Source organism: Bacillus sp. T2.9-1, assembly GCF_950097965.1.
GTDB classification, from domain to species: Bacteria; Bacillota; Bacilli; order Bacillales; family Cytobacillaceae; genus Niallia; species Niallia hominis.
Genome location: NZ_CATNHG010000001.1, coordinates 57,672 through 173,014, shown reverse-complemented (window position 1 = coordinate 173,014; position 115,343 = coordinate 57,672). Strand labels below are relative to the sequence as shown.

General features: G+C 34.9%; 107 protein-coding genes, 1 pseudogene and 1 other annotated feature (2 of these 109 cut by a window edge). Of the genes and pseudogenes, 89 read left to right on the top strand and 19 right to left on the bottom strand.

Translation table 11 applies throughout. The annotated features are described in order from the left end of the window. Positions 1 to 2,257: the 5' portion of an alpha-amylase family glycosyl hydrolase gene (locus tag QQZ16_RS00795; protein ID WP_235250692.1), read on the bottom strand. The gene continues 1,355 nt to the left of window position 1, outside the view; only the first 2,257 of its 3,612 coding nucleotides appear in the window; the start codon lies at positions 2,255 to 2,257; the stop codon falls past the left edge of the window. Positions 2,258 to 2,726: 469 nt separating this feature from the next. Here QQZ16_RS00795 and galE point away from each other — a divergent pair, with 469 nt between their 5' ends. Both galE and gloA2 read left to right on the top strand, forming a co-directional pair. Continuing rightward, the gene (galE, locus tag QQZ16_RS00790) at positions 2,727 to 3,689 is read left to right on the top strand and encodes a UDP-glucose 4-epimerase GalE (protein WP_235250526.1); all 963 of its coding nucleotides are present in this window, start codon (positions 2,727 to 2,729) and stop codon (positions 3,687 to 3,689) included. A gap of 97 nt (positions 3,690 to 3,786) precedes the next feature. Next, the gene (gene gloA2, locus QQZ16_RS00785) at positions 3,787 to 4,176 is read left to right on the top strand and encodes an SMU1112c/YaeR family gloxylase I-like metalloprotein (protein WP_235250535.1); all 390 of its coding nucleotides are present in this window, start codon (positions 3,787 to 3,789) and stop codon (positions 4,174 to 4,176) included. Between the two features lie 271 nt (positions 4,177 to 4,447). On the opposite strand, the gene QQZ16_RS00780 is transcribed toward gloA2, so the two are convergent. From QQZ16_RS00780 to tagU, 5 genes are all read right to left on the bottom strand, one after another. Further along, positions 4,448 to 6,337 (bottom strand): CDP-glycerol glycerophosphotransferase family protein, encoded by a 1,890-nt coding sequence (locus QQZ16_RS00780; protein WP_235250545.1) that lies wholly within the window; start codon positions 6,335 to 6,337, stop codon positions 4,448 to 4,450. Positions 6,338 to 6,430: 93 nt separating this feature from the next. Continuing rightward, positions 6,431 to 7,579 (bottom strand): CDP-glycerol glycerophosphotransferase family protein, encoded by a 1,149-nt coding sequence (locus tag QQZ16_RS00775; protein ID WP_235250694.1) that lies wholly within the window; start codon positions 7,577 to 7,579, stop codon positions 6,431 to 6,433. 85 nt (positions 7,580 to 7,664) lie between these two features. Beyond that, positions 7,665 to 8,690, bottom strand: coding sequence for a ribitol-5-phosphate dehydrogenase (locus QQZ16_RS00770; RefSeq protein WP_235250554.1), 1,026 nt, complete (start codon positions 8,688 to 8,690; stop codon positions 7,665 to 7,667). Then, on the bottom strand, positions 8,683 to 9,399 hold the full coding sequence (locus tag QQZ16_RS00765; RefSeq protein WP_235250564.1) for an IspD/TarI family cytidylyltransferase: 717 nt from the start codon (positions 9,397 to 9,399) through the stop codon (positions 8,683 to 8,685). Before QQZ16_RS00765 ends, QQZ16_RS00770 begins: the two co-directional genes overlap by 8 nt. 282 nt (positions 9,400 to 9,681) lie before the next feature. Next, complete coding sequence (gene tagU, locus QQZ16_RS00760; protein ID WP_235250586.1) at positions 9,682 to 10,608, bottom strand: polyisoprenyl-teichoic acid--peptidoglycan teichoic acid transferase TagU; 927 nt, start codon at positions 10,606 to 10,608, stop codon at positions 9,682 to 9,684. 400 nt (positions 10,609 to 11,008) lie between these two features. Here tagU and QQZ16_RS00755 point away from each other — a divergent pair, with 400 nt between their 5' ends. From QQZ16_RS00755 to QQZ16_RS00745, 3 genes are all read left to right on the top strand, one after another. Continuing rightward, positions 11,009 to 13,198, top strand: coding sequence for a CDP-glycerol glycerophosphotransferase family protein (locus QQZ16_RS00755; RefSeq protein WP_284560982.1), 2,190 nt, complete (start codon positions 11,009 to 11,011; stop codon positions 13,196 to 13,198). A gap of 110 nt (positions 13,199 to 13,308) precedes the next feature. Beyond that, positions 13,309 to 15,390, top strand: a complete 2,082-nt coding sequence (locus tag QQZ16_RS00750) for a CDP-glycerol glycerophosphotransferase family protein (RefSeq protein ID WP_284560981.1) — start codon at positions 13,309 to 13,311, stop codon at positions 15,388 to 15,390. 134 nt (positions 15,391 to 15,524) lie between these two features. Next, a complete protein-coding gene (locus QQZ16_RS00745) occupies positions 15,525 to 16,322 on the top strand; it encodes a DUF6270 domain-containing protein (RefSeq protein ID WP_235250611.1) in 798 nt (265 codons plus the stop codon). 59 nt (positions 16,323 to 16,381) lie between these two features. Here QQZ16_RS00745 and QQZ16_RS00740 read toward each other — a convergent pair whose 3' ends face one another. Next, positions 16,382 to 17,563: a CDP-glycerol glycerophosphotransferase family protein gene (locus QQZ16_RS00740; protein ID WP_235250620.1), complete on the bottom strand. Its 1,182-nt coding sequence runs from the start codon at positions 17,561 to 17,563 to the stop codon at positions 16,382 to 16,384. Continuing rightward, positions 17,556 to 17,954: a glycerol-3-phosphate cytidylyltransferase gene (gene tagD, locus QQZ16_RS00735; RefSeq protein WP_235250631.1), complete on the bottom strand. Its 399-nt coding sequence runs from the start codon at positions 17,952 to 17,954 to the stop codon at positions 17,556 to 17,558. The genes QQZ16_RS00740 and tagD overlap by 8 nt, the downstream gene beginning before the upstream one ends. Positions 17,955 to 18,647: 693 nt before the next feature. On the opposite strand from tagD, the gene QQZ16_RS00730 reads away from it, so the two are divergent. The 4 genes from QQZ16_RS00730 (at position 18,648) to QQZ16_RS00715 (ending at position 23,839) form a co-directional block, all read left to right on the top strand. Continuing rightward, a complete protein-coding gene (locus QQZ16_RS00730; protein ID WP_284560980.1) occupies positions 18,648 to 20,738 on the top strand; it encodes a CDP-glycerol glycerophosphotransferase family protein in 2,091 nt (696 codons plus the stop codon). Positions 20,739 to 20,814: 76 nt separating this feature from the next. Continuing rightward, positions 20,815 to 21,645: an ABC transporter permease gene (locus QQZ16_RS00725; protein ID WP_235250696.1), complete on the top strand. Its 831-nt coding sequence runs from the start codon at positions 20,815 to 20,817 to the stop codon at positions 21,643 to 21,645. 12 nt (positions 21,646 to 21,657) lie between these two features. Beyond that, positions 21,658 to 22,467: a teichoic acids export ABC transporter ATP-binding subunit TagH gene (gene tagH, locus QQZ16_RS00720; RefSeq protein ID WP_235250641.1), complete on the top strand. Its 810-nt coding sequence runs from the start codon at positions 21,658 to 21,660 to the stop codon at positions 22,465 to 22,467. A 310-nt stretch (positions 22,468 to 22,777) separates the two neighbouring features. Continuing rightward, on the top strand, positions 22,778 to 23,839 hold the full coding sequence (locus QQZ16_RS00715) for a glycosyltransferase family 4 protein (protein WP_235250643.1): 1,062 nt from the start codon (positions 22,778 to 22,780) through the stop codon (positions 23,837 to 23,839). Positions 23,840 to 23,905: 66 nt separating this feature from the next. Here QQZ16_RS00715 and QQZ16_RS00710 read toward each other — a convergent pair whose 3' ends face one another. From QQZ16_RS00710 to QQZ16_RS00695, 4 genes are all read right to left on the bottom strand, one after another. Next, positions 23,906 to 24,043: a hypothetical protein gene (locus QQZ16_RS00710; RefSeq protein ID WP_235250645.1), complete on the bottom strand. Its 138-nt coding sequence runs from the start codon at positions 24,041 to 24,043 to the stop codon at positions 23,906 to 23,908. A 223-nt stretch (positions 24,044 to 24,266) separates the two neighbouring features. Next, entirely contained in the window at positions 24,267 to 26,624 is a 2,358-nt protein-coding gene (locus tag QQZ16_RS00705; RefSeq protein WP_235250654.1) for a SpoIID/LytB domain-containing protein, read from the bottom strand. Positions 26,625 to 26,896: 272 nt separating this feature from the next. Further along, entirely contained in the window at positions 26,897 to 27,964 is a 1,068-nt protein-coding gene (locus QQZ16_RS00700) for an LCP family protein (RefSeq protein ID WP_235250662.1), read from the bottom strand. 123 nt (positions 27,965 to 28,087) lie between these two features. After that, a complete protein-coding gene (locus QQZ16_RS00695) occupies positions 28,088 to 28,720 on the bottom strand; it encodes a YigZ family protein (protein ID WP_235250672.1) in 633 nt (210 codons plus the stop codon). A 550-nt stretch (positions 28,721 to 29,270) separates the two neighbouring features. Here QQZ16_RS00695 and QQZ16_RS00690 point away from each other — a divergent pair. The 31 genes from QQZ16_RS00690 to QQZ16_RS00540 all read left to right on the top strand — a co-directional run bounded on the left by QQZ16_RS00690 (position 29,271) and on the right by QQZ16_RS00540 (position 53,468). Next, the gene (locus tag QQZ16_RS00690; protein ID WP_031540587.1) at positions 29,271 to 30,410 is read left to right on the top strand and encodes a sensor histidine kinase; all 1,140 of its coding nucleotides are present in this window, start codon (positions 29,271 to 29,273) and stop codon (positions 30,408 to 30,410) included. A gap of 26 nt (positions 30,411 to 30,436) precedes the next feature. Beyond that, positions 30,437 to 31,123 carry a response regulator gene (locus tag QQZ16_RS00685; RefSeq protein ID WP_031540586.1) on the top strand — a complete coding sequence of 229 codons (687 nt, stop codon included), beginning with the start codon at positions 30,437 to 30,439 and terminating at the stop codon, positions 31,121 to 31,123. Between the two features lie 213 nt (positions 31,124 to 31,336). Beyond that, entirely contained in the window at positions 31,337 to 31,486 is a 150-nt protein-coding gene (gene sda, locus QQZ16_RS00680) for a sporulation histidine kinase inhibitor Sda (RefSeq protein WP_081836754.1), read from the top strand. Positions 31,487 to 31,634: 148 nt separating this feature from the next. After that, the gene (locus QQZ16_RS00675; protein WP_284560979.1) at positions 31,635 to 32,474 is read left to right on the top strand and encodes a DegV family protein; all 840 of its coding nucleotides are present in this window, start codon (positions 31,635 to 31,637) and stop codon (positions 32,472 to 32,474) included. Positions 32,475 to 32,680: 206 nt separating this feature from the next. Next, positions 32,681 to 32,863 (top strand): hypothetical protein, encoded by a 183-nt coding sequence (locus tag QQZ16_RS00670; protein WP_284560978.1) that lies wholly within the window; start codon positions 32,681 to 32,683, stop codon positions 32,861 to 32,863. Further along, positions 32,826 to 33,029 carry a hypothetical protein gene (locus QQZ16_RS00665; protein WP_284560977.1) on the top strand — a complete coding sequence of 68 codons (204 nt, stop codon included), beginning with the start codon at positions 32,826 to 32,828 and terminating at the stop codon, positions 33,027 to 33,029. The genes QQZ16_RS00670 and QQZ16_RS00665 overlap by 38 nt, the downstream gene beginning before the upstream one ends. Next, a complete protein-coding gene (locus QQZ16_RS00660) occupies positions 33,013 to 33,318 on the top strand; it encodes a hypothetical protein (RefSeq protein WP_284560976.1) in 306 nt (101 codons plus the stop codon). The genes QQZ16_RS00665 and QQZ16_RS00660 overlap by 17 nt, the downstream gene beginning before the upstream one ends. After that, positions 33,281 to 33,442, top strand: coding sequence for a hypothetical protein (locus QQZ16_RS00655; RefSeq protein ID WP_284560975.1), 162 nt, complete (start codon positions 33,281 to 33,283; stop codon positions 33,440 to 33,442). Before QQZ16_RS00660 ends, QQZ16_RS00655 begins: the two co-directional genes overlap by 38 nt. 32 nt (positions 33,443 to 33,474) lie before the next feature. Continuing rightward, positions 33,475 to 33,606, top strand: coding sequence for a hypothetical protein (locus QQZ16_RS00650; RefSeq protein WP_284560974.1), 132 nt, complete (start codon positions 33,475 to 33,477; stop codon positions 33,604 to 33,606). Beyond that, positions 33,590 to 33,730, top strand: a complete 141-nt coding sequence (locus QQZ16_RS00645) for a hypothetical protein (protein ID WP_284560973.1) — start codon at positions 33,590 to 33,592, stop codon at positions 33,728 to 33,730. Before QQZ16_RS00650 ends, QQZ16_RS00645 begins: the two co-directional genes overlap by 17 nt. Positions 33,731 to 33,732: 2 nt before the next feature. Continuing rightward, the gene (locus tag QQZ16_RS00640; RefSeq protein ID WP_284560972.1) at positions 33,733 to 33,903 is read left to right on the top strand and encodes a hypothetical protein; all 171 of its coding nucleotides are present in this window, start codon (positions 33,733 to 33,735) and stop codon (positions 33,901 to 33,903) included. 138 nt (positions 33,904 to 34,041) lie between these two features. After that, entirely contained in the window at positions 34,042 to 35,076 is a 1,035-nt protein-coding gene (locus QQZ16_RS00635) for a nuclease-related domain-containing protein (RefSeq protein ID WP_235252101.1), read from the top strand. After that, positions 35,036 to 36,535: a DEAD/DEAH box helicase gene (locus tag QQZ16_RS00630; protein ID WP_235252100.1), complete on the top strand. Its 1,500-nt coding sequence runs from the start codon at positions 35,036 to 35,038 to the stop codon at positions 36,533 to 36,535. The genes QQZ16_RS00635 and QQZ16_RS00630 overlap by 41 nt, the downstream gene beginning before the upstream one ends. Further along, positions 36,532 to 37,224, top strand: a complete 693-nt coding sequence (locus tag QQZ16_RS00625) for a ComF family protein (RefSeq protein WP_235252099.1) — start codon at positions 36,532 to 36,534, stop codon at positions 37,222 to 37,224. Before QQZ16_RS00630 ends, QQZ16_RS00625 begins: the two co-directional genes overlap by 4 nt. Positions 37,225 to 37,237: 13 nt before the next feature. Continuing rightward, positions 37,238 to 37,636, top strand: coding sequence for a TIGR03826 family flagellar region protein (locus tag QQZ16_RS00620; RefSeq protein ID WP_235252098.1), 399 nt, complete (start codon positions 37,238 to 37,240; stop codon positions 37,634 to 37,636). A 196-nt stretch (positions 37,637 to 37,832) separates the two neighbouring features. After that, positions 37,833 to 38,099: a flagellar biosynthesis anti-sigma factor FlgM gene (gene flgM, locus QQZ16_RS00615; RefSeq protein ID WP_235252097.1), complete on the top strand. Its 267-nt coding sequence runs from the start codon at positions 37,833 to 37,835 to the stop codon at positions 38,097 to 38,099. Between the two features lie 180 nt (positions 38,100 to 38,279). Beyond that, positions 38,280 to 38,774: a flagellar protein FlgN gene (locus QQZ16_RS00610; protein WP_235252096.1), complete on the top strand. Its 495-nt coding sequence runs from the start codon at positions 38,280 to 38,282 to the stop codon at positions 38,772 to 38,774. A 13-nt stretch (positions 38,775 to 38,787) separates the two neighbouring features. Continuing rightward, entirely contained in the window at positions 38,788 to 40,329 is a 1,542-nt protein-coding gene (flgK, locus tag QQZ16_RS00605) for a flagellar hook-associated protein FlgK (protein WP_235252095.1), read from the top strand. A gap of 11 nt (positions 40,330 to 40,340) precedes the next feature. After that, positions 40,341 to 41,228 carry a flagellar hook-associated protein FlgL gene (gene flgL / locus QQZ16_RS00600; RefSeq protein ID WP_235252094.1) on the top strand — a complete coding sequence of 296 codons (888 nt, stop codon included), beginning with the start codon at positions 40,341 to 40,343 and terminating at the stop codon, positions 41,226 to 41,228. Between the two features lie 65 nt (positions 41,229 to 41,293). Next, the gene (locus QQZ16_RS00595; protein WP_235252093.1) at positions 41,294 to 41,884 is read left to right on the top strand and encodes a DUF6470 family protein; all 591 of its coding nucleotides are present in this window, start codon (positions 41,294 to 41,296) and stop codon (positions 41,882 to 41,884) included. A gap of 13 nt (positions 41,885 to 41,897) precedes the next feature. Further along, the gene (gene fliW, locus QQZ16_RS00590; protein WP_235252092.1) at positions 41,898 to 42,347 is read left to right on the top strand and encodes a flagellar assembly protein FliW; all 450 of its coding nucleotides are present in this window, start codon (positions 41,898 to 41,900) and stop codon (positions 42,345 to 42,347) included. 4 nt (positions 42,348 to 42,351) lie between these two features. Beyond that, entirely contained in the window at positions 42,352 to 42,573 is a 222-nt protein-coding gene (gene csrA, locus QQZ16_RS00585; protein WP_235252091.1) for a carbon storage regulator CsrA, read from the top strand. Positions 42,574 to 42,714: 141 nt separating this feature from the next. Next, a complete protein-coding gene (locus tag QQZ16_RS00580) occupies positions 42,715 to 43,527 on the top strand; it encodes a flagellin N-terminal helical domain-containing protein (protein WP_284560971.1) in 813 nt (270 codons plus the stop codon). A 415-nt stretch (positions 43,528 to 43,942) separates the two neighbouring features. After that, positions 43,943 to 44,755 (top strand): flagellin N-terminal helical domain-containing protein, encoded by an 813-nt coding sequence (locus tag QQZ16_RS00575; protein ID WP_235252089.1) that lies wholly within the window; start codon positions 43,943 to 43,945, stop codon positions 44,753 to 44,755. Between the two features lie 93 nt (positions 44,756 to 44,848). Further along, positions 44,849 to 46,768 carry a glycosyltransferase gene (locus QQZ16_RS00570; protein WP_235252088.1) on the top strand — a complete coding sequence of 640 codons (1,920 nt, stop codon included), beginning with the start codon at positions 44,849 to 44,851 and terminating at the stop codon, positions 46,766 to 46,768. 21 nt (positions 46,769 to 46,789) lie between these two features. Further along, a complete protein-coding gene (locus tag QQZ16_RS00565) occupies positions 46,790 to 49,396 on the top strand; it encodes a CDP-glycerol glycerophosphotransferase family protein (RefSeq protein WP_235252087.1) in 2,607 nt (868 codons plus the stop codon). A 19-nt stretch (positions 49,397 to 49,415) separates the two neighbouring features. Continuing rightward, on the top strand, positions 49,416 to 50,465 hold the full coding sequence (locus QQZ16_RS00560; protein WP_284560970.1) for a glycosyltransferase family 2 protein: 1,050 nt from the start codon (positions 49,416 to 49,418) through the stop codon (positions 50,463 to 50,465). Between the two features lie 117 nt (positions 50,466 to 50,582). Next, on the top strand, positions 50,583 to 50,951 hold the full coding sequence (gene flaG, locus QQZ16_RS00555; RefSeq protein ID WP_235252085.1) for a flagellar protein FlaG: 369 nt from the start codon (positions 50,583 to 50,585) through the stop codon (positions 50,949 to 50,951). Between the two features lie 257 nt (positions 50,952 to 51,208). After that, on the top strand, positions 51,209 to 52,714 hold the full coding sequence (locus tag QQZ16_RS00550) for a flagellar hook-associated protein 2 (protein ID WP_235252084.1): 1,506 nt from the start codon (positions 51,209 to 51,211) through the stop codon (positions 52,712 to 52,714). Positions 52,715 to 52,731: 17 nt separating this feature from the next. Then, entirely contained in the window at positions 52,732 to 53,133 is a 402-nt protein-coding gene (gene fliS, locus QQZ16_RS00545) for a flagellar export chaperone FliS (protein ID WP_235252083.1), read from the top strand. Beyond that, positions 53,133 to 53,468, top strand: coding sequence for a flagellar protein FliT (locus QQZ16_RS00540; RefSeq protein WP_235252082.1), 336 nt, complete (start codon positions 53,133 to 53,135; stop codon positions 53,466 to 53,468). Before fliS ends, QQZ16_RS00540 begins: the two co-directional genes overlap by 1 nt. A gap of 108 nt (positions 53,469 to 53,576) precedes the next feature. On the opposite strand, the gene QQZ16_RS00535 is transcribed toward QQZ16_RS00540, so the two are convergent. Then, complete coding sequence (locus tag QQZ16_RS00535) at positions 53,577 to 54,743, bottom strand: glucose-1-phosphate adenylyltransferase (RefSeq protein ID WP_268817898.1); 1,167 nt, start codon at positions 54,741 to 54,743, stop codon at positions 53,577 to 53,579. Between the two features lie 857 nt (positions 54,744 to 55,600). Here QQZ16_RS00535 and hpf point away from each other — a divergent pair. The 30 genes and pseudogenes from hpf (at position 55,601) to QQZ16_RS00385 (ending at position 87,907) form a co-directional block, all read left to right on the top strand. Continuing rightward, complete coding sequence (hpf, locus tag QQZ16_RS00530; protein WP_031540560.1) at positions 55,601 to 56,149, top strand: ribosome hibernation-promoting factor, HPF/YfiA family; 549 nt, start codon at positions 55,601 to 55,603, stop codon at positions 56,147 to 56,149. A 270-nt stretch (positions 56,150 to 56,419) separates the two neighbouring features. Continuing rightward, complete coding sequence (locus QQZ16_RS00525; RefSeq protein ID WP_031540559.1) at positions 56,420 to 56,869, top strand: Lrp/AsnC family transcriptional regulator; 450 nt, start codon at positions 56,420 to 56,422, stop codon at positions 56,867 to 56,869. Positions 56,870 to 57,464: 595 nt separating this feature from the next. Further along, a complete protein-coding gene (nikB, locus tag QQZ16_RS00520) occupies positions 57,465 to 58,409 on the top strand; it encodes a nickel ABC transporter permease (protein ID WP_031540558.1) in 945 nt (314 codons plus the stop codon). 15 nt (positions 58,410 to 58,424) lie between these two features. Next, positions 58,425 to 59,324, top strand: coding sequence for an ABC transporter permease (locus QQZ16_RS00515; RefSeq protein ID WP_284560969.1), 900 nt, complete (start codon positions 58,425 to 58,427; stop codon positions 59,322 to 59,324). Positions 59,325 to 59,359: 35 nt separating this feature from the next. Next, positions 59,360 to 60,889 carry a glutathione ABC transporter substrate-binding protein gene (locus tag QQZ16_RS00510; protein ID WP_284560968.1) on the top strand — a complete coding sequence of 510 codons (1,530 nt, stop codon included), beginning with the start codon at positions 59,360 to 59,362 and terminating at the stop codon, positions 60,887 to 60,889. Positions 60,890 to 60,897: 8 nt separating this feature from the next. Next, complete coding sequence (locus QQZ16_RS00505) at positions 60,898 to 61,908, top strand: ABC transporter ATP-binding protein (protein WP_284560967.1); 1,011 nt, start codon at positions 60,898 to 60,900, stop codon at positions 61,906 to 61,908. Continuing rightward, the gene (locus QQZ16_RS00500) at positions 61,877 to 62,869 is read left to right on the top strand and encodes an ABC transporter ATP-binding protein (protein WP_284560966.1); all 993 of its coding nucleotides are present in this window, start codon (positions 61,877 to 61,879) and stop codon (positions 62,867 to 62,869) included. The genes QQZ16_RS00505 and QQZ16_RS00500 overlap by 32 nt, the downstream gene beginning before the upstream one ends. Position 62,870: 1 nt before the next feature. Further along, positions 62,871 to 64,481, top strand: a complete 1,611-nt coding sequence (locus tag QQZ16_RS00495; RefSeq protein WP_031540553.1) for a gamma-glutamyltransferase family protein — start codon at positions 62,871 to 62,873, stop codon at positions 64,479 to 64,481. Between the two features lie 24 nt (positions 64,482 to 64,505). Continuing rightward, positions 64,506 to 65,069: a chromate transporter gene (locus QQZ16_RS00490; protein ID WP_235252080.1), complete on the top strand. Its 564-nt coding sequence runs from the start codon at positions 64,506 to 64,508 to the stop codon at positions 65,067 to 65,069. Further along, entirely contained in the window at positions 65,066 to 65,596 is a 531-nt protein-coding gene (locus QQZ16_RS00485) for a chromate transporter (protein WP_235252079.1), read from the top strand. The genes QQZ16_RS00490 and QQZ16_RS00485 overlap by 4 nt, the downstream gene beginning before the upstream one ends. A 15-nt stretch (positions 65,597 to 65,611) precedes the next feature. Next, complete coding sequence (locus tag QQZ16_RS00480) at positions 65,612 to 66,448, top strand: DUF1028 domain-containing protein (RefSeq protein ID WP_235252078.1); 837 nt, start codon at positions 65,612 to 65,614, stop codon at positions 66,446 to 66,448. Between the two features lie 810 nt (positions 66,449 to 67,258). Next, positions 67,259 to 67,927, top strand: a complete 669-nt coding sequence (locus tag QQZ16_RS00475) for a GntR family transcriptional regulator (protein WP_235252077.1) — start codon at positions 67,259 to 67,261, stop codon at positions 67,925 to 67,927. An 87-nt stretch (positions 67,928 to 68,014) separates the two neighbouring features. Continuing rightward, the gene (locus QQZ16_RS00470) at positions 68,015 to 70,084 is read left to right on the top strand and encodes an alpha-glucuronidase family glycosyl hydrolase (RefSeq protein WP_419181472.1); all 2,070 of its coding nucleotides are present in this window, start codon (positions 68,015 to 68,017) and stop codon (positions 70,082 to 70,084) included. A gap of 425 nt (positions 70,085 to 70,509) precedes the next feature. Further along, positions 70,510 to 71,664, top strand: coding sequence for a Gfo/Idh/MocA family protein (locus QQZ16_RS00465; RefSeq protein ID WP_235252075.1), 1,155 nt, complete (start codon positions 70,510 to 70,512; stop codon positions 71,662 to 71,664). 18 nt (positions 71,665 to 71,682) lie between these two features. Further along, positions 71,683 to 71,850, top strand: a pseudogene (locus QQZ16_RS00460) (Gfo/Idh/MocA family protein); the annotation flags it as partial. 806 nt (positions 71,851 to 72,656) lie between these two features. After that, positions 72,657 to 73,607, top strand: a complete 951-nt coding sequence (locus QQZ16_RS00455; protein ID WP_235252074.1) for a Gfo/Idh/MocA family protein — start codon at positions 72,657 to 72,659, stop codon at positions 73,605 to 73,607. A 446-nt stretch (positions 73,608 to 74,053) separates the two neighbouring features. After that, a complete protein-coding gene (gene secA, locus QQZ16_RS00450; protein ID WP_031540544.1) occupies positions 74,054 to 76,573 on the top strand; it encodes a preprotein translocase subunit SecA in 2,520 nt (839 codons plus the stop codon). Positions 76,574 to 76,686: 113 nt separating this feature from the next. After that, positions 76,687 to 76,887 (top strand): hypothetical protein, encoded by a 201-nt coding sequence (locus QQZ16_RS00445; RefSeq protein WP_284560965.1) that lies wholly within the window; start codon positions 76,687 to 76,689, stop codon positions 76,885 to 76,887. Continuing rightward, on the top strand, positions 76,878 to 77,051 hold the full coding sequence (locus QQZ16_RS00440) for a hypothetical protein (protein ID WP_284560964.1): 174 nt from the start codon (positions 76,878 to 76,880) through the stop codon (positions 77,049 to 77,051). Before QQZ16_RS00445 ends, QQZ16_RS00440 begins: the two co-directional genes overlap by 10 nt. Continuing rightward, positions 77,042 to 77,194, top strand: a complete 153-nt coding sequence (locus QQZ16_RS00435; protein WP_284560963.1) for a hypothetical protein — start codon at positions 77,042 to 77,044, stop codon at positions 77,192 to 77,194. The genes QQZ16_RS00440 and QQZ16_RS00435 overlap by 10 nt, the downstream gene beginning before the upstream one ends. Beyond that, a complete protein-coding gene (locus tag QQZ16_RS00430) occupies positions 77,185 to 77,337 on the top strand; it encodes a hypothetical protein (RefSeq protein WP_284560962.1) in 153 nt (50 codons plus the stop codon). Before QQZ16_RS00435 ends, QQZ16_RS00430 begins: the two co-directional genes overlap by 10 nt. A gap of 51 nt (positions 77,338 to 77,388) precedes the next feature. After that, positions 77,389 to 77,709, top strand: a complete 321-nt coding sequence (locus QQZ16_RS00425; protein ID WP_284560961.1) for a hypothetical protein — start codon at positions 77,389 to 77,391, stop codon at positions 77,707 to 77,709. Between the two features lie 103 nt (positions 77,710 to 77,812). After that, positions 77,813 to 78,920 (top strand): peptide chain release factor 2 gene (prfB, locus tag QQZ16_RS00420; RefSeq protein WP_109769268.1). Its coding sequence is split into 2 segments (ribosomal slippage): positions 77,813 to 77,884 and positions 77,886 to 78,920, totalling 1,107 coding nucleotides; the frame shifts between segments, so codons are not numbered across the junction. A gap of 189 nt (positions 78,921 to 79,109) precedes the next feature. Then, positions 79,110 to 79,913 (top strand): undecaprenyl-diphosphate phosphatase, encoded by an 804-nt coding sequence (gene bacA, locus QQZ16_RS00415; protein WP_031538574.1) that lies wholly within the window; start codon positions 79,110 to 79,112, stop codon positions 79,911 to 79,913. A gap of 348 nt (positions 79,914 to 80,261) precedes the next feature. Further along, positions 80,262 to 81,080 (top strand): YitT family protein, encoded by an 819-nt coding sequence (locus tag QQZ16_RS00410; protein WP_284560960.1) that lies wholly within the window; start codon positions 80,262 to 80,264, stop codon positions 81,078 to 81,080. Positions 81,081 to 81,759: 679 nt separating this feature from the next. Beyond that, a complete protein-coding gene (gene ftsE / locus QQZ16_RS00405) occupies positions 81,760 to 82,446 on the top strand; it encodes a cell division ATP-binding protein FtsE (RefSeq protein WP_031538572.1) in 687 nt (228 codons plus the stop codon). Then, positions 82,436 to 83,329, top strand: a complete 894-nt coding sequence (gene ftsX, locus QQZ16_RS00400; RefSeq protein WP_031538570.1) for a permease-like cell division protein FtsX — start codon at positions 82,436 to 82,438, stop codon at positions 83,327 to 83,329. The genes ftsE and ftsX overlap by 11 nt, the downstream gene beginning before the upstream one ends. A 152-nt stretch (positions 83,330 to 83,481) precedes the next feature. Continuing rightward, positions 83,482 to 84,846, top strand: coding sequence for a murein hydrolase activator EnvC family protein (locus tag QQZ16_RS00395; RefSeq protein ID WP_109769267.1), 1,365 nt, complete (start codon positions 83,482 to 83,484; stop codon positions 84,844 to 84,846). A 251-nt stretch (positions 84,847 to 85,097) separates the two neighbouring features. Further along, positions 85,098 to 85,442, top strand: coding sequence for an ArsR/SmtB family transcription factor (locus QQZ16_RS00390; RefSeq protein WP_031538566.1), 345 nt, complete (start codon positions 85,098 to 85,100; stop codon positions 85,440 to 85,442). Positions 85,443 to 85,717: 275 nt separating this feature from the next. Beyond that, positions 85,718 to 87,907: a heavy metal translocating P-type ATPase gene (locus QQZ16_RS00385; RefSeq protein ID WP_284560959.1), complete on the top strand. Its 2,190-nt coding sequence runs from the start codon at positions 85,718 to 85,720 to the stop codon at positions 87,905 to 87,907. A 56-nt stretch (positions 87,908 to 87,963) separates the two neighbouring features. On the opposite strand, the gene QQZ16_RS00380 is transcribed toward QQZ16_RS00385, so the two are convergent. Beyond that, positions 87,964 to 88,791, bottom strand: a complete 828-nt coding sequence (locus tag QQZ16_RS00380) for a manganese catalase family protein (protein WP_284560958.1) — start codon at positions 88,789 to 88,791, stop codon at positions 87,964 to 87,966. Between the two features lie 160 nt (positions 88,792 to 88,951). On the opposite strand from QQZ16_RS00380, the gene QQZ16_RS00375 reads away from it, so the two are divergent. Next, complete coding sequence (locus QQZ16_RS00375) at positions 88,952 to 90,373, top strand: S41 family peptidase (protein WP_284560957.1); 1,422 nt, start codon at positions 88,952 to 88,954, stop codon at positions 90,371 to 90,373. A gap of 185 nt (positions 90,374 to 90,558) precedes the next feature. Here QQZ16_RS00375 and QQZ16_RS00370 read toward each other — a convergent pair whose 3' ends face one another. After that, entirely contained in the window at positions 90,559 to 90,921 is a 363-nt protein-coding gene (locus QQZ16_RS00370) for a winged helix-turn-helix transcriptional regulator (RefSeq protein WP_031538558.1), read from the bottom strand. A 182-nt stretch (positions 90,922 to 91,103) separates the two neighbouring features. Here QQZ16_RS00370 and QQZ16_RS00365 point away from each other — a divergent pair, with 182 nt between their 5' ends. The 10 genes from QQZ16_RS00365 to zupT all read left to right on the top strand — a co-directional run bounded on the left by QQZ16_RS00365 (position 91,104) and on the right by zupT (position 102,246). After that, positions 91,104 to 92,306 (top strand): MFS transporter, encoded by a 1,203-nt coding sequence (locus tag QQZ16_RS00365; protein ID WP_031538556.1) that lies wholly within the window; start codon positions 91,104 to 91,106, stop codon positions 92,304 to 92,306. Next, on the top strand, positions 92,303 to 93,142 hold the full coding sequence (locus QQZ16_RS00360) for an aldo/keto reductase (protein WP_284560956.1): 840 nt from the start codon (positions 92,303 to 92,305) through the stop codon (positions 93,140 to 93,142). The genes QQZ16_RS00365 and QQZ16_RS00360 overlap by 4 nt, the downstream gene beginning before the upstream one ends. A 201-nt stretch (positions 93,143 to 93,343) precedes the next feature. Next, positions 93,344 to 93,790 carry a ribose 5-phosphate isomerase B gene (gene rpiB / locus QQZ16_RS00355; protein ID WP_031538553.1) on the top strand — a complete coding sequence of 149 codons (447 nt, stop codon included), beginning with the start codon at positions 93,344 to 93,346 and terminating at the stop codon, positions 93,788 to 93,790. A gap of 248 nt (positions 93,791 to 94,038) precedes the next feature. Next, entirely contained in the window at positions 94,039 to 94,902 is an 864-nt protein-coding gene (locus tag QQZ16_RS00350) for a 6-phosphofructokinase (RefSeq protein ID WP_251629652.1), read from the top strand. Positions 94,903 to 94,998: 96 nt separating this feature from the next. After that, on the top strand, positions 94,999 to 97,014 hold the full coding sequence (gene tkt / locus QQZ16_RS00345; protein WP_109769264.1) for a transketolase: 2,016 nt from the start codon (positions 94,999 to 95,001) through the stop codon (positions 97,012 to 97,014). Positions 97,015 to 97,246: 232 nt separating this feature from the next. After that, positions 97,247 to 98,440: a PDZ domain-containing protein gene (locus tag QQZ16_RS00340; protein ID WP_109769263.1), complete on the top strand. Its 1,194-nt coding sequence runs from the start codon at positions 97,247 to 97,249 to the stop codon at positions 98,438 to 98,440. Positions 98,441 to 98,609: 169 nt separating this feature from the next. Then, complete coding sequence (locus QQZ16_RS00335; RefSeq protein WP_109769259.1) at positions 98,610 to 99,035, top strand: MaoC family dehydratase; 426 nt, start codon at positions 98,610 to 98,612, stop codon at positions 99,033 to 99,035. 220 nt (positions 99,036 to 99,255) lie between these two features. Beyond that, the gene (locus QQZ16_RS00330) at positions 99,256 to 100,773 is read left to right on the top strand and encodes a flavocytochrome c (RefSeq protein ID WP_031538545.1); all 1,518 of its coding nucleotides are present in this window, start codon (positions 99,256 to 99,258) and stop codon (positions 100,771 to 100,773) included. A 168-nt stretch (positions 100,774 to 100,941) separates the two neighbouring features. Continuing rightward, on the top strand, positions 100,942 to 101,160 hold the full coding sequence (locus tag QQZ16_RS00325) for a hypothetical protein (protein ID WP_031538544.1): 219 nt from the start codon (positions 100,942 to 100,944) through the stop codon (positions 101,158 to 101,160). Positions 101,161 to 101,436: 276 nt separating this feature from the next. Continuing rightward, positions 101,437 to 102,246 (top strand): zinc transporter ZupT, encoded by an 810-nt coding sequence (gene zupT / locus QQZ16_RS00320; protein ID WP_031538542.1) that lies wholly within the window; start codon positions 101,437 to 101,439, stop codon positions 102,244 to 102,246. Positions 102,247 to 102,408: 162 nt separating this feature from the next. Here zupT and QQZ16_RS00315 read toward each other — a convergent pair whose 3' ends face one another. Beyond that, positions 102,409 to 102,654 (bottom strand): hypothetical protein, encoded by a 246-nt coding sequence (locus QQZ16_RS00315; RefSeq protein WP_284560955.1) that lies wholly within the window; start codon positions 102,652 to 102,654, stop codon positions 102,409 to 102,411. A gap of 176 nt (positions 102,655 to 102,830) precedes the next feature. Between QQZ16_RS00315 and QQZ16_RS00310 the strand changes: the two genes are divergently transcribed. The 5 genes from QQZ16_RS00310 (at position 102,831) to QQZ16_RS00290 (ending at position 106,468) form a co-directional block, all read left to right on the top strand. Then, a complete protein-coding gene (locus QQZ16_RS00310; RefSeq protein ID WP_031538538.1) occupies positions 102,831 to 103,037 on the top strand; it encodes a DUF1657 domain-containing protein in 207 nt (68 codons plus the stop codon). Between the two features lie 85 nt (positions 103,038 to 103,122). Further along, a complete protein-coding gene (locus QQZ16_RS00305) occupies positions 103,123 to 103,329 on the top strand; it encodes a DUF1657 domain-containing protein (protein ID WP_031538536.1) in 207 nt (68 codons plus the stop codon). A 15-nt stretch (positions 103,330 to 103,344) separates the two neighbouring features. After that, complete coding sequence (locus QQZ16_RS00300) at positions 103,345 to 104,202, top strand: DUF421 domain-containing protein (protein ID WP_031538534.1); 858 nt, start codon at positions 103,345 to 103,347, stop codon at positions 104,200 to 104,202. An 82-nt stretch (positions 104,203 to 104,284) separates the two neighbouring features. Then, a complete protein-coding gene (gene rpiA, locus QQZ16_RS00295) occupies positions 104,285 to 104,974 on the top strand; it encodes a ribose-5-phosphate isomerase RpiA (RefSeq protein WP_031538533.1) in 690 nt (229 codons plus the stop codon). 258 nt (positions 104,975 to 105,232) lie between these two features. Continuing rightward, complete coding sequence (locus tag QQZ16_RS00290) at positions 105,233 to 106,468, top strand: NAD(P)-dependent malic enzyme (protein WP_031538531.1); 1,236 nt, start codon at positions 105,233 to 105,235, stop codon at positions 106,466 to 106,468. A gap of 52 nt (positions 106,469 to 106,520) precedes the next feature. Here the strand turns inward: QQZ16_RS00290 and QQZ16_RS00285 are convergent, their stop codons facing one another. Beyond that, positions 106,521 to 107,855 carry a nucleobase:cation symporter-2 family protein gene (locus QQZ16_RS00285; protein ID WP_031538529.1) on the bottom strand — a complete coding sequence of 445 codons (1,335 nt, stop codon included), beginning with the start codon at positions 107,853 to 107,855 and terminating at the stop codon, positions 106,521 to 106,523. Positions 107,856 to 108,003: 148 nt separating this feature from the next. Then, positions 108,004 to 109,650 carry a PucR family transcriptional regulator gene (locus QQZ16_RS00280; protein ID WP_235251803.1) on the bottom strand — a complete coding sequence of 549 codons (1,647 nt, stop codon included), beginning with the start codon at positions 109,648 to 109,650 and terminating at the stop codon, positions 108,004 to 108,006. 272 nt (positions 109,651 to 109,922) lie between these two features. Here QQZ16_RS00280 and QQZ16_RS00275 point away from each other — a divergent pair, with 272 nt between their 5' ends. The 3 genes from QQZ16_RS00275 (at position 109,923) to proS (ending at position 115,216) form a co-directional block, all read left to right on the top strand. Beyond that, a complete protein-coding gene (locus QQZ16_RS00275; protein ID WP_284560954.1) occupies positions 109,923 to 111,158 on the top strand; it encodes a Zn-dependent hydrolase in 1,236 nt (411 codons plus the stop codon). Positions 111,159 to 111,237: 79 nt separating this feature from the next. Then, positions 111,238 to 112,467: a pyridoxal-phosphate-dependent aminotransferase family protein gene (locus QQZ16_RS00270; protein WP_284560953.1), complete on the top strand. Its 1,230-nt coding sequence runs from the start codon at positions 111,238 to 111,240 to the stop codon at positions 112,465 to 112,467. Positions 112,468 to 113,456: 989 nt separating this feature from the next. Further along, positions 113,457 to 113,674 (top strand) — a binding site (T-box leader). A gap of 108 nt (positions 113,675 to 113,782) precedes the next feature. Beyond that, a complete protein-coding gene (gene proS, locus QQZ16_RS00265; RefSeq protein ID WP_031540642.1) occupies positions 113,783 to 115,216 on the top strand; it encodes a proline--tRNA ligase in 1,434 nt (477 codons plus the stop codon). A 110-nt stretch (positions 115,217 to 115,326) separates the two neighbouring features. Here the strand turns inward: proS and QQZ16_RS00260 are convergent, their stop codons facing one another. Then, positions 115,327 to 115,343, bottom strand: the end of a protein-coding gene (locus QQZ16_RS00260; RefSeq protein WP_031540643.1) for a cation diffusion facilitator family transporter. It continues 859 nt past the right edge of the window; 17 of the gene's 876 nt are visible here — the last part of the coding sequence; its start codon lies beyond the right edge, outside the window; it ends in the stop codon at positions 115,327 to 115,329.

The window sequence follows — 115,343 nt, the reverse complement described above, 5'->3', positions numbered from 1 at the left end:
CAACATCGACCATGATCTTTATTCCTCGTTCATGTGCTGCATCAATTAATTCATGAAAATCCTCCATTGTACCAAAGTGAGGATTTAATTTCTCGAAATTACTTGCCCAATATCCATGGTAGGCATAATAAGGGGTATCTGGATTATCATAGCGAACATCATATTGGATATTTTCCACAATAGGATTAATCCAAATTGTATTGATTCCTAGGTTTTCAAGATAATCTAATCTTTGGGTAATCCCTTTAAAGTCACCACCATGATACGTTCCAGGCTTGCTTGAATCGTAGCCGATGTTATATGGATCATTGTTGGAGGAATCTCCATCAAAGAAACGATCTGTAAGCATAAAGTAAATTCTTGCTTCATCCCAGTCGAAATCATCTTTTCCTACAGATTGTCTTGCTTTCACTGTGAGTTCTGCTTTAACTGTATGGATGTTTCCATACTCATCTATAATCGTTACAGGGATATCTTTTACCCCAGTAGTAGTAGCTTGATCAATTGCAATAGTGAGTTCATTTAATTGCGGGTTGATCCCTACTTTTTCTTTTCCACCAATAGCTCGTAAATCAGCATAAACTTCTCTAATATCTGAATTTTTATTCTGATTATAGTCAACAGATAGTACAGCGTTTTCGTTATAAGTTACTTCTTTTGGTTGGATACTTGCATGAATAGTCATATCTGGCTTTTCATAAGCAAGAGTGGATAGTCCATCAATCGTATTGTATGGATCAGTAACCTCGGTTTCAACGCCATTCATTGTGACAATAAAAGAATATGGATGGTTGCCTTCGGGAATATTTTCAAGAGTATATGAATAACGTTCATTCTTTGTTTCATTTGTCATCTTATAACGTTTACCATTGAATTGTAATTCAACTTTCTCGATTTTTTCCATTTCGTTTTTAGTATATAATTCTTTATCTCTATAATAGAAAGTAGCATTACCATCCGTTAACACAGGACCTGTTACTTCTGGAACGATATAAAGATCATCTTGCCCACTAGTAGCATAAACCTTTGTTATCAAATCTGTTTTATTTAAAGGAATATAGCGATCCCCATTTCCTTCTTTAATCGCAGTGTCCCAGTTTTCACCCTTTCGTAATATAAATCCGACACTTTGCGTTACTTCACTTACATTGATAGTCGCGGTAGCCATTCCATGGAGATTTTGGTCAAAGTCTATTTGATCATCCTTTACTCCAGTCCCCCAAACCCAGACATTCCAATCTGTATAATTTTGATCCATTCGGTCATACATAAACTGGATATGTCGTCTTTCATAATGATTACCTTTTAAATCTTCTATCGCCTTAATAGCTTCCTCCTTAGAGTAAAAAACGGTATCTAGCCCTTCAATTATCCATGCTTCTGCCATCTGTTTCCCTTCGGCAATGGCAATGGTGTTTTCTGTATCTTGTGTTTCCCAGTTTCCTTTACGAGGGATTATCGTTATATCCTTTTCAGGAAAAGAAAATTCGCCACTTATAAACTTAAAAGGATCATTTTCTTCTTTTGTAAAAGAAAATCCTCCATCTTGTAGTCCACTATTATAAATCCATAAATCCCATTTTTCATAATTTTCATCTAAACGATAGTAGTTAATAGTGTACGTATACATGTCTCCCACTATTTCGATTTTCTTTTCCACTTTTTCTCCATCTTTTTCAGCAACAAGGATAAAGGAATCATTTGCTTTCACATTTTCATGAACAATCAGTTGCCCATTTATAAGCTCTATTCCTTCTACTATTTCTTTCAGTGACCATGTAAGCTGTGAAATCTTTTGAATGGAACCATCCTTTTTCACTAGATTCGCTTCTAAAGGATAGGATGTATTTTTCTCTACCTTTACTGGAAGTAAATCAAGATTTAAACCAGGCACGATAAGTTTGCTATTGCCATCTGCTAGCTCTTTATTAGCGGGGTCTGTAATCCATTCATTGTCTACAATAAATTTATACTGATACACACCTGCTTCAAGATTTGGAACAGTAAGTGACCATCGATTATTCTCGTCCTTTTCCATTGATAATGCTCCGTTTTGCCAATCGCTAAAGCTTCCTGCAACTTTAACTTCCTTTGCAGTTGCATTATCATAGGAAAACTGTACTGATTTGTCAGCACTGATGAGCGGAGATTCTAGTAAACTATCTGCTTGTGCTTTTGTACTTGGAAGGTACCCTCCAAAGCTGCTAAAAATAAGTAGAACTATTAAACATAGTGAAAGATAAGGATACTTTTTCATACTCAAAAAACATTCTCCTTTCGATTTTTTATGAGAAACAGAGTAGAATCTGTAACTACCTATTAAAGTTAAAGAAAACGATTGCCTAAAGAAAAATAAAGTTACTTTATTGAAAATATGTAGTGATGTGACTTTTGTAGTGAAAACGATTGCATAAAATAGCAAGAGGGAAGCTATAGTTAAATTAGTACGTGTGAATCGGTTTGAAAACGTTTTCTTTTTAAGGATACTATGTATTTATATATTTGACAATAGCATTTTTCGTATTTTTTAGAATTAATCTGAAAAAGTGATAGAGTATTAGTAAAGTATAATGAATTTCTATTCTTATTTTTTGGAGATTAGATAGGAGAGTAGTACAAAATATCCTTCTCGGAGATAAAGTAAATTAATCATTATGAGATAATATTGGTAAAAAATGTGATAATATAAGAAAGAGTATAAAACGAAAATTAAAGGAGAATTATATATGATTTTAGTAGTAGGGGGAGCTGGCTATATTGGAAGCCATCTAGTAAAAGATTTAGTGGAAAAAGAAGAAGTGGTAGTATTAGATAATCTTGCTACTGGTCATGAGGAAGCAGTGGATTCCCGTGCGGTTTTTGTGAAAGGCGATTTAGGGAATGTCGAAGATTTAGAATCGATTTTCACTAAGTATCCAATTAAAGCAGTCATGCATTTTGCAGCATATAGTTTAGTTGGCGAATCTGTTCAAGATCCATATAAATATTATGAAAACAATGTTGCAAATACATTAACATTATTAAATGTCATGTTAAAACATAATGTCAAAAACTTTATTTTCTCTTCAACGGCAGCTACCTATGGAATTCCTAAAGAGGAAATTATTTTAGAAAGCTCGGTAACATCTCCTATCAATCCTTATGGTAGATCAAAGCTAATGGTTGAACAAATTTTAGCTGATTTCCATTCGGCTTATGGGCTTCATTATGTTGTGTTACGCTATTTCAACGCAGCAGGTGCCCATGTATCTGGTGAGATTGGGGAAAATCATGATCCGGAAACGCATTTAATTCCAATTATCCTTCAACAATTATTAGGAGAGAGAGAGTCTATTTCTGTATTTGGCACAGATTATCCTACAGAAGATGGAACATGCATCCGAGATTATATTCATGTTACAGACTTAGCAAATGCCCATATAGCAGCGCTAGAAGCTCTATTAAAGGAAACAAAAGAAGCAGAAACATATAATCTTGGCAATGGAGTAGGCTATTCTGTTAAGCAAGTAATTGAAATGTGTGAAAAGGTTACTGGTAGAGAAGCCAATGTCATCCTTAGTGATAGAAGAGCAGGAGACCCAGCAAGATTAGTTGCTTCTTCAGAGAAGATATTCAGCGAACTTGGCTGGAAAGCAGAAAGAGGCTTAGAGACAATTATTGAAAGTGCCTGGAAATGGCATAATAAATAATAGGAGTGGCGAAGAAATGATGTATTTCTTCGCTTTTTTCTAGTAAATGTTTATATATTAGCTTGTCAATCTATTCTAAACAAAAGGGGTACTATACATGTTTAAGGTAAATCGTATTCATCATATAGCTATCATTTGTACCAATTACAAAGTTTCTAAAGAGTTTTATGTTAATCTATTAGGTTTTTCACCAATAAATGAAATATATAGGGAAGAAAGAGAGTCCTATAAGCTAGATCTCTTGGTAAATGATAGCTATCAAATTGAACTATTTTCCTTTCCAAATCCAAAGAAAAGACCGAGTTATCCTGAGGCAGCTGGCTTACGTCATATTGCGTTTGAAGTGAATAATATAGAAGATACTGTACAGTATTTACAATCGAATAATATAAGAGTTGAAGAAATTCGGATCGATCCAATTACGGCCAAAAAGTTTACATTTTTTGCAGATCCTGATGGGTTACCTATTGAATTGTATGAGGTCTAATTAGCATGAGCCTTTCCTTTATATTGAGAAAGGGTACAAACGGTTTGTAAAATAAACTGCTTATCTTGAGCACTTAGTAATTTCCAGCTTCCAGCTTTTATTTTCATATTTATCATCCTTTCTACTATTTATTCCTTGTAGTATATATATACCGCGTTTATTTTCATTGAAAACACCAAAATTATCAACAAAAGCTGACAAGTATTTCCCGAGAAATGTCGGCTAACAAATTAATAGCCCTCATAGCGAGAAATGCTAGGAGGGCTTATTCTTAAATTAACTCATTAAAATTATTGATAATAAGCTGATCAACCACACGTTCCGTGGCTTTGCCATCTAAATCATCAAAGAAGTACTTAACGAAAGGCTCTATTTTCTCCATTTTAAAATCTTCTTTTTGAATAATGTCGATCATTCTTTCTGTCGTTTTAGCAAGTGGTCCAGGAATAAAGGAATGATAGTCATAGTAGAAGTCACGAGTTTGTACATATTCTTCCACATCATACGCAAAGAATATCATTGGTTTATTTAATAGAGCATACTCAAAACATACAGATGAATAATCAGTAATTAAGATATCCGTAATGAATAATAAATCATTGATTTCTCGATAGGAAGAAAAATCGTAAAAGAAATCACTAAATTGATAAGGAATACTAAATTCATTTTTTACAAATGGATGAATTTTAAATAGAAATACATACTCATCCTTCAATTCGTTATATAGCTTTTCCAAATTTAATACTTCCATTGGATAGTGAGCTGACATTTGTCCATTTCCACGAAAAGTAGGGGCAAATGTGATTACTTTTTTTCCTTTTAAAAATGGAAATTCTTCGTATAGGTTATTTCTTACTTCTTCTTGATAGTCTTTATCGAAAAAGACATCTGTTCTTGGAATACCTGTTGGAATGACATTTTCTATATCAATTCCGAATCCTTCTGCATAATGCTTAGCAACATTATGAGAGCTAACAATGGCTTTTGTATAATTCCGATGGTTTTTTGATTTTGGCGAAGGTCCACCTGGACGTCCTAAGCGACTAAATCCAAACGTTTTAAAGGCACCAACCGCATGCCATAATTGGATTAATTCTGCATTTTTTCTAATAGTAAGTGGATAGATCATTGGATAAAAATCATCAAGAATAATAAATTTTGCTGTAGCTAAATGATATGCTAAGCTGAATATTTCTCGGTAATTCTTTTTTTCATCTACTCCTTTTTTTAAGAGAAGATGGTAGTCATAGTTTAAATTTCTTTTAAGTAATTCATCGTATACAAATTGGAAGTTTCCACTCATTTCACTTCTACTATCAGATGCAAAAATAATCTTTCTTGTTTGTAAAGGTAATAACTTACACAATTTGTATGTTAAAGAAAAGCACCATTTATATACAACACGATAAACAACCCCACGTTGCTTTAAATCCGCATCTAATCCCATTACTGAAGGATCTAAATCCTTTAGCTTTGATGAGGTAATTTTTAATGTTTTTAATGGTAAATCATATGTAGCTAAAAGATTGTACTTCATTTCCTTTTTGGCAGTAAAATACTCCATTTTTGCAGAATGGAAGCCATTATCAAGAAAATGCTCAATATTTCCTAAAGGAAATGACTTTTTATATACTTTATCGCCTAGTACATGTACTTCTAATTCTAAAAATAAGCGATAGTCTTCCTCAGGTAGTGGTCTATTATGGGATGTAATGGTTGCAAAGTTAACTTTAGAGCGAAAGCCTGCCCAACTATATTTATTATCAATAGAATCATTTGTTTTTATCTCTTTTACAAGAACATCCTGTAAAGGGATAGAAACCTTTAAACCACTAGTACTTAATAAGATCAAACGCTTTTTCACTAAATCCTCATTCGTCATCGGAATATTCTCTAAGAAAAAATAGCCTTCAATTTCCATGATTGGCCCATTCCAATTTAATTGAGTAATTTTACGACGTGGAATATGTTCTTCGATTTTTCCAGCGATTTCATTAAGGACAGGAAGCGATTCACTTATTTTTTCTTTTTGAATGATAATGCGATCTTCCGTTATTTGAACGGGCTTATCAATACTAAATTCTAACTCATCACGGACTACAGTCCCAGATGATTCAGAAGACGGTCTTCTTCTTAACTTTCGAACAATCTTTCTTAACATACTTATATCTCCTTAGCTTTCATAAAATAAAGCCTTGTCAGTGAAAGGAAGTTAAACTGACAAGGGTGTATAGATATTCCGATTTCTATGAATTTATAGCCGGGGAATATCCTCTTTAGTTAAAGGTGAGAGCAGATGAGAGACTATTCTTTTGGAAGCCTGTCCATCAGAATAATCAAAAAATCTGTTTTTAAATGCAATCATTTTTTCCTCGTCAAAGGATCCATCATTTAACCAATTTACAAGGGAATCAGTCGTTTGTAAAATTGGTCCTGGCACTAGTGAATCATAGTCATAATAGAAATCCCTTTCTAGCATATATTCCTCTAAATCGTGAGCAAAGAATGCCGCGGGTTTATTTAACAAACTATAGTCAAAAATAATAGAAGAATAATCAGTAATAAGGACATTCGTAATCAAAAGCAATTCCTCAATTGTAAAGCCATCAGCAATATGGAAAACAAAATCATGTAAATCTTCATCTACTTGAAAGCTAGAAGACATGTATGGATGTAAATGCACTAACACTACTGAATCTTTCTCTAATTGATCCTTAAGTAATCTAAAGTTAATTGGACTTACAAATTGTTCTTGTTGATAGCTTTTTCCTCGAAAGGTTGGGGCATATAAAATCAATCGTTTACCTGTAAGTGGTCCAAATTTACTTGTAAATCTATTAAGTACTTCTTCTTTTCTATTTCCTTCAAAAAAATAATCTGTTCTAGGAACACCAAGGGGGAAAACTCTTGTTTCACTCATATTAAAAGCTTCTGAATAGTAAGGAATCACTTCAGATGAGCTTACATACACTCTTGAATAGTTTGAGTGTATTTTAATCGTTTTTATATAATCCTTACTTGGACCATATTTTTTCCCTACTAGGCTCATACCAAATTTCTTAAATGCTCCACAAGCGTGCCAGAGTTGAATGATTTCTGTATTTTTCCGAGGTTTTATAAGGTAAACCAAGTAATGATAATCATCTATAATAAAATATTTAGAAGTTGCTAAGTGGTAACATTCCCTTATTATATGGAAAAAAAAGCGTAGTTTACCTAGGAGTGAATTATTTAGTTTAAAAAAAGATTTTACTAATTGATAATTTTTGTTTCTGTTTTCGATTTCCTGGTAAATATACATTAGATTTCCATTTATTACATTTGATCGTGTCGAAGCAAACGTTATTTTCTTCGAATTCACTTTAAATATAATAGAAAAAAAGAGATAGGTAATTTTGATCATTACTTTCATTAATACAGTAGGTAGTAATTTTATTTTTCTCAAATCAATCTACCTTTCTAGTCTACTTAAAATAAATTCACTCACTTTATATTTTCCACTCCATAATTGTTTTTCCCCATGAAGCAGTTAAGTCTTTTTCAAAAGCTTCAATAATGGATTGAATAGATGTGACTGTTTGGACTTCTCCAATGAGTGTGGAAAAGTAATCGACAATATCTGGGAATTCTTTATATAAGTTAACAGTATTTTGGAAATCAGCACGTCCACTTCTACTGCTACCAATCATAGTTATCCCTTTTTCTAAAACCATTCTAGTATTAATTTCTACTGGATATTCAGATACACCTAGAATAGAAATAGAACCTTCAGGAACGATTAAATCAATGCTCTGGTTAATAGCATATTGGCTACCTAAGCCACCAACACATTCGAAGGCATGATCTATTTTTACTGACTCTGGGATATCATCTATTAAATAGGTTTCATCCACAAAAGAGAAGCGATCTAATTTATACTGGGTTTTCCCGAAGGAAATCACTTTACTTTCTGGATATTTTTTCTTTAATATTAATGACATTATAAATCCTAAATTCCCATCACCCCATACGCCAAACGTATTGCGGCGGACATGTGATCTCGATTCAAACCTAGTGATAGAATGCATGGCAATCGTAATAAGCTCAGTAAAAGCCGCCACAAATGGATTCATATTTTCTGGGATTTCAACTAAACGATCTCTATTTAAAAAGACATAATCCTGCATAAATCCATCGTAACCACTAGATCGGAATCTACTTGAACGTAAATAGTTCTCTGCAATAAAAGGATCTTCTTCAGTAGGGTCATTAGGGACCATCACTACTTTTGTTCCATTAGCGAATTCACCTTTTGGATCATAGACAACCTTACCGATTCCCTCATGAATTAAAGCCATAGGAAGTTTTTTTGCCATCGCCTCTTTGCCGCGTGAACCTGTATAGTAACGTTGATCTGCATTACAAATAGAGAGGTGGGTTGGTCGAACAACAATCATATCAGATTTTAATGAAAAATCTTGGTAGGTAACTTCAAATTGTCTTGGAGAAACAAGACGATATACTTGATTAATCATGGTTTATACTCTCCTGGATAATAGCGTTTGCTACTTTTAAATCGTAAGGTGTAGTAATTTTAATATTAAATACTTCACCCGTAACAAGCTTCACTTTTTCTCCTTTCAAGACACAAATTTTACATGCATCAGAAAGAATCGCCTTTTGCTCGGAAGACAGGGAATAATAATGTTCTTTAAGCATCTTCATATTAAATGTTTGTGGTGTTTGTCCTTGGTACATAAAATCTCGAACAGGGATATTAGAAATAGACTCGCCATCCTCTGATTCAACAATTGTATCAATAGCAGAAATAACGGTATCAACAGCACCAAATTCAAGACCATATTGAATGTTTTCTTCTATAATACGGTGTGTGATAAAAGGTCGAACGGAATCATGGGTTACGATAATATCATCATGGAATAATCCGAATGTATCTTCTACATATTTGATACCATTCATAATGGTCCCATTTCTATCTTCTCCACCTTCAATAACAACTAAACGGTCACGCTTATCGATAAATTTGTTAATAATATCATTCGTGTAATTAATCCATTCTCTTGGTGAGGCAATGATTATTTTTTCGAATTGATCATTTAATAAAAATTTTTCGATTGTATGAATAATGATAGGTTTATCGTTTAATGGAAGGAATTGTTTTGGCATGCTTACATTCCCCATTCTTGTTCCTTTACCACCAGCAAGTATTTCAGCATATATCATAATTTAATACTCCTTTTACATACTTAATAATTCTAACTTTTTTATATTATTTTGTAATCAATAATTTACATAAATCAAACTTAATATACACTTCTTTTCGAGTCATTTCAACAAATAGCCTAGGATTTAAAGGAAACGTAATACTTAGAATTACTATAGGCTGTATTATTAATATCTAATATCTAGAAGGAGGAAGATTTTAGGTAATTGGAACTATCTTGTATTTTAATATAAGAATTTTATAAAAAATAGAGGTGAAGGGCAATTATGCCCAACACCTTTTTATAAGTCTAAATGTTCTTTAAGTTTATTTTGAATGTTTGTTCTCTCTTCATCGCTAACAATTAAATACCATATTTTATTAATTGTTTGACCAGAGCCCTCAATGCTGAACTGTTCAATATCTCCTGCAGCATTCTTATAATTCTTTTGAATATCGACCATTTCATCAAATGTAATATTTGTTTTTACATTTTTACCAAGAGCTTCAAAAATATCATTAAAATTGGTTAAAGTATTAAGGCTGGCTCCCTCTTTAATCACAGCTTGAATAATTAATCTTTGACGAAGCTGTCTACCGAAGTCCCCGCGAGGATCTTCTTTTCTCATTCGAGAAAACTTAAGAGCATCTTCCCCATCTAATGTAATTTTTCCTTCTGGAAAATGTACACCACTATAAGTAAAGTCTAAATCATTGTTGACAGTCACTCCACCAACTGCATCGACAATATCTTTAAAGCCTTCCATATTAATTTGCATATAATAATCAATTGGTATATCTAAGAAATTTTCAACCGTATCCATAGACATGGCAACCCCACCAAATGCATATGCGTGGTTAATCTTATCTGTTGTGCCATGTCCAACAATTTCTGTACGTGTATCCCTTGGAATACTAAGCATTTTAACTGATTTTTTTTCTGGGTTAACAGTCAGAACAATCATTGTATCCGAGCGACCGCTGTCTCCTTCTCGTTCATCTACTCCCAGCATTAAAACAGAAAACGGTTCTTTTTTATTTAAATCTAAGAGATCAGTTCTCTTCTCAGTTACTCGATCTACTGGGACATGCATCGTATCAACTGCATCAGTTAAGGATTTATATACAGTAAATCCATATGCTAGAATGGCAATAATCAAAATTAATAAGACAAGTCCTGATATACGTAACCATTTATTCTTTTTTCGTTTTGGTTTATCGGATCTCATGCTAAAGTAAAACCTCCATATCTTGACAAAAATTGATAAAGCTAAATAAAGAATAGCAGAAAAAGGGGGAATTTAATATCATTATTTTCTGAAATAGGAACTAATCTAGATTATTTTGAGGTAATGATTAATTAGTTTTCTAAAAAAAATAAATAATATTCTTCCAAGGTGAATATTGAAATTGATGAGCAAGTAAGTATTAGGTAGAAGGAACTAATTATATAGACGTTTTTTCTTATTAAAAGTTGCATTTTTTTTTGGAAAAATTGATAAGGATAAATGAAAAATATGTTGAAACTTGAAAAATAAATGTATGATATGTTCTGTTAACAAAGGTTATAATAAATTTAGAATAGAGGATGATCCTATTTTAGGCTGAATAATGAGCATTTTATACTAAATGAAAGAATTTAAATACGAAAGGGATGCAACAGAAATTAGTACCCAAAAATTAAAAGAAACTATAACAATCGAAAAGGTTCATTTTGATGTAATTAGCAAATTACTGTCTTTTACTGTTACAAGCGGACAAGCGGAAATGTTAAGTAATATCGTCTTTGTCGAAAGAAGAAGTCGGTTAGAATGGTATGCGAATGAGTATTTTGACAAAAAACAAGATGGTATATCAATTAATCTTAGCAATTTTATTCATACTTATTATAATCAAATCTCTAGATGGGATATCTACTTAGAGGTAACCTTAAATACGAAAACGACGAAAAGATACCGCATTCGTTATTTGGAAGATATTGATGAAAAATATCGAAACTATTTGCAATCAGCAAAAACCGCAGATGTAAATGTGGTAACACCTTATTTCACTATTAATAAAGGTTTATCCGTTGTTATTACACAACCAGATTATTTAGCGACGGAAAAATCTGATTTGAAATTTCGAATTACTTCCTTTTTGATGATTAATAATAGAATCCAATTCAAAATAAAAATTAGGTTACCAAATAAAAAAGAAAAGATTCATTTCCGCTCTTTTATCCTAAAATATAGAAGTAAAGTAGACGATATGCACTATCGCTTTCCTATCAAAAAGAGTACATTAAAAGACGATGTAGTGCTGTTAGAAATAGAAATAGATATCGCTAATTTACATTTGGAAAAGTATTATTGGGATTTTTTACTAGAAGTAGAAAATAGGCAAGAAACGTTTTTAGCAAGAATTCAGAATCCATCAGGAAAGATAAAGAAAAGGTTAAGGAAAATAAAAGCCCAACAATCTTACGAATTCGATAATGGAAATTGGGTTTATCCTTATTTAACAGCGGCGAATACCATTGCCCTGTTATATAAAGAAAAGGAACTTCATGATTCTAATAGAAATCAATGGAAAGAAAAATTTGCTTGGGTTGTTTCTATCCTATTTAGTTGGTATTTTCAAAGAAAAAAGATTTGGCTAGTTTTTGAAAAATTTTCTGATAGTGCTCAGGATAACGGCTATTATTTCTTCAAGTATTGTTATGAGCACAATAAGAAAAAAAATCTTTACTATATTATAAAGCAGGATTCTCCAGATTATAGCAATATAGAGTCTATGAAAGATAAAGTAATCCATTATATGAGTTTTAAATATATGGTCTACTTATTTGCATCACAATTATTAATCTCCTCTGAAGCAAAAGGTCATGTTTATGATATAAGAGCATTAAGAGGAAGATTAAAAGATACACTTGAAAGAAAAAGATATGTGTTTCTTCAACATGGGGTAATAGCGCTTAAAAGAGTGGATTCTATTTATAAAAAAAATAGTAGAAATGCTGCGGATTTGTTTGTGGTATCATCTGAGCATGAAAAGAAGATAATTGTTAATAATTTTGGATACAACCAAAAAGAGGTTATCGTTACTGGATTAAGCAGATGGGATGTCCTAAAAGATAAGAGTCAAGAACATAATGTAACGAATATTATGTTAATGCCAACTTGGAGATCATGGATGGACGATATTCCAGAAGAAAAATTTATTGAAACCGATTATTATAAGAATTATCTTGCCTTTTTGCATTCAGAATCATTATTAAAAATATTGGAAGTTAATAATTTATATCTGCAATTCTACATCCATCCAAAATTCAAGCTTTATATTGATCAATTTAATAGTTCCAACCATCGAGTCAAAATCATTTCATATGGAGAAATTAAAGTCAATGAGTTATTAATGAATGCAAAATTACTTATAACCGATTATTCTAGTGTGGCATGGGATATGTATTATCAAAAAAAACCGATTGTATTTTTTCAATTTGATTTAGAGGATTATTTGAAATACCAGGGAAGTTATTTGGATATGGATACAGAGTTATTTGGGGATAGAGCATTAACGCAGGCAGATTTAGAAAAACTTATTCAAAAGTATATTTTGAATAAGTTCCGAGAAGATAGAAAATATGCGGAAATGAGAAAAAATCTGTTAAGCTATACGGATAATAATAATTCGAATCGTATATTTGATGAAATAATGAAGCATAAACAGACTCTATACAAGAGAAAGAAAAAGAATCAATTCTTGATGAGAACAATCTGGGATTATTTATTGATAAGGAAGAAAAAATTAATCAAGAGAGAATACCTAAAAAGCTAGTAAAAGGTAAATTAAATATAAAAAATATAACGGCCCAAGAAAATAAACTCAACTTTACTATTAGTGAAGAATTTCTCCAAGAGAGAATACCGGGTAAGATAACATTTTATTTGGTAAATAGAAAAGATAAGCAAAAGTATTATTTTGAGAATCAGGATATTAAGGAAGATAAATATGTTGAATTAAACTTTAGTGCTTTTGCAAATGAATTTGCTGGGAAATATTCAAGATGGAATATGTTTGCTGAAGTAATTTTTGACGACTGTATGGAAGAATGTCGAGTAGGTGATTATGATAATCAGTTAAAAGACAAATACCAAAAATATTTTGAAAATTTGTCTGTGAACGAAAATTTCGTCGTTGCCTCCTATTTAACCATTAAGGACGAAGTGTCTATAGTAGTAAAAGATATAAAATTCTTTTACCCTGAAAAATACAATATTGAAACCTTTATACAGAAAATAAATTTGAAGAGGGGATATTTAACTGGTAAATTTACCGTATCTGTTCCTTTTAAATTGAACTTAGAAGTGAACGAGATAGTTCTAAAATTAAGATCTCAAATTGAAGTGGAAGAACACTTAATAGAATTTACTTCGAGAAAAATTGGAGTCTCAACCATAGAAGTAGAGTTCAAAGTAAATATTGAAAAGACAGTACTTAAGCAATTCTACTATGAAGTATTCTTAACGCTTTCTTTAAATGGGGAAAAAGTATATAAAAGGCTAGAAAATGCATCCAAAAAATTAAAAAGGAAAGTAAATCATTCTATTCTTTCTAACAGATATTTAACAGATAACCAAAGTATTGTATATCCATACATAACTCCCAAAAATGTTTTTTATCTTGCTTTTAGACAAATGGATAGTAGCGAATCTTTAAAAGATGTCATTAATGAGTTATTTGCTTATCCTTTATATAAGTTGGCTGAACCTTTCTTACTTAAAAAAAATATTTGGTTAGTATATGAAAAAAATTCAGAAACCGCGCAGGATAACTCTTTTTATTTCTTTAAATATTGCTATGAGAAACACCATGATAGGAATATTTATTATGTTATAAAGAGGAATGCAGCTGATAGGGCTAATTTGAAAGGGATGGAAGATAGAGTAATTTATTTTATGAGTATGAAGCATTTAATTTTTATGTGTGCTGCAAAATTACTTGTTGCTTCGGAAACAAGAGGACACTTATATTTATGGAGGCATCAAAGAGGTAAAATTAAAGACATCCTTAACAGAAAAAAATTCGTGTTTCTTCAACACGGAGTCACAGCGTTTAAACTAAATGACAATGTATTAAGGAGAGACTCTGATAGTGCCGTAAATTTATATGTAGTTACTTCTGATTATGAGCGAGATATCATTAGTAATGGATTAGGGTATGATCCGAAAGAAATTATTGTTACAGGTTTTACAAGATGGGATTATTTAGTTGATAAATCTCACCAAACTTCTCCAAAAGAAATCTTTTTAATGCCAACTTGGCGAGGGTGGTTAGATGAGGTTCCAGAGGAGGACTTTGTTAATACACCTTATTTTAAAAATTATATGTCCTTTTTAAATTCAGATATACTACACTCTTTACTAGAAGGTAATAATCTAAAGTTGAATTTTTTTATTCATCCGAAGTTCAAACAATACATTAGTAAATTTTCATCTGAAAGTCCATTTATTCGAATTATTTCATTTGGAGAAGAAAAGGTTAATGAATTATTGATGAGAACATCATTGTTAATCACTGATTATTCTAGTGTTGCATGGGAAGTGTACTATTTGAAAAAACCAGTAATCTTCTTCCAATTTGATATAGAGGAATATGAACGTTTAACAGGAAGCTATATAGATATGAATGAAGGATTATTTGGAGATCGCGTATTTGATTCTGATGACTTAATAAAAACAATTAAATATTATGTACAGCAAAATTTTAAGGAAAAAGATATTTATGCGAATCAAAGAGATAAATACTTCAAGTATATTGATAATCAGAATAGTGAAAGAGTCTTTAATGAAATAACGAATAGTAAGGTTTTATTTGAAGATGAAAATAGACGGAAGAAATTAAGATATGAAAAAATAAGAAAAAATAAAATGGCGTCTTATTTTTGGAATAAGGCTATGAAAAATACAAAAGCAAATAAATTAGCAGTAAAATTAAAAGATTTAATACGCAGAAAAGTTCTGAATTAAAATTTTATGAGTAAAAATTAGTCAATATTATCAAAGATACCGGAATAACCTGTAAATATAGGTTATTCTGGTTACCCTTGGATATAAATGGTTTTTAATGAAGTAATGAAAAATACCTATGAGGGAGAATAAATATGGCGTACAGAATTGCAGTTATTGGGAGTTGTGTTAGCAGGGATGTATTTAATAGTAATATTATTCCTGACTATAAGGAGCTGTATGAGGTTGTTTCAACTGTTTGGCAAACTTCCATACCAAGTCTTATATCAAAAAAAATTAAAATAACAGACGAAGACATGGAATTATCAAAAGAACTGTCTAAGCATAGATTAAACACCTTAAAAAGAGATATAAAGAAGACGCATTTAAAGGAATTAATAGAGTCTAAACCTGATTTTATTATTATCGATTTTTTTGCAGATATAAGATATGGGTATGTTAAGCTTAACAGTTCAGAAAATTATTATTTGACTAATAATCCTAATGGGTTTAGGCAGACAAGATTTTATAAAGAAAAAAAATACGGTAAAACATATAACGTTCATAAAAATAAAAGATTCTATGAATTTTTTTATAATTCGTTTGATAAATTCTATAACATGGTTAAAGAAGAACTTCCTAAAACAGTAATTTTGATTAACGGGTTCGTAGAATCTTATGGATATATTGGTCCTGAAAAATACCCGTTAAGATACGATGAGGAAACACTAAGTGATATTCATGAAAATAACAAAGAGTATCTAAGTATTTACAAACATCTAGAAGAAAATTATTCAGACATAACTGTTATAGAGATGTCTAAAAAAATATATTTTGGGGACCCTGACCATATGTTTGGTAATGCACCTTATCATATGACTAGAGAGTATTATAATGATTTATATAATCGTATCACCCAACAAGTTTTAAAATTTGAACAAAATAAACAGTAAATAGAAAAAGACAGTATGCATTATTTATGGTTATGCTACTGTCTTTTTCTATTAATACTCTATTTATTATCCACCCAATCGATAATAAGAGCTGATAAATTGGAACTAGAATTACCGATAGAAAATGTGTTCCATTCTTGATGAAATTCTTGGATTTCTTTTACTCTAAATGAGTTATTTATTATGGTATTAACTATTTCTTCTGTTGAATGCACTACTGGTCCAGGTACCATTCCTTCATAAGGTTCCCACATGCCACGATTTTTAGTATATTCTTCCAAATCATAAGGGAAAAATATCATAGGTTTCTGTAGAAAAGAGAATTCAAAAGGAATAGAAGAGTAGTCAGTGATTAAATAATCTGTAATAAATAATAGGTCATTAATTTTTTTGTAGTTTGATAAGTTTAAAACAAAATCTTTATATGTTTCTATATCTATATTAGTTTTAATCGCTGGATGTAATTTTAATATCAATAAGTAATTTTCACCTAGATTTTCTTTTAAAAGAGGAATATCGATAGGTAACTGATAGTTATCTAATTGATCATCTCGGAATGTAGGAGCATACAATAAAATTTTTTTATCTTTAATAGAAGGATAAGTTAAAGATAAATCTTGAATAATTTTCATTTTCATTGCTTCATCGAAAAAAATATCGGTTCTTGGAATTCCAGAATAGATAAATTGGGAAGGTTTAGCTCCAAATGCTTCCATAAAGACATATTCCATTTTTTTTGAACCTACTATAATATTTTCAAATTGGTTATAAACATGTTGAAAACGTTGATTTGCTTTCTTGCTTCGATGTTTTATAGATGGGTCCTTTAATCCGAATTTTTTAATTGCACCTGCTGCATGCCATATCTGAACTTTTTTCACTTCCTTTCTAAATGTAACAGCAGAAAGAAAACCAAAGTAATTATCCAGTATGATAACCTTAGCAGTTGCAAGATGATAAATAGAACGAAGAAACAAGAGTAATTTCTTTGGTTTTAGTAGTAACACTGTATCATTATTACTACTATTTTTCCTGAAATATGAAAAACAGCCAATATTATCGCTAATTAACACGATACGTGCATCCGGTATATTTTTAATTAACTGTTTATAAATAAACTCTGCATTTTCTACAAAAGAAATACAAAAAACAATTTTTCTTTGTACAGGAAAAATTTTAAAAATATTAAAGAAAAAGGAGAAAAAAGCTAGGTATATGTTAATGGCAATTTCTCTAACCATTATTAACTCTAAATAGGTCTTTTTTTATCTGTGTTGTTGAAATCCCAACTGTTCTAGGCAGATATATAACCTGGCAATATTCATTTAAAAAATCAAATTGACCTTTCCAATCGTCTCCCATAACAAAGACATCTATTTCATTGTCAATTACATCTTGTATTTTTTGTTCCCAACTGTTTTCTGGAATAACTTTATCTACATAGCGTATAGACTCTAGAATGGCTTTTCTATTTTCAAAACTGTGATAAGCTTTTTTGTGTTTTTGTTTATTAAATTCATCTGTTGACATGGCTACGGTCAGATGATCTCCCAATTCTTTAGCACGCTTTAATAAATTTACATGGCCCCAATGTAGTAAATCAAAGGTACCATATGTGATTACTTTCTTCATTTTTTTCCTCCTAAAAGGATATAATAATAAAATCTCTCATTATCAGATATATAGCAATACTATTGCCTTTATTATATTGTCTGAATCAATTAAAAAGTTATACATGGGAACATAATTTAATACAATACAGTTATTTTAAGGCTTTTAATTCTAAATAACAAGTTGATATTCATTATTTTGGGTATAATAGTTACTATAAGTTAATCATGTATTTCGGTGCTAAAATAGTGAGAGACGATACAACGAATGTATAATACTTTCGGAAAGTTTACAATTGGCTAAAGTAAGAAAAGGCGATAATCAAGCTATTAAAGAGATGCCGAAAGAAATGCTTCCTATTGTGGATAAACCAACCATTCCATATTTAGTCGAGTAAGCAAGTGAATCAGAAATTGAAAGATAAGAGAGCCAGAAAAAGTGAAAGAATCATGTGGGAATTCATTATATTAGACAAAAGAACTAAAAGAATTTGGACATGCTTTCTGGTTTACCACAAATTGCAGATAATTGAATTAATTCTTGTAAAGGGTTGCCAAAAAGTTGGTAACCCTGTTTTATCCGAATTATAGTCCTTTTTTTAGGTTTGAAATCCCACCCACTAACGGATATAATGTTTGATAGATTAAGAAGCCCATTTTATTGAAATAATAATTCATTAATCACTTGTCACAGAATATAAGGGGAGATAACACAATGAGTGAATTGGAAGTTAGCAATCATAAAGCAAAGGAGCTAGAAATAAAAGAGAACAAGGTTTATATCCAGTTCTATTTCGATGATACTATGCTTTCAACTGAGCGAGGTGCACTTCTTTTTTACTTAAAGGATAGTGAGCAGTATTTGCACTTTTCACTTGCACGAATCTCCTCTATAGATGGACTTGGATTGTTTGAAGCAGTGGTTGATTTAGAAGAATGCAGCAAGGAATTTTCCAAAAAGGGAACTTGGGAAATATATGTTCAATTAGAGAATACTCAAAAAAAAAGATTGTATAGTAGTGAAAAAGTAACAAGGTTATTATACTACTATTTTGAAAAAAACAACCGTGTGTTCTTCCCTCATACGACGAATAAAGGAGAACTTGTTTTTAAAACATCTGAGCCTTTATTATTTGCTGCGATTGATAAGGTGAATATAAAAAAAGATGGATTTGTTATTTTATCTGGCTATTATGATTATCCTGAATGGCATAAACAAGCACCCTCTAAAATAAGTGGAATGATTATAATGGAGGATGATGTAAATAATCATATTTCTCGTTTTTCACTAGAAGAGAGAGTGATGGAAAGTTTAAATAATCATATTTCTTCGTATAGAAGGTTTGAAACAATTATTGATTTGAAAAAAGGGTTGCACAGTTTAAAAAACATTCATTATAAATTTCATTTAGAGATTAGTTATCAAGATGAAAAAAAACATAAAAAGATAAAGGGTCTTCCATTATCTTATTTACCGTCTATCGGAGAAAAAAATAAATTGAGAAAAATATGTTCAATTTCACAATCCAAAAAAAGAGTAAAAGTAAGACGAAAATCAGAAAAAAATTATTTATCCATTTCTGTTTCACCTTATTATCAGAAACAACAATTATATGAAAATACAACAAAGCTCTTAAAAAAATGGAATAATGTAAATAAGCTACTATTCCTGTATAAATTACTATTTAAGATAGTAGGATATTTTCCTGCTAAAAAGAACACGATTGTATTTGAAAGTTACTTAGGAAAACAATATAGCTGTAATCCTAGAGCGATTTATGAGTACATTCAAAATAATCATTCGGAATTTAAAACCTATTGGAGTGTAGATCCAAGGTATTTGGAAAATTTTGATGGGGAAGGTTTAGATGTTGTACCTCGCTTTTCAATAAAGTGGCTTTTTATCATGGCGAGGGCTGATTATTGGGTAAGTAATAGTAGATTGCCACTTTGGATTCCTAAACCAAGGCATACGACGTATTTGCAAACATGGCATGGAACACCGCTTAAGAAATTAGCAGCAGATATGGATGAAGTATATATGCCAGAGACTAATACGAAAATGTATAAAAGGAACTTTTTGTATGAGGCAAGAAATTGGGATTATTTAATTTCTCCCAATGTGTATTCTTCGGAGATTTTTAAAAGTGCATTTCGCTTTAATAAAAAAATAATTGAATCAGGATATCCAAGAAATGATATCTTGCAAAAAGAACATTCACAGGAAGAATTGGATAAGATGAAGGAAATGTTCTCAATCCCTTTGAAAAAAAAAGTTCTATTATATGCACCAACTTGGAGAGATGATCAGTTTTATAAAAAGGGAAAATATAAATTTGATTTGGAATTAGATTTACATAAGTTAAGAAAAGGACTTGGAGACGAATATGTTGTCATTTTGAGGATGCATTATTTAGTGGCGGAAAATTTTGATCTTTCTCCTTATAAAGGATTCGCCTATGATTTTTCTAATTATGAAGATATTAGAGAGCTATATTTAATCTCTGATATGCTCATTACCGATTATTCGTCTGTTTTCTTTGATTATGGAAATTTGAAACGTCCAATGATTTTTTTCGTATATGATATTGAAACATATCGTGATAAATTGAGAGGCTTTTACTTTGATTTTGAAAAAACAGCACCTGGACCTTTAGTAAAAACTACAGAAGAGGTAATCGAATCTGTGCACAATTTAAAGGAAAGTATACCTAGTCAAAAATTCAATGATTTTTATAACAAGTTTTGTTATTTAGAAGACGGTAAAGCAGCTAAAAGAGTAGTTAATGAAGTATTTTTAAAGTGAACGATAGAAAAAATAATGAAGAATGAATACTCTGCCTTTCTAGAGGCAGATAAATAATAGAAGGGCAAACACAATGATGAAATCGATGTTTAAAGTAATAAAAGAACAAATAGATAACTTTCATTTAATACAAAGGCTGTCCATGTATGAGTTGAAAAGTTCAAATAGAAATAATTATTTAGGGATTCTGTGGGAGTTTATTAACCCCGCTATTCAAATCGCAATCTATTGGTTTGTTTTTGGCTTTGTACAAGAACGAGATACAGTTCTAGGCAAACATGGAGATATTCCCTTTTTTGTTTGGATGCTCTCTGGAATACTTATATGGTTTTTTGTTTATCCAGCCATTACACAAGGATCTAAATCCATTTATACTAGACTTCGAATGGTCTCAAGAATGAATTTTCCATTGAGTGCGATACCATCCTATGTAATATTATCTTTATTATATCCCCAACTATTATTGATGGGAATTATAATGATTATATTCCAGTTTATTGGATATCCTATTTCGATATATTACTTGCAAATACCATATTTTTTATTTGCAGCTATTATATTTTTATTTGCGTTAGCACTCATAACAACAACTATCTCAACTATTGTGCGTGACTTTCAAATGCTACTAGTATCGTTAATGCGGGTTCTTTTGTATATAACACCAATCTTATGGCCAGCTGGAAGATTTAGTGATTCTTCGTTAGGGAAGATTTTTGATTATGTCATGCTATTAAATCCGCTCTATTATTTAGTAGAAGGCTACCGTTATGCTTTGTTAGGAGAAGGATGGTTTATTACGGCGCATCCTACAATTACAATTTATTTTTGGGGATTGGTCCTCCTCCTATTAAGTGTAGGGTCATATATGCATGTGAAATTTAGAAGACATTTTATTGACTTTTTATAATGGAGGCGTCGTATGGAAAAGTCTGTTATAGTGAAAAACTTAACAAAAAGATATAAATTATATAAGAATAATTCGGAGAGACTAAAAGATATATTTCTTCCGAAAAATTATGGAGAACCTTTTTTTGCTTTAAAAGAAGTTAGTTTTGAAGCTGAAAAAGGAGATGTTATTGGATTTGTGGGGGTGAATGGTTCAGGCAAATCAACACTTTCTAATATAATAGCAGGTATTGTCCCACAAACTTCAGGAAAAGTGGAAATTGACGGACAAGCATCCCTAATTGCAGTATCGGCGGGAGTGAATGGAGAACTAACAGGCCGTGAGAATATTGAATTAAAGTGTTTAATGCTTGGATTTACTAAGCAGCAAATAAAAGAGCTAGAACCAGAGATTATCGAGTTTTCTGAGCTTGGAAAATTTATTGATCAGCCAGTAAAATCCTATTCAAGTGGAATGAAGTCTCGTCTTGGCTTTGCGATTTCGGTCCATACAGATCCAGATGTATTAATTATTGATGAGGCGTTATCAGTTGGAGATAAAGCTTTTGCTGAAAAATGCTTGGAAAAAATGAATGAATTTAAGCAACGTGGAAAAACGATGTTCTTTGTCAGTCACTCGATTGGTCAGATGAAACAATTCTGTGAAAAAGGAATCTGGCTTGAGCATGGTGAAGTGAAGATGATTGGTAGTATTCAAGAAGTAATGCCTGCATACGAGAAATTCTTAGCAGATTATAAAAAAATGACTCCTAAAGAAAAAAAGGAATTTCAAGCGTCTGGTCTAAAAAGAAGAAGCGATCCAGCATTTGTTGGTAAGGTCTAAAAAGAAAGAAGCTGGTCATTTTTTGCTTTTTAAAACCGTTCTATCATTTAGAACGGTTTTATTTTAAATTAGATTGAGTTGAAAGTTTTTAGGTTTTTGGTGAAACTTTCTTAAACAAGTGCCCGTCATATATAATAATAATTAAGTTATATTTATTTATGATAATAAATTTGTAATATAAATGTAAAATAAGGGTATGATTTATTAAGCCACGCTATATTGTATTGTGTTATAATAAATTTCGATTATAAGCAAGAATAGACAGATGCCTAAAAAATGTACGTTAGTATAGGCATTAGGGAGGATCTCCATGATATATGTAATGCTCGTGGTATGTTTTATTGCTTCTATCTTACTCACTCCATTAGTGAAGAAGCTTGCATTTAAAGTTGGGGCAATGGATAAACCAGAAAAACGAAAAGTACATCAAAAAATTATGCCTCGTATGGGCGGTTTAGCTATATATATTAGTTTTATTATCGGTGCATTAGTGATTAGTCCAGATAAAGACTATCATTATCCGATACTAATTGGTAGTGTGATTATTATTGCAACGGGAATATTAGATGATATCTATAATCTTAATGCAAAGGTTAAATTTGTTGCTCAAACTATTGCTGCAATAATTGTAGTCGTTTGGGGTGGCGTACAAGTTGAGTTTATCAATTTACCATTTGGTGGACAATTAGAATTTGGATTTTTGGTTATACCAATAACGATTCTTTGGATTGTAGGCATCACGAATGCCATTAATCTAATCGATGGTTTAGATGGTCTTGCCTCAGGTGTTTCCTGTATTGCGTTATTTACGATTACTGGTATGGCGATGATTATGGGAAATGGATACGTAATTGCGATTTCTTCGATTGTGTTAGCAAGTACGCTTGGATTTTTATTGTTTAACTTTTATCCGGCAAAGATTTTCCTTGGAGATACAGGAGCGTTATTCCTCGGTTACATCATTGCAGTTATGTCATTATTAGGATTTAAAAATGTAACGTTAATCTCATTTGTTATTCCCGTTATTATTTTAGGAGTTCCTATTTCTGATACATTCTTTGCTATTATTCGTCGCTTAGTGAATAAACAGCCATTAATGGCACCAGATAAGTCTCATTTGCATCACTGCTTGTTAAATATAGGGTTTACCCATAGACAAACGGTTATTATTATCTATGCTATGGCTTCATTTTTTGGACTTGTTGCTGTGATATTTTCCATGGCAAAAGTATGGGGAGCCATACTCCTAATTGTAACAGTCTTGCTCATCATTGAATTAATTGTTGAAAAGATTGGTTTAGTAGGAAAGAATTATAAGCCTATTTTAAAATTTCTTAATGATATAAAATATTCAACTGATAAAAATCGATAAAAAAGCCCTTCTTGAGAGGGCTTTTTTTTTTGTGAAATTATATGATAATAAATGGGGAAATCGAGGTTATAATAGTCTATGCTTCTCATCTAACTCTTCTTCATAATAATCATCATCAAACTCATTCCAAATGCTCGGTTCATGGTCATTAAATAATGGTTTTTCAATAGCATCATTTAAGAAAGTTAACATTTTTTTTAACAAATATAACACCTCATTATATCTAATTCATTTTTATGATTAGTATTGTCAAATTAAATGAAAAATATTATGGAATCTTTCATTTTCACTAATGCATCTTGTAATTTACCCGTGATTTTTTCTTGTTTTGTGGGATGGATTTTTTGGGGAAAGAAGTATGTATTTAAAAAAAAGAATTTAAAAAAGAACATTGACGAATCAATGCTCTTGTAATAGCTGTATTTTCTTATTTCACATTCTTCACATATTTTGCTGATACATAGCCTGTTACTTTTCCATACTTAATTTTATACCAGGAACCGCTTTTGGCGTATATTTTTACTGTTTTCTTGTTTGGGATTGATCCGACTATTTTTGATGAAGTGGTGGGCTTCTTTCTAATATTTAGCTTTGTAGCTTTTACGCTCCCTTTTTTCACTTTATATAAAGTGAAATTTTTTGTAGCTGTTTTCTTTAATTTACTTGAATTTACAGTTTCAACATATGCTTTATAGCTTCCATCACTTGTTTTTCCAACGCTCCAAGTATAGGAATGAGTTCCTGCTTTTAATGACTTATTGGAAGTAAGAGTCTTCACGACTTTATTCTTACTGTTCATAATCTTTACAGTTGCTTTTGTTGATTGAATGACATGAAAGCTCACCTTTACTTTATTGCTAGTGGTATCATAGCTAGTTTTCACATTTTTAATGGTTGGTGCAGAAGCTTTTTTTATAGTGAAAGCTTGTTTAACTACTTTTTCTTTGCCAATACTATTAACAGCACTAATATTTAACGTATATGTTCCGTCGTTAACATTTCCTACATCCCAACTAAAAGAGGATGATCCTGCAGATAATGCTTTGCTGCTTGCTAATGTTTTCACGACTTTATTTTTGCTATCTGTAATGGTCATTGACGCTTTCGACGGTTGATTAACAGAGAAGGATGCGTGCACAGTGTTTGTATTTGTATCAAAGGTTGTTTTGATAGAACTTATTGTTGGTGTATCTAGTTTGGCAATTTTCACTGTTGCTGTGCTTGTTGTTTGAATGTTATTATTATCTGTTGCGATGATTTCAGCCGTATAATTACCGTCAGCCCAAGTTGATGTATTGACAGTGTAAGTATAGCTACCAGCGTTCAATGAATCATTATCTAAAATTGTTGTTTTGATCTTACCTGTAGTGTCTTTTATTCTGACGATTGTGCTAGCTGCTTTTGTAAGGGTGAATGACAAGTTAACTGCATTGTTAGAATTCGTAAAAGAAGCTTTCATATCTTTTATTTCTGGAGCTGCTATTTCCGAATCTGTATATTCTGTAACTAATTGTGCTGCAGGATAATAAAACGCTAAGATTGTATTATACTTTTGTCCCGCATTAGCACGGTTATTAGCCCCATATTGACTTAGACCAACTCCATGGCCATAGCCTCTTCCTGCAATACTATGTGTTGTAGTGTTTGAAGAACTTTTTGTCACAAGATAGCTTTTTACATAATTGAGTCCAATCATAGCCCTAACTTTCGATGCAGCAACATTTGATTGGTTTATCTCTTGCAAGATTAGTTTTCCATTTGTGTCAGTCATATCTTTCACATAAAACTGAATAGAGATGGAACCGGTGCTAACTCTTTTTGTTGTGGAAGGATTTGTGAAAGATAAAGAAGGAACAGAGACAATTTTTATATCTTTGTCTTTATAGCCGTTATTTTTCAACCAAGTTTTTAGATTAGAGACAATAGCACTGTCCTTTTCCGAAACATTGTTCCACCATGTATCTGGATTTTCTAGATCTTTACCTTCCATATCAATTTGCGTTTTTTGGACATCGAAGCTCCAAGTGTAGCTTGTATCATAGGAATCCGCCGCGCTCTTTAGATAGGCAAAATCGTTGCCCCAAACATTTTTAGCCGATTCCATTAATCCACCATTACTAGCTGAGTAGACAGCATCGATTAATTTATTGTTATATTTTAGGACTTGTCCAGTTGTAGCTTCGACTGCCTTATCAGAATTAGGATGAGAACCACTTAGTCCACCGTAAACTTGATGGCTAATTGTATCTGTAATCGTCTTTCCGCCATAATTCCATGAGTAGGTACGTGCTGCAATTGCTTGGGCTTTTAAGGCTTCTATATTCCAGGAAGCAGGCATTTCACTAGGAACAACGCCTTTAAGGTATTCTTCCATTCCAATCGTATTTATCGGGCGGATATAGCTTGAACCATTTATCGTTTCTATAATAAATTCAAAGGAGCCTTTGTATTTTCTATCATTAATCATTAAATAATCATTAGGATTGGATGGTGTTAATGTTAAAGAACCTGATTCCAAAATAGCTGTACTTCCTTTATATAATTTAAGTTTAGATTGTTCTAACTTAAGGGTATAGGTAGTTGTATTATTTAAGGTGATTTTTCCATCTTCGGTTGTATATGTTCCAGATGGTGTGATAGAAATTTGCGTTTTATTCCCTAGATAATTCTTTAGCATAACATGTACTTGTGGTTCGCTGGCACTTGCGTATGCATGCTGTTCATAAACTGGTAGGATTGAAATAATTAAGAATAATGACAACAAAAATGATAGTGTTTTTTTCATTCTCGTTTCTCCTTTATTTAATTGTCATATTTATAAAATAATTATTTGGAACATTTTTTTTAGGGAAGGGGATGGAAAGACTATTATTCTTTCATTAAGAAGCTAGTATGATTCTATCATACTTTTATTCTATTGATTCGTGGTTAATACTGGTATTTTGAAAAGACTTTTGTCTTTCTAGGATGAAACAATTAGAGAAGAAACTAATATAAATTTTTGCAAAAAAAAAAGGACATGCACGAATGGAAAAGGTGCATGTCAGATATAAATGATTAGTTTAAAGCGGAAGAATCTGTTGTTGTATCTGTTTCTGTTGGTGTTTCAGTTGAACTGTCAGAGTCAGAAAAAAGACTGCTGCTCACACCTAAATGCTGCTGAAGAATGGATTTTGTTTCAGCTAAGGCTGCTTCATCTAATTCATAAATATATTTGCCGTCAACTCGGCCGTCATAACCTGTTAATGTAAGTGTCTCTACTTGTAAACCATTGTCTGCTGTTGCATAGGCAATTAATGATTGCATATCGCTGAATGAAAGATCGGTTGTCATATTGCTTCCTACTGCTTCCATTACTTTTGAATATTTTGTAATTCCTTCTACTGAAATAGCTTTTTTCATGATTGCTTGCATGATTAACTGTTGTCTTTTTCCACGCTCAATGTCGTTATCAATTTTTCTTGTTCTAGCAAGGGCAAGTGCTTCTTCTCCGTCCAATTCTTGATATCCTTCTTCTAGATGGATAGCTCCTGCTTTATCTTTTGAGTTTTGCTCTGTAAAAGTAACTGGAACATCGACATCAATACCACCTAAAGCATCAACAACATCCATGAAAGCGTCAAAGTTCATTTTTACATAATAGTCAATTGGAATCTCTAGTAAATTTTCTACAGTATCTAAAGTAGATGTAACTCCGCCAAAATAATGTGCATGGGTAATTTTATCTTTATAGCCGCGTTCAGGAATATATACATAAGAATCACGTGGAATGCTTAGTAATTTAACGGACTTTTCTTTCTCATTTAAAGTAGCAACCATTAAGGCATCGGAACGAGAACGTGTTGTTCCAGATTGACTTGATCTCTTTTCGCTGTCGTCTACTCCAATAAATAAAATGGAAACATCGTCGATATCTGGGTCCACTCTAGTTTCCCTTTTTGTATCACGATCAATTGGTTCATATGAATCATCTGCAACTGATTTTGCTTTTGAATAGAGAGTTGCTCCATAACCAATGCCTGCTAAAATAATAACAAGCAGAGGAACAAAAATAAAAAGTTTTGCTTTTTTTCGTTTCTTTTTCTTATTATCCTTTATATATGTTTCTCTTGATTTATTTGCCATAAGTTTCTCCTTTGTAAATAAAAAATACCACCAAAAGCTATATACTATATTAACGATAAATATCGGTTCCGTAAATTAGCATTTTTTGGCTATATTAGGTATTTCTTTGTATGGTGAAAAAAATTAAATAAAATTTTCTGCATAAATCTTTTCTTTGTCTGTCATAATACCTTGTCCATTCGTTAAGTCTGTTATCCACGCTTTGTAGTTTTCGATTTGATCTGAATCTACAAAGACTTCGATTTCAACCTTTTCTAAATAGTGAATGTCTTTGATTTGATAGTTTGAGGACCGTAATTCATTTTCCATTTTACCAAGTAAAGGATACTCGATGGAAACACTGATTATTTGCTTTAATTTTCTTTCGATGATGCCTACGTTTGTCAAGCCTTCTGAGGTTGTTTTTCCATAAGCGCGAATAAGTCCTCCAGCACCAAGCTTGATCCCACCAAAATACCTTGTTACAACAACGGTAGTATCTTTTAGACCTTTTTTCTTGAGCACCTCAAGAATGGGTACTCCTGCTGTGCCACTTGGTTCACCGTCATCATTTGCCTTTTGAATTTGGTCATGCTCTCCAATTAAGTAAGCAGAACAATTATGTGTTGCGTCTTTATGTTTTTTCTTTATTTCTCCTATGAAAGCCTGTGCAGCTTCTTCTGTTTCTGTTCGCGCAATATGTGCAATAAACCGCGATTTTTGTATAATTAGCTCGTATTCTCCGTAGCTAGGCACAGTTAGATAGGAAGGAAGCATACTGAAAGCTCCTTTCATTATGTCTTTATAACCGTCCATTGTTTAAAGTGCGATTAATTTTTTCTATCTATAAAGACGGGTGTATCGATTAAGCTTTTCGAAAAAAAACAGGAAAATCGATAATTAGTCTTATTTCATTATAATTCGACAAGGTCTATTCTTCAATTATTGTTCTCTTTGTAATCAAATCTTAATATAGTGATTTAGCAAGCGTGATATAATAAGTAAAACTCCATGCTCGAAAAGACCCGCTACATATGGAATGGGCTATTCTACATGGAGCGGCTTGTGTTCATGTTCTAACCTATATATATTTCTTTTTCTTTGTTTTTCGTTTAGAATAGGATAAAATTATATTAGCGAATTTTTACATACTTTTTCACAGCAATCTTTGGAATTGTTAGGTCTTAAGACATGGTTTTGAACAGGGGGATATGTGTCTAAATAACGATTTTCATTTATTTTATAATGAATTATACATATTATTAACTTTCAAGCTAAAATAAGAATGGATGTTGGAAGGGTTTTAGCCTTTTTGGAGGAATTATATATGTTAATAAGGAAATTTGACACAAAAACGTTAGATTATATTGTGGAACAAATGATTCAGACTGTTGGTTCCAGCAAGGACGAAATTTTTCGTATCGGAGAACAATGTCGACAAGATTATGAAACCCTTACCGAAGAATTAAAAGAAATGAAAGTACTTGTGTTAGAAACGATAGAAAAAGGAGACGAGCTAGAAATCCAGTCTCGATTTGCTCGTAAGCGCTTGTCAGAAGTAAGTAAGCATTTTAATGAATACTCAGAAGCGGAAGTAAGAGAAGCTTATGAAAGAGCACATACGCTGCAAATGGATTTAAGCATGAATCGGCATCTTGAAAAGCAATATCGTGAGCGCAGAGATGATTTGGAACGCCGATTGTTAGGACTAGATGAAACAATCGAGAGGGCTGAGCATCTGGTTACGCAAATTTCTGTCGTCATGAATTATTTGGTTAGTGATTTGAAACAGGTTGGCGAAGTAATAGAAGACGCCAAGCAAAAGCAGGATTTTGGCCTGAAAATTATCGGTGCTCAGGAAGAAGAGAAAAAGCGACTTTCTCGGGAGATACACGATGGACCAGCTCAAATGATGGCAAATGTTATGATGCGTTCTGATTTAGTGGAAAGAATATATAAAGAGCGTGGTGCAAAAGAGGCGTTTGAAGAAATCAGAAATTTAAAAGTTATGGTTCGAAGCGCGTTATATGAAGTAAGAAGAATTATTTACGATCTTCGCCCGATGGCTTTAGATGATTTGGGCCTCATTCCAACGTTGAAAAAATATCTGAAAACAATAGAAGAGTATCATGAATCGACAAAAATCGAGTTTGCCACAATAGGGAAGGAAGCAAGACTTCCAAGTAAATATGAAGTTGCACTTTTTCGGTTAGTTCAAGAATCCGTACAAAATGCTTTAAAGCACGCAGAAGCATCTAATATTACGGTAAAAGTAGAATTACGAAGAGATCAAATTATCGTTTTAGTTAAGGATAATGGGAAAGGATTCGATAAGAATCAGAAGAAGGAAGAATCCTTTGGCTTAATTGGGATGCGAGAAAGAGTACAACTCCTTGATGGAGAAATAACCATTGATTCCAAACTCGGGGTTGGAACCATTGTTATGATCAACGTTCCTATTAGATGATAAAGAAAAAAAGGGAGGCGGAGCAGTTGACTACAAAGATAGTTATTATTGATGATCACCAATTGTTTAGAGAAGGGGTAAAAAGAATTCTTGACTTCGAATCAAGTTTCGAGGTTGTAGCTGAAGGAGATGATGGCACACAAGCCATTCAGCTAATCGAAGAATACCAACCAGACGTAACCATCATGGATATAAACATGCCTTCTATCAATGGAGTAGAGGCAACAAGACAATTATTAGAGAAATTTCCTGAAACAAAGGTCATTATTTTATCCATACACGATGATGAAAACTACGTAACACATGCCCTAAAAACAGGAGCAAGCGGCTATCTGTTAAAAGAAATGGATGCAGATGCACTAATTGAAGCTGTTAAAGTAGTTGCAGATGGAGGTTCTTATCTTCATCCGAAAGTAACGCATAATTTAGTAAATGAATATCGTCGTTTAGCATTAGAAAATGCTTATTCAGATGAACATCATGTACAAGTAGTAGAAATTAGAAGACCATTACATTTATTAACGAGACGTGAATGCGAAGTTTTACAGCTTCTGGCAGATGGAAAAAGTAACCGAGGAATCGGCGAAGCACTATTTATTAGTGAAAAAACGGTTAAAAACCATGTAAGTAATATTTTGCAAAAAATGAATGTAAATGACCGTACACAAGCAGTGGTTGTTGCGATTAAAAACGGTTGGGTAGAAGTTCGTTAAAAAGAAAGGAGTTACCTGAATCACTAGATGGTTTGAGGAGCTCCTTTTTATTTTTAAAATAAAAGAAGACTTCCTTTTGTTATTCTGAAAATTACTACTTATTTGTTGAAAATCTGTCATAAAATTCTGCGAGTTGTAGGTGTTTTCACCTATATTTTTATTGCAATTCTTGATAAGATAAGTATAAATTTCTTTAGTGATGGGAGGATTGCAATGAATGGAATAAACAGAATTTCGGATCCAGCCCTATTAAAAGCATATACAGATGCTGTAAAGTTAGAGCTAGCGGAAGAGTTCATCATGATCCTCCTTGCTGAACTAAAAAGAAGGAATCTTTCAGTTCCTCACTCCTCTCCAAAATAAAATCTGTTGCTTTATTTACCCTGCCTTTTAAATTTCCATATTAATTCCTCTTTTTGTGCATTATAATAGAGTTAATAAATAATGCAAGTAAACTCTTTTTTAGTTAAAATGATAGACAAACGAATAGATAAGGAAGGTAATTAATTGGATGAAAACAGCTATTGTTACAGATAGTACAGCTTATATTCCTCAAGAAGTGAGGGAAAAGTATAATATACATATGATTCCGTTGACGGTGATTCTCGGTACGGAAGTGTATGAAGAAGAAAGAGATTTAAAAGCTTCCGAATTTTATGAAGAAATTAAAACGAAGGAGCTGCCAACTACCTCTCAACCACCAATTGGAAAGTTTGTGGAGCTATTTGAAAAGCTAGCTGAAAATTATGATGAAGTAATCAGCATTCACTTATCAAGTGGAATAAGCGGTACATACCAAGGTGCTATTTCTGCGGGATCCATGGTAGAAGGATTAGAAGTCTTTGCATATGATACAGAAGTGAGTTGTATGGTACAAGGCTTTTATACAATTGAAGCTGCAAAGTTGGTCCAAGAAGGGAAATCAGCAGCAGAAATAATCCCAATTCTAGATGAATTGAAAGAAACAAGCCATGCTTACTTTATGGTAGACGATTTGTCTAACCTTCAAAGAGGCGGACGCCTATCAAGTGCCCAAGCAATAATAGGAAGCCTCCTTCAAGTTAAACCATTACTTCATTTCAAAGATAAATTAATCGTCCCATTTGAAAAAATCCGCACAAAAAAAAGAGCAATGAAGCGCATTGTAGAGCTTTTGGGAGAAGCAACAAATGGCGACAACTACTACGCCGTCATTATCCATGCTAATCGGGAAGAAGAAGCAAAAGAATGGAAAGCGGAACTAGAGAAAGAATTCCCAAACATTGAATTTTCATTAAGCTACTTTGGTGCTGTAATTGGAACCCATTTAGGTGAAGGTTCTATGGGTCTTGGGTGGATGAAGAAAAGATAATAAAGTTATGCGTGATCCCGGTTCTTGGTGAGAATCGGGGTTTTTTGTGTTGGGGATTGATTGGGGTGCGGGTGAGTGAGAGTGGGGGAGTTGGAGTAAGGGTGGGGAAGTTGCAAGTAAAAGTGGGGAAGTTGCAAGTAAAAGTGGGGAAGTTGCAAGTAAAGGTGGGGAAGTTGCAAGTAAAAGTATAAAAGCTGCAAATAAAGGTGTTAAGCGCAAGCAAAAGTGAAGAAGTTGCAAGTAAAAGTGAGAAAGTCGCAAGTAAAGGTGAGAAAGTCGCAAGTAAAGGTGGGGAAGTCGCAAGTAAAGGTGGGGAAGTCGCAAGTAAAGGTGGGGAAGTCGCAAGTAAAGGTGGGGAAGTCGCAAGTAAAGGTGTTAAGCGCAAGTAAAAGTGAGAAAGTCGCAAGTAAAAGTGGGAAAGCCGCAAGTAAAGGTGGGGAAGCCGCAAGTAAAAGTGAAGAAGTTGCAAGTAAAAGTGTAAAAGCTGCAAGTAAAGGTGAAAAAGTTGCAAGTAAAAGTATAAAAGCTGCAAATAAAGGTGTTAAGCGCAAGTAAAAGTGAAGAAGCTGCAAGTAAAAGTGAGAAAGTCGCAAGTAAAAGTGGAAAGCCGCAAGTAAAAGTGAAGAAGTTGCAAGTAAAAGTGGGAAAGCCGCAAGTAAAGGTGGGGAAGCCGCAAGTAAAAGTGAAGAAGCTGCAAGTAAAAGTGAGAAAGTCGCAAGTAAAAGTGGAAAGCGCAAGTAAAGGTGGGGAAGCCGCAAGTAAAAGTGAAGAAGTTGCAAGTAAAAGTGTAAAAGCTGCAAGTAAAGGTGAAAAAGTTGCAAGTAAAGGTGGGAAGCGCAAGTAAAGATGTGAAAGCCGCAAGTAAAAGTGAAGAAGTTGCAAGTAAAAGTGTAAAAGCTGCAAGTAAAGGTGAAAAAGTTGCAAGTAAAAGTATAAAAGCTGCAAATAAAGGTGTTAAGCGCAAGTAAAGGTGGGCAAGTCGCAAGTAAAAGTGAATTAGTTGCAAGTAAAAGTGGGAAGCGCAAGTAAAAGTGAAAAAGTTGCAAGTAAAAGTGAGAAAGTCGCAAGTAAAGGTGAAAAAGTCGCAAGTAAAAGTATAAAAGCTGCAAATAAAGGTGTTAAGCGCAAGTAAAGGTGAGAAAGTTGCAAGTAAAGGTGAAGAAGTTGCAAGTAAAAGTGGGAAAGTTGCAAGTAAAGGTGGGCAAGTCGCAAGTAAAAGTGAATTAGTTGCAAGTAAAGGTGGGAAGCGCAAGTAAAAGTGAAGAAGTTGCAAGTAAAAGTGAGAAAGTCGCAAGTAAAAGTGAAAAAGCCGCAAGAAAAGGTGTTAAGCGCAAGTAAAAGTGAGAAAGCCGCAAGTAAAAGTGGGAAAGTCGCAAGTAAAGGTGAAAAAGTCGCAAGTAAAAGTAGAAAAACCACAAGCGAAAACTAAGTCTGGCCCCCATCATGCCCGTAAAAAAGCATCAAAATAAATTAACTCTTCAATAGCCCCAACATTTTTCTAAAATAAGCAGGAATTTTCGCCGAGCTCCAAGAATAATGCAATATAAAATGTAAAGGAAGTGATTAATTGATTGTTAAACCAATTGAATATCCATATCGAGCGCTCCAATTAGAAGCTTTACTCTCTAGGATCAAGGCAAATCATCCTAATATTTCTTTGATTAATCAAGATTATCAATGGAAACTGGCGGGTTACAGAGGAGAGAAAGCTGTTGACTTCCCACTTAGTTTTTTACCAGACGAGGAATATTTTATTCTTCATGATTTACGGCTTTGGGATGGAAAGCATTTTTTCCAAATTGATGTATTAGTCCTCCATGCAAAATATGCGTTAATCATCGAGGTGAAAAACATAGTCGGTGAACTATACTTTGATACAGACTTGCATCAAATGATACGAATAAAAGGCGAGGAAAAAGAGGCCTTCCCAGATCCTATTCTTCAAGTAAATCGGCTAACAAGGCAACTCAAGACTTGGCTAGCGGTCCATCATTTCCCCGACATACCGATCTATCCCCTCGTTGTGTTTAGTAATACCAAGTCGATTTTACGCTTAACCCCAACTCAAATTCAAACCTTTAAAAATACTTTAATTCATAAAGAATATTTACCAGAATTAATTCCTAAACTAACTGCTTCTTACCAACCGACCTTCCTTCCATCAAATGAGAGAAAGAAATTGATCAAAGGGTTAAAAAGACAGCATACTCCTTTAGATACTGAGATTTTGCATAAATATCAGGTTGATAAAAAAGATATTATTACTGGTATAAAATGCGAAGGCTGCAATCAATTTTTGATGAAAAAACATATGCAACACTGGTATTGTACTGGGTGCAAACAGAAGGAACGTCAATTATTGATACCTAATTTAAAAGACTACTACTTTCTTTTCGGGGAACAGATTACCAATTCTCAACTTAGGGAATTTTTACAAATAGAATCTATATACACATCATCAAGAATACTAGCAAAATTAAACCTGAAAGTGACTGGAACGGGTAAAAAGACTGTCCATCACTTATCTTTAAACCTTTTTAAATCAGAAATAGGAGGAACCAATGCGGTTTTATATAAAAGACAATCTGCTAATTCCTACTAAAACTAATCCCACACATGCTTACCGAATAGCAGATATTTCAAAAACTCAACTCAACAAACTTCCACAAAAAGAAAATTACCCATTTAACCCATCTCTACAATCCACACTTCAAGGCAAGGCCTTACTACTTGATGAAATTCCTTTTTCCCAAGAAGAAATCCAAGCCCATTATGAAAATGGATATTGTTCTTACTTGAAGGGCATTGATAAAAATGCTCGCAATAAATATATGTGCAGACGATGTGGCAATGAGAATCAGGAGCTGTTTGACAGTTTTCCATGTGCACGGTGTAAAGAGATATGCACATATTGTCGCAATTGCATCATGATGGGAAGAATTAGTGAATGCACACCACTAATTACTTGGTGTGGGCCGCAGTTGAATCAAGATACTTCAGACAATGCTTTGCAATGGAGCGGGACACTTTCACCTGGACAGCAAGAAGCATCAGATAAAATGGTTTCCATTATTGAAAATAAATCTGAGCTTTTAATTTGGGCAGTGTGTGGAGCTGGCAAGACTGAGATACTTTTCAAGGGAATTGAAAAAGCATTGCAAAAAAATCAACGTGTTTGCATTGCTACTCCTCGTACTGATGTTGTCCTCGAATTGGCCCCTCGATTACAGGAAGTTTTCCCAGAGATAAAGGTTTTGCCTGTCTTTGGTGGTAGTGAAAATCGCCATCATTTTAGTCCACTTACAATAAGCACGACTCACCAGCTCTTTCGTTATCAACAGGCATTTGATCTTGTTATTTTGGATGAGATGGATGCCTTTCCTTACTCTGTAGACAAATCGCTTCAGTATGCTGTGCAAAAAGCGAGAAAAGATTTTTCCACGCTTATTTACTTAACGGCAACCCCTGATAAAAATTGGCAGGAAAAATGCAGGCAAAACAAGATTGATTATGTTACGATTCCGGCGCGCTTCCATCAATTTCCCTTGCCTGTACCAAACTTCCAGTGGTGTGGTAATTGGGAAAAGGGACTGAACAAGGACAAGCTCCCTGCGTCAGTTGTTAATTGGATGCAAGAACGTGTTCTGCTGAATAAGCCAATGCTTTTATTTGTCCCGAAAATTCATTATATGGAAAAAGTAAAAATCCTTTTGCAATCAATAGTTGGCAGTTTAGAAACGGTTCATGCAGAAGACCCAGACAGAAAAGAAAAGGTGCAAAAAATGCGGAAGAAAGAGGTCGATTTGCTCATTACAACAACTATTTTAGAGAGAGGGGTTACTTTTCCAAATGTAGATGTTGCTGTGTTAGGGGCGGAAAATCAAATTTTCACAGAAAGTGCCCTTGTTCAGATTGCTGGGAGGGTAGGAAGGAAAAAAGAATTTCCTGATGGAACGATTACTTTTTTTCACTATGGAAAAACAAATAGCATGGTTTCTGCACGAAAACAAATTATGAAAAGCAATAAGGAAGCAAGGCAAAGGGGGATGCTTTTTCTATGATTTGTGTGATTTGCTTAACGCCTGTTACTCCTGATTTTAACTGGACATATCTTTTATCAAAAGAGCCAGAAGGTTATTTATGCATAGGATGTAAGGAAAAGCTTCAAGTAATTATGGGAGAAACCTGCCAGATTTGTGGTCGTCCCCTCGACTTGCTTGATGCTGCTCATGTGGAGGAAGGAGTATGCCATGATTGCCGAAGATGGAATGAATCAGCAGAGTGGAAAGGAATACTGGAAGCAAACCAATCGTTATTTTTATATAATGATTTTTTAAAAGAAACAATCGCTCGGTTTAAGTATCGAGGGGATTTTCGAATAGCAGCATCCTTTGTCTCTTTTTTACCGAAAGATTTTGCAAAAAACAAGGTAGTGGTTCCTATTCCATTAAGTGAGGAACGGTTGTTCGAGAGAGGATTTAATCAAGTAGAAGCAGTTCTTTTCTATGCTAAAGTCCCTTATTTGAACTGTATGGTCCGGTTACATAGTGAGAAACAGTCAAAAAAAACAAGAAAAGAGCGATTGCAAATCGAAAATATTTTTAAACTAGAACAGAAAGAGTCGATTATGGCTCAAGATATTCTCCTTGTTGACGATATATATACTACAGGATCGACGTTACGAAATGCGGCGAAAGTATTAAAGGAAGCGGGAGCAAAGTCCATCACTTCCTTTACGATTGCAAGATGAGGAGGAACCATGGATGGCAGAACTAGGGAATTGTCCACAATGTGGAGATATTTATGTGTTAAATAATATTCGTGATGTGTGTCTAAATTGTTATAAGCAAGAAGAAGCAGATTTCGAAAAGGTCTACCAATTTATTCGAAAAAAACAGAACCGCACAGCGCAAATGGAGGAAGTAGTAGAAGCGACGGGTGTAGAAAAAACGCTGATATATAAATTTATAAAAAAAGGCAGAATTAAGCTTGCTCAATTTCCTAATCTTGGATACCCTTGTGCAAAGTGTGGAACGATTATTCGCGAAGGAAAGCTTTGTCAGCCATGTATGACAGGAATACAGAGTGACTTGCATGTCATTGAAAAAGAAGAAGAACGAAAAAAAGAGTTAGAAAAAAGGAACACGTATTTTACTCGATAAACAAAGCGCCGATTCCCTTCGGCGCAACCTACAACCTACTATCCCCTCTAGGAAGATATTCATATAAGCTATTTGAAAAGTAGTTATTTTGGCGTATTTTTATAAAAGTAGAAGGAAATGTTTAAATAAAACGCTAATCATCCGATACTAGTAATAAGAATAAAACTTGTACGGGAAAGAAAGCGAGGAATACACAATGAAAATCAATAATTTTGGGACACAGGGCATTAACCCATATAAAAAAGTAAACAAAGTCGAACAATCCAATAAAGCGGAAGGAACAAAGGGAGCAGATAAAGTGGAAATTTCTGCAGCCGCAAAAGAACTACAGCAAGTTTCCCAAGTTTCTGCAGCCCGCACGGAGAAAATTGACGCACTAAAGAAACAAGTACAAAGTGGTGCATATGAAGTAAATCCACAGGATGTAGCAAAAAGCATCTTGAACTTTTATTCCAAAAACTAATTCATCCATAAAGGCTGTTTTCTAAAAGCTTGTTGCTTTTTCAATAGAGGTATATTCTCAGTAGAAATACTACTAAGTCATAATACACGTAGACTCCCATGGAAAGCGAAGTGTATTCAGGCTGCGGGTTATAACAACAAACTTTACTGAAACAACTTTCATATAAAAAGGAGGGCTAACATGTCAGCTACATTATTAATGCAGACGTTAGACAAGCTTGTAAAACTTCATGAAAGTTTACATGAAGTGGCAAAAAAGAAGACGGAAATAATTAAGGTTGGCGATATGGAAGCCCTTCAGCAAATAATGAAGGATGAACAAGCTCATATAATGAGTATCCAAAAGCTAGAAGAAGCAAGGATGACCATCTCGAAACGAATTGTTGTCAATGTTCCAGATCCTTCTGTGATGGATTGCGTCAAGCATCTTGATTCTGAAGCTGCGGCGAATATAGCTGGAATTGCCATTCAACTAAAAGAAATCATCATGGATTTAAAAGAAACAAATTCATTGAATCAACAGCTTCTTCAGCAATCCATGCAATTTGTCAATATTTCCTTAAATTTATTTAAGCCGACGCAGAAAAGCATTAATTACGGTAAGCCGAGCGGTAATAATATTCGTACAAACACGATTGGAAAACAAGGAAATAGCATTTTAAATATTAAGGCATAATGGGGGAAAGAAAATGGCTTCAACGTTTATGGGATTAGAAACCGCAAGACGTGGACTGACTGCACAACAAAGTGCTTTATATACGACAGGAAATAATATCGCCAATGCAAATACACTTGGCTACACTCGGCAAAGAGTGGACTTGCAGCAATCACAAAGCTTTCCATCTGTTGGGCAAAATGCTCCGATGATACCAGGTCAAATGGGAACAGGAGTGGAAGCTGGCTCCGTTGTACGTGTGAGAGAAACATTTCTTGATACACAGTATCGCTCAGAATCCAGCAAGCTTGGTTACTGGGAAAATCGTGCTGCAGCATTAAGTGATTTGGAAACGATTATGAACGAGCCTTCAGATTCTGGTTTAGCTGCAGCGATGGATTCTTTCTGGGAATCTCTACAAGACATGGCCGTTGACCCACAAAATGCAGGCGCTCGTGCTGTTGTTCGTCAGCGCGGTATTGCTGTTGCAGAAACATTTAACTACTTACATCAAACCGTTTCAGCAGAAAAGGCAGATGCAAAAAATGAATTAGGCGTATCGGAAAAAGCAATGAATACCTTGCTTTCACAGCTTGACCAAATAAATAAGCAGATTGGCAGTGTGGAACCCAATGGCTATTTGCCAAATGATTTATATGATAAAAGAGATAGCATCCTTGATGAATTATCCCAATATGCCAATATTAAAGTTAGCTACGAGGCTTCAGGCGGAAATGCTTTAGCACAAGCAGAAGGAAAAGCAGTAGTAACTTTAGTGGATGATAGTGGAAATACTCTTGGTACCTTAGTGGATACGGATGGTGTCCATCAAATAAAAGTAAACCACAATGCGGATGATACAGCTGTTGAGTCGATTTCTATTGGCGATACAGTAATTGACATTAATAACTTCAATTCTACTGGAAAATTAAAGAGTGTCGTAGAATCCTATGGTTACAAGGATGAAAATGGACAATTAGCAGGAATATATAATGATATGTTAACAGAATTAGATAATCTTGCTTATACGTTTGCAACAGAATTTAACAAGGTGCATGAAGAAGGTTTGAGCCCCAATGAAATAACTGATGGGGACCAGGCGATTTCTTTCTTTGCTGATTCGGAAAGTGGAAGCATTGGAGAGCGAGAAGGCTTTGCAAGCAGAATCACGATTTCAGAAGATATTAAGAATAGCTTAGATAACATTGTTAATGCAGATCCGTCTAATCCAACGCTTGGGGATGCAACCTATGTGAGCAAATTAGCAGACATCTTCAATAATAATTATGATTATGGCAATAACTTAGAGCAGTCTAATTTCCGCAACTATTTTGAAGGAGTTATCGGAAGTATGGCAGTTAGCGCACAAGAAGCGAATAAGATGACTTCTAATTCTGCTACACTCCAACAAACAGTTGATAACAGACGAATGAGTGTGAGCTCTGTTTCGTTAGATGAAGAAATGAGCAATATGATCCAATTCCAGCAAGCATATAATGCATCTGCAAGAATGGTTACCGTAATGGATGAAATGCTAGACAAAATTATTAACGGCATGGGTGTCGGTGGAAGATAGGTGAATAAATAATGCGTGTTACACAATCAATGGTTTCAGCAAATTCTCTTCGCAATATTAGCAATAGCTATAATAAATTAGCAGAACTAAATAATCAGGTTGCAACCGGTAAAAAAATCACAAAGCCATCTGACGATCCAGTAGTTGCAATGAAAGGAATGTACTACCGTTCCAACTTAAATCAAGTCGAACAGTACAAGCGAAATCTTTCCGAACTTCATTTATGGATGGATAACTCAGAGGCAGGACTGGAGCAAGCAACAAGCGGGCTTGATCGTGTTCGCGAGCTTTTGCTTCAAGGAAAAAGTGACACTAATGGAGAAGATGAAAGATCAGCTATTTCTAAAGAAATCACACAATTAAAGGAAGATTTAATAAATGTTGCTAATACAAAGGTAAATGGTAAATATATTTTCCATGGAACTGATGTAACGAATCCTTTAGTGACAAGTGGATCTCCACCAACTGTAGCCTCAAATATCAGTGATGCTTCAATTGATAATTATAATGTAGAGGTTTCCCAAGGGATTAAGATGAAAGCTAATATTAGTCCAAGTACTTTTAACCAAGAAACATTTGATGTACTTCAAGAAATTGAATATAAGATGGCTAATAATGATACTGAGGGATTGGATGATTTACTAGTGCGTTTAGATGGTGTCATTAACTCCATGAATGCTGAAAAAGCTGATCTTGGAGCAAGAACCAATCGTCTTGAGTTGGTTGAAACTAGAATTGATGCTCAAGAAATATTGGCAAATAAAGTAATATCAGATAATGAAGATGTTGATATGGAAGTAGCTATCACAAATTTAGCTGTTCAAGAAAGTGTTCATAATGCTGCTTTAAGTGTAGGAGCAAAATTGATTCAAACATCTTTGATTGACTTTTTAAAATAATATCCAAAAACGAAAAAGAGCTATTCATGGAATAGTTCTTTTTTCTAGAGAAAGGAGTAATTTCTATGAATTTTCCTCAAATAAGAATTCAGTCTACTCCAGCCAAGCTAGGCTTAATAACTAATCCATCCAATGTTTTAATGGAACAGCCAAAAGCTAACCAAAGAATAGAGCAGCCATCCGCAGAAGTTACAATTGATAGAATCCCGTCAAAATTAATAATTGATCAAACTGAGGCAAAAGCTGATGTGGGAATAAAAACTAGAACAAGAGTTTTACAAGAATATGTACAAAAAGGAAAACAAGAATGGCTGAAAGGAATTGTGAGAAGAGTTAGAGATGGTGCAGAACTAGCTGCTATTCAAAATAAAGGTAACCCAATTGCTGCTATAGCTAAAAAAAATGGAACAAAAGAAATGAAGCAGTTTGGGATAGGGTGGATACCTTCTGCTAATAGTGTCAAAATTAATTATGATCCAGGTGAAGTAATTATTTCTGTTAAAATAAACAAGCCTATTATAGAGAATAAGCAAAATAAGCCGATTGTTGAATATACACCCGGAAATGTAGAGGTCAAATTAATACAATATCCATCATTGGAAATTGACTTTGAAAATTTAAAGTACGTTGGGGTAAACTATGAACAATCTATATAAAGGAATGATTTAAGTGAAAATAAATACAAAATTTCATGGTGAAAAAGATATCAATGAGAAGGAAATTATCCATTTTCCAAAAGGTATTCCTGCCTTTGAAGAAGAGAAGCGATTTGTGATACTTACTATTGATGAGCAAGAGAACTTATTTATTCTGCAATCTATCATAAATAAAGGCCTTGGTTTTGTTATTGCAAATCCATTTGTGTTTTTTAAGGATTATGAGTTTGAATTAGAGGATTATACTTTAAGCCAATTGGAGCTAGATTCGGAAAAAGATGTTTTGATATTTACCATTTTGACTTTACAGCAGTCATTTCAAGAATCAACAGTCAACTTAATGGCACCTATAATCATAAATTTGAAAAATAAAAGGGCTCAACAAGTTATTCTCAATCTGCCGCATTATAAGACGAAACACTCTATTTTTTCGCAAAAACAATCAGAAGTGATAAAGGGGTGACATTATGCTTATTCTCTCAAGAAAAGTTGGAGAAGTTATAAAAATTGGTAGTGATATTGAATTGACTGTTGTTTCTGTTAGTGGAGAACAAGTAAAGGTAGGTATAAATGCACCCAAAACAGTTGAAATCCATCGGAAGGAAGTCTATGATCAAATTTTCGAGGAAAATAAACAGGCAACTGTAGACATTTCTCAAGTATGGAAAGTAATCAAAAGAAATAAATAAAAATATAAAAAATGGTTAAACAAAAAAAATTCTTACCGATATATAAAGTAGAGAGGGGAAGGGCGGCCGACTTTCCCCACTTCTAAAAAATAAAACATGTTCACAAGGATGTGAACACTAAATTCAAGGAGGAAATTTAAAATGAGAATCAATCATAATATCGCAGCATTAAACACATACCGTCAGTTAAGCACTGCTAACAATGCACAATCTAAATCAATGGAGAAATTATCTTCAGGTCAACGTATTAACCGTGCAGGAGATGACGCTGCTGGACTAGCAATCTCTGAAAAAATGCGTGGACAAATTCGTGGCTTAGATCAAGCATCTCGTAACTCACAAGATGGTATTTCTTTAATTCAAACAGCTGAAGGTGCATTAAACGAAACACATGCAATCCTACAACGTATGCGTGAATTAGCAGTTCAAGGTGGTAACGATACTAATACTACTGATGATAGAGCACAAATTCAAACAGAATTAGATCAATTAACTAAAGAAATCGATCGTATTGCAGACACAACTGAATTCAACACTCAAAACCTATTAGGGGGTTCTTTCTCTGCAACTCTACAAGTTGGAGCTAATGATGGACAAATAATTAACTTCTCCATTAGCGCAATGGGTGCTGAAGGTATTGGTATTTCTGGCGCAATTAGTGTAGGAACAAATGCGTTAGCAAGTTCATCAATCTCTGCACTTGATGCAGCGATTAAAACTGTATCAACTCAACGTTCTAATTTAGGAGCATTACAAAACCGTTTAGAGCATACAATCAACAATTTGGATACTTCTTCTGAAAACTTAACTGCAGCTGAATCTCGTGTTCGCGATGTAGATATGGCGAAAGAAATGATGACTCAAACGAAGAACTCTATCCTTGCACAAGCAGCTCAATCAATGCTTGCTCAAGCAAACCAACAACCACAAGGTGTTCTACAATTACTTCAATAATTGTATACTTATTATATGCAAAAAGACTTCCTATTTTTTAGGAAGTCTTTTTGCGTGATTTAAATTACTATATTATTTCAATTTTCATAGTTTAAGTTTTCCTACTAAAGAATAGAAGAGGGGAATTGAGGTATTTTACTGGTTTTAATCTGTATCAAAAGTAGTTATACAGTAAAGAATATATTCTGAAAATATAAAGTTATTTTAGAAATATATTAAAAATAAAATAAGTTTGTTGTAAGTCATTTATGGATAAACGTAGAAAAATTTGAAAAACAAGCATGAAAAAGTTAAAGAAAAAAGGGAATGTCCGATATATAAAGTAGAGAGGGGAAGGGCGGCCAGCTTTCCCCTCTTCTAAAAAATAAACATGTTCACAAGGATGTGAACACTAAATTCAAGGAGGAAATTTAAAATGAGAATCAATCATAATATCGCAGCATTAAACACATACCGTCAGTTAAGCACTGCTAACAATGCACAATCTAAATCAATGGAGAAATTATCTTCAGGTCAACGTATTAACCGTGCAGGAGATGACGCTGCTGGACTAGCAATCTCTGAAAAAATGCGTGGGCAAATTCGTGGCTTAGATCAAGCATCTCGTAACTCACAAGATGGTATTTCTTTAATTCAAACAGCTGAAGGTGCATTAAACGAAACACATACAATCCTACAACGTATGCGTGAATTAGCAGTTCAAGGTGGTAACGATACTAATACTACTGATGATAGAGCACAAATTCAAACAGAATTAGATCAATTAACTAAAGAAATCGATCGTATTGCAGACACAACAGAATTTAACACTCAAAACTTATTAGGTGGATCTTTCTCTGCGACTCTACAAGTCGGAGCTAACAATGGACAAATAATTAACTTCTCCATTAGCGCAATGGGTGCTGAAGGTATTGGTATTTCTGGCGCAATTAGTGTAGGAACAAATGCGTTAGCAAGTTCATCAATCTCTGCACTTGATGCAGCGATTAAAACTGTATCAACTCAACGTTCTAATTTAGGAGCATTACAAAACCGTTTAGAGCATACAATCAACAATTTGGATACTTCTTCTGAAAACTTAACTGCAGCTGAATCTCGTGTTCGCGATGTAGATATGGCGAAAGAAATGATGACTCAAACGAAGAACTCTATCCTTGCACAAGCAGCTCAATCAATGCTTGCTCAAGCAAACCAACAGCCACAAGGTGTTTTACAATTACTTCAATAATAAAATATTTTAGTAATTCTATTGAAATATCGTGCTTGTCTTTGTTAAAGCACGATGTTTTTATTAGCATTACTAAACTTAGGGAGGATTACCATGGATATTAAAGTGTCGTTATGTATGATTGTAAAAAATGAAGAGCGAGTTTTAGATCGCTGCTTAGCATCTGTTGCACACCTAGTTAATGAAATAATTATAGTTGATACAGGATCAACAGATAAAACGATGGATATTGCAAAAAAATATACATCCAAAGTATATGAATTTGAATGGATTCAAGATTTTTCAGCAGCAAGAAATTATGCAGCTGAAAAAGCAACCGGCGATTGGATATTAGTATTGGATGCTGATGAATATATTGATGAAGAAAATTATCAAGGTTTTATTCAAGGACTGAAAAGGGACAAGGGGCAGTATGATACCTACGGAGTGAAGATTTTAAACTTTACAGGAGAATATGGAGAAAATCTAATTCAAAACTATCATGATCGAGTATATAAAAATAATGGCGAGATTGTCTATTACCGTTCTATCCATGAACAGCTTAAGCATATACATGGCGGGGACCTTAAGGGAAATGTAGCGAAGCTTATAGTTTTTCACTCTGGTTATATGAATAAAATTGTACAGGAAAAAGAGAAAAATGAACGTAATAAAGAGTTGATTGATAAGGAAATGAAAGAAAGTAAAAATGCTTTTGACTATTTCAATTTAGGGAACGAGTATTATTCACTTGGTGAGTATCAAGAAGCATTAAAGGCATATATGACCGCCTATAATATGAAAACGAGTCATGAATTATCTTGGGTTGCTACAACGGTAGTACAAATTATTAGTGTATTGATTCAGTTGAAACGTTATAATGATGCCATTAATGTCATTGAAGATGCCACTTCACTATATCCTAGCGCTGCGGAATTCCTCTTTCTTAGAGGGGAAGTTAGTTATATGAGAGGACAATTGGATGATGCTAAGTATCATTTTCAGCAAATAATAAACCATGTAAATGAATACAGTCATACTATTTTAAGACCAGATTTAAAGGAGCAGATGCCTCATAAAAGACTTGGAGATATTTATCTATATGAAAAAAAATATGATAAAGCCATTTTTCATTTTATAAGTGTGCTGAATATCAATAAGCTAGATGCAGATAGTATAAAAAAAGTTATATTTATTTTGGATAAATTTCACAATAATCAAGAGATTATTGAATTTATTAAGAAGAATAATCTAATTAATAAAAATAATATACAGCATTATATTAATGCTTGCTATGATTTTGGAAAGCCAAATATAATTTTGCCTTTCCTTAAGGGAGATAATGAAGAAAAGTTGATGCTGGAAATTTGCGAACTAAAAAGATTTTGTATAGAAGGTACTGGAGAAGTAGAGAGTTTTGAAGAATTATTAAAAATCCCGGTTCTTGAAAAGTTAAACGAAAAAAATCTTATCAACCTTGTTGATCTTTACTTGCTAAGTGAGGGATTAAAAGAAAGAAATATATTTAATAGTCTTATTAAAGGCTTAGAAAATAATGAACAATTTTATCTATTAACTCTACTATTGGGCACAGAGCGGGATATAAAAATAATAGAAGATGAAGAACTATACTTGGGTGCATTACAAATTCTTATGAATTACAAGAAATTCAGCCTAGTTGCAGCAATTTTGACAAAAGTTGATTTACTCTCTGAAAAATTCATTACACTAGTTGCAGCAAATTTATATGCAAATGATTTCAAAGGAGAAGCATTACAACTTTATAATAAGAGCGATTGGGAGTATTATACAGAACAAGATTATTTAAATATCATCAATGGTCTTATTGAAACAGGTAATATAGTTAATGCCATTGAATTTACAAAGTATGCAATGTTACTTTTTGAAAATGATTTTAGGTTCTACAAGCTTATAGTGGAAAACTCAATTGACAATCAGCTTATTCAAACAACAGTAGAGACTGCGTTAGGAATTTTTAAAGGAAGTATATATATGGAGAAATTTCTATTATAAAGGGTATATAGGGGGGAAAGAATGATAATTGATATTGTACTAGTATACGCTGTTGGTCGTGGCGGACTTGAAGATGTTATTACAACTGTAAGTCAAGGATTAGTTAATCGGGGGCATAGGGTTAGAGTTATACAATCTTACCCTTCAAAAAATTTAGATTGGGAAAATACGCTTCCTGAACACTATTATTATGGGATGAAAAATAATATAAATAATGAAACAATCCAATCCCTTTCACTTGGGTATGAAAGGTTATTGCAGAAAATTGGAAAGCCAGATATTGTATTAGCAACACACGCACCAAGTTTAAGTTTTATTTGCAGAAGTGCAATTGCAAGTGTTCCTGGTAAAATGTGCCCGATTATTTCTTGGTTACATGCTCCACCAGAGTATTTTGGGAACACAGATTTGCTTAGATATAGTGATGCTCATTTGGCGATTTCTTCTCAAATTGGAAAAAGTATCAAAAAAAATATATACTTGGATAACCCTATTTTAAATATAGGAAATCCAGTGAAAGTAAGAGATACTGAGCCGATTAGAAGAAGTAAGGATAAGTTAGAACTCATCTTTATTGGAAGAATACATCAACATGATAAAAGGTTAGATATATTATTAAGAGGCTTAGCGAATTTAGAAGGTGACTGGCGACTTAGATTAATTGGAGATGGACCAGATAGGGATTTAATGAGAGATTTATCTATTGAACTAGGGATAGATTCGAAACTTAAATGGTTAGGCTGGATGGATAATCCATGGGAAAACGTAGAAGAGGCTTCTTTGTTAGTTTTATCTTCAGATTATGAAGGTTTTGGATTAGTTCTTGTTGAAGCACTTTCGAGAGGAATTCCAGTAGTATCTACTAGTTGTAGTGGTCCTTTAGATATTGTGGAGCATGGCATAAATGGTTGGTTATATCCTATAGGAGATTCTAAGGAATTAGAAGTTATTTTAAGTGATATAATTAAAGGAAAAAGGATTTTGCCTTCTACAGAGACCTGTATTAATTCCGTTCAAAGGTTTGATACGGAAGAGGTTATTAATAATGTGGAGATGGTTTTAAACTACTATACTAATGGAGAAGGAAGTAATAATTCTGAAAATAATTATTTAGCAAAGGATAACTATTTCCAATTCACCACAAGTGTAAAAAATATATTACGGAACACGATAAAAGGCGTAGAATATTTAGGTACAACACATAAACTATTGAATAAAAATTTATTGAGAGAGTACTTCACTTTAAACTTTTTAGATGCGATTGAAAAAGATTTAAGTCATCCTAATTCCGATGAAAATATTGAAGCAATGGTATGTTATCCTAAACTAGAATTTATAAATTATCAGTTTACTAGGGCAAAGGTTCGTTTTATATTAGCTAATAAGGGAATAAGTAACCATGTCTCGGTCAATGAAAGATTAAATTACTCTGCAAAAATAGTTAACGAGCTTGGTATATGGAAGATTGATGGTTTATCATTGCTAGATGAGGAATCACCAGCTAGAATTATTTATAATGAAAAAGTTAAGAAAAAAATATTATTAGTAAAAACTAATAATAGTGGTTCAAATACACTAGCGCTATTTAAGGATATCCCAGAAGTTATTAAAAATAATTTTGATATAGAACTTGTTACTCAAAATACAAGTGAAAATTATCAATACAAGGTTAAAAATGCTGATATATTAGTATTGACTGAGGCAAATGTTACTATACGGAAAAAATATGCAAATACTAATCAAATTATTATTGAGCTGTGGCACGGATTTCCTTTAAAGTCAATGGGATATGCTGATAAAAATGAAGATAATTTAAATTTAATCTCAGATAGATGGAATCAAATTGATTATATGATATCTTATTCACAATTATACAACAATTTAATGTTTAGATGTTTACACATGGATCCTGATTTATTCCACATAACGGGTATGCCAAGAAATGATCTATTATTAAATTCAGACAATAAAGTAGAAGGTTTCAACAAATTATATTCAATGGATTTATCAAACAAAAAAATTGCTTTTTATATGCCTACTTATAGGCAAGTTATGTATAGTGGTAGAGTGGATACTAGTTTATCTAGGAAAAATATTTTTGGCTTACCTGATTTTGATTATGAAGAGTTTAACCAGTTTCTTAAGATAAATGGGATTGAACTTTTCATTAAATTACATCCGATTGAAGAAAGGCTATATCAAGAGCAGCAAATTGATAGTTTTGAGCATATTCATATCATTACTGATGCATCTCTTAGTGAAAATAATCTTGATTTATATGAAATTCTTGGTATATCTGATATATTAATTACAGATTATTCTTCAGTTTACTTTGATTATTTATTGAAAAATAAACCTATAATATTTATTCCTATTGATAAGCAGGAATATAGTGAAAATAGAGGATTTATTTTATCAGACTTTGAGGTTTGGACACCAGGTCCTAAAATATTTAACCAACAAGCTTTACAAAATAACATGATAAAAAATCTTGATAATCCAGATTTATATAAGAATGAAAGAGAAAGAATTTGTAATCAAGTACATTATTATAAAGAGGCTGGTTCCTCTAAAAGAGTTTGGAAGCTTATTCAAGATATAAGTAATGGAACTAAAATCGTAAACTAAAAGGTAGGATTAAGTTATGATGATCTCTCTTGCGTTAATTGTAAAAGACGAAGAGAAAACTATAAAAAAGTGCATAATAAATGCAAAAAAATTAGTAGATGAAATTATAGTTGTGGATACAGGTTCAACAGATAATACATTAAAAATTTTAAATGAAGATTCTAAAGTAAGGGTTTTTAATTTTGCTTGGACAAATAATTTTTCAGAAGCTAGAAATTATGCGATTGAACAATGTACTGGTGATTATGTACTTTTTTTGGATGCAGATGAATATGTCACATTTGGCAAAAGAAATGAACTTGAGCAAGTGATGAAACGAAATCAAATCGGTAAGATTAAAATAACCAGCAAATTTAAAAAAGACAACGAGGTCTATGAGGCAAGCTCCTTTATATCTAGATTCTTCCCTAAAAACATACGCTATCAAGGAGCTATACATGAACAATTGAATTCCGACTTGCCTAGGATTGAAATGAAACTCACGGTTGCTCATAGTGGCTATCTAGAAAAAGATAAAAGTCTCAGGAATATCCCTATTTTACTAGGAGAAGTTAAGAAGAATCCAAACGATGCATATTATCAATATCAACTTGGAAAAGAATTACGATTAAACAAGGAGTTTAAACAGTCATATACACATTTAAGTACTTCTTATAAATTGGTTGATATGAAGGATTCCTATTATAATCAATTAATATTGGAACTTCTTCAAACTGGCAAAGAGATAGTTGCAGAAGAGACAATAAGGATCATTAATGAAAATGAACAAAGAATGAAAAATATTTCTGATTTTCATTTTTATAAGGGATTATTTTACTTAGATTATTGTTTAAAACACATGCAGTCTTCCATATATTTCCTTTCTAAAATAGAAGAGAGTTTTTTGAAGTGTATAGAAATAAGTAATAAAAAGCATATTGAATATTTAAAAGGAACAGCTAGTTTTTTAGCACTATACAATCTAGGTGTTTATTATGAAGTGATAGGCAGTATGACAAGGGCGGAAATTTATTATGTAAAATCAGCTAAATATGGATATCAACCAGCTAAAAAGAGGCTTTCATTGTAAGAATATAAGTAGTTAGACAGATCAACTTATTTTAGTTGGTCTGTATTTTTTTATTAAAAAAGGAATAAAATTGCCGATATAAAAGTAAATAGTAAGGAATTAAAGGGGGAATATCCAATGATTGAAAAGTATTCATCCAATAAAGTATATCAAGTCCAACAAAACAAAAATATTGATAACAGTATTATTAAGAAACAAGAAATTTCAATAGACTTGCAAATAGATTCAATAAAACCAATAGAATCACCTGGTAAGGATAAAGAGAGAAAAGATTTAGAAGCTTTAATGAATAGCCTTAATGAATTTATTCAGCCTACACATACCTCCATCAAATTTGAACTCCACGATAAGTTAGAAGAATACTATGTAAAAGTAATTAATGATGATACAAAAGAAGTAATCAGAGAAATACCTTCTAAAAAAATGCTTGATATTTATGCTACGATGAAGGAATTTTTAGGATTAATGGTAGATGAAAAAATTTGAAAATATATAATGAATGGTTATATTATTTAGAAATAATAGCTATTTTAGAAATAAAAGAATCCATTATTCCCAATTAAATATATTTCTTACATACTCAGCAGTTTTATTATATTAAAAAATAGGTCTAAAGTAAGATATACTTATATATTGGTTAAAAGATGAAAGAAGTATCCGATAATAAAAGTAACTAATTATAATTTTTTGAGTAGCTAATTTATAAATAAGTGACAGATAAAATTACTTTATGAGGTGAGATTGTGGTTTTAAGAATCGGCGGACTTGCAAGCGGCATGGATATAGATTCTCTTGTTGAGCAGCTAATGACAGCGGAAAAAGTACCATTGGATAAATTGAATCAAAATAAAACTTTTACAGAGTGGCAACGAGACGATTATCGTGAAATGAACACTTTGTTGCTTTCGTTAGATAATCTACTTTCGGAAGGAATTACCAAGCAATCAACATTTATCAAGAAATCAATTAATTCTTCCAATGAAGCTGCTCTATCAATAAAAAATGTCAATTCTACAGTTGATTTTTCAGGATCAATAAAGATAGATAAATTGGCTACTGCAGCTTCCATGAAAAGTGATGGAAAAACCTTAATTACTGATTATGACTCAAAAAAAACTTTAAGAGAATATGGAATTAATGATTCGAAATTAACTATTTCTGCAATTGATGCAAATGGTGTTCTGAACAGTAAGGAAATTGATATAACAGATACAGATACTATGGATAGTTTAATTTCTAAAATCAATCAACAGTCAGGTGTAACTGCTTTCTATGATTCTCAAACTAATCAATTTTCGCTAACTGCGAAAAATACTGGGGAGATTGAAGGAGCAGAAATTACACTAAGTACATCTACTGGTGGCACCTTATTAGATAAATTGAATATTGACTCTAGTAATACAGATACAGAAAAAGGAATTAATACTGCAGGGTCTAACGCAGAGATAGTATACAACGGTATCACTACAACAAGGACATCAAATGTGTTTAAAATCAATGGGGTAGAATTAACACTGAAACAAGTGACCAGCGATACAGTAAATTTTTCTTCAACTCCAGATGTCGATTCAATCTATGATTCTATTAAAAGCTTTGTAGATAAATACAATGAAATAATTGGAAAAATTAGTGATAAGATTGGTGAAACAAAATATAGAGACTATGCTCCATTAACAGATGCTCAAAAAGAGGCAATGACAGAAGATGAGATAAAAAAATGGGAAGAGAAGGCAAAAAGTGGAACTTTAAAAAATGACCAAATTCTATCTAATGTCCTTAATAGAATGCGTTCTAGCTTAGGCTCCATTGTCAGTGGTAATGGGACTTATTCAAGGCTGTCAGATATAGGCATAGCTACTACAAACAATTATTTAGAAGGCGGTAAACTAGAGATTGATGAAGATAAACTAAAGGCAGCAATAACCGCTGATCCAAACAGTGTTTATAAGCTTTTCCAAAATAGTGGCGCCCAATCTTCTAGTGAATATGGTCTTGCACAAAAAGTTAGAGAAAACCTTAAAACAGCGATGAATGAGATTAAAACAAAGGCAGGAAGTTCCTCAAGCGTTAATAACACATTTACGTTAGGAAAACTACTAAATCAATACAGCACAAGAATAGATGATTTTGAAGATAAACTTACAACTATTGAAAATAGATATTGGTCTAGATTTACGGCAATGGAAACAGCTATTAATAAAGCGAACAGTCAATCGGCATATTTGACGAACATGTTCAGCTCACAATAAAGGAGTAATATACTATAATGGCAACCACTAACCCATACCAATCGTATAAAGAAAATTCAGTGAACACAGCATCTCCAGGTGACTTAACGCTTATGTTATATAATGGGGGACTGAAATTTATCGGCTTAGCTAAACACGCCATTCAAAATAACGATATTGCAACAAGGAATATAAATATTCAGAAGGTACAGAATATAATAAAGGAATTAATGGTGACACTAAATATGGATATTCCAATTTCTAAAAATTTTATGTCTCTTTATGATTTTATGAACCGTCAGCTTATAAAGGCGAATATTGTAAATGATGTAAAAGTTTTGGAAGAAGTGGAATTTTTATTAACTGAATTTAGGGATGCCTGGAAAGAAGCAATACAAATTAATCGTCAGAAGCAATATAGATCGGACGGAAGAGTTTAATGGAAGTGTTCAAGCAATGCTATAAAATCACTTCAGAGCTAATAGACCATTTAAAGAGCGATTTGGAAAAGGATACTGAAAAGATTAATAGACTACTTGACTTAAGAAATCAAATATTCAATAACATGACAGTACCCATCACTGTTAGCGAGAAGAAGTGGGGACAAGCAATTTTACTACAGGATCAAGAACTTTTAGAGTTGCTTCAAGTTGAAAAAAAGAGTCTTCAAAAGAAGATTAAGGAATTACAGATAAAAAAAGTATCTACTCAAAAATATGTTAACCCGTATCAGTCGCTTCAGACAGATGGAGTTTATTATGATAAAAAAAATTAAATGTGAGAAGATCATAAGTGTATTGCACTATGATCTTCTCACATTTTAAGATTATTTTTTTCATGTATACATTTAGAAGGGATGGGAATGAATTATCCCCATCCGGCATTAAATCACTTTATACAAACCAACCCTAGTCTCCTTATTATCTACATTTTCTCCAACTAACACAATCTCCGAATCTGCGTCTTCTGGTGCAATAATGCTATGATCCTCCACTTTTACTTTACAAGCAGTAACACTTTTTTCGATGACTACATTTTCACCGATAACGGTTCCAGGAAGGAGTACGGAGTCTTTAACGATTGATCCTTTTCCGATAATGACATCATGGAAGATGACAGAGTTTTCTACTGTTCCATAAATTTCGCAGCCTTCACTAATAATGGAGCGTTTTACGGTAGCGGAAGATTCAATATAGGATGGGGCAAAGCAGTGTTCGTGGGTAAATACGGTCCAGTCTTTGTCATTTAGAAAGATATTGCTTTCTTTTGATAATAAGTCCATATTTGCTTCCCAGAAGCTGTCGATTGTCCCAACGTCTTTCCAGTAGCCTTTAAACGTATAGGCGTGTAATTTGCGGTTATCTGTAAGCATGGCAGGAATAATATCTTTCCCAAAATCCTTTGATGATAATTCATTTTTTTCTTCTTTTTGTAAATAGTTTTTAAGTGTTTTCCATTTAAAGATATAGACACCCATTGAAGCAAGATTTGACTGTGGGTTAGCTGGCTTTTCCTCGAAATCAACGATGCGGTTGCTTTTGCTGTCTGTATTCATGATTCCGAAGCGGCTAGCTTCTTCCCATGGAACTTCTGTCACAGAAATCGTTGCATCTGCGCCTGTTTTTATATGCTGTTGTAACATTAGGTTGTAATCCATTTTATAAATATGGTCGCCAGAAATAACGAGAACATATTCCGGGTTATACTGGTCAATATAGGATATATTTTGATAGATAGCATGTGCTGTACCATCATACCAGCGTTCTTCTGTACCACATTGGTATGGAGGAAGGATGCTTAGTCCGCCATCTCTGCTGTCCAAATCCCAATCTTTTCCGTCTTTAATGTAATTTTGCAGTACATGTGGCTGGTATTGTGTTAGTACACCAACGGTATCTATTCCTGAATTACGGCAATTGCTTAAAGTGAAATCAACTATACGATATTTTCCTCCAAATGGTACTGCTGGTTTCGCTAATTCTTCTGTTAGTTTTTTTAGTCTTGTCCCTCTTCCTCCAGCTAAAAGCATTGCGATACATTTTTTATTCAAAATAGATCCCTCCAGTATGCGTTGTCAAATCTTCCATTGTTAGAATTTCAAGAGAAAGTAAGATGCTCCTTATTTTTCCAGAATTTTTTCAAATTTTAAGAACATCTCTTAAAAAGCAAATGTTCCTCACGTTTCTATCAAGTAAGTAGATCTATTTCGTTATAAACGATCATCTTCCCAAAGTTTATAAAAGTACTCTTCCTCTTCCATTTCTTTTAATTCTGCTTCATGCTGATTTTGTAAAATTTTTTCACTCATTCATTGTACCTCCAAGTTAATTTCTTAATGTGTTCATTGTAGCAAATATAAAACAATGAATTGTAAAAATATTTTGATTAATTTCGATAAATCTCGACACAAACCTAGGTGATGATACTCACAATTACATCTTTTGTTAGGAATATAGGCTTCTCCTCATAGATTATGTCGAAATGTTTTTAAATAGTGCAATTGGTTGTCTAGATATTTAACAACAATAGAATTAACCTTTAATACGAAAAATACTAGTATTGACGGCCTTTTGCCTATCTAAATTCTTAAAATAACTAATTCTTTTAGCAGGAATAAGTTGCTTTATATTTAAGGAACGTGACGTTTTATTTATGCTGTATATATATCCTGTCCGCCGTTGATTGAAACATTTTCTGACATAAAAATTTGCTGGAATTATTATACTAATAAATTCCCTCATAAAAATGTTCACAAGTTTGTCGAAATTTCATATCGTTTTAGCAGGATTTTAGTAGGGTAGGCTAGAAATATATAGTATAGTCAAAATGATTCCTTCTAGGTATATTTCTATTTACCATTAGGAAAAAATAAGACTCGCACTGGAAACTATAAAGGAGGAGTAACTTATGAATTTCAACATTAGAGGAGAAAACATTGAGGTAACTCCAGCAATTAGAGAATATGTCGAGAAGAAAATATCCAAATTAGAAAGATATTTTTCTGAAACACCAGATGCAAAAGTAAACGTCAACCTTAAAACATATAATGACAAAACGTCTAAGGTCGAGGTTACGATTCCAATGTCCCAGCTGCTGTTGCGTGCAGAAGAAGACCATATGGACATGTATGCAGCAATCGATTTAATCTCAGATAAATTAGAAAGACAAATAAGAAAACATAAAACAAAAGTAAATCGTAAGCATAGAGAAAAAGGCAATTTAAATGAACTATTCGGTTCTTATGAAAGTGTGCCAAGTGGTGAGGATGAAGAACAAGAGCTAGAAATCGTTCGCCAAAAACGCTTCAACCTAAAACCAATGGACAGCGAAGAAGCCATCCTGCAAATGGATTTATTGGGCCATAACTTCTTCGTCTATACAGATGCTGAAACAAATAACACGAATATCGTCTACAAACGAAAAGATGGAAAATACGGATTAATAGAAGCACAATAAAAGACAAACCTGCAGCGAAAAGCTGCAGGTTTTATTCATAAAGTAAGACGGTGAAAAGATATAGTGAAATATAAAATATCAATATAAGCATTCAAAAAATAAGCCTCCCTTTTTGTACATCATATATGTCAATAGACAAACTCTCCAAATTCCTAAAGCTAATTTGTAATCCGCATTTGGAAGTTTGAAAATTCTAAAAAATACTTCCCTATTTTTAAAGGAAAGGCTATAATGAGACATGATTTAAAACAGAAGATGCGTGGTGGTTAAATGAAATTGGATGAAACAGATAAAAAGATATTAGAATTACTTACAGCAAATGGCAGGCTGTCCTATGTGGAGATCGGGAAAGAACTAAATTTGTCACGAGTGGCAATCAGAGAAAGAGTCAGTCAATTAATCGAAAATGGAGTCATTGAAAAATTTAGTGCTGTCATCAATTCCGAAAAAGTAGGTAAGACGGTTTCGGCCTTTTTTGAAGTGGACTGTGAGCCAGCTTCCCTTATTCAAGTAGCACAAACGCTTGCGGAAAATCCAGTTGTAGCAAGCTGCTATCAAATGACAGGGCCAAGTACTTTGCATATGCACGTCCTAGTGGAAGACTTTGAAGCATTAGAAAGCTTCACGAACAATGAACTTTATTCCTTAGAAGGCATAACACGAGTAGAGAGCCATATCCTTTTAAGAAGATTTAAAAGTAGAAATGGCTTAAAAATTTGATACATAGCAAAGAAAAATCAAATCCATTCGGTTTGATTTTTTTGTTTTTATACGAAACGTATTCAGAAATTCTATAATATATTTTTCAGTAAAAGGAAATAAAAACCGACAACTCGTGTTTTTATTGCAAAATCCTCCTAATTTCTTCTAAAAAATTTATAGGTAAATGATGGAACCTTTTATTTTTTTGGAATAGCAATGCTCTTTTTAATTCAATATCTAAAGAAGACTTTTGATGAGAGGTAATCCTTAATTTAATAGAGAAATGTATATTAATACCTATTTTTGAATGATTATTAGAGAAGTGTTTCTATAGTCTTTTCCTTTTCCGTATTAGTAGAAATCTTTGTGAAAAACATATTATTATTTCGGAAAACTAAATGATAGGGAAACGAAAAGGTTTACAATGATTCTGTTAGTATTGAATATATAAAATTATTAAATTTTTTTGAAAAATCACTAGAATTCTTATTATAACTATCTTATAATCATGAATATTAAATATTTGCTTTCGTTTGTTAATTAAATAAAGAAATTTAGTTTACTTTTGAAAGTGGAAATTGGTTATTTTTACAAAGAGGGGAAGGTGAGACGGTTGATCTCGATGATTATTAGAAGGTTATTTCAGCTAGTATTATTGCTTATTGGAATATCTTTCTTAGTTTTTGCTAGTATGCACTTGGCACCGGGGGATCCAGCTTCAATCATAGCAGGACCAACAGCATCATCTTCTGATATTGATGCGATTAAAGAAAGCTTAGGATTGAACAAACCCTTTCTTGTACAGTATTGGGATTATCTAAAAAATGTCTTACAGGGTGATCTAGGTTATTCTTATCAGACGAAACAATCTGTATCAGAAGCTATCGCCATAAGATTTCCAAATACTTTGAATTTAGCGATAGCAAGTATCATTGTTGCAATCGTCATTGGGTTGGTTGCTGGTATTATTTCAGCACTCAAGCAAAACTCATGGCTAGATGTATTTAGCACGGTATTTTCCTTAGGTGGGATATCAATTCCAAACTTTTGGCTAGGCTCCATCTTAATTTTAGTATTTGCCGTGAATCTGCAAATACTGCCGGTCGGTGGATTAGATGCTCCATTTTGGACGATAGAAGGAATGCAACAGTTAATTCTGCCTGCTATTACATTAGGAACAGGTTCAGCTGCAATGATTGCCAGGATGAGTCGTTCTTCGATGCTAGAAGTCATTCAAGCTGATTATGTACGAACAGCAAGAGCAAAAGGGGTAAAAGAAAGTTCCATTATTGGTGTTCATGCAATGAAAAATGCAATGATTCCAGTCATTACCGTAATTGGCGTTAACTTTGGAGGATTATTAGGAGGAACAATTATTACGGAACAAGTTTTTGCGATAAACGGTGTTGGAAGATTAATGATTGATGCGATTGCTTCAAGAGATTTTCCAATGGTGCAAGGTTCTGTATTATTGGTAGCTTCCCTCTTTGTTTTAGTCAATTTAATCGTAGATATTATATATGTATTTGTAGATCCAAGAATCAGCTATGACAATTAGGAAAGGGGGAAACCAATGGAAACTGTACCAAATCCACAACTATCTCCAGCTGTGAAGAAAGTGAGAAAAGATTCCTTTCTATTAGACACTTGGAAAAAATTAATTAAAAATCGGTTAGCGGTCGTTGGGTTGATTATTATTATTTTGCAAATAGTTATAGCAATAGCTGCACCGTTAATCACAAGCTATGATCCTGCTCGTCAAAACCTCGAAGCAACTGAATTACCAATGTTCACGGAAGGGCACTGGCTCGGTACAGATAATTATGGGCGTGATATGTGGAGCAGAATTGCTTATGGAGCAAGAATTTCTCTTGTAGTAGGTAGTATTGCCGTCGCTCTTGGATTAGTTGGCGGGATTACATTAGGGTTATTAGCAGGATATTATCGTAAATTAGATGGAATTATTATGAGGATAGTAGACTTATTATTTTCCTTTCCAGGCATTTTGCTTGCAATGCTTATCATTGCTGTGCTTGGTACGAGTTTAGTAAATGTTGCGATTGCGATAAGTATCTGGTCCATTCCTTCTTGTGCCAGAATTGTCAGAGGCTCTGTCTTATCAGTGAAAAAACAAGAATATGTCTTGGCAATGAAATCACTGGGAGCAAGTGATGTACGCATTATGTTCAAGCATATTTTGCCAAACTGTACAGCACCAATTATCGTGTTTGCAACGATGCGGATGGCAACAGCCATTCTATCCACTGCATCCCTCAGTTATTTAGGATTAGGGGCTCAGCCGCCGACACCTGAATGGGGAGCAATGATATCACAAGGCCAGGCGTATATGTGGACATCACCTCATATGACGATTATTCCTGGTATTGCCATTATGCTAACAGTGTTTGCGTTTAATGTTGTCGGTGATGGATTAAGAGATGCGCTCGATCCGAATATGAAAGTTAATCAATAACAAAAACAATACATAGATTAAGGGAGAGTTTTTAGATGAAAAAGATAGTTTTTGCCATGATGGCATTATTGCTGCTTGTTGCAGCAGGATGTTCGAATTCTAGTGGGGGATCCAGTTCAAATGGAGAAAGTGTAGCACAGGAAATAACATATGCGACAACTTCAGATGTTGTAGGATTATCCCCAATTTTAACAAATGATTCTGTTTCTTCTTCTGTCAATGAGCAAGTGTATGAAACATTGTTTACACGTAATTCAGAAACAATGGAAATTGAACCACTTTTAGCAGAGTCCTATGAAAATCCAGATGATTTAACATGGATAATCAAATTAAAAGAAGGAATTAAGTTCCAAGATGGTACAGACTTTAATGCAGAAGCAGTAAAATATACCTTTGATAAATTCCGTGATCCAGAAACAGCGGCACCACGCGCATCTTTGCTTGAACCGATTGAATCTGTCAATGTACAAGATGAATACACTGTAGAGATTAAAACAAAGTATGCATACGGTGCTTTACTTGCAGCACTTTCTCATTCTAATGCTGCCATCGTTAGTCCAGAGGCTGATAAAAATGGAGATTTAATGAAAAATCCTGTCGGTACTGGTCCATTTAAATTTGTAAGCTGGACACCAGGTGAATCTGTTGTATTGGAAAAATATACTGATTACTGGCAAGGGGAAGCAAAACTAGACAAAATTACATTTAAAGTGGTACCTGAAGTAACAACTGCAATTTCGATGCTACAAGCAGGAGATGTTCAATTTATTGATGGTATTCCAACAGAGCAATTGTCTCGTGTAGAAGGTCTTAAAAATGTAGAAGTACAGAAAAAAGAAGGTACACCTGTTTATTGGTACGGATTTAACATGGAAAAGGAACCAATGAACAATCTTGAATTCCGTCAAGCAGTAGCATATGCATTAAATCGAGATGCTTATGTAAACCAACTTAATGGCTTAGGGGTAGCTGGAAACAGTATTATTGGACCAAAAGTATTCGGCTATGATGAAGCAAGTAATGATGCTGGTTATGATTATAACTTAGAAAAAGCTAAAGAATTAGTGGAGAAAAACGGATTTGGCGACAAAGAGTATACATTGCTTGTAGCAAACAGAGCGAACTATATGAAAATGGCAGAAATTAGCCAATCTCAATTACAAGAGGCAGGTTTCAAAATCAAAATTGAAACAATGGAGTGGGGTGCATTCTTAGATGCAAGTCGTAATGGCGACTATGAAATGAACTTCTTAAGCTGGACTAACTCAACTGCAGATGGAAGTGAATTATTATACCCTAATTTCCATTCCGATAATGTTGGCTCGTCTAACATGGTGAGATACAGCAATGAAACGTTTGATAAATTAGTAGAAGAAAGTCGTGAAAGTGTAGACCAAGATGTGCGTAAAGCAAAACTGAAAGAAGCAAATGAGTTTCTTGTAAAAGATGCACCAGCTATTGTCATGAATCATGGTGTAGTAACACTTGCGTATGATAAATCTGTTAAAGGATTAGACATTGATCCAACAGGAACTTGGTCACTATATAAAGTTTACAGAGAGTAGGGATAAAAATGGAGAAGAAGCTATTATCTGTAAAAGACTTACGGACAAATTTTCGTACAGCTGATGGGGAACTGTCAGCTGTACGAGGAATTTCTTTTGACTTAGATAAGGGAGAAACATTATGCATTGTGGGGGAATCAGGTTGTGGGAAAAGTATTACCTCCCTTTCCCTTATGGGGCTTCTTCCGAGCAATGGCTATATAAGCAAAGATTCTTCGATTGATTTAAATGGAACAGATCTATCAAAGCTTACAAAGGACCAATTACGTTCTATTAGAGGGCGCGATATGGCGATGATCTTCCAAGAACCAATGACTGCTCTAAATCCAGTGTTAACGATAGGGTATCAGCTTAGAGAGCCTCTTATGCTTCATCAGCAGTTATCCAAGCAAAAGGCACATGCCAAAGGAATTGACCTGTTAAAGCAGGTAGGAATTCCTTACCCTGAAAAAAGAATGAAGCAATATCCACATGAATTAAGTGGTGGAATGAGGCAACGTGTCATGATTGCCATTGCGTTATCGTGCCGTCCCCAATTATTGATTGCAGATGAACCAACAACTGCTTTAGATGTAACAATTCAGGCGCAAATTTTAGATTTAATGGATGATTTAAAGAAACAGCTAGGCATGGGAGTGATTATGGTTACTCATGATATGGGAGTAGTCGCTGAAATCGCTGATCGCGTCATGGTTATGTATGCTGGAGAAAAGGTGGAAGAAGGGGATGTGGAGAGTATATTTACAAATCCACAGCATCCGTACACAAGAGGTTTGCTCCATTCTGTGCCAGATATTGATGACCCATCCTTTGAACTGGAAGCAATACCAGGTTCATTGCCTAACTTAAATGAAGAAATAAGTGGATGCCGTTTTCATCCGCGCTGTCCATTTGCTACAGATAGATGTAAAGCAGAATCACCGAAGGAATATGAGCTTCATTCCGCTCATCGCGTAAAATGCTGGTTGCAGGAGGAGGTGGATATACATGCAGACGATCGAGAAACAATCCCTTCTTAAATTAGAAGGGGTTAAAAAGTACTTTCCTATTAAAGGCGGTTTGTTACAAAGGGTTCAAGGTCATGTGAAAGCTGTCGAGAATGTTAGTTTAGAAGTTTTTGAGGGAGAAAGTGTTGGAGTAGTAGGTGAATCTGGGTGTGGAAAATCCACGCTCGGCCGAACCGTTCTTGGCTTAGAGGATATAACGGATGGAAAGGTCTATTTTCAAAGCCAAGATACACAAGCACTTTCTGGTAAAGAAAGAAAAGCAATCAAAAAGGATATGCAGATGATTTTCCAGGATCCTTATGCTTCCTTAAATCCTCGTCAAAAAATTGGCAATGCATTAGAAGAGGCATTTGTTATTCATACTAATCTGGCAAAAGAAGAAAGAAAACGAAGAGTAATAGAGCTTTTACAAGAAGTAGGGCTAAAGGAAGAACATTATGACCGCTATCCCCACGAATTTAGTGGTGGACAACGTCAGCGTATCGGGATTGCTCGTGCGATTGCCCTTAATCCTTCCCTTATTATTTGTGATGAAGCAGTATCTGCTTTAGACGTATCGGTTCAAGCACAGGTTTTAAAATTAATGAAGGGCTTAAAAGATAAGTATCAATTAACTTATTTATTTATCTCCCATGATTTAGGTGTAGTTCGCTATTTCTGCGATCGGGTATTGGTCATGTACTTGGGGAATACGATGGAGCTAGCTTCCTCGGAAAAATTATATGAAAATCCACTTCATCCTTATACAAAAGCGTTGTTATCCTCGATTCCACGCCCTAAAATAGGTGTAAAGGGTGAACGCATTCGCTTACAGGGAGAGATTCCGAATCCAGCGAACCCGCCATCAGGCTGTCCATTTCATACACGCTGTCCGATTGCAACTGACTTATGTAAACAATCGAAACCAGAGTGGAAAGAAGCAGAGCCGAATCATTTTGTAGCCTGTCATTATGTCGGAAAGGAATTGAATTAATATGAAATTAGATTACTTATATCATCCTTATCCATCCCAACGCAATACTGTTTTTGCCAAGAAAGGAATGGTTGCTACTTCCCAGCCTTTAGCTGCTCAAGCTGGGCTGGAGATTTTGCAGAAGGGGGGAAACGCAATTGATGCGGCGATTGCTACAGCAGCGGCATTAACGGTAGTAGAACCTACTTCTAATGGAATCGGTGGAGATGCGTTTGCACTTGTATGGGTAAAAGACAAACTTCATGGATTAAACGCAAGTGGTCCTGCTCCAAACGCTATTTCCATTGATGATTTAAAAGCGAAGGGCTTCGAGAAGATGCCAACCCATGGTGTTATCCCAGTTACTGTACCGGGAGTTCCATCTGCTTGGGCTGCTCTTGCTGAGAAATTTGGAAAGCTGCCTTTAAAAGAAACATTAGCACCTGCTATTCGTCTTGCAGAAGAGGGGTATCCAATTAGTCCAACTTTAGGAAAGTATTGGAACCTTGCCTATAATCGTTTTAAAGAAATTTTTCAAGGAGAAGAGTATAAGCCTTGGTTTGATACATTTGCACCAAACGGAAAAGTACCACAAATTGGTGAAATTTGGTCATCAAAAGGTCATGCAGCTACTTTGCGCTCGATTGCAGAAACGAATGCAGAAAGCTTTTACCGTGGAGAATTAGCAGACAAAATATCGCAATTTATGGAGGAGCATGATGGCTATCTTCGTAAAGAGGATCTAGCTCGCTTTTATCCAGAATGGGTAGACCCGATTTCTGTTTCTTACAAAGGCTATGATGTTTGGGAAATTCCGCCAAATGGCCAAGGTTTAGTGGCGTTAATGGCGCTTAATATTGCAAAAGGCTTTGATTTAACCGAGAAGGATTCTGTTGATACATACCATAAACATATTGAAGCAATGAAGCTTGCATTCACAGATGGGAAAGCCTTTATTACGGAAGAAAAAGAGATGCCTCATACGGTGAGTGAGCTATTAAGTGAAGAATACGCAGCGTTAAGAAGAGAATTAATTGGCGAGCATGCGATTACTCCTGAGCCTTTATCTCCTCCAAAGGGCGGAACGGTATACTTAGCAGCTGCAGATGAAGAAGGAAATATGATTTCCTATATTCAAAGTAATTATATGGGCTTTGGTTCAGGGATTGTCATTCCAGGAACAGGAATCGGTCTGCAAAATCGTGGACATGATTTCTCACTAGATCCAACCCATCCCAATGCATTAAAGCCAGGGAAACGAACATATCATACCATTATTCCTGGGTTCCTTACCAAAGATAATAAACCAGTTGGTCCTTTTGGGGTTATGGGTGGCTATATGCAGCCACAAGGACATTTCCAGGTAATAACAAATACAATCGACTTCCATTTAAACCCACAAGCTGCTTTAGATGCACCAAGATGGCAGTGGATGGAAGGCAAGAAAATTTTAGTAGAACCTCATTTTCCAAACTATCTCGCTCAAGCACTGGCAAGACGAGGGCATGAGATTCAAACGGCTACAGACTACGGTCATTTTGGCAGAGGACAAATTATCTGGCGAGATGAAGAAACAGGTGCATTAATTGGAGGAACAGAATCAAGAACAGATGGAGCGATTGCATCCTGGTAAGACGTCAGAAAGGTTGTTGATTTTATGACATATTGGCATCTATTTCTTGCTTTTTTCCGAGTGGGAATATTAGGATATGGCGGCGGTCCATCTTCTATCCCACTTGTGAAAAACGAAGTAGTGGATAAATATAAATGGATGACAGATGATGAGTTTTCCGATGTTTTAGCATTAGGGAATGCATTGCCTGGACCGATTGCGACCAAAATGGCAGGCTATATTGGTTGGCAAGTAAAGGGAGTCTTTGGAATGATAATTGCCATTATCGCATCTGTTGTTCCTACTATTTTATTAATGATTGTTCTTTTAACCTTCTTAAATTCCTTCAAGGATAAGCCTTGGGTATTAGGAATGACAAAGGCAGTAGTACCAGTAGTTGGTGTGATGCTTGGGGTATTGACAGTGGACTTTTTAAAGAAAGTAAATACTAGATTTGGCGTGAAGCTAACGATTGGGTTAGTTGTAGCAAGCATCATTCTTTTAGTTCTTCTGAATATCCATCCTGCGATTGTGATTGGCGTTGTCATTGTCATTTCACTTCTAAGTAAGAAGGAGAAGCAGGAAGTGAAAGAGGTGAAGGCTTCGTGATTTATTGGCACATCTTTTGGGCATTTTTTCTGCCTGGAATTCTTGGTTATGGAGGCGGACCTGCTTCGATTCCTTTAGTGGAAAAAGAAGTGGTTGATCGGTATGAATGGGTAACAGAAAATGAATTTAGTGAAATGCTGGCAATGGGAAATGCATTGCCTGGACCAATTGCGACCAAAATGGCAGGCTATATCGGGTTTCAAGAGGGTGGAGTGCTTGGCGCAATCATCGGTGTGTTTGCAACAGTTGCCCCATCCTTAATTTTAATGATTGTCCTCTTACGTTTGCTAATGAAATTTAAAGATTCTCCAAAAGTGAATCTACTGACAAACTTAGTTAGACCAGTAATTGCTGTTTTGCTAGCAATGATGACAATCAGTTTTTTCCAAAATTCTTATCATGGAATTGGAATTCTGCAGACCGCATTCATTGGCATCATTAGCTTCATTTTATTAGAAAAAGTAAAAGTTCATCCTGCTTATGTGATAGCAGGTTCCCTTGTGTATGGGGCAATTTTCTTAGCTTAAAAAGGAGGCAAGAATATGACATTTTCTATTGTCGGGTATGATCCACAGGAAAAAGAATGGGGCATTGCTGTCCAATCGAAATTTCTTGGTGTTGGAGCAGTTGTTCCGTGGGCGAAGGCAGGAGTGGGAGCTGTTGCAACCCAATCTTATGCAAATACCTCCTTTGGTCCAGATGGCTTACGCTTAATGGAAGAGGGAAAATCAGCAGAAGAAGCCTTGCATGCATTATTAGATAAGGACCCAGGACGAGAGCAGAGACAAGTTGGCTTTATTGATGCAAACGGCAATGCAGCAACGTTCACGGGAAAAGAATGCTATAACTGGGCTGGAGGGGTAACAGGGCAACATTTCGCAGCACAGGGAAATATTCTAGTGGACGAGAATACAGTAAAAGCAATGGCTGACACTTTTCAAAAGGCAGAAGGAAGTCTTGCTGAACGATTACTTGCAGCATTGCAAGCAGGACAAAATGCAGGTGGTGACAGTAGAGGACAGCAATCAGCAGCACTGCTTGTTGTAAAGGATAGAGGTGGATATGGAGGCTTTAATGATCGCTATATTGATTTGAGAGTAGAAGATCATGGGGAGCCAATCAAAGAACTAACCCGCATCTATCAATTACAGCAACTATATTTCGCTCCCTCAAAGCCAGAGAATATTATTCCAATCGAAGGAAGAACGTTAGAGGAACTAACGACACACCTCCAAAGATTGGGCTATCTAAACGAAACAATCACGGCAATATCTGAAGCACTTACTACCTATATTCATACCGAGAACTTTGAAGAACGAGAACAAAAAGAGGGCTTTATTGATTCAGAAGTGCTCGAGTATATGAAAAAACAAAAATAATCAAACAAGAAACTTCCTATTATATAGGGAGTTTTTTGTTTGATAAAAGAGAAGTTAAGTGTAGCCTCCATCTTGCGAACTAATTGATTTGGCAGAACAAGTTGATCTACAGTAATCATTTCTAATTGGTCTCTTTGAATAGAAGAATGTTTGGAAGGGAGTGTTTCAACTCTAAAAAATTTTCTAGCTGTAATTTAAAAACAGAGCAGTTAAAATTCTAGACTAAATTGATAAAGCCATGTTGATTGGAGCGGAAGGGGTGAGACTCCTATGGGAGATGCGAGAAAGTCCGAGACCCTGCAGGAGCATAGCGACGAAGCGGCTCGGCGCTCGCCCCGGTGAGTCGAGCGGTAAGCCTCGGAAAACAATAGCCTAAACTAAGTTAGAATGGTTTGGTAACTACCGATTCACCAGGTAATACACTTTTCAGTGGCCTCAGCGAAACGACGAAGCGGCTCGGCGCTCGCCCCATGGAAAGCGAACCCCTGTAGCGGAAATCAACATCCCTATTAGAAAGGGCTACAAAAAAGACCATAGGCAAAATCCTCAAACTAAAAGGAGTTTGTCTCCAGTTTGAAACTTCCTATTATATAGGGAGTTTTTTATCGTGTTGACTTCTGTATATTCTCAAACAGCAATGATCGGAATAGAATGTTCATATAGGTAAAAGCAACTGGAAAAACGATATTTCCAGACAATTTATTAAATAAAAAGGATTGAAATTCCAGATGAGAACTTCTATAATGAAGGTACGAACTACCATACTAGTGTTATTAGAATACCAAGAAAAAGGTGAGTATAATAGTTTCAATGAGAAAAAGGCAAAATATTTCCACACGAGATTTTGTTTATGAAACATTAAAAAATAGAATAACAGATTTAGAATTAAAACCAGGACAAAAGATTTCAGAACAAGAAATCGCAAGTGAGTTAAAGGTAAGTCGCACTCCAGTAAGAGAAGCTTTCTTAAAGCTATCACAAGAAGATTTGCTTGGAATCTATCCACAAATTGGTACAATTGTTTCCTTGATTGATTTAGATCTTGTGGAAGAAGCAAGGTTTATTCGAGAAAATATGGAAAAAGCAGTTGTGAGAGAAGCTTGTCAGGTTTTTGACCAAGAGCAGCTATTTAAAGTGGAATCCAATATTGCCATGCAGGAATTATGCTTGAAAAACGAGTCCTACCATCAATTATTGGAATTAGATGATCAGTTTCATCGTTTATTATTTGAGGGATGTAATAAACTGAGAACCTGGAAGATGATTAGACAAATGAACAGCCACTTTGATCGCTTGCGTGTTCTGCGATTAGAATCAAATCTGGAATGGGATATGCTTGTTTCTCAGCATAAAGATATCTTTCAATTTATCAAGGAAAAGAAAGCAATTGATGCAGAAAAATTAATAGGGATACATTTAAATTTAGTTAACTTTGAGAAAATGGAATTAAAGAAGACTTATCCTGATTATTTTAGTTAAGATTAGTAGAATTTTATCATAGCTTTTTCACAGAATTTTAATCAAGCTTTATAGGTTAATTATAGGAGGATTAAGCAAATGGAAAAAATGATGGATAAAGAAAATCAACGATTCGTAACCGATAGTTATCACTGTTGGTTGCAGTATCGTAAAATTGAAAACGCTGATAAATATACCAACATAGCTTCTACTATTTCAATTGCTTTACAATCAGTAGTCATTGGTTCTGCTGTAAACGAACTTAAAATTGCTCTTAAGTCTATGCTAGATGTTGTACCAACTATTCAACAATCTGTGGAAGATGAGTCTTCTATTATTTTGGGAACATATGAAAGCGTTAACTTAAATGATTATGGGATTTCACCAAAATTATTTGATGACTTAAATGAGGAAGGCTATTTAGTAAAAACAACCGATGATAATAGACAAGTGCTATTAATTGGAAAAACAGATAAAGGAGCTTTATATGCAGCTTTCCACTTTTTAAGAATTTTACAACAAGAAGAATCCCTTATTGGCTTAGAAATAAGGGAAACACCAAAACATCAGTTAAGAATGATGAATCAATGGGATAATATGAACGGTTCTATTGAACGAGGTTATTCTGGTAACTCCATCTTTTTTAATGATAACGATTTCACGAAGGATTTCGCAAGAATTAAAGATTATGCTCGCCTTCTCTCTTCTGTTGGAATCAATGCCATCTCGATTAATAATGTAAATGTATGGGAGGTGGAGACGAAATTACTTACAAAGGAATTTTTGCCTAAAGTGAAAGAAGTGGCAACTATTCTAAGGTCTTATGGGATTACTACTTATTTAAGTATAAATTATGCTAGTCCTATAGAATTGGGGAATCTTCCAACTGCCGATCCACTGGATAAAGAAGTAGAAAAATGGTGGGCGAGAAAGGCAGAAGAAATTTATAGCTATATCCCTGATTTTGGTGGTTTCGTGGTGAAAGCAGATTCAGAAGGTAGACCTGGACCATTTACATATGGCAGAGGCCATGTCGAGGGAGCTAATGTTTTAGCACGAGCATTACAGCCTTTTAATGGAAAAGTAGTATGGCGTTGCTTTGTTTACAATTGTTTACAGGATTGGCGGGATAGAAAAACAGATCGAGCTCGTGCAGCATACGACAATTTTAAGCCCCTTGATGGACAATTTCTTGATAATGTTATTTTGCAAGTTAAAAATGGGCCAGTGGATTTCCAAGTACGTGAACCAATCTCTCCGCTAATAGGCGCTATGAAAGAAACGAACCAGGTAGTGGAATTTCAAATTGCACAAGAATATACGGGTCAACAAAAAGACGTTTGCTATTTAGTTCCACAGTGGAAGGAAATATTAAACTTTGATACATATGCTGATGGAGAAGGATCGACCGTAAAATCAATAGTAGATGGTTCACACTATAACTATAGCCATAGCGGTATTGCTGCTGTATCTAATATAGGCAATGATATAAATTGGACTGGAAATACATTAGCACAGGCCAATCTTTATGGATTTGGCAGATTAACCTGGAATCCTGATTTATCAACAGAAGAAATTACAGATGAATGGATTCAATTAACTTTTGGTCATGATCCGAAAGTGGTAGAAGTATTGGAATTTATTTTGCTCCAATCATGGAGAACCTATGAAAATTATACTGCACCACTTGGCGTCGGCTGGATGGTAAATCCTAATCATCATTATGGTCCAAACGTGGATGGATATGAGTATTCAAAATGGGGTACATACCACTTTGCTGACTGTAAAGGAATTGGTGTAGACCGTACAATGAAAACTGGAACTGGCTATGTGGGACAATACTTTGGACCAAATGCAGAACGATACAATTCATTAGAAGATTGTCCAGATGAGTTGCTTCTATTTTTCCATCATGTACCATACACACATAAACTTCACTCTGGAGAAACCGTCATTCAGCATATTTATAATACACATTTTCAAGGTGTAGAAGAAGTGGAGACGTTTATTAAGAAATGGAATGAATTAGAAGGAAAAGTAGAGAATTGGGTTTTTGAAAATGTGAAAGAACGTTTTCAGCTTCAATTAGAAAATGCTATGGAATGGCGTGATCGCATTAATACGTATTTCTATAGAAAATCAGGAATAGCAGACGAAAAAAATAGAACAATATATTAAAATCAGTACCTCATTTATCCCGCATTATGGCCAGTAAAGTAGCCTTCCCGCTGCAAAAGAAGGACGGAACTGCGCGTATAAGACCAATTGATGCAACGGTCAATTAGTGGGGGTTGAAAAGCCTCCCCTGATTGACGTTGTTTTAAGGAAAAAAGAAATCGTGGGCTAGTGATTTAGCCTGATAAACTTAATCATCAAGAGAACCTATCCTTTTACAATCACTTTTTATTATTATCCACTAAAAAATGAACATAGTATCTTTTATAGATAATCTTTGGAATAAAGCGTATAAGTCGAAATAAAAATTTATTTGAATTTTCTTATCATAAGTAGGGATTTGATAAAAGTTGAAAGCGTTTTATTTTTGCGAAAGTAGTACTTATTTTCCATCCTAAATTCTAAATAAATAAAAAGGAGAGGGTTGTGTGTTAAAAGTAGCTATTATCGGTGCAGGAGCAATTTCATCAGCTCATATGGAAGCGTATTTGCAATTTCCAGAGCGCTGTCAGATTGTTGCACTATGTGATATTTATCCGGAGAAGGCAGAAAAGAAGGCGAAAGAATTTAACCTTGATGTAGCCATTTATGATGACCATACAAAAATGCTAGAACGTGAGGACATTGACCTAGTATCCGTTTGTACACCACCTTATACACATTCAGAAATAACCATTAATTTTCTGGATTCTGGTAAGAATGTGTTGGTTGAAAAACCAATGGCATCTTCATTAGAGGAATGTGATGCGATGAATGCAGCTGCGGAAAGAAATCATAAAATGTTGTCTGTCATTTCACAAAACCGTTTTCGTACCCCAATGATGAAGTTAAAAAGGGTACTAGATACTAAACTTATGGGACCCATTGTCCATACACAGGTTGATTCTTACTGGTGGCGCGGGCACAGCTATTATGATTTATGGTGGCGTGGTACATGGGAAAAAGAAGGTGGCGGTTGTACACTAAATCACGCTGTGCACCATATAGATATTTTCAAATGGATGAATGGGATGCCATCTGAAGTTACTGCCGTCATGAGTAATACTTCTCATGACAATGCAGAAGTAGAGGATATTTCTATCGCTATTTGCCGCTATAATGACGGAAGTCTTGCTCAAATAACGAGCTCTGTCATTCATCATGGGGAGGAACAACAATTAATTTTTCAAGGGGAAAATGCTAGAGTCTCCGTTCCATGGAAAGTGAAGGCATCTAAATCAAAGGGAAATGGATTTCCAGAAGAGGATCCAGAGTTGGAAGAAAAGATTCAGCATTATTATGAGGAATTGGAAGAAGTACAGTATGAGGGACACACAGGTCAAATTGATGATGTGTTAACTGCGTTGGAACATGGAATTCCTGTTTTAATTGATGGAAAACAAGGAAGACAGACATTGGAATTGATTTCTGCTATCTATGAATCTGCAAGCACAGGTAAAACAATTAAACTTCCATTAACGAAGGATAGCCTATTTTACACAATGGAAGGCACACAAAAAAATGCCATCCATTTCTATGAAAAGAAAACAGCGATAGAAAACTTTGAAGACAATGACATTACCGTAGGCGGAAAATACGAGTAAATAAAGGAGGAGAAAGTATTGAATAAAAATGATGGCATGAATTATGCTCCAAAAGGAAAAGTAAGCAAAGTAGTGGAAGAAGGCGAATTCCGATTTGCAGCGATTGGATTAGATCATGGGCATATTTATGGAATGTGTAATGGTCTGGTAGAAGCAGGAGGAACTTTAGTTGCCGTTTATGACCCAGGTGTGACACGTTTCTAACGGAAAAGGTTAGGCATTAGGGAGTATTTAGCACTCTCTAAGAGAACTAATTTCTCGATAGGCGGAATGAGGAGGTAACGCTCTGAAACGCCTACTCTGATACTCCGACATGCTGATTCTAGGGTTAAATAGATTGGTATGAAGCTCGGTGAAGTCGGCAGAGAGATACCGTAAGTTGATAAAGCGGACTTTTCATAATTAACACGAAAGCTGTCTAGTGGTAGATGGTGTATCCTATATGCCGGGAGTCCATAAAGTGTCTATGGTTAGAATGTGTATATACACTGACGAATCTCTGAATGTACGGTTCTAGACATAAATGCTGTAGAAATGCAGCAGGTGGCAAGTAAGCCACTCGTATGTGTGGGTAAGTAAAAATCTGGCGTTATGAAAACCCATAGCTTGTTACAGGCAAGTTCAAGCATACAGGACCATAGGAGAAACCTAAGGATATATAGAAGGATAGAGAAATTGGAACGTGGAAATCGAAGGATGTGGAGGCATTAACCAGCCGTAGAAACAGTTCAGTATATAAAGGGAATTAACCTATTAAAACTGATTAGCCATTCGAGAGAGTGGAGTCATAGTACCTATGAAACCAAGATAATAATTGGTGGAGGGATAGGCTCTAGTCGGAAATTTCCAAAGCCGATTATTGTAGATGGGGTTAATAATTTTTTTACTGAAAAAATCTTATGCATATACATACATGTTACCCCGTCTAATGATTTGTTTTGGAAAATTCGATAGAACGCCGTGTGAGGTGAAAGTCTCATGCACGGTGTGAAGTGGGGGAAAGGCTAGCGATCCTATCAAAGGCTTACCTATCACTATACCCAGAAAAAGTTCAGAAGTTTTTGGAAACATACCCTAATGTTAGTGCAGCAACATCAGAAGAAGAAATTCTTCATGATTCAACGATTAATCTAGTTGCAAGTGCCAATATCCCAGTGAATCGTGGTCCGTTGGGATTACGTGTCTTAGATGCAGGCAAACACTATTTTGCGGATAAACCTGCTTTTACAACGTTAGAACAAATTGAACAAGCAAAGCAAAAAGTGCAAGAGACCGGTCTAAAATGGGGAATTTATTATAGTGAGCGGTTACATGTAGAAAGTGCCGTTTTTGCAGGTCAGTTAATTGCAGAAGGAGCGATTGGCCGGGTAATATCTGTGATGGGAACAGGACCGCATCGCGCCAATGCCAACAGCAGACCTGACTGGTTCTTTGATCCAGAGCAATATGGCGGGATTCTCACAGATATCGGAAGTCACCAAATTGAGCAATTTTTACATTATGCGAATGCGAAAAGTGCAAAAGTTCTCCATAGCAAGGTTGCCAATTATCATTATAAGCAATACCCAGCATTTCAAGATTATGGCGATGCGACATTGGTTGCAGACAATGGTGCTACGTTCTATTTCCGTGTCGATTGGTTTACACCAGATGGACTTGGGACTTGGGGAGATGGACGTGTTACAATCATTGGAACAGAAGGGTATATTGAAGTCCGTAAATATATTGACATTGCTCGCAGCAACAAGGGCAACCATTTGTATTTAGTGAATGGAGAAGGGGAAAAGCATTTTCAATTATCAGGAAAAGTAGGTTACCCATTTTTCGGAGAATTCATTTTAGACTGCTTAAATGGTACAGAAAATGCCATGACCCAGGAACATGCATTTACTGCTGCTACCCTTTGTGTCGAAGCACAGGAAAAAGCGATAAAAATTGAATAATTCGTATCCTAGATTGTGGGTCTATATATAAACAACTATGTAGAAGTCTAATAAAATATATTTAAGAAAAGTGAGTTAGACAGGAGAAGGATGCAAATAGAAACTTCCTATTAAATATAGGGAGTTTTTTTGCGGAACTTAATAGAATAAAGACTTCTGGCCAGGTATAAGTTGTCACGCTATTGTGGAAATGGTAAGATGTATAGATGATACTAGTTTGAATTTAAGGGAAAATGGGTATTTCGCAATCATTTTTCTTCTATAATATATAGTATATAATTTTAGTTTAAAGATAAACTGGTCATAAAATTGTTTTATATAGATGGAATCCTTAAAAATGTTAACAAAGAAGACAATTATTTTTCATCATTTTTTAATGAAAAAGAGATAGTCTTCCCAATAACTACTGTGATTTCTCATTATAATAGAAAAAGGAGCGTTTTTTAATGCTTGGAATTTTAAATAAAGTATTTGATCAAAACAAACGCGATATTAAGAAATTAACGAAGATTGCCGACAAGGTGGAATTGCTTGCAGATGAAACAGCAGCATTATCGGACGAGCAATTAAAAGGAAAAACGGAAGAATTTAAAGCGCGTTTCCAAAAAGGGGAAACATTAGACGATTTATTGGTAGAAGCTTTTGCCGTAGTTCGTGAAGCTGCAAAACGTGTCCTTGGCCTTTATCCATATCCAGTGCAGTTAATGGGGGGAGCATCCCTGCATGAAGGTAATATTTCTGAAATGAAAACAGGGGAAGGTAAAACGTTAACTGCGACAATGCCTGTGTATTTAAATGCATTATCTGGTAAAGGTGTTCACGTTGTTACAGTCAACGAATATCTAGCTACTCGTGATGCTGCAGAAATGGGACAATTGTACAATTTCCTTGGGCTAACAGTAGGTCTTAACTTAAACGGCATATCTAGAGAAGAAAAGCAAGAAGCCTACCGTGCAGATATAACGTATGGGACAAATAACGAGTTTGGTTTTGACTATTTGCGTGATAACATGGTTCTTTATAATGAGCAAAAGGTACAAAAACCATTATTTTATGCAGTAATCGATGAAGTGGACTCCATTTTAATCGATGAAGCACGTACACCACTTATCATTTCTGGTTCTGCTCAAAAATCAACACAGCTTTATGTTCGTGCCAATATCTTTGTAAGCAGCTTAAAACCAGAAAAAGATTATACGTATGATGAAAAAACAAAAGGTGTTCAATTGACGGAAGAAGGGATGTCAAAAGCAGAGCGTGTTTTCCAAATTGAAAACCTATTTGACGTTTCCAATGTTGCCATTAACCATCATATTACCCAAGCGTTAAAAGCACATGCTAGCATGCATAAAGATATAGATTATGTTGTTCAAGATGGCGAAATTGTTATTGTTGACCAATTTACTGGCCGTCTCATGAAAGGCCGCCGTTATAGCGATGGCTTGCATCAAGCAATTGAAGCAAAGGAAAATTTAGAAATTCAAAATGAAAGCATGACCCTAGCAACCATCACATTCCAAAACTATTTCCGTATGTACGAAAAACTTGCGGGGATGACTGGTACTGCGAAAACGGAAGAAGAAGAATTCCGCAACATCTATAATATGAACGTTGTTGTTATTCCGACAAACCGTGAGATTGTTCGTGATGATCGCCCTGATTTAATTTACGCTTCTATGGACGGGAAATTCCGAGCAGTAGGAGAAGACATTGCAGAGCGCCACAAAAAAGGACAACCAGTACTTGTTGGTACTGTTGCAATTGAAACATCTGAAATCATTTCGAAGTACTTATCGAAAAAAGGAATACCACATAATATCTTGAACGCGAAAAACCATGAAAGAGAAGCAGAAATTATTGCAACTGCCGGAGAAAAAGGCTCTGTTACGATTGCCACAAATATGGCTGGTCGTGGTACAGATATTAAACTTGGCGAAGGGGTAAAAGAACTAGGTGGTTTAGCAGTTATCGGTACAGAGCGTCATGAAAGTAGACGTATTGATAATCAGCTCCGCGGACGTTCTGGTCGTCAAGGAGACCCGGGGGTAACACAATTTTACTTATCCATGGAAGATGAATTAATGCGCCGTTTCGGTTCTGATAATATGAAAAATATGATGTCAAGACTAGGAATGGACGACTCCCAGCCTATTCAAAGCAAGATGGTATCTCGTGCTGTAGAATCTGCCCAAAAACGTGTAGAAGGAAATAACTTTGATTCACGTAAACAATTACTACAATATGATGATGTGCTTCGTCAACAACGTGAAATTATCTATTCACAACGTAATGAAGTATTAACTTCTGAAAATCTGCGCTCCATTGTGGAAAATATGATTAAATCATCATTAGAGAGAAATGTCCAAGCGCATACTCCTGAAAATGGCGACAGAGAAAGCTGGGATCTTCAAGCAATTGTGGATTATGTGAATGGAAATCTTCTTAATGAAGGCGATGTACAAGTAAGTGATCTTCGTGGAAAAGAAAGCGATGAAATCGTTGAATTCATTTTTGCGAAAGTACTACAAAGCTATGATGAAAAAGAGGAGAAGCTTTCTGCTGAGCAAATGCGCGAATTTGAAAAAGTTATCGTGCTTCGTGCAGTAGATAGCAAGTGGATTGACCATATTGACCAAATGGACCAATTACGTCAAGGTATCCACCTTCGTGCATATGGGCAAATCGATCCTCTTCGTGAATACCAATCAGAAGGATTTGCCATGTTTGAAGCAATGGTTATTGCTATTGAAGAAGACGTCGCAAAATACATTATGAAAGCAGAAATCCGCAATAATCTTGAAAGGGAAGAAGTGGCAAAAGGCCAAGCTGTAAACCCTAAAGAAGAAGGCGGAGAGAAGAAACCAAAGAAAAAGCCAGCAGTAAAACAATTAGACATCGGCCGCAATGCACCATGTTTCTGTGGAAGCGGAAAGAAATATAAAAATTGCCACGGTGCAAATTTGTAATATAGTTTTGTGAGAGGTCTATCTCTTCCTTTTTGGAAGAGATGGGCTTTTTTTATGGCTTGGGGAGGATGGATGGGAGGGGGGGAAGTAGGAGTGGGGGAGTTGCAGGTAAGGTGGGGAGTCGCAAGAATGGTTGGGGGTTGCAAGTAAGAGTACGAAAGTTGCAAATAAGAGTGGGAGAGTTGCAAGTAAAAGTAAGAAAGTCGCAAGTAAGGTGGGGAGTTGCAAGTAAAAGTAGGAAAGTCGCAAGTAAGAGTGCAAGAGTTGCAAGTAAAAGTAAGAAAGTCGCAAGTAAGGTGGGGAGTTGCAAGTAAAAGTAAGAAAGTCGCAAGTAAAAGTACAAAAGTCGCAAGTAAGAGTGCAAGAGTTGCAAGAAAGGTGGGGAGTCGCAAGTAAAAGTGCAAAAGTCGCAAGTAAGAGTGCAAGAGTCGCAAGTAAAAGTAAGAAAGTCGCAAGTAAGGTGGGGAGTTGCAAGTAAAAGTAGGAAAGTCGCAAGTAAGAGTGCAAGAGTTGCAAATAAAAGTGTCAAAGTCGCAAGTAAAAGTACAAAAGTCGCAAGTAAGGTGGGGAGTCGCAAGTAAAAGTACGAAAGTTGCAAGTAAGGTGGGAAGTTGCAAGTAAGAGTAAGAAAGTCGCAAGTAAGAGTGCAAGAGTCGCAAGTAAGAGTAAGAAAGTCGCAAGTAAGGTGGGGAGTTGCAAGTAAAAGTACGAAAATCGCAAGTAAGAGTGCAAGAGTTGCAAGTAAGGTGGGAAGTTGCAAGTAAAAGTAAGAAAGTCGCAAGTAAGAGTGCAAGAGTTGCAAGTAAGGTGGGAAGTTGCAAGTAAAAGTAAGAAAGTCGCAAGTAAGAGTGCAAGAGTTGCAAATAAAAGTGTCAAAGTCGCAAGTAAAAGTACAAAAGTCGCAAGTAAGGTGGGGAGTTGCAAGTAAAAGTAAGAAAGTCGCAAGTAAGAGTGTAAGGGCCGCAAGTAAGAGTACGAAAGTCGCAAGTAAGAGTGCAAGAGTCGCAAGTAAAAGTACGAAAGTTGCAAGTAAAAGTACAAAAGCCGCAAGTAAAAGCAGGGAAGTCGCAAATAAAAGTACCAAACTCGCAACTAACCCCATCAAATCCACAATCAAATTCCTTCTTCACTATTAAATTAACCGGAAAGCATGCATTTTTTTTCAAAAAGCCATATAATACATAAAGGAAGTAGAAAACTACTTAGAACTATAATTTATATAAAGGGTGACATTAATTAATGGAATTAGCAGATATTCGTAATGAGTTAGAGAAGATAAATGTAACACTAGAAAACTTTAGGGGGTCTCTTTGACTTAGAAAACAAAGAGGCACGTATTGCTATGTTAGAAGATGATATGCTTCATCCCGATTTCTGGAATGATCAGCAGGCGGCACAAACTGTAATTTCAGAAAGCAATGCATTAAAGGATCAAGTTCATGAGTTCCATAAATTAGTGGAAGCATTTGAAAATCTTGAATTAACATATGAACTAGTCAAAGAAGAAGATGATGCTGAACTTCGTGCGGAATTAGAAGAAGAACTTTCAGAATTAGTTGATCGTTTAAGCCAGTTTGAATTAAATTTATTATTAAGTGGCCCATATGATAAAAATAATGCTATCTTGGAACTTCATCCAGGTGCAGGTGGAACAGAGTCTCAAGACTGGGGAAGTATGCTTTTACGTATGTATACTAGATATGCGGAGAAAAAAGGATTTAAAGTGGAAACCTTGGACTATTTACCAGGAGATGAAGCTGGAATAAAGAGTGTAACGCTAGCGATTAAAGGACATAACGCATACGGATACTTAAAAGCAGAAAAAGGTGTTCATCGTCTCGTACGTATTTCTCCGTTCGATTCTTCAGGTCGTAGACATACAAGTTTTGTTTCTTGTGATGTAATGCCTGAATTTAATGATGAAATTGAAATTGAAGTGCGTACAGAAGACTTGAAAATTGATACGTATCGTGCAAGTGGAGCCGGTGGTCAGCATATTAATACCACTGACTCAGCTGTTCGTATTACACATATCCCAACAGGCGTTGTTGTTTCATGTCAAACAGAACGTTCACAAATTAAAAACAGAGAAACAGCAATGAAGATGTTAAAAGCGAAATTATACCAACGCAAAATTGAAGAACAAGAAGAAAAGCTTGCAGAAATTCGTGGAGAGCAAAAGGAAATTGGCTGGGGAAGCCAAATCCGCTCATACGTTTTCCATCCATATTCCATGGTAAAGGATCATCGTACCAATACAGAGGTAGGAAATACACAATCCGTTATGGATGGTGACCTAGATATCTTTGTTAATGCTTATCTTCGTTCAAAAATTAATAAAGGGTAATAAATAAATGTAGTCATCACTTAGTGGTGGCTATTTTTTTGAAAAAATGTTCGGTCTATATTCTCTATTAAATAATATATTTAAAAAGGACAGGCTAAGGAAAACGAAATGATGATTTACGAGGTAAAACGAAGGATAGGTGTATCAATATTTTTTTCTACCAAGAATCTTACCAAAAGGAGGAATTTCATGGAAATAATCATTGCTATTATATTAGGGATAGTAGAAGGATTAACAGAGTTTGCCCCAGTTTCATCAACAGGACATCTTATATTAGTAGCACATTTGCTGGAATTTACAGGTGAAAAAGCAAAGACATTTGAAATTATTATTCAATTAGGAAGTATTCTTGCAGTCATTTTTGTGTTTTGGAGACGAATTCTAAGCATCATTGGAATCAATAAATGGCAAAAAGAAGAGAAGAATATAGGAACGTTAAGCATTGTCCATATTGCGATTGGAATAATCCCTTTTGGAATAGGTGGCGTTCTATTTTATGATTTCATAAAAGAAGTACTTTTTCGCTCAGGAACGGTTGTCATTACTCTTATCATTGGAGGACTGTTAATGCTTGCAGCAGAGAGATGGAAGCCACAAAAGCCAATAGCAGAAACGCTGGACCAAGTTACATATAAACAAGCTTTTGCAGTAGGAATGTTTCAATGCTTTGCATTAGTTCCGGGATTTTCCCGCTCTGGAGCTACCTTATCTGGGGGCTTGCTTGCTGGGATGAGCCATAAAACAGCATCAGAATTTACATTTATTATGGCCATTCCTATCATGGCAGCGGCAACAGGAAAGGACTTAATGGAAAGCTGGCACTATTTATCTCCTGATGATCTCCCTCTTTTCTTGACTGGCTTTTTCACAGCCTTTATCGTTGCATTAATTGCTATTAAATTTTTCTTGCAGTTGATTAATAAAATTCAACTAGCTCCCTTCGCTTATTATCGTTTCGGACTTGCCATCCTCTTTTGGATTTTTATTTTATAACATGCAAGACCTCGCCAATTTTTAGCGAGGTCAAAACCTCTTATTTCATCGCTTTACCACGCTAATTTGCCACCATTTACACTTCAAAAATAAGATGATATACTCTCTGCTTGGGAAGAATCAGTTCGTTTTTTATGGAATTATTTATTCATGTCAAAAATGGGAGGGAAAGCTAATCTATCCCTCTATTTCATTTTGGTTTTTTCTATAAAAAATTTGCTGAAACATGAAAATGATGTCATATTTTTGATTACGCTTTTTGCGATTATTGCATAATAAAAAGTGATTGTCGAATAAGAACGCCAATGGAATGTGACAGAAACTGACAAGAAAACAGGGGTGTAAAGAATGAAGCTGCGCGAATATATATACGTGCTACTAGGGTCGGCAATTGTCGCTTTATCCTTTAATTTGTTTTTACTGCCTAATAATATTGCTTCTGGTGGAGTAAGTGGGATAAGCACCATTACTAAGTCTGTGTTTCAGTGGGAACCTGCTTATGTGCAATGGGCATTTAATATTCCATTATTTATTCTAGGCGTCCTATTATTAGGGAAAAACTTTGGGGCGAAAACGTTGGTAGGGACAGTGTTTTTACCATTTGTTGTTTATCTTTCAAGAGGATTGGATCCATGGACAAATGAACCATTATTAGCGGCTCTCTATGGCGGGATAGGAATTGGTCTTGGAATAGGAATTGTCTTTAGAGGAAAAGCATCCACAGGAGGTACCGATTTAGCCGCACAGATAATAAACAAATATACAGGTATTTCATTAGGAAAATGTGTAGCACTAATTGATGGGGTTATCGTAATAACAGCTTCAATCGTGTTTAGTATAGAACAGGGTTTATATGCATTGATTGCATTATTTGTAACAAGCAAAACGATTGATCTTGTCCAAGTAGGTTTTGGCAGCTCAAAAATGGCGCTAATTATTACAGATAAGCAAGATGAAGTAAGGGAAGGAATTTTAAATAAAATTGATCGTGGTGTAACTAGACTAACGGCACATGGTGGTTATACAGATTCAGAAAGACCAATTTTAATGTGTGTGGTAGACCAATCGCAATTTATGAAGCTCAAGCAATTAGTGAAATCCATTGACGAAACGGCTTTCGTTGTTGTGACAGACGCTTCAGAGGTATTAGGAAGAGGATTTAAATAAGCTGTTTGTGCTGAGAGAGAATATTTGTTTAGTGTTGATTCATTTATTTTTATAATGAATCAAGACGAAAAACAGATATTCTCTTTTTTATTTGGATGGAAAGAGGAAGACTTTTATAAAATTCTTATTAATGAATTTGTCGAAATTTCTGTTTGAATAACCCTCTAAGTTTTGTGGATATTTTGTGTCTAATCAAAAAAACATTTGAATATGTAAATAATTCCAATAATATTTTCTAATATTAGGTATATAATACTATTTATCATAAAAAATGAAGAAAAAAAAGGGGAATTGGGTCGATTTGTAGTACTATAATAATAGAATATGCGGATGTGAAATGAAATCAATAGTACTTTATGTCATTATTGAAAAGAAAATGTAATAATTTTTTACGTTAATTTGACGGATTATGATGATATAATAGCTTAAGTAAGTTAAGGGACAGGCTGTGCAAAATGACAGTTGTCACTTTTAGTCGGTTGAAAGTTGTCGAATTTTGGTTTTTGAATCATATGGAAAATAGAAGGAATAGTTTTAGGGAAAACTAAGCTTATTACCAGAGGATAAATTCATGAACCACATCACTTCCAAATACACTTCTGTGATTCGTTTATGTTTTCAAACTGCCTCTTCGCTTTTTCCATAATCCATACAAAAAATTACTCAGGTGTGATAATAGATGATAGAAATGAAGAATGTAATGAAGAAGTATGCTAACGGTGTAATAGCCGCTAATGGGATAAATGTTAGGATAAATCAAGGTGAATTTGTCTATGTTGTAGGTCCAAGTGGTGCAGGTAAATCAACCTTTATTAAAATGATGTATCGTGAGGAAAAGCCTACAAAAGGAAGTATTCGAATTAACGGAATCAATTTAGAAAAATTAAGAGACAAAAAAGTTCCATTATTAAGAAGAAACATGGGAGTTGTCTTTCAGGATTTTAAGCTTCTTCCTACACTAACTGTTTTTGAAAATGTTGCCTTTGCATTAGAGGTTATTGAAGAAAATCCTAAATATATAAAGAAAAAAGTTATGGAGACTTTAGAATTAGTCGGACTAAAGCATAAAGCAAAGATGCTTCCAACAGAATTATCTGGTGGAGAGCAACAACGTGTGTCGCTTGCACGTTCCATTGTAAATTCCCCGAAATTAGTGATTGCTGATGAACCAACAGGGAATTTAGATCCTGAGACTTCATGGGAAATTATGAATATTTTTGAAACAATAAATAATAGAGGTACAACAATTGTAATGGCTACACATAATCGTGAAATCGTAAATACGATTAAGCATCGTGTTATTGCTATTGAAGGCGGCAGAATTGTACGTGATGAAACGAGAGGTGAATACGGATATGAAGGCTAGAACAGTAGCTAGACATACAAGAGAAAGTTTCAAAAGCCTTCTTCGTAACGGTTGGATGACATTTGCCTCTGTCAGTGCGGTAACAATCACATTGATTCTTGTTGGTGTATTTTTCATCATTATGATGAATTTAAATCATTTGGCGACTTCCATAGAGGAAAATGTTGAAATTAGGGTTCATATTGATGTAGCAGCAACAGAAGAAGAACGAAATACCTTAGAAGAGGAAATAAAGGCTATACCAGAAGTAGGTAGTGTTACATTTTCTCCTAAAGGGGAAGAATTAGATAATTTAATTAGTAGTCTTGGGGAAGATGGAGATGCATTTAAACTATTCGAACAGGATAACCCATTAAATGATGTCTTTGTTGTCAAGACGAAGGATCCACAAGATACACTAGCTGTAGTAGATAAGATTGAGAAGTTTGAACATGCTGCGAAGGTAAGGTATGGACAAGGAACCGTTGAAAAACTTTTTAGTGCGATTGACATGAGTAGGAATGTAGGAATCGTACTAATTATTGGATTGCTATTTACAGCAATGTTCCTTATCTCCAATACGATTAAAATTACGATTGTAGCAAGAAGAAAAGAAATTGAAATCATGCGTTTAGTAGGTGCAACTAACTGGTTTATCCGTTGGCCATTTTTCCTAGAAGGTATGTGGCTGGGGATAATCGGCGCCATCATTCCAATAGCAGCAGTTAGCGCAATTTATTATTATGCGTATCAGTATTTAGTTGAGAAACTAGCAGGAAGCTATTTGGAAATTTTAGATTTCTCTCCATTTGTATACCAAGTTGGTGGAATACTACTTCTAATGGGAGCAATTATTGGAATTTGGGGTTCTGTAATGAGTATTCGCAAGTTTTTAAAAGTGTAAGTTTGTCGTTGATAATAAAATTAGTCTTATGGTCAATAGCTTGGAGAACGGGAATTAGAGTGCTTCAAGCTATTCTATTTGGAAAAAACAGAGAGAAAGCAACAAATTTACCAAGTTTACATATTGGTATACGGGGAAGGGAGCTTAACTAGATGAAAAAGAAAGTAGCAAAATTAACACTTGTATCTGCATTAAGCATAAGCAGTATCGTCGCATATACTGCCACTACATCACCTGCATATGCTCAAACTTCACTTAATGAGCTGAATGAGGAAAAAAGTAATATTGAGAATAAGCAAAATGACGTAAAATCAAAATTAAATGATTCTAGTAATAAATTAAGTGATATCCATTCAGAACAAGAATCAGTAGAAACAGAGATTCAAAGATTAAATACCTCTATTTCAAGTACACAAGTGAAAATTACCGAGAAAAAGGAACAAATTTCTACTACAAAAGAAGAAGTGGAAAAATTAGAGAAGCAAATTAAAGAAGTGACAGCAAGAATTGAAAAACGAAATGAATTATTGAAGGAACGTGCAAGATCTTATCAGCAAACAGGTGGGATGGTTAATTATCTGGATGTGTTAATGGGGTCACAAAGTTTTAGTGATTTTATTGATAGAGTTGGGGCTGTAGCAACAATTGTAGAAGCCGATCAATCAATAATTAAAGAGCAAGAGGCGGATAAAAAGTTATTGGAACAATCACAAGCAGATCTAAAGTCGAAATTAAATTCCCTTGAAACAATGCTTGATGACCTAGAAACGTTAAATTCTAAGCTGAATTCTGAGAAAAAAGAAAAAGATACATTAATGGCTCAATTGAACGAAGAGGAAAATCATGTTCAGGCAGAAATGCTTTCCTTAGAAGAAGAAGAACAGCTGCTAAAAGATCAAGAAGTAGCAATGGAAAAAGCGATACAATTAGAAAAGGAAAGACAAGCTGAATTAGCAAGAAAAGCAGCAGAAGCCAAGGCTGCTGCTGAAAGAACAGCTGCACAAAAAGCTTCAAGCTCTAAATCATCTAGTTCGAAAACAGCAACTTCAACTAGCTCATCAAGCGGAAATACTTCCCAAAGTGTTTCTAAGCCATCTACTTCTGTATCATCTGGCAATTTCACTCGCCCAGCAGGAGCAGGCTATTTATCTTCAGGTCTTGGACAACGTTGGGGTACTTTCCATGCTGGTGTTGATATAGCGGCTACAGGTACGGTACCTATTTATGCTGCTGCAGATGGTGTTGTCATTAGTTCTTATCCTTCAGATAGTTATGGACAAGTTATTTTTATTAGTCATTACATTGACGGACAGGAATATACAACAGTCTATGCTCATATGAGAAAGGGTAGCCGTCTTGTAAACGCTGGAGATACTGTTTCAAAAGGACAGCGTATCGGTACAATGGGTAATACTGGTGATTCTACTGGTCAGCATTTGCATTTCGAATTGCATAAAGGTCCATGGAATCCAGCAAAATCAAATGCTATTAATCCAATTGGGATTGTTCCATTGTAAAAAATATGGTAGTAATAGTTTATCCGAAATATGGAGAATTAAACATGAAATAAGATATATCATCTTCGAGTGGAAGACTTTCCTATTTCTCCTAAACTCAAGTTTATGATGGCGCTCATTTTAAATGGAGCGCCATTATTTTTTTTTATTCAGAGTGGCGATAAGCGGAAAATCGAGTTGCTACAGAAAGTAATAATTTGTATGCTATAATGGGAGCAAAGTTCTGTAATAATAAAGGGGTAAGAATATAGATGAGCGAATTGAATGATAAAAAGGAATCAATAGATCCAATCGATCAAAATAAGCTAGAGTTGGATGAAGAAACACTGTTTATTGTTTCTCAAACGTTTAAAGCACTTTCTGACCCTACAAGGATAAAAATTCTTCATTTATTATCAAAAAAACAGCATTCCGTAAATGAAATTGCCGAAAGTTTGAATATGCTCCAATCCACTGTTTCCCATCAACTTCGGTTTTTAAAAAATTTACGATTAGTAAAATATAAGCGAGAAGGTACAACAATGATTTATTCTTGTGATGATGAACATGTAATGGGCGTATTAAAACAAATGATTGATCACGCAAGACATCATTAATTTGCATGTAATGTAGTTTAAAGTGATTTTTATGAATTCAATCGATAGTCTTTAAAAGGAATAAGGATATTTAAATAATAATAAAGCATACTAGAAGAAACGGGTATCTATGATATCTGTTTCTTCTTTTTAACATAAAAATCAGAATATGGATTGACACTTTTATTGCGTTATTCATATAATAATAATATGAGTATATGAATAATTGTTCATATATTGAAGATGAGTGAATAATCCATTGGTTAATAGATGAATGAAAGGAAAGAAGGGATAAGATGGAGGAAGAGAAGCAGTTACTAAAAAAAGAATTTACATTGGAAGGCTTGGATTGTGCTCATTGTGCGATGAAAATTGAAAATGGAATTGCCTCCATTAATGGTGTGAGTGAATGCAATGTTAATTTTGCAACACAAACATTAATTCTACAGTTAAAGGAAGAAGAACGAGACAGCATTTTAGCAAAAGCACAAAAAACAATTTCAAGACTAGAGCCACATGTAAAGTTGGTGGAGAAAGGCAATAAAATGACAGCTTCCACCTCGCATAATCATGGGAATGGACATCACCATGAACAGGCTCATGGAACACATAGCCATTCACATGATCATGGAGCGGAAAATACAAAGAGATTAGTTGGTAGATTAATAGCTGGAACAATTGTTGCAGTAGCTGGCTTCTTTTCTCCTTTGACTGGAATAGCAGAGTTTTCCTTTTTCTTTGTGGCATATTTAATTGTCGGAGGAGACATTTTATATCGAGCCATAAAAAATATTTTACGCGGGCAAGTATTTGATGAGCACTTTCTTATGGCGATTGCTACATTGGGAGCATTTGCGATTCAAGAATACCCTGAGGGCGTAGCGGTTATGCTCTTTTATCAAATAGGGGAACTATTTCAAGGGATAGCAGTGAATCGTTCTAGAAAATCCATTACAAGTTTAATGGATATTCGCCCTGACTATGCAAATGTGAAGGTTGGAGACCGATATAAAAAAATAAGTCCTGAGCAAGTGAAAATAGGAGATATAATTTTCGTAAAACCTGGAGAAAAAATCCCTCTTGATGGGCGAGTAATAGAAGGTAGCTCCACTGTTGATACATCAGCATTAACGGGAGAATCTATTCCTCGTGATATCGAAATTGGCAATGTAGTACTCTCGGGATTCATTAATAATCATGGTGTATTAACAATAGAAGTAACAAAAGATTTTGGAGAATCTACTGTAACGAAAATATTAGAGCTTGTCCAAAATGCCAGCAATAAAAAGGCTCCTACCGAAAATTTTATTACCAAATTTGCAAGATACTATACACCTGTAGTAGTAATAATTGCGGCCTTATTAGCTATCTTGCCACCACTAATAATAAGTGGTGCAACATTCTCCGATTGGCTATATAGAGCCCTTGTATTCCTTGTTATTTCCTGTCCGTGTGCACTTGTTGTTTCCATTCCTTTAGGTTTCTTTGGCGGGATAGGTGCCGCCTCGAAAAAAGGGATATTAGTTAAAGGAAGCAATTATTTAGAAGCTTTAAATGCTGTTAAATATGTTGTTTTTGATAAAACAGGGACTTTGACCAGAGGAGTATTTGAAGTGGATTCCATCCATACTGTTTCTGGATTTTCTGAAGAGGAAGTTCTTGAATATGCTGCATATGCAGAAATGCATTCTAATCATCCTATTGCAGATTCCATCAGAAATGCTTTTCCTGGGAATATATTAGAAGAACGTATCAGTGAATATCAGGAAATATCTGGACATGGAATTAGTGTGAAGCTTGACGATAGAGTAGTGTTGGCTGGGAATCAAAAATTGATGGTAAAGGAAAACATAGAATACGTACAAAACAAAGAAATTGGCACAGTCATTTATATAGCGGTGAATCAAGAATTTATCGGTTCTATCGTTATTTCAGATCAAATAAAAGATGATGCCAAGAAAGCGATTCAGCTATTAAAAGAACAAGGTATTAAGAAAACGGTAATGCTAACTGGTGATGCAAAAAAGGTTGGCGATAAAATTGGTGCTCTTCTGCAAATAGATGAAGTACATGCCGAGCTATTACCACAGAATAAAGTAGAGGAAATCGAAAAACTAGATGAACGAAAACAGGTAAAAGAGAAGATTCTATTTGTTGGAGATGGGATTAATGATACGCCTGTTTTAGCAAGAGCCGATGTTGGAATGGCGATGGGTGGATTAGGAGCAGATGCAGCGATTGAAGCAGCTGATATTGTAATTATGACAGATGAGCCTTCAAAAATAGCGACAGCTCTATCTATTGCGAAACGTACAAGACGAATTGTTTGGCAGAATATTATTTTTGCTTTAGGAATAAAAGCAATCTTTTTACTGCTAGGAGCTTTTGGAATTGCGACAATGTGGGAAGCTGTTTTTTCAGATGTAGGTGTTACTGTATTAGCAGTTCTAAATGCAATGCGGGTATTGCGGGTAAAAGGGTTATAGAAGAAAAACGGTGCAAGGGGTCTTTTCCCTTTGCACCGTTTTGTTTAAAATAAAACTTATTTAACATCTGGGGGAGTATCATGCTCAGCTGGAGGGGCTGGCTTTAATTTTGGAGCAGGACCAAATGGAGGTACATCTCTTACATATTGGAAAGTTCCCATGCCATCCATGCTCGGTCCAGATGCCCATCTACCTTTACTGCTTTCGTCTCCCATTGAATGATTTAGGAATAGATAGGATACTTCTGTTTTTTCTAAATGTCTAGGGAAAGTGCTTGGTACAACTACCCCTTCTTGTTGTTCTAGTTCATAAATAGCAGCAAGCCATTGGTTTTGATGCATCGTATCACGGGCGATTAAAAAGGATAGCATATCTTTAATGCCTCTATCGTCCGTTTGTTCAAATAAACGGACTGCTTGAAGTCGACCTTGGGATTCTGCATTTAAATTTGCCCGCATATCAGCTAACAAGTTGCCGCTTGCAGCAATATATCCTGCAGTCCAAGGAACTCCCACACTATCCTTTGGCATTGCTCCAAGTCCTGAGACAATGGCATGCTGTGGGTTCATTCCGCCAATAATGGCGGCCATTGCAGGGTTGCTTGCAGCAGCTGTTTCTAGTTCCGTTACTGGAGCATCATCTAGTAATCTTGCAACCATTGTTGCCAATAATTCAATATGGCCAATTTCCTCTGTTCCTGTATCTAATAATAAGTCACGATACTTATCATGTTTTCTTGTACCCCAAGCCTGGAATAAGTATTGATTCATTACCGACATTTCCCCGAATTGTCCACCGATTAGTTCTTGCAATTTTTTAGCAAACACAGGATCTGGCTTTTCGGGTTTTGCTTGGTAAGCTAGTTCTTTAATATGATAAAACATTCTTTCCCCTCCTCATAAAATACTTTATATACTATGCCTATGCCTGTATTAGGTTCGTGTCCAATGGATAAAAGGTAGATTTATTCATAAGTTGTCCCAGCTTATCATATACATGGAAACAGGATAAAACACATCGTGTGCGAAAGAAGGGACGGTTGGAATGAAACAAAAATGGCTGGCTGTTTACATGGCAGGATCCTTATTAGCGGGGTCAGGAATGACATATATGGGAATAACCATTTTCGAAAAAAAACAGGAAAAGCATGCAACTGATCATACAATGGAGACGAACTCTCTATATAAATTAGATAAAGCCTATCAGCTAATCCTTCAAAACTATGTGGAAAATGTAGACAAGCAGAAATTGGAAGACGGAGCAATCAGAGGGATGCTAGCTACATTAGAGGATCCATATTCTGTTTATATGGATCAAGAGGCTGCCAAACAATTTGAACAGGCGCTAGATTCGTCATTTGAAGGAATTGGTGCAGAAATTAGTATAGAAGATGATAAAATGATCATTGTTTCGCCAATTAAAGGTTCACCAGCAGAGAAGGCGGGTATCAAACCACAGGATCAAATTATTTCTGTGGATGGAGAAACCGTTGAGGGGAAGGATTTAAATGATGTCATTGGCAAGATTAAAGGAGAAAAAGGGACAAAGGTAGAGCTAGAGATTAAACGAACAACAGTAGATAAGCCGTTAAAGGTAAAGATTGTGCGGGATGAAGTTCCTCAAATTACTGTTTATTCGGATATCAAAAAAGATGGAGGAGAAAAGATAGGCTATATTGAAATTACTTCTTTTTCTAAAGATACTGCAATTGAGTTTGAAAAGGCGCTGAGTAGTTTAGAGAAAAAAGGAATAGCTGGTCTTATCTTGGATGTCCGCGGTAATCCAGGTGGTTTACTTACTAGTGTAAATGCAATAGTGGAGCAATTTTTAACAGACAGTAAACCATATGTACAAATAGAGAATCGAAATGGCGACCGTGAACAGTTTTATTCCGATTTATCAAAGGAAAAAGAATATCCAGTTGTCGTGTTGATTGATAATGGAAGCGCCTCTGCATCAGAAATTTTAGCTGCTGCATTAAAAGAAGGAGCAGATTATCCCCTAATTGGCGAAAATTCTTTTGGAAAAGGAACGGTCCAACAGCCAATCTTAATGGATGATGGTAGTGAAATCAAATTAACTGTCTCTAAATGGCTCACTCCTGATGGGAATTGGATTCATAAACAAGGAATAAAGCCTACTATTGAAGTAAAGCAATCTGATTTGTATCATACCCATCCTCTTCAGATTGTAGCCAATTTAAAGATGGAAGATAATGATGAACAAGTAAAATATGCACAAGAAATATTAACAAGCTTGGGATTTACAACAGATAGGCAGGATGGCTATTATAGTCCTCAAACAGAGATTGCTGTCCGAGCATTTCAAGAAAAAAATACATTAGAGGTAACAGGTATTATCGATAAAAAAACGGCAGCCAAGATGGAGGAATCAGTAAGACAAGAAAAACTGAAAGATGAAAATGATATCCAGCTGCAAACAGCGATAAGATATATCGTGCATTAAATAATTATTTAAATAAACTATTTTTCATATAGTTTATTGCTAAGATCAACTGCCTGAATAGACTCGCTTTATATGGGAGAACAAAGTCTCCTTTCATTAATCTTATTGAAAAAAACAACAATGTCATAGAAACAGCCGCATAAATAATCTCCTGCATAATTATTTGCAGGAGATTATTTATGCGGCTATTGATTTAACACACTATCTTCTAACACTAAACTTTTATCCCCGTAAATTTTGGTAATATGTGTATCTCCCCAAGCGCAAAGGGCATTTAAAATGGGCTCAAGACTTCTTCCGTAATCACTTAATTCATATTCTACTTTTGGTGGGATTTGTTGATAGATGATTCGGTTGATTACTCCATCTTCTTCTAATTCTCTTAATTGTTGTGTTAGCATTTTTTGTGTAATATTTGGCATTAATCGTTTTAACTCGCTCGTTCTTTTTTTACCATGTGTAAGATGACATAAAATTACACACTTCCATTTACCGCCGATTACTTCTAAAGTTGCTTCTACTGATATATTGTATTTTTTATTATCCATCCTAATACTCCTTCTTTTACAGGTACTTTTTTGTTCCTATCATACTTATTGGTTCCTATATTACAAAAAGGTGCGTACTTTTCTATTTGTCTTATATGATTCATAATAACACTTGCCGGTTAAAATGCAAGACTACTAAAAAGCTAACCACTAGTGGATAACGATATATTTATTAGGAGGAAATAGAATTGAAGCAAAGAAATAATACGCTTGCCTTAGTTGCATTGGCTATTAGTGCCTTTGCAATTGGGACAACTGAGTTTATAAGTGTCGGTTTACTCCCATTAATCGCGGAAGATTTTCACGTAGGCATTACGACAGCTGGATTAACGGTTTCCATATATGCCTTAGGTGTCACAATAGGTGCACCAGTTTTAACAGCTATTACATCTAATATTTCACGAAAATCACTTTTATTGTGGATTATGATTGTATTTATTATTGGAAATAGTTTGGCTGCTATTGCACCAAATATTACGATTTTACTTATTGCCCGCATCATATCGGCTTTTGCCCACGGAATTTTTATGTCGATTGGGTCAACAATAGCAGCAGATTTAGTTGCAAAAGAAAAAAGAGCTAGTGCTATCTCTATTATGTTTTCCGGATTAACCGTTGCAACAGTAACCGGGGTTCCATTTGGAACGTTCATTGGACAACATTTTGGATGGAGATTGGCATTTATTACAATTGTTATTATTGGTATTATCGCCTTTATCGGAAATAGTGTTCTCGTTCCAGGTAATTTATCAAAAGGAGGACGGGCGACACTAAAGGATCAATTGCGTTTAGTCACAAATGGGCGTCTCTTAATGCTATTTTTCATTACAGCTTTAGGTTATGGGGGAACTTTCGTAGTTTTCACTTATCTTTCGCCATTATTACATGAAGTAACTGGTTTTAAACAAAATACAGTGGCAGGCATTTTGCTATTATATGGTGTTGCCATTGCAATAGGCAATATGATCGGTGGTAAACTATCTAATAAAAATCCGCTTCAAGCTTTATTTTATATGTTTATCATTCAAGCAATTGTTCTATTTATTCTTTCCTTTACACTTCCATTTAAGGTCATTGGCTTAATAAGTATTCTATTTATGGGATTATTGGCATTTATGAATGTACCAGGATTACAGGTTTATGTCGTTATATTAGCAGAACGATATGTGCCAAGTGCAGTAGATGTTGCTTCTGCTGTCAATATTGCTGCCTTCAATGCTGGAATAGCAATTGGCTCTTATTTAGGAGGAATCGTAACGAATTCGCTCGGATTAATTCATACTTCATGGGTTGGGGGAATAATGGTTGTAGCGGCAATATTTTTGACAGGCTTTAGTTTGGTTTTAGAAAAAAATTCATTAGATAAAGGAGTTTTACCACGATGAAAAACTTACAAGATACTGTTAACTTATTAAACGGAATAAAGATGCCTTGGTTAGGGTTAGGTGTATTCAAGGTGGAAGAAGGTCAAGAGCTGGTAGATGCTGTAAGCTCTGCTATTAGAAATGGTTATCGTAGCATTGATACAGCAGCTATTTATGAGAATGAAGCAGGTGTTGGTGAAGGGATTAAAAAAGGAATGCAAGAAACAGGAATTACAAGAGAAGATTTGTTTATTACTTCAAAAGTATGGACAGAAGATTTAGGATATGAAGAAACAATAAAAGCGTATGAAACAAGTCTAAATAAATTAGGACTGGAGTATTTAGATTTATATCTTATTCATTGGCCAAAAGAAGGAAAGTATAAAGAAGCATGGAGAGCTTTAGAAACATTATATAAAGAAGGAAAAGTAAGAACAATTGGTGTAAGTAATTTTCAAATCCATCATTTGGAAGAGTTAATGAAAGATGCAGAGATACAACCAATGATTAATCAGATAGAATTGCATCCAAGACTAACACAAAAAGAACTAATAGCATATTGTCAGGAGAAAAGCATTCAAGTGGAAGCATGGTCTCCATTGATGCAAGGACAACTATTAGATCAACCTGAATTAGTGGAAATAGCATCAAAATATCAAAAATCAGTTGCTCAAATTATCATTCGATGGGATCTGCAAAATGGAATTGTCACTATTCCAAAATCTGTGAAAGAACATCGTATTATCGAAAATGGAAATGTTTTTGATTTTATATTAACAAAAGAAGAAATGGCTAAAATCGATGCATTAAACTTGGATCAACGTGTTGGTCCAGATCCTGATAATTTTGATTTTTAATCAAGGCTTTTATCTTATTGCAAAAGAAAGGGAATGGAGAAAGGACTTCATTCCTTTTTCCTTTTTTAACAATTAAGGAAGGTAATAAGTAATTCGAAATATAAAAAAATTATAAATTTCACGTGAAACCGAATACAAATCCTTGCTTTTATGTTAGAATACATCTGAAAAAGAAGCATCTTAACTAGGAAGGATGAGCTTATGAAAATAGCAATAGCTAGTGATCATGGCGGATATCAGCTAAAGGAAGCAATAAAAGCACATCTACTTAAATCTAATGAAGAAGTAATAGACTTTGGTTGTCATAGTAGGGAAAGTGTTGATTTTCCAGATTACGCAAAGCTTGTTGGGGAATCCATTATAAATGGAGATAATCAATTAGGCATTTTGTGTTGCGGAACAGGAATTGGCATGAGTATAGCTGCCAATAAAATCACTGGAATACGGGCAGCGGTAGTTGGTGACGTGTTCTCTGCTAAAGCCACAAGAGAACATAATGATAGTAATATCCTTTGTTTGGGTGAAAGAGTTACAGGTGAAGGATTGGCATGCTTAATTGTTGATACATGGTTAAATGCAGAATTTCTAGGTGGCAGACATGCTAATAGAATCAATGGAATCAAAGAAATAGAATCATATTATTGTTAATAGTAGGACTAATTAACATCAAAAATCTTAAATGAAACATATTATAACTTGTACGTACCATTAATAGGTTATACTAAATATGTATGGTTTATTCTTGGGAAGTTGTATGGTATAATGGGTTTGGAAAAATATATCATAAAGAAGATAAGGTAAAAAAATACTTTTTCTTCCAATAGCATGTGCACTTTTCTGTATATTTTTTATTATGACCATTTTTAGTTACAGCTCGATAATAGTTAGGGGGTAAGGTGTTGAAGGTTGGAGTGATTGTCTTAGGTTGTTTGCCTTCGGGGGTAAAACAAATTCTACATCGTTTATATGAAAATTTATCTCCTGCGCATCAACTTTTTGGACTTGAAATAGACAGAGAGTCCGGTGAAATCACTTATACAGAAGTAAAAGAAATTAGTGATGCACCATATTTAAGCCATTCTATCTTAAAGGTAAGCGCTACACCGTCAGAGTATCAGTGGGAAGAGGCATTTGCTCCGATGGATATGACAGTTGTAATGGGGGATGCAGTTGCAAAAGAATTATGGCAAGCTTCTATTGCAAAGAAAGAAACGATTCGGACATTATTTGTGCCAGTTTCCATTTACAATAATATTCGAGGAAATGATTGGACTTTAGGGTATGATACTGCGCTTAATAGTATTACTCAAAATGTGTTAAAGGTTCAGGATACCATTCAATCTCTAAAATATGACAAACCAAGATTATTTGGTTTTTCAATAGAGGGAAATCCTTCGACTAACATGCTGCAGGATATTTCTCTTGCTGTAGATGGAAACTATTTAGCAGTTGATTATGAGAAAGAGGAAATTGCCGCTTTATGTGAAACCATAACAAAGAGCTATACATATACAAAAACGTCAAGTGTCTTAATATATAGCGAGTCTTTGCAAGCAGTTGTCCAAGATTCTGTAATTAGCAAGCTTGATGTAGATTGGAAATATACAGAAATTAATGAAGCACTTTGTATGGGAACAAATCCGACAGCTATTGATCGAATCCTTGCAAACGAATTAGCGGATGAAGTATTGCGATGGACAAATAATAATTGTTTGACAGGTGAGCTTGTCGTTCATAAAGATGGAATTCAATTTAAATAAAGGCTAAGCTAAATAAAGCTATGACTTCATAAGAAAATTAGCACATCATTATGTTTGTGTTTAGCATTAAATAAAAATCAAAAAAGGATGAGGAAAATGAGTAATCAAGTAAAAACAAACATTGAGCAATTAGCAGTAAATACGATTCGTACATTATCAATTGATGCAATTGAAAAATCAAATTCAGGTCACCCAGGAATGCCAATGGGTGCAGCACCTATGGCATATACACTATGGGCAAAGGAAATGAATCATAATCCAGCTAATCCTAACTGGTTCAACCGTGATCGTTTTGTTTTATCAGCAGGACATGGTTCTATGCTTCTTTATAGCTTGTTACATTTATTTAATTATGGAGTAACAGTTGATGACTTAAAGAACTTCCGTCAATGGGGAAGCAAAACTCCAGGGCATCCAGAATTTGGACATACACCAGGTGTGGAAGCTACTACTGGTCCACTAGGACAAGGTATCGCAATGGCAGTTGGGATGGCAATGGCAGAGAGACATTTAGCAGAAACATATAACAAAGATAATTATCCAGTTGTTGACCATTATACGTATAGCATTTGTGGTGATGGTGATTTAATGGAAGGTGTATCTGCAGAAGCAGCATCTCTTGCAGGGCACTTAAAACTAGGAAGATTAGTAGTATTATATGATTCAAATGATATTTCTTTAGATGGTGATTTACATCTTTCATTCTCAGAAAGTGTTCAAAAACGTTTTGAAGCATATGGATGGGAAGTAATTCGTGTAGAAGATGGCAATGACTTAACAGAAATACAAGCAGCTATTGCACAAGCGAAAAAATCAGATGTACCAACATTAATCGAAGTAAAAACAGTAATTGGTTATGGTTCCCCAAATAAAGGTGGAAAATCTGCGTCACATGGTGCACCACTAGGAGCATCTGAAACACAATTAGCTAAACAAACATATGGTTGGTCTTACGAAGAAGCATTCCATGTTCCAGCAGAAGTTTCTGAGCATTATGCATCATTAGCGCAAGAGGGAGCAGAAAAAGAAAAAGCTTGGAATGAATTATATGAAGGCTATAAAGCAGCATATCCAGAGTTAGCAACACAACTAGATACAGCAATTAAAGGTGAGCTGCCTGCTGATTTACAAGAGAGATTACCTGAATTTAATGCAGGCGATTCTATGGCAACAAGAGATTCTTCTGGCAAAACAATTCAAGCAATCGCAAGTGCTGTACCTTCTTTCTTTGGAGGATCTGCAGACCTTGCTGGTTCAAACAAAACATTAATGACTGCTGAGAAAAACTTTGCAATCGACGGTTATGCTGGCAGAAATATTTGGTTTGGTGTACGTGAATTCGCAATGGGTGCAGCATTAAACGGTTTAGCGCTACATGGTGGAGTAAAAGTATTCGGAGCAACATTCTTCGTATTCTCTGATTATTTACGTCCAGCAATCCGCTTAGCTGCATTAATGAAATTGCCTGTTACTTATGTATTCACACATGACAGTATCGCAGTTGGAGAAGACGGTCCAACACATGAGCCAGTGGAACAACTTGCATCATTACGTGCAATGCCAGGACTTTCTATTATTCGTCCAGCAGATGCAAAAGAAACAGCTGCTGCATGGCAACTTGCTGTAGAAAGCACAGATACACCAACAGCGCTAGTATTAACACGTCAAAACTTGCCAACATTAGATTTAACAAAGGCTGAAGCATACGAAGGCGTGAAAAAAGGTGCTTATACTGTTTCAACTGGTAAAGAAGCAGCACAAGCTTTAATCTTAGCATCTGGCTCAGAAGTTTCCCTTGCAATGAAAGCACAAGCAGCATTAGCAGAAGAAGGAATTTCTGTAAATGTGGTAAGTATGCCAAGCTGGGATCGTTTTGAACAACAATCAGCTGAGTATAAAGAGAGCGTATTACCAGAAAGTGTTCAAGCCCGCGTTGGTATTGAAGCTGGTGCATCTCTAGGATGGAGAGAATACATTGGAGCTAAAGGTGAGCATATCACAATCGATCATTTCGGAGCATCAGCACCAGCGGATAAACTATTCCAAGAGTATGGATTTACAGTAGAAAATGTAGTAGCAAAAGTAAAATCTTCTATTGCTAAAACAAAATAAAGTTAAAATAAGCCAATGACCTTTATATATAGGTTGTTGGCTTTATTTATAGAACATGAAATATAAAGCGCAAATATCTTCAATAGTAGCAAAAAGAGATAATATTTCTTCCACATAGTCTTTCTATTACCATATTAGTAGAATATAATAGATTTATATAATAAAAGATTAAATTCCTTAAAATAAAGGAATGAATAGATGGAAAGCTTATTGTAAGGATGGGGGAAGTTTTATGTGGCAAGATTGGTTGCTCGAGCTTTTAAAAGGATTTGGTAAACTATTTTTGAATCCTGTTTTCTATTTATCGTTTTTATTTGCTGCTTATTTAGGGGTTGCTAGAGTAAAAAAAGAAAGAAGACATTTCACAGTAAGAGCACAGAACGCTTATTTTGAACTGAAACAATTACTGCCAATGGGGATTATCATTGGACTTTGTATATCAGTTTTTTCCATCGGACTTGTCTTAGTAGTTCCAATGGAATTTGTTGTTTTTACAGGGATTATTACAATCGTTTTAGCGTTAATTGGAAAAACGAGAATGTTATCTCCTGTCTACACAGCTGGATTAGGAATAATTGTTAGCAGTGTTTCGCTTTTCCTTGGATGGGATTATTTCTTGTTTTCGAAAAATAATCTGAGTTCATCTGAATATATTTTTCCAACTGCTGTAATTTTATTAGGATTATTGATTATTTCCGAGGGAATATTTGTTCGTAATAATGGAGTGAAAGCAACTTCGCCACGGCTGAAGAAAAGTAGACGAGGGCAAGCAATAGGTGTCCATCTATTAGAGAGGGCTTGGATTTTGCCAGTATTTTTATTTATTCCTTCAGGATTGCTGACGATTCCATTTGAATGGTGGCCAATGTTTACTGTAGGCAATCAAACATATTCCCTACTCTTGGTTCCTTTTTTGATTGGATCAAAAATGGAAGTTCAAGGAGAACATCCGATTATTGCCATAAGAAATGTAGGAAGAAACATTATTATTCTTGGTTCTATTATGGTAGTAGGCGGAGCTGCAGCTTATTTGTATCCACTAGCTTCCATTGCTTTAGTATTAGTAGCAATTATTGGTCGCGAATGGATTACGAGGAAGCAGAAAAGCAAAGAAAAGAATAAATCCTTCTACTTTTCTAGAAAAAATAATGGTGTTGTAATATTAGGAATTGTCCCAGATTCTCCAGCGGATAAAATGGGTCTGAAAATTGGCGAAATGATTTCGAAGGTTAATAGTATTCCTGTTCAAGATAAAAACCAGTTATATAAAGCATTACAAAAAAACTCAGCCCATTGTAAATTAGAAGTGTTCGATGCAAATGGCGAAATTCGTTTTGTGCAAAGGGCCTTATATGAAGGGGATCATCATGAATTAGGACTGCTATTAATTCCTGACGAGAAAGTACATGGAAATGAAGCGGTCTAAAGAATAAACACATAACCAATAAAAAAATCGAGTAATCTATTTCATGATTACTCGATTTTTTATAAAGAATAGAATGATAGTTTACAGTGTACATATGTCAACTACGAGCGATATTTAATCTGTGATGCTATAATCCGTTTATAGATAAGTAAAAGAAAAGAGGGCTAGAATGAAATTAGATGAATTTAAAATAGGACAAAGCTTTAGAACAAAATCCTTTAAAGTTACAAAAGAAGAGATAGTAAAGTTTGCAGGAGAATTTGATCCCCAATATATGCATGTAAATGAAGAGAAAGCAAAGGAAGGCAGATTTAAAGGAATAATTGCTTCTGGTATCCATACTTTAGCTATTTCATTCAAACTATGGGTAGAAGAGGAGAAATATGGGGAGGATGTTATAGCTGGAACAGAAATGAATCATATTAAATTTTTGAAAGCCGTTTTTCCAGGAGATGAACTTTATACGATTGTAAAAGTTCTCGAAAAAAAGCAAAATAGGAGTGCTACTGGAATTCTTACAGTTTTGCTTAGCACGTATAATGATAAAGAGGAAGAAGTGTTTGAAGGGGAATTATCTGTACTCATCAAACAATGAATAAACAGGATTAGTAATTGATTAATGTAGTCTTGCTGTCATTAAGCTGTCTTAAAGGAGCTTAATGGCAGTTTTTTTGGTTGAAAGCGCTAACTATAAAAACAAAAGAATTTTTAACAATTTGTGAACTTTTACACAATCTATAAAGTTGATGTTATACTTTGGTAGATAAACGCATCAACGCAATTATCAGATTATGAAATCATTTGGAGGATAAATGATGAAAAAGAAATTTATTGCAACCTTTATTTTTGCTTTTTCTTTCGTACTTATTATTGCAGGCTGTGGGAATGAAAAAACAAATAGCACACAAAAACAAGAAAATGAAGAAAAGGAAGCTGAGGCAGTATCGGGAGCTTCTCAAACAAGCTATACACCGTATGAAGAGCTTAAAGACAGCTATGATATTATCATTGTTGGAGCTGGCGGCGCTGGGATGACTGCTGCATTAGAAGCAAAGGCCAAAGGATTAAATCCCGTTATTTTAGAAAAAATGCCTGTTGCAGGTGGAAATACAACAAAAGCTTCTTCTGGAATGAATGCTTCTGAAACTAAGTTTCAAAAAGAGCAAGGAATTGAAGATAGTAATGATCTTTTTTATGAAGAAACATTAAAGGGTGGACATGAAACAAATGATAAGGAAATGCTACGTTTCTTTGTTGATAACTCAGCTAGTGCGATTGAATGGCTAGATACGATTGGTATTCGTTTGAATAATTTAACGATTACTGGTGGGATGAATGAAAAACGTACCCACCGACCTGAAGATGGATCAGCGGTAGGGCAATATATTGTAGATGGTTTATTGAAAAACGTTCAAGAAAATGGGATACCTCTTTTTGTCAACGCAGATGTGAAGGAAATAACTGAAAAAGATGGAATTGTAAATGGTGTAGACGTACTTTTCAATCAAACAGAGGAAAAAACAATTACAGCAAAAGCGGTGGTTGTCACTACAGGTGGTTTTGGCGCTAATATGGAAATGATAAAAGAAGTAAGAAGTGATCTAGGAGATTATGTAACTACAAACCAAGCTGGTAGCACTGGTGATGGTATTAAAATGATAGAAAAATTAGGAGGAGCGACGGTTGATTTAGAGCAAATTCAAGTCCATCCAACAGTACAACAAGAGGAGTCTTACTTAATTGGTGAAGCAGTTCGTGGTGAAGGAGCTATCTTGGTATCTGTAGAAGGAAAAAGATTCACAAATGAACTTGATACTCGTGATAAAGTAACAGCAGCAATTAATGAACTACCAGAAAAATCAGCATACTTAGTGTTTGATTCTGGCGTAAAATCACGTGCAAAAGCAATTGAACAATATGAGGAAATGGGCTTTGTGCTAGAAGGAGAAACAATAGAAGCGCTTGCTGAGAAAATGAATGTTTCTTCAGATGAACTGCAAGTAACATTAGATACTTGGAATAAAGCTGTTACAAATAAAGAGGATCAAGCTTTTGGAAGAACAACAGGAATTGAAAATGATTTGTCAAAGGCACCTTACTATGCTATTAAAATTGCTCCTGGTATTCATTATACAATGGGTGGAGTAAAAATAAATACAAATACAGAGGTACTTAATGAAGAGGGTCAGACTATTCCAGGATTATTTGCTGCAGGAGAAGTAACCGGTGCTCTACATGGTGAGAATAGAATTGGAGGAAATTCTGTTGCAGAGATTATCATCTTTGGTCGTCAAGCAGGTGTAAAGTCTGCAGATTATGTAAAAGCTCAATAGATTATTTTGAAAAACAATAGAAGTTAAAAAAATTACATTGGTAAGATAAAAGATTCAAATCGTGTATGATTTGAATCTTTTATTTTGGAAAAATCCATTGTTGAAGAATGGAGGACATCGGACAAACGTTTTCCATCATACTTTAATTGCAAAGGGGAGTTGGGGAAAATGAATAAAGAGGATCAGAAACAAATAATTATTGTCGTAATGGACATATCGAAAATGAAGCGATTTGTTATGATGGATATGGGAATAGGCACATTATCTTATTACTTAATTAAAATGATAAATGGAAATATTGTTATCGATCTAATTGGAAGCACGATTATTACAGAGGGTGTAAAGAGAATATATAAAGAGATGAATAGTAGAAGAAAAATAGACTAATACATAGAATTCCATTAACTTGCCTTAAGAAATTTGTAAAAGGGAGGAAAGAAATTATCCCTTTTACGTATAATTAAAAAAGTGCTCTTCATTATTCAGCAAAGATTGAATTTGTATAGAGCTAGATGACTATAGATATAATCTATCCATAAATAAATTGACGAATATTTCGAAATTGGTTAAAATCTTTCCTAAGAGAAACATTTTTAAACGAAGGTATAATTTTTATATATACGAAAAAGTTAAAAATAATACAGAGGAATAAGGGGGATTTAAATGCCCGAAAATTTATTGGTTGCATTTGGTTTGACATTATTAGCGGGGCTGGCTACTGGGATAGGAAGTATGCTTGCATTTTTTACATCGACCACCAATACAAAATTTCTCTCTTGGATGCTAGGTTTCTCTGCCGGTGTGATGATTTATGTATCGATGATTGAAATCTTTGTGAAAGCAAAAGATGCATTAGTTGGATCATTAGGACAGCAAACGGGTAATTGGCTTACTGTAGCAGGGTTCTTTGGTGGAATATTGTTAATTGCTTTAATAGATAAATTTGTTCCTGAACAAGGAAACCCACATGAGTTAAAGAAAGTGGAAGATATTAATAAATCTAATGTAAGGCAGACAGATCACTCTCTTTTGAAAATGGGAAGTTTTACTGCACTGGCAATTGCTATTCACAATTTTCCAGAAGGGATTGCAACCTTTACTGCAGCTCTTCAGGATCCGGGACTTGGTGTAGCAATTACCGTTGCGATAGCGATACATAATATTCCAGAGGGAATCGCAGTTGCAGTCCCTGTTTATTTTGCGACAGGTGATCGAAGAAAAGCATTTAAACTTTCCTTTTTGTCAGGATTAGCAGAACCAGTCGGCGCGATTGTTGCCTTTCTTATTTTAATGCCATTTCTAAATGATGTTATGTTTGGACTAATTTTTGCAGCAGTAGCAGGCATTATGGTTTTTATTTCACTAGATGAATTATTGCCAGCAGCAAAAAAATATGACGAAGGTCACCTATCGATATACGGCTTAATAGCAGGAATGGCTGTGATGGCAGTAAGTCTGTTATTGTTTATTTAAAGCTTGGTTGAATAATATTAAATGAATTACGCTATTCAGTTTTTTAAAAATTATTTCCTTTTTGAAGCAAAAAAACTTTTAACAACGAAGTGGGGGACAGTCCACTCCTACGGGGAATAAAGCAAGCTTTAGCCAAGGAGCTAAGGTTGTCCCCCCACTTTTTCAAGAAATGCCTAGTTCTAAATCACTTCTTCTCCAATAAATTATTTTCCTTCTCCATTTTCTCTTCTCCACTTCTAATTTCATTTTATTTGTTTCTAATAAAAAATTTTCATGCTTTAATCTTTCAAGCTCCAATTGATCTTTTAGCATAGCATGATTTAATTTTGTCTGCTTCTCTAAATGGGTAGTTATAATACCAGCTAGGGGAATAGAAAATACAGTTAAAACGATAATGACAGTAATCATTTTTTAACTCCTTCTGTTTTTACTAAATAATACGGCTGTATAAAGCAAAAGTTTCAATTATTTAAAGGCCAAAGAGGGCTTCTCTCTATAGATTTGGATTTTTTTTACTGCATAACAATAGACGTTAATGAAATGATATAAAGGTAGTAAAAAAATTTAAGGACGGTGGCTGCTCTATGACGGTAATTTCAGACGTTAAACAAACAATTGCTGGTTTAAAAAGTGCACAAGCAAGTTTAGAAACCTTTGCTTTAGCTACAGATAACCAATCGGCAAAGCAAATATATCAAACTGCTGCACAACAAACACAACAAATAGTTGATTCCTTAAATCCAAGGCTACAAGAGATTCAGAAAGAAGAACCACAATATGCACAACAATAATACATGCTAAAAATATCGAGAAGCCGTTTCTAGGAGAAAATTGACTTCCCTTCTATATACGGCTTCTCTTCTATTGGAGGAAAAGATGACAGTTGCATCTAATGTGAAGCAGACTTTAGCGAGTTTAAAAGGTATTGAATCCCAGCTATCTGCCTTTGCTCTTCATTCCATGGAAGAAGAGGCCCAAAAGGCTTTTCACGAAGCAATGGTATTAGTTGGAGAGATTAAAAATGATATTCAGCTAAGGGTATATCAATTAGAGCGAGAAGAAAAGGAATATAGCTCTTCTTAATGGGATGGTGAAAACATGTTTATCGTAGTTTTGCGTTCTTTGCTTTTTGTCATTGTATTATTTATTACCACAAAACTATTAGGAAAAAAGCATATTTCTCAGTTATCCCTTTTTGAATACATAGCAGGTATTACACTGGGAGATATCGCAGGAGAGGTTATCCTAAACTCCAGTCTTAGTGTTATGCATGGGATACTCGGGATATTCGTCTTTGCAATCATCTCCTATTTAGCAGATGTGATTTCCTTAAAAAGTAAAACATTGCGCAATGTAATAGAAGGCACTGGCACGGTATTGGTGGAAGATGGAAAACTCCTGGAAGGGAATTTGAAGAAAGAGCATTATACGATTGATGATTTTTCTACGCTTTTGCGGCAAAAAGATGTTTTTAGCTTGGCAGAAATTGAATATGCTGTACTTGAGCCAAAGGGAATGCTCAGTGTTTTATTGAAAAAGGAAAATAGACCCATCACTCCCAAAGATCTTAACATGAAAGTGCCAAGTGAAAAGGCGCCTCAAACGATCATAATGGATGGGAATATCGTTTATGATTCTTTAACAAAAGCGGGAAAAACCCCATCTTGGTTGCGTATGGAATTAGAGAAATTAGGTGTAACACAAGATAATGTATTCCTAGGGCAAGTTGATTCTTATGGGGAACTTACCATTGACATTTTTGACGATAAAATCAAGCTGGCAGAAGCACAAGAAAGACCACTATTGCTTGCGACGATAAAAAAAGTACAAGCAGACTTGGAAATGTATTCGCTACAAACAGACAATAAAGAGGCGAAATTAATGTATAGAAAAAATGCGAATAAAATGGAGCAAGTAAAAAATAAAGTGAAAATGTATTTAGGAGATAATATCTAATGAAAAATAGATGAAAGAGAAGGATATATCATCTATTATAGAAGGGAGGATAACGATGACAAAATAATTGTAGGTGAACAGGATGGATAGACAGGCTGAAAAAGCATTAGTAGGAGAAACAGCAGCAATTCAATATGTAAAAGATGGAATGACAGTTGGACTAGGAACAGGATCTACAGCATTTTATGTGATTAAAACGATGGGCGAAATGATTAAGGCAGGGATGAATTTAAAAGGGGTTGCCACGTCAAAAGCTACGGAAAAATTAGCAAGTGAATATGGAATTCAATTAGTTGATATCAATGAAGTGGAAGAATTAGATATTGCCATTGATGGTGCAGATGAAATTGATGCCAATTTCTTTGCTATAAAAGGAGGAGGCGGAGCATTATTACGAGAAAAAATAATTGCGAGTGCTGCCAAAACCTTTATTGTTGTAGCTGATGGGAGCAAGAAAGTCCAAACCTTAGGCCATTTTCCTTTGCCTGTAGAGGTAGTTCCATTTGGGTATAAACAAACAGAGAAAGCTATTCAGAAATTAGGGTGCAAAACAGAGTTGCGGATGAAAGACGAAGAGATTTATCTTACGGATAATGGAAACTATATTATCGATTGTTCTTTTTCTAGTATCCAAAACCCCAAGCAATTACATCAAACACTGAATAATATAGTAGGAGTAGTAGAAAATGGTCTCTTTATTCATATGGTTGATGTATTAATCTCTGTAAATAAGCAGGACGAAATAATTGTTGATATAGCTAAAAATGAATAATGGTGAATATTGAATAATCATATATTAAAGATGAAAATGTATTAAACATTAACTTGCAGTTAGCCCTCGTCTAATAAATGGTTAGGTGGGGGTAACTGCGTGATATCTCGTTGGATTTAACCATGCAGAAAAAATGTCTAATAAAGCTTAGTTTATGAAAGCGTTTCCTTTTCGGCTTTTCAATATACCATGAAAAATACCTCAATGAGAAAGAAGCATTATGTTAGAGAAAATGGCAATCAATAAGGGAGAGATAAAATGTCTTTAAGAGAAGAAGCTTTACATATGCATCAGGTTAAACAAGGGAAATTAGGGATTTATGCAAAGATAGATGTGAAAAATGCCCATGATTTAAGTCTAGCTTATTCTCCAGGAGTTGCCGAACCGTGTAAAGAAATCTTCGAAAATCCTGAATCTGTATATGATTTTACGATGAAAGGGAATATGGTGGGCCTCTTGACAAACGGTAGCTCTGTACTTGGTTTGGGGAATATTGGGGCAGCGGCCTCTCTTCCGGTTATGGAGGGAAAAGCAATTTTATTAAAAAGCTTTGCTGGGGTAGATGCCTTTCCGATTGCTTTAAATACAATAGATAAAGATAAGATAGTGGAAACTGTGAAATTAATGGCTCCTACTTTTGGTGCAATCCACCTAGAAGACATTGCTGCACCTGATTGTTTTCAAATAGAAGAACGATTAAAGCAAGAATTAGATATTCCTGTATTTCATGATGATCAGCATGGAACGGCGATTGTAGCATTAGCTGGTCTTATTAATGCACTGAAGCTTGTAAATAAAGAAATGAAGGATTTAAAAATTGTTATAAATGGGGCTGGTGCTTCGGGGATAGCCATTGCGAAACTTCTCTTTTCTTCTGGTGTAACCAATATGATTTTATGTGACACAAAAGGGACGATTTATGCAGGAAGATCTGTTGGAATGAACCAAGCAAAAGAATCTGTGGCAACCTTTACAAATGGAGAAAATGAAAAAGGGTCTTTGCGTGATGCTATTAAAGGAGCGGACGTATTTATTGGAGTTTCTGTCGCAGGTACCTTAACAAAAGAGATGGTACGAACGATGAATCAGGACGCAATTATTTTTGCGCTGGCAAATCCAGTGCCAGAAATAAGTCCTGCTGAAGCGAAAGAAGCAGGTGCTAGGATAATCGGAACAGGAAGATCTGATTTTCCGAACCAAGTAAATAATGTATTGGCATTCCCAGGTGTTTTTCGTGGTGCTTTAGATGTCCGAGCAACGGCTATTAATGAAGCGATGAAAAAAGCTGCTGCTGAAGCAATTGCAGAATTAATTGCGGAATCAGAGTTGGATGAAGAGTATGTTATTCCAAGTCCTTTTGATGCAAGAGTAGCTCCCGCTGTTGCGGCGGCTGTTGCGAGAACAGCAATGGAAACAAATGTAGCGAGAATTCAGGTCAATCCAGAACAAGTGAGAATGAAAACGATGAATCTGACAAAGCTAAGAGATGAATAAAGGAAATGAGAAAAGCGGCCGTTTGTCAAAATAAGACTGGCCGCTTTTCTCATTAAAGTGTATGTGTTTCGGTTACTTCTTCTGTAGGGAGAATGGAAGCACTCGTGCTTTGTTTATTTGTTTTTACCCTAAAAAGAAGATTTAACAGGATAGCAGCTATACTTCCAGTAATAATTCCATCACTGACAATGATACGTAGTCCAGAAGGAAGTTGATCAAATAAAGTAGGAACAGCAGTTGCTCCTAAGCCGATGGAAATAGAGCATGCTATAATCAATAAGTTAGCTTGATTTGTAAAATCTACTTTACTAAGCATTCTGATTCCAGAAGCTACAACCATCCCAAACATAACAACCGTTGCTCCGCCTAATATAGGTGTTGGGATTATGGTAGCGAATGCTGCAACTTTCGGAATGAGTCCTAGGAAGACTAAAATTCCTCCGGCAGCGACAACAACATTGACGGTTTTCACTTTAGAAAGCTGTACAAGACCAACGTTTTGTGCGAAGGTGTTATACGGAAATGCATTGAATAATCCACCTAAAGTAATGGCCACTCCTTCTGCTCGATATCCTCTTGTCAAATCTTTTTCACTTAAAGGAGTTTCCGTAATCTTGCTTAGTGCAAAGAAAACGCCAGTTGATTCAATGACGATAACCAAACCAACAATTAACATTGTAAGGATCGGACCTATCTCAAAGCTAGGAGTTCCGAAATAAAATAGTTCAGGGAAATGGAACCAACTCGCCTCTTTTACTGGGGAAAGATTCACTTTTCCAAGAAAAGCAGCAACAACAGTACCGACGATAATTCCCATTAGAACAGACAATGATTGCATAAATCCTTTTGTGAAACGATTTAACAAGAGAATAAATAATAATACCCCGAATGAAAGAATCAGATTTTCAATGGAACCAAAATCTTCACTAGTTGCTCCTCCGCCCATATTTTTAATGCCTGATGGAATGAGTGATAAACCGATTATTGTGACCACTGTTCCTATCACGACAGGAGGGAAAAGTTTCGTTATTTTACTGAAAAAAGGAGCGCAAATAATCATGAAAAGTCCTGTTATGATGATGGCTCCATAAATAGCAGTAACTCCGTAATTTGTTCCTATGGAAATCATCGGCGTTACAGCAACAAAGGAGCTACCGAGAACAACGGGTAATCCAATTCCTAAATATTTATTTTTCCAAGCTTGAAGCAAGGTGGCAATTCCGCATGTTAATAAATCAATTGCAACAAGATAAGCGAGTTGTTCGGTTGTTAAATTTAATGCTCTTCCAACTAATAACGGTACGAGGATAGCACCTGCATACATGGCAAGCACATGCTGAAGTCCTAAAGAAAAAATTTTTAAACCCTTTTCTTTGTTTTGAGCCATTCATTACACTCCTTTTTCTTATAATGTTAATAAAGTTAACACTTGTTGTTATGCTAATTAACATCATAATGAGCAAGAAGAAAGAAGTCATTGGTTATATTGTACAAAATATTTAGAAAATATAGATTATATATCTAAGTAGACTCCACTATATTTGAATTTGCTTTTTTCCTTCATTCGTTTTTAATATCGACTTTATCCGGAATGCAAATCGAAGATGAAAGGTTGTTTCTGGATCTTTCAGACTTTTTCCTAAGAGTTCTTCACATTTCTCTAAACGATAGATTACAGTGTTACGATGAACATAAAGGCGTTTTGCCGTTTCAGAAATTTGGCAATGCGTTTCTAAGTATACCGATAAAGTATTTAGTAATATCTGTTCCTCTTCCTGCTGCTGATTGGTTGTAAATGATTGAAAGATATATTCGTAAAATTCCTGAAGATCCTTCGTTGGAATAATTCGTAATATCTCAAAGACATCCTTTGGCCGGTGAATCTGGATAAAGGGGATATTGCCAGATAGCTGTCCAATATGTAAGGCACTAAGTGCTTCTTTATAGGCATTAGGTAAATTTAATAGACGCTGAAAAACATTGCTAATACCAAATGAGATAGACCGTTTAAAGGTATTTCCAATATACTCTTGAATATTTTGCAAATAAGGAAGAATCGAATGGTCTAAATCATAAGATGAATGGGCGACTTCCATAATAATAATACAGTGATCATCTTTAATAAAAAGCTGGGAGTTAAATGGTGCTTTTTTTATTTCCGTTTCCAAATATTCATATATATAATCCACCTCAACTGAATGCTGTGTAAAGGAGATATATTGATCACTGTTATCCATTTTGCCAATAATTGCAATCGAAGCATGTTCACTTTTTAAAGAAAATTCTTTTGCCCGACTTTCAATTTCCTCCGCAAAGGTAAATTTGCCTTCCACAAACTGAGCAAAGAAATCATTTCGTGCCCTTCGTGAATATTGCTTTACTGTATTTTCTCTCATTAGCTCAAAAGATAAAACGTTGGTAGCTTGTTCAATGGTAAGCAGTAAACTCTTGTCTTCAATCGATATTTCTCCAAGCACAACTAAAAATGCTGGCTTCCTCATATGAGTATAAATTGGAAAAATAGTAAAAACTTCTTCTGTATTTCTGCTCGAAAAACAAGAATAGGGCGAGCTTGCTAATAAAAATTCATATCCTTTTGCATGAAGGGAGCTGAAGTAGTTTTCAATCGAATTTCTAGTATGAGAAGAGGTATGCATTTGAAAATGTGCATCAAGTAAAACAATTCGCTTGTTAATCATTTGCGATAGGTCGTCTACAAGCCTTTTTATCCCTTTTCCTTTCAAAATATGCTGTGTGAATTTTCGATGGGTTTCAAAGGCATTGGTTAGCTCTGCTGTTCTCTGACTCAGCATATAATTTAAAGAGCCATTAACAATTTCACCAAGTGATGTTTCTAATGGAATTTCTAAAAGTGGAAAGCCTTTTTCATTTGCAAATTGAATTGCTTCTTGTGGAATCTGTCCTAAAAATCTTTTTGCTTTAATTCCTAGTGCAGTACAATCTTTTTCCTGCATACTTTTTATTAAGGAAAGCAAAACATCAGGCTTATCTTTAAGATGGTAGGCTGTTGTAACTAATAAATCGTTAGGATATAAATATTCAACAATATCTGGCGCATCCATCATCGTAATATTCTTAATTTCTTTATTTAAACCAGTATGACCTGCAATAACTTCCACAGCATTGAAAACAGGTTTTTGTAGTATTTCTGCTAGTTTCATTTTATCTCCTCCTAAAAGAACGCTATATTACAAGTCTTCTCCGCATTTCGGATTTAGTTATTTTATACAAAGTATTTAGATAATTCTAACACTTTATCTAATGTATTGCCAGCGAGTGCTTATTAAAATAATGGTTACATAAATAATAGTGCGTAGTTTTAATGGGCATTTTATGCTAGAAAAAGTTATGGGGAAATAACAAAATGAAGAGCCTTGTTCCTTCATTTTAGGTTGAATTAATTGGAGATCTCCCCTGAATAGGAGCGATTGAAATGAAGACATCTAATGAAATAGATACAAAAGAAGTAGGCAAGTGGATGGAATGGCTGGCTACATTCGGGGCTAACGAAAATGGCGGGGTTACACGACTTCTTTATGATGAAAATTGGCGGTTAGCTCAGCATGCTCTTTTACAAAAAATGAATGAGATTGGTTTAAAAACCTATTTTGATGGAGTAGGCAATCTGTTTGGCAGGCTAGAAGGGTCCCTTGAAAGCGAGAAAACAATTTTGACAGGTTCCCATATTGATACAGTAATAGATGGAGGAAAATATGATGGTGCGTATGGAATCATAGCAAGTCTGCTTGCTTTGGACTATTTAAAGAGACATTATGGAATCCCCAAAAAAACAATAGAAGTTGTATCATTATGCGAGGAAGAAGGGAGTCGATTTCCTTTAGCTTTCTGGGGTTCAGGATCCATAACAGGAAAATATACGAAGGAGGATTGCATAGGTTTATACGATGCGAATAATATGTCCTTTTCGCATGCGATGTCATCCATGGGCTTGCAACCAGATAGAGAAGAAGTAAAAAGAGCAGATATTGATTGTTTCATAGAAATACATATCGAACAAGGTGCAGTATTGGAGAAAGAGCAAGAGTCCATTGGCGTCGTTTCTCATATTGTTGGGCAAAGACGATTTACGGTTAAGGTAACAGGAGAGAGCAACCATGCAGGTACGACTCCCATGTATTATCGAAAGGATAGTATGCATTTGGCTGCTGAATTAATTACTTATGCTATAAACCAAGCTAAGGAATTTGATTCACAGTTAGTAGCAACGGTCGGGAAAATAGTAGCCGCGCCTAATGTTCCGAATGTAATTGCAAAAGAAGTTACGTTTTCGTTAGATGTCAGGCATCATCAAGAAGAAGTACTAGATTATTTTTGCAAGAAAATTTTTGCTTATTTTAAGCAGAAAAGTATAGAGGCGAGCATGAATGTTGAATGGGAACAATGGATGAACGTTAAGGCTGTTGCGATGGATGCAGAATTAACAGAGCTAGCTCATACCATTGTACAAGAAATGAATATTCCAAACCGAAAAATGATCAGTGGGGCAGGGCATGATGCGCAAGTATTTGGAACATACTGTCCGTCTGCTTTACTATTTGTGCCAAGTGTTTCTGGCGTCAGCCATTCTCCCAAAGAACACACGAATCTAGAAGATTTAAAAAGAGGGATTAGTGTTCTCATCCAATTATTGCACCGTTTAGCTTATTAAGGAATGTACATATTTTTATAGAAAGAAAAGAATTATGCGTTGTAGTAAAGAAAATAGATAAAAGGAAAGGACGTATCCAATGACTTTTTCAGAATTAAACACACCTATAAGAACAATTATGACACCAGGTCCAGTTGAAGTGGATCCACGCGTGTTAAGAGCACTAAGCACTCCTATTTTAGGTCAATTTGATCCTGCGTTTACGTCCATCATGAATGACGTAATGGCAATGATCCAACAAGTTTTCCAAACAAAAAATAAGTGGGCATATCCGATAGATGGAACCTCGAGATCTGGACTTGAAGCTGTCTTGGCCAGTATTATCGAGCCGGGAGATAAAGTACTAATACCGATTTACGGAAGATTTGGCCATTTGTTAACAGAAATTGCTGAAAGATATGGGGCAGATATTCATTTACTTCAATGTGAATGGGGCGAAGTTTTTGACCCGGAAGATATCATTGCAGAAATGAAACGAGTGAATCCAAAAATGGTGGCACTTGTTCATGGTGAAACATCAACTGGGTGTATGCAGCCATTAGAAGAGATTGGTAGGGCATGCCGTGAACAAGATATCCTATTTATCGTCGACGCTGTGGCAACGATTGGCGGTGTAAATGTGCAAACAGATAATTGGCATATAGATGCAGTGATTGGTGGGAATCAAAAATGTTTATCGGTGCCATCAGGAAATGCTCCTATTACATATAATGATCGAGTGGAAAAAGTATTGATTGCGCGGAAAAAGGTAGAAAGAGGGATAGCGACAGACAGTGAGTTAGCAGAGAAAAAAGCCCATGCTCCGATCCGCTCCAATTATTTAGACTTAGCACAATTACAGGATTATTGGAGTCCAAGAAGATTAAATCATCATACAGAAGCAACTTCTATGTTATACGCATTACATGAGGGACTAAGAATTGTTTTAGAGGAAGGACTGGAAAATAGATTTGCTCGTCATCAATACCATGAACAAGCATTAATGGAAGGGATTAAAGGAATGGAGCTAGAGCTATTTAGTGATAGCAAGTGTAAATTACCAACTGTTACTTGCATCAAAGTGCCAGAAGGTATAGATGCAGAATCTGTCCGAAGTATGATGCTTCAACAATTTGGTGTAGAAATTGCAAGCTCTTTTGGTCCTTTGCATGGGAAAATATGGAGAATAGGCACGATGGGCTATAGTTGCCGAAAAGAAAATGTCCTATTCGTACTTGCCAGCCTAGAAGCCTGCTTGATTAGACATGGAGTAAAACTTCCTGCTGGTCAAGCACTTCAAACGACATTGGATTTTTATTCAAGGGGTTAGGATAGTAAGTAACAGAGAAACGTTCTCTGTGCTCGAAAGCAAGCTAAAGAGCAAGAAAAGGTAACAGAGGAGCGTTCTCTAAGCCCGAAAGCAAGAGAAAGAGCAAGAAAAGGTAACAGAGGAGCGTTCTCTAAGCCCGAAAGCAAGAGAAAGAGCAAGAAAAGGTAACAGAGGAGCGTTCTCTAAGCCCAAAAGTAAGAGAAAGAGCAAGAAAAGGTAACAGAGGAGCGTTCTCTGAGCCCGAAAGCAAGAGAAAGAGCAGGAAAAGGTAACAGAGGAGCGTTCTCTGAGCCCAAAAGCAAGAGAAAGAGCAGGAAAAGGTAACAGAGGAGCGTTCTCTGAGCCCAAAAGTAAGAGAAAGAGCAGGAAAAGGTAACAGAGGAGCGTTCTCTGAGCCCAAAAGCAAGAGAAAGAGCAGGAAAAGGTAACAGAGGAGCGTTCTCTGAGCCCAAAAGTAAGAGAAAGAGCAAGAAAAGGTAACAGAGGAGCGTTCTCTGAGCCCAAAAGCAAGAGAAAGAGCAAGAAAAGGTAACAGAGGAGCGTTCTCTGAGCCCAAAAGCAAGAGAAAGAGCAGGAAAAGGTAACAGAGGAGCGTTCTCTAAGCCCGAAAGCAAGAGAAAGAGCAAGAAAAGGTAACAGAGGAGCGTTCTCTGTGCTCGAAAGCAAGAGAAAGAGCAGGAAAAGGTAACAGAGGAGCTTTCTCTGAGCCCGAAAGCAAGAGAAAGAGCAGGAAAAGGTAACAGAGGAGCTTTCTCTGAGCCCGAAAGCAAGAGAAAGAGCAAGAAAAGGTAACAGAGAAACGTTCTCTGTGCCCGAAAGCAAGAAAAAGAGCAGGAAAAGGTAACAGAAAACTAGCCTTCAGCACTCACCTCCCTTACAAAAAGCAAGAAAAAGGAACAAACTATAATCTATCTATTAGAAAAAGAATAAAAAAATCCATATTGACAATAATGAATCTATCCGATATGATTTTTCACAAAGAAATGAATAAAGAAACTATAAAAAGGAATAGTATACAGCCATGTCTATTAGAAGAGAGGGTCTAATTGCTGAAAGGACCTATAGGCTACCTGTGGAACCTGCCTTTTTCGTTCTGTATCGAATAGACATTGTTTAGAAAGATTCAGCGGTTCAATACCGTTACCATGGATGAGTGTAAAGCTTTGCTTTGAATTAGGGTGGTACCGCCATTATTATGGTCCCTAATGAGAGGCAAAGCTTTTTTAATGGTCTTTTTCAAAAAGATGGACCTTTAAAAGTAAAAGTTATAGAGAAATAATATCGATAAAAAACAATAAAATAGGAGGCTTCTAAAATGGCAAAGGATTTTGTAAAAAGCATTACTAGTATGGAAGAAGATTTTGCTCAATGGTATACAGATGTTGTCACAAAAGCAGAACTAATCGATTATTCAAGTGTAAGAGGGTCTATGATTATTCGCCCATATGGAACAGCAATATGGGAAAATATTAAAGAGGCATTAGACAAACGCATTAAAGAAACAGGACATGAAAATGTTTATATGCCACTCTTTATACCAGAAAGTCTATTGCAAAAGGAAAAGGATCATATCGAGGGATTTGCTCCAGAAGTAGCATGGGTGACCCATGGAGGAGAGGAAGAATTAGCAGAAAGACTTTGTGTGCGTCCAACCTCTGAAGTTCTTTTTGCAGAGCATTATAAAAATATTATCCATTCCTACCGCGATCTTCCAAAGCTATATAATCAGTGGGCAAATGTAGTACGTTGGGAAAAGACCACTCGCCCATTTTTGCGTACATTAGAATTTTTATGGCAAGAAGGGCATACATGCCATGAAACAGAAGAAGATGCAGATAGAGAAACTACTCAAATGCTTGAAGTTTATGCGGAAGTTTGTGAGAAATACTTAGCGCTACCTGTTATTAAAGGGAGAAAAACAGAAAAAGAAAAGTTTGCTGGTGCTAAGTATACGTATACGATTGAAAGTTTGATGCATGATGGAAAAGCATTGCAATCAGGAACGTCTCATAATCTTGGTGATGGCTTTGCAAAATCATTTGGAATTCAGTTCTCTGATAGGGACGGAAATCTCCAGCATGTTCACCAAACATCATGGGGCTTTACTACTCGAATTATTGGTGCCATGATTATGGTTCATGGGGATGACCGTGGCTTAGTAGTGCCGCCAATGATTGCGCCAACTCAAGTAATGATCGTACCAATTGCCCAGCATAAAGAAGGGGTTTTGGATTTTGCCTATGATTTGCAAAAGAAATTAAACCGTTCCATTCGAGTGGGCATTGATGGAAGTGATAAAAAGCCAGGCTGGAAATTTAATGAGTATGAAATGAAGGGGATTCCTTTGCGTTTAGAAGTAGGACCAAAGGATATAGAAAAAAATCAAGTTGTGCTCGTTCGCAGAGATACTGGAGAAAAGCAATTTGTATCAATGGATGGACTAGAAGATACAATTGCCCAATTGTTAAAGGATATCCAAGATAATTTACTACAGAAAGCTATCAATCATAGAGAAGAAAATACTCATATTGCTTTAAGCTTCGATGAATTTAAACAATGGATATCAAAAGAAAAGCCAGGATTCATCAAAGCAATGTGGTGTGAAGATCAAGCATGTGAAGATAAAATCAAGGAAGAAACAAGTGCAACTTCTAGATGCATGCCTTTTGAACAGGAGGCAATTGCAGATACTTGTGTATGCTGTGGCAAGAAAGCAAGTAAATTAGTATATTGGGCTAAGGCGTATTAAAACTTTAGCTGTATTATCTAGCTGAAATAAACGAAGGAATAAAAATGGTGGTGACCTCCGAAATGTTTTTACTCTAATTTTTGGAGGGCGGTACCAATATTCCTTCGTTTTTATTTGTCTTCGTCTG

Coding starts and splice junctions, on each gene's coding strand:
- galE (WP_235250526.1), top strand. CDS start 2,727: ATGATTTTAGTAGTAGGGGGAGCTGGCTATATTGGAAGCCATCTAGTA.
- gloA2 (WP_235250535.1), top strand. CDS start 3,787: ATGTTTAAGGTAAATCGTATTCATCATATAGCTATCATTTGTACCAAT.
- QQZ16_RS00780 (WP_235250545.1), bottom strand. CDS start 6,337: ATGTTAAGAAAGATTGTTCGAAAGTTAAGAAGAAGACCGTCTTCTGAA.
- QQZ16_RS00775 (WP_235250694.1), bottom strand. CDS start 7,579: ATGATCAAAATTACCTATCTCTTTTTTTCTATTATATTTAAAGTGAAT.
- QQZ16_RS00770 (WP_235250554.1), bottom strand. CDS start 8,690: ATGATTAATCAAGTATATCGTCTTGTTTCTCCAAGACAATTTGAAGTT.
- QQZ16_RS00765 (WP_235250564.1), bottom strand. CDS start 9,399: ATGATATATGCTGAAATACTTGCTGGTGGTAAAGGAACAAGAATGGGG.
- tagU (WP_235250586.1), bottom strand. CDS start 10,608: ATGAGATCCGATAAACCAAAACGAAAAAAGAATAAATGGTTACGTATA.
- QQZ16_RS00755 (WP_284560982.1), top strand. CDS start 11,009: ATGAAAGAATTTAAATACGAAAGGGATGCAACAGAAATTAGTACCCAA.
- QQZ16_RS00745 (WP_235250611.1), top strand. CDS start 15,525: ATGGCGTACAGAATTGCAGTTATTGGGAGTTGTGTTAGCAGGGATGTA.
- QQZ16_RS00740 (WP_235250620.1), bottom strand. CDS start 17,563: ATGGTTAGAGAAATTGCCATTAACATATACCTAGCTTTTTTCTCCTTT.
- tagD (WP_235250631.1), bottom strand. CDS start 17,954: ATGAAGAAAGTAATCACATATGGTACCTTTGATTTACTACATTGGGGC.
- QQZ16_RS00730 (WP_284560980.1), top strand. CDS start 18,648: ATGAGTGAATTGGAAGTTAGCAATCATAAAGCAAAGGAGCTAGAAATA.
- QQZ16_RS00725 (WP_235250696.1), top strand. CDS start 20,815: ATGAAATCGATGTTTAAAGTAATAAAAGAACAAATAGATAACTTTCAT.
- tagH (WP_235250641.1), top strand. CDS start 21,658: ATGGAAAAGTCTGTTATAGTGAAAAACTTAACAAAAAGATATAAATTA.
- QQZ16_RS00715 (WP_235250643.1), top strand. CDS start 22,778: ATGATATATGTAATGCTCGTGGTATGTTTTATTGCTTCTATCTTACTC.
- QQZ16_RS00705 (WP_235250654.1), bottom strand. CDS start 26,624: ATGAAAAAAACACTATCATTTTTGTTGTCATTATTCTTAATTATTTCA.
- QQZ16_RS00700 (WP_235250662.1), bottom strand. CDS start 27,964: ATGGCAAATAAATCAAGAGAAACATATATAAAGGATAATAAGAAAAAG.
- QQZ16_RS00695 (WP_235250672.1), bottom strand. CDS start 28,720: ATGCTTCCTTCCTATCTAACTGTGCCTAGCTACGGAGAATACGAGCTA.
- QQZ16_RS00690 (WP_031540587.1), top strand. CDS start 29,271: ATGTTAATAAGGAAATTTGACACAAAAACGTTAGATTATATTGTGGAA.
- sda (WP_081836754.1), top strand. CDS start 31,337: ATGAATGGAATAAACAGAATTTCGGATCCAGCCCTATTAAAAGCATAT.
- QQZ16_RS00675 (WP_284560979.1), top strand. CDS start 31,635: ATGAAAACAGCTATTGTTACAGATAGTACAGCTTATATTCCTCAAGAA.
- QQZ16_RS00630 (WP_235252100.1), top strand. CDS start 35,036: ATGCGGTTTTATATAAAAGACAATCTGCTAATTCCTACTAAAACTAAT.
- QQZ16_RS00625 (WP_235252099.1), top strand. CDS start 36,532: ATGATTTGTGTGATTTGCTTAACGCCTGTTACTCCTGATTTTAACTGG.
- QQZ16_RS00620 (WP_235252098.1), top strand. CDS start 37,238: ATGGCAGAACTAGGGAATTGTCCACAATGTGGAGATATTTATGTGTTA.
- flgM (WP_235252097.1), top strand. CDS start 37,833: ATGAAAATCAATAATTTTGGGACACAGGGCATTAACCCATATAAAAAA.
- QQZ16_RS00610 (WP_235252096.1), top strand. CDS start 38,280: ATGTCAGCTACATTATTAATGCAGACGTTAGACAAGCTTGTAAAACTT.
- flgK (WP_235252095.1), top strand. CDS start 38,788: ATGGCTTCAACGTTTATGGGATTAGAAACCGCAAGACGTGGACTGACT.
- flgL (WP_235252094.1), top strand. CDS start 40,341: ATGCGTGTTACACAATCAATGGTTTCAGCAAATTCTCTTCGCAATATT.
- QQZ16_RS00595 (WP_235252093.1), top strand. CDS start 41,294: ATGAATTTTCCTCAAATAAGAATTCAGTCTACTCCAGCCAAGCTAGGC.
- csrA (WP_235252091.1), top strand. CDS start 42,352: ATGCTTATTCTCTCAAGAAAAGTTGGAGAAGTTATAAAAATTGGTAGT.
- QQZ16_RS00580 (WP_284560971.1), top strand. CDS start 42,715: ATGAGAATCAATCATAATATCGCAGCATTAAACACATACCGTCAGTTA.
- QQZ16_RS00575 (WP_235252089.1), top strand. CDS start 43,943: ATGAGAATCAATCATAATATCGCAGCATTAAACACATACCGTCAGTTA.
- QQZ16_RS00570 (WP_235252088.1), top strand. CDS start 44,849: ATGGATATTAAAGTGTCGTTATGTATGATTGTAAAAAATGAAGAGCGA.
- QQZ16_RS00565 (WP_235252087.1), top strand. CDS start 46,790: ATGATAATTGATATTGTACTAGTATACGCTGTTGGTCGTGGCGGACTT.
- QQZ16_RS00560 (WP_284560970.1), top strand. CDS start 49,416: ATGATCTCTCTTGCGTTAATTGTAAAAGACGAAGAGAAAACTATAAAA.
- flaG (WP_235252085.1), top strand. CDS start 50,583: ATGATTGAAAAGTATTCATCCAATAAAGTATATCAAGTCCAACAAAAC.
- fliS (WP_235252083.1), top strand. CDS start 52,732: ATGGCAACCACTAACCCATACCAATCGTATAAAGAAAATTCAGTGAAC.
- QQZ16_RS00540 (WP_235252082.1), top strand. CDS start 53,133: ATGGAAGTGTTCAAGCAATGCTATAAAATCACTTCAGAGCTAATAGAC.
- hpf (WP_031540560.1), top strand. CDS start 55,601: ATGAATTTCAACATTAGAGGAGAAAACATTGAGGTAACTCCAGCAATT.
- QQZ16_RS00525 (WP_031540559.1), top strand. CDS start 56,420: ATGAAATTGGATGAAACAGATAAAAAGATATTAGAATTACTTACAGCA.
- QQZ16_RS00515 (WP_284560969.1), top strand. CDS start 58,425: ATGGAAACTGTACCAAATCCACAACTATCTCCAGCTGTGAAGAAAGTG.
- QQZ16_RS00510 (WP_284560968.1), top strand. CDS start 59,360: ATGAAAAAGATAGTTTTTGCCATGATGGCATTATTGCTGCTTGTTGCA.
- QQZ16_RS00505 (WP_284560967.1), top strand. CDS start 60,898: ATGGAGAAGAAGCTATTATCTGTAAAAGACTTACGGACAAATTTTCGT.
- QQZ16_RS00500 (WP_284560966.1), top strand. CDS start 61,877: ATGCAGACGATCGAGAAACAATCCCTTCTTAAATTAGAAGGGGTTAAA.
- QQZ16_RS00495 (WP_031540553.1), top strand. CDS start 62,871: ATGAAATTAGATTACTTATATCATCCTTATCCATCCCAACGCAATACT.
- QQZ16_RS00490 (WP_235252080.1), top strand. CDS start 64,506: ATGACATATTGGCATCTATTTCTTGCTTTTTTCCGAGTGGGAATATTA.
- QQZ16_RS00480 (WP_235252078.1), top strand. CDS start 65,612: ATGACATTTTCTATTGTCGGGTATGATCCACAGGAAAAAGAATGGGGC.
- QQZ16_RS00475 (WP_235252077.1), top strand. CDS start 67,259: ATGAGAAAAAGGCAAAATATTTCCACACGAGATTTTGTTTATGAAACA.
- QQZ16_RS00470 (WP_419181472.1), top strand. CDS start 68,015: ATGATGGATAAAGAAAATCAACGATTCGTAACCGATAGTTATCACTGT.
- secA (WP_031540544.1), top strand. CDS start 74,054: ATGCTTGGAATTTTAAATAAAGTATTTGATCAAAACAAACGCGATATT.
- bacA (WP_031538574.1), top strand. CDS start 79,110: ATGGAAATAATCATTGCTATTATATTAGGGATAGTAGAAGGATTAACA.
- QQZ16_RS00410 (WP_284560960.1), top strand. CDS start 80,262: ATGAAGCTGCGCGAATATATATACGTGCTACTAGGGTCGGCAATTGTC.
- ftsE (WP_031538572.1), top strand. CDS start 81,760: ATGATAGAAATGAAGAATGTAATGAAGAAGTATGCTAACGGTGTAATA.
- ftsX (WP_031538570.1), top strand. CDS start 82,436: ATGAAGGCTAGAACAGTAGCTAGACATACAAGAGAAAGTTTCAAAAGC.
- QQZ16_RS00395 (WP_109769267.1), top strand. CDS start 83,482: ATGAAAAAGAAAGTAGCAAAATTAACACTTGTATCTGCATTAAGCATA.
- QQZ16_RS00390 (WP_031538566.1), top strand. CDS start 85,098: ATGAGCGAATTGAATGATAAAAAGGAATCAATAGATCCAATCGATCAA.
- QQZ16_RS00385 (WP_284560959.1), top strand. CDS start 85,718: ATGGAGGAAGAGAAGCAGTTACTAAAAAAAGAATTTACATTGGAAGGC.
- QQZ16_RS00380 (WP_284560958.1), bottom strand. CDS start 88,791: ATGTTTTATCATATTAAAGAACTAGCTTACCAAGCAAAACCCGAAAAG.
- QQZ16_RS00375 (WP_284560957.1), top strand. CDS start 88,952: ATGAAACAAAAATGGCTGGCTGTTTACATGGCAGGATCCTTATTAGCG.
- QQZ16_RS00370 (WP_031538558.1), bottom strand. CDS start 90,921: ATGGATAATAAAAAATACAATATATCAGTAGAAGCAACTTTAGAAGTA.
- QQZ16_RS00360 (WP_284560956.1), top strand. CDS start 92,303: ATGAAAAACTTACAAGATACTGTTAACTTATTAAACGGAATAAAGATG.
- rpiB (WP_031538553.1), top strand. CDS start 93,344: ATGAAAATAGCAATAGCTAGTGATCATGGCGGATATCAGCTAAAGGAA.
- tkt (WP_109769264.1), top strand. CDS start 94,999: ATGAGTAATCAAGTAAAAACAAACATTGAGCAATTAGCAGTAAATACG.
- QQZ16_RS00340 (WP_109769263.1), top strand. CDS start 97,247: ATGTGGCAAGATTGGTTGCTCGAGCTTTTAAAAGGATTTGGTAAACTA.
- QQZ16_RS00335 (WP_109769259.1), top strand. CDS start 98,610: ATGAAATTAGATGAATTTAAAATAGGACAAAGCTTTAGAACAAAATCC.
- QQZ16_RS00330 (WP_031538545.1), top strand. CDS start 99,256: ATGAAAAAGAAATTTATTGCAACCTTTATTTTTGCTTTTTCTTTCGTA.
- QQZ16_RS00325 (WP_031538544.1), top strand. CDS start 100,942: ATGAATAAAGAGGATCAGAAACAAATAATTATTGTCGTAATGGACATA.
- zupT (WP_031538542.1), top strand. CDS start 101,437: ATGCCCGAAAATTTATTGGTTGCATTTGGTTTGACATTATTAGCGGGG.
- QQZ16_RS00315 (WP_284560955.1), bottom strand. CDS start 102,654: ATGATTACTGTCATTATCGTTTTAACTGTATTTTCTATTCCCCTAGCT.
- QQZ16_RS00310 (WP_031538538.1), top strand. CDS start 102,831: ATGACGGTAATTTCAGACGTTAAACAAACAATTGCTGGTTTAAAAAGT.
- QQZ16_RS00305 (WP_031538536.1), top strand. CDS start 103,123: ATGACAGTTGCATCTAATGTGAAGCAGACTTTAGCGAGTTTAAAAGGT.
- QQZ16_RS00300 (WP_031538534.1), top strand. CDS start 103,345: ATGTTTATCGTAGTTTTGCGTTCTTTGCTTTTTGTCATTGTATTATTT.
- rpiA (WP_031538533.1), top strand. CDS start 104,285: ATGGATAGACAGGCTGAAAAAGCATTAGTAGGAGAAACAGCAGCAATT.
- QQZ16_RS00290 (WP_031538531.1), top strand. CDS start 105,233: ATGTCTTTAAGAGAAGAAGCTTTACATATGCATCAGGTTAAACAAGGG.
- QQZ16_RS00285 (WP_031538529.1), bottom strand. CDS start 107,855: ATGGCTCAAAACAAAGAAAAGGGTTTAAAAATTTTTTCTTTAGGACTT.
- QQZ16_RS00280 (WP_235251803.1), bottom strand. CDS start 109,650: ATGAAACTAGCAGAAATACTACAAAAACCTGTTTTCAATGCTGTGGAA.
- QQZ16_RS00275 (WP_284560954.1), top strand. CDS start 109,923: ATGAAGACATCTAATGAAATAGATACAAAAGAAGTAGGCAAGTGGATG.
- QQZ16_RS00270 (WP_284560953.1), top strand. CDS start 111,238: ATGACTTTTTCAGAATTAAACACACCTATAAGAACAATTATGACACCA.
- proS (WP_031540642.1), top strand. CDS start 113,783: ATGGCAAAGGATTTTGTAAAAAGCATTACTAGTATGGAAGAAGATTTT.